The organism is Hyphomicrobiales bacterium (assembly GCA_039973685.1).
In the GTDB taxonomy this organism is placed as follows: Bacteria; Pseudomonadota; Alphaproteobacteria; order Rhizobiales; family JACESI01; genus JACESI01.
This window is the reverse complement of the sequence record JBDWKL010000012.1, coordinates 56977-147179: the sequence shown is the minus strand read 5'-3', so window position 1 is coordinate 147179 and position 90203 is coordinate 56977. Positions and strand designations below refer to the sequence as shown.

Annotated in this window: 85 protein-coding genes, 2 tRNA genes and 1 pseudogene (1 of these 88 running past the window's edge); 42 read left to right on the top strand and 46 right to left on the bottom strand. The window is 48.5% G+C overall.

The annotated features are described in order from the left end of the window. From ABJO30_03225 to ABJO30_03165, 13 genes are all read right to left on the bottom strand, one after another. Positions 1-874, bottom strand: an 874-nt coding sequence (locus ABJO30_03225; GenBank protein MEP3231823.1) for a CBS domain-containing protein, incomplete at its 3' end; no start/stop codon positions are given. A gap of 6 nt (positions 875-880) precedes the next feature. Then, positions 881-1408 (bottom strand): rRNA maturation RNase YbeY, encoded by a 528-nt coding sequence (gene ybeY, locus ABJO30_03220; protein ID MEP3231822.1) that lies wholly within the window; start codon positions 1406-1408, stop codon positions 881-883. Beyond that, positions 1398-2354 (bottom strand): PhoH family protein, encoded by a 957-nt coding sequence (locus ABJO30_03215; GenBank protein MEP3231821.1) that lies wholly within the window; start codon positions 2352-2354, stop codon positions 1398-1400. Before ABJO30_03215 ends, ybeY begins: the two co-directional genes overlap by 11 nt. Before the next feature lie 56 nt (positions 2355-2410). Then, entirely contained in the window at positions 2411-3808 is a 1398-nt protein-coding gene (miaB, locus tag ABJO30_03210; protein ID MEP3231820.1) for a tRNA (N6-isopentenyl adenosine(37)-C2)-methylthiotransferase MiaB, read from the bottom strand. Between the two features lie 165 nt (positions 3809-3973). Continuing rightward, entirely contained in the window at positions 3974-4762 is a 789-nt protein-coding gene (locus ABJO30_03205) for a 1-acyl-sn-glycerol-3-phosphate acyltransferase (GenBank protein MEP3231819.1), read from the bottom strand. A gap of 30 nt (positions 4763-4792) precedes the next feature. After that, the gene (locus tag ABJO30_03200; protein MEP3231818.1) at positions 4793-5230 is read right to left on the bottom strand and encodes a Fur family transcriptional regulator; all 438 of its coding nucleotides are present in this window, start codon (positions 5228-5230) and stop codon (positions 4793-4795) included. Between the two features lie 60 nt (positions 5231-5290). Continuing rightward, on the bottom strand, positions 5291-5815 hold the full coding sequence (locus tag ABJO30_03195; protein ID MEP3231817.1) for a GNAT family N-acetyltransferase: 525 nt from the start codon (positions 5813-5815) through the stop codon (positions 5291-5293). After that, the gene (gene tsaB / locus ABJO30_03190) at positions 5812-6483 is read right to left on the bottom strand and encodes a tRNA (adenosine(37)-N6)-threonylcarbamoyltransferase complex dimerization subunit type 1 TsaB (protein ID MEP3231816.1); all 672 of its coding nucleotides are present in this window, start codon (positions 6481-6483) and stop codon (positions 5812-5814) included. Before tsaB ends, ABJO30_03195 begins: the two co-directional genes overlap by 4 nt. A gap of 80 nt (positions 6484-6563) precedes the next feature. Further along, a complete protein-coding gene (locus ABJO30_03185) occupies positions 6564-7145 on the bottom strand; it encodes a NifU family protein (GenBank protein MEP3231815.1) in 582 nt (193 codons plus the stop codon). A 151-nt stretch (positions 7146-7296) separates the two neighbouring features. Continuing rightward, entirely contained in the window at positions 7297-7728 is a 432-nt protein-coding gene (locus tag ABJO30_03180) for a DUF3995 domain-containing protein (GenBank protein MEP3231814.1), read from the bottom strand. 58 nt (positions 7729-7786) lie between these two features. Continuing rightward, a complete protein-coding gene (locus tag ABJO30_03175; protein ID MEP3231813.1) occupies positions 7787-8203 on the bottom strand; it encodes a hypothetical protein in 417 nt (138 codons plus the stop codon). 54 nt (positions 8204-8257) lie between these two features. Next, positions 8258-8680, bottom strand: coding sequence for a lysozyme inhibitor LprI family protein (locus tag ABJO30_03170; GenBank protein ID MEP3231812.1), 423 nt, complete (start codon positions 8678-8680; stop codon positions 8258-8260). Between the two features lie 72 nt (positions 8681-8752). Then, the gene (locus ABJO30_03165) at positions 8753-10219 is read right to left on the bottom strand and encodes a protein adenylyltransferase SelO (protein MEP3231811.1); all 1467 of its coding nucleotides are present in this window, start codon (positions 10217-10219) and stop codon (positions 8753-8755) included. A gap of 164 nt (positions 10220-10383) precedes the next feature. Between ABJO30_03165 and ABJO30_03160 the strand changes: the two genes are divergently transcribed. From ABJO30_03160 to ABJO30_03145, 4 genes are read left to right on the top strand one after another with little or no spacing between them, the layout of a single operon-like run. Next, positions 10384-13200 carry a [protein-PII] uridylyltransferase gene (locus tag ABJO30_03160; GenBank protein MEP3231810.1) on the top strand — a complete coding sequence of 939 codons (2817 nt, stop codon included), beginning with the start codon at positions 10384-10386 and terminating at the stop codon, positions 13198-13200. A gap of 2 nt (positions 13201-13202) precedes the next feature. Beyond that, positions 13203-14774 (top strand): murein biosynthesis integral membrane protein MurJ, encoded by a 1572-nt coding sequence (gene murJ, locus ABJO30_03155; GenBank protein MEP3231809.1) that lies wholly within the window; start codon positions 13203-13205, stop codon positions 14772-14774. 15 nt (positions 14775-14789) lie between these two features. Continuing rightward, the gene (trpS, locus tag ABJO30_03150) at positions 14790-15833 is read left to right on the top strand and encodes a tryptophan--tRNA ligase (GenBank protein MEP3231808.1); all 1044 of its coding nucleotides are present in this window, start codon (positions 14790-14792) and stop codon (positions 15831-15833) included. A 40-nt stretch (positions 15834-15873) separates the two neighbouring features. Continuing rightward, complete coding sequence (locus ABJO30_03145) at positions 15874-16368, top strand: universal stress protein (GenBank protein MEP3231807.1); 495 nt, start codon at positions 15874-15876, stop codon at positions 16366-16368. A gap of 46 nt (positions 16369-16414) precedes the next feature. Here ABJO30_03145 and ABJO30_03140 read toward each other — a convergent pair whose 3' ends face one another. Then, positions 16415-17242, bottom strand: a complete 828-nt coding sequence (locus tag ABJO30_03140) for an ion transporter (protein MEP3231806.1) — start codon at positions 17240-17242, stop codon at positions 16415-16417. A gap of 50 nt (positions 17243-17292) precedes the next feature. On the opposite strand from ABJO30_03140, the gene ABJO30_03135 reads away from it, so the two are divergent. Next, a complete protein-coding gene (locus tag ABJO30_03135) occupies positions 17293-17811 on the top strand; it encodes a hypothetical protein (GenBank protein ID MEP3231805.1) in 519 nt (172 codons plus the stop codon). Between the two features lie 25 nt (positions 17812-17836). Here ABJO30_03135 and ABJO30_03130 read toward each other — a convergent pair whose 3' ends face one another. After that, positions 17837-18232, bottom strand: a complete 396-nt coding sequence (locus ABJO30_03130) for a nuclear transport factor 2 family protein (GenBank protein MEP3231804.1) — start codon at positions 18230-18232, stop codon at positions 17837-17839. A 247-nt stretch (positions 18233-18479) separates the two neighbouring features. Here ABJO30_03130 and ABJO30_03125 point away from each other — a divergent pair, with 247 nt between their 5' ends. Both ABJO30_03125 and ABJO30_03120 read left to right on the top strand, forming a co-directional pair. After that, complete coding sequence (locus ABJO30_03125) at positions 18480-18965, top strand: twin-arginine translocation pathway signal (protein MEP3231803.1); 486 nt, start codon at positions 18480-18482, stop codon at positions 18963-18965. A gap of 28 nt (positions 18966-18993) precedes the next feature. Beyond that, entirely contained in the window at positions 18994-19593 is a 600-nt protein-coding gene (locus tag ABJO30_03120; protein MEP3231802.1) for a ferric reductase-like transmembrane domain-containing protein, read from the top strand. Positions 19594-19598: 5 nt separating this feature from the next. Here ABJO30_03120 and ABJO30_03115 read toward each other — a convergent pair whose 3' ends face one another. Next, entirely contained in the window at positions 19599-20363 is a 765-nt protein-coding gene (locus ABJO30_03115) for a ribonuclease T2 (protein MEP3231801.1), read from the bottom strand. A 130-nt stretch (positions 20364-20493) separates the two neighbouring features. Here ABJO30_03115 and ABJO30_03110 point away from each other — a divergent pair, with 130 nt between their 5' ends. Together ABJO30_03110 and pdeM are read left to right on the top strand one after the other, a co-directional pair. Next, positions 20494-23064 carry a ligase-associated DNA damage response DEXH box helicase gene (locus ABJO30_03110; protein ID MEP3231800.1) on the top strand — a complete coding sequence of 857 codons (2571 nt, stop codon included), beginning with the start codon at positions 20494-20496 and terminating at the stop codon, positions 23062-23064. Next, positions 23042-23782, top strand: coding sequence for a ligase-associated DNA damage response endonuclease PdeM (gene pdeM, locus ABJO30_03105; protein MEP3231799.1), 741 nt, complete (start codon positions 23042-23044; stop codon positions 23780-23782). The genes ABJO30_03110 and pdeM overlap by 23 nt, the downstream gene beginning before the upstream one ends. A gap of 16 nt (positions 23783-23798) precedes the next feature. On the opposite strand, the gene ABJO30_03100 is transcribed toward pdeM, so the two are convergent. Further along, a complete protein-coding gene (locus ABJO30_03100) occupies positions 23799-24287 on the bottom strand; it encodes a DUF3429 domain-containing protein (protein ID MEP3231798.1) in 489 nt (162 codons plus the stop codon). 64 nt (positions 24288-24351) lie between these two features. Beyond that, positions 24352-27300, bottom strand: coding sequence for a DNA polymerase I (gene polA / locus ABJO30_03095; protein ID MEP3231797.1), 2949 nt, complete (start codon positions 27298-27300; stop codon positions 24352-24354). Between the two features lie 353 nt (positions 27301-27653). Between polA and ABJO30_03090 the strand changes: the two genes are divergently transcribed. Then, positions 27654-28163, top strand: a complete 510-nt coding sequence (locus tag ABJO30_03090; GenBank protein MEP3231796.1) for an invasion associated locus B family protein — start codon at positions 27654-27656, stop codon at positions 28161-28163. A gap of 155 nt (positions 28164-28318) precedes the next feature. Beyond that, positions 28319-29512: a 23S rRNA (adenine(2503)-C(2))-methyltransferase RlmN gene (gene rlmN / locus ABJO30_03085; protein ID MEP3231795.1), complete on the top strand. Its 1194-nt coding sequence runs from the start codon at positions 28319-28321 to the stop codon at positions 29510-29512. Positions 29513-29537: 25 nt separating this feature from the next. Here rlmN and ABJO30_03080 read toward each other — a convergent pair whose 3' ends face one another. Next, positions 29538-30491, bottom strand: coding sequence for an acetyl-CoA carboxylase carboxyltransferase subunit alpha (locus tag ABJO30_03080; GenBank protein MEP3231794.1), 954 nt, complete (start codon positions 30489-30491; stop codon positions 29538-29540). Positions 30492-30754: 263 nt separating this feature from the next. Between ABJO30_03080 and ABJO30_03075 the strand changes: the two genes are divergently transcribed. After that, entirely contained in the window at positions 30755-31606 is an 852-nt protein-coding gene (locus ABJO30_03075; GenBank protein ID MEP3231793.1) for an endonuclease/exonuclease/phosphatase family protein, read from the top strand. Positions 31607-31610: 4 nt separating this feature from the next. On the opposite strand, the gene ABJO30_03070 is transcribed toward ABJO30_03075, so the two are convergent. After that, positions 31611-32534, bottom strand: coding sequence for a site-specific tyrosine recombinase XerD (locus ABJO30_03070; GenBank protein MEP3231792.1), 924 nt, complete (start codon positions 32532-32534; stop codon positions 31611-31613). Positions 32535-32942: 408 nt separating this feature from the next. On the opposite strand from ABJO30_03070, the gene ABJO30_03065 reads away from it, so the two are divergent. The 3 genes from ABJO30_03065 to ABJO30_03055 all read left to right on the top strand — a co-directional run bounded on the left by ABJO30_03065 (position 32943) and on the right by ABJO30_03055 (position 36110). After that, positions 32943-33512: a shikimate kinase gene (locus ABJO30_03065; GenBank protein ID MEP3231791.1), complete on the top strand. Its 570-nt coding sequence runs from the start codon at positions 32943-32945 to the stop codon at positions 33510-33512. 172 nt (positions 33513-33684) lie between these two features. Further along, the gene (gene aroB / locus ABJO30_03060) at positions 33685-34818 is read left to right on the top strand and encodes a 3-dehydroquinate synthase (GenBank protein MEP3231790.1); all 1134 of its coding nucleotides are present in this window, start codon (positions 33685-33687) and stop codon (positions 34816-34818) included. Beyond that, positions 34818-36110 carry an HlyC/CorC family transporter gene (locus tag ABJO30_03055; protein ID MEP3231789.1) on the top strand — a complete coding sequence of 431 codons (1293 nt, stop codon included), beginning with the start codon at positions 34818-34820 and terminating at the stop codon, positions 36108-36110. The genes aroB and ABJO30_03055 overlap by 1 nt, the downstream gene beginning before the upstream one ends. A gap of 7 nt (positions 36111-36117) precedes the next feature. On the opposite strand, the gene ABJO30_03050 is transcribed toward ABJO30_03055, so the two are convergent. Both ABJO30_03050 and ABJO30_03045 read right to left on the bottom strand, forming a co-directional pair. Further along, the gene (locus tag ABJO30_03050; GenBank protein MEP3231788.1) at positions 36118-36606 is read right to left on the bottom strand and encodes a disulfide bond formation protein B; all 489 of its coding nucleotides are present in this window, start codon (positions 36604-36606) and stop codon (positions 36118-36120) included. Positions 36607-36616: 10 nt separating this feature from the next. Further along, a complete protein-coding gene (locus ABJO30_03045) occupies positions 36617-37183 on the bottom strand; it encodes a YqaA family protein (protein MEP3231787.1) in 567 nt (188 codons plus the stop codon). 272 nt (positions 37184-37455) lie between these two features. On the opposite strand from ABJO30_03045, the gene ABJO30_03040 reads away from it, so the two are divergent. The 8 genes from ABJO30_03040 (at position 37456) to ABJO30_03005 (ending at position 47160) form a co-directional block, all read left to right on the top strand. Beyond that, a tRNA-Leu gene (locus ABJO30_03040) sits at positions 37456-37540 on the top strand. Positions 37541-37681: 141 nt separating this feature from the next. Then, positions 37682-38944, top strand: a complete 1263-nt coding sequence (locus ABJO30_03035; GenBank protein ID MEP3231786.1) for a hypothetical protein — start codon at positions 37682-37684, stop codon at positions 38942-38944. A 783-nt stretch (positions 38945-39727) separates the two neighbouring features. Next, on the top strand, positions 39728-39871 hold the full coding sequence (locus tag ABJO30_03030) for an AlpA family phage regulatory protein (GenBank protein MEP3231785.1): 144 nt from the start codon (positions 39728-39730) through the stop codon (positions 39869-39871). 3 nt (positions 39872-39874) lie between these two features. Beyond that, positions 39875-40399, top strand: coding sequence for a hypothetical protein (locus tag ABJO30_03025; protein ID MEP3231784.1), 525 nt, complete (start codon positions 39875-39877; stop codon positions 40397-40399). Then, on the top strand, positions 40389-41405 hold the full coding sequence (locus ABJO30_03020) for a site-specific integrase (protein ID MEP3231783.1): 1017 nt from the start codon (positions 40389-40391) through the stop codon (positions 41403-41405). Before ABJO30_03025 ends, ABJO30_03020 begins: the two co-directional genes overlap by 11 nt. 70 nt (positions 41406-41475) lie before the next feature. Beyond that, positions 41476-43347 carry a DNA methyltransferase gene (locus ABJO30_03015; GenBank protein ID MEP3231782.1) on the top strand — a complete coding sequence of 624 codons (1872 nt, stop codon included), beginning with the start codon at positions 41476-41478 and terminating at the stop codon, positions 43345-43347. A gap of 3 nt (positions 43348-43350) precedes the next feature. After that, positions 43351-46239, top strand: a complete 2889-nt coding sequence (locus tag ABJO30_03010; protein ID MEP3231781.1) for a type III restriction-modification system endonuclease — start codon at positions 43351-43353, stop codon at positions 46237-46239. A gap of 3 nt (positions 46240-46242) precedes the next feature. Then, positions 46243-47160, top strand: a complete 918-nt coding sequence (locus ABJO30_03005; GenBank protein ID MEP3231780.1) for a restriction endonuclease — start codon at positions 46243-46245, stop codon at positions 47158-47160. A gap of 480 nt (positions 47161-47640) precedes the next feature. Here the strand turns inward: ABJO30_03005 and ABJO30_03000 are convergent, their stop codons facing one another. Together ABJO30_03000 and ABJO30_02995 are read right to left on the bottom strand one after the other, a co-directional pair. Beyond that, positions 47641-48159 carry a redoxin domain-containing protein gene (locus ABJO30_03000; protein ID MEP3231779.1) on the bottom strand — a complete coding sequence of 173 codons (519 nt, stop codon included), beginning with the start codon at positions 48157-48159 and terminating at the stop codon, positions 47641-47643. Further along, complete coding sequence (locus ABJO30_02995) at positions 48156-48836, bottom strand: GntR family transcriptional regulator (protein MEP3231778.1); 681 nt, start codon at positions 48834-48836, stop codon at positions 48156-48158. Before ABJO30_02995 ends, ABJO30_03000 begins: the two co-directional genes overlap by 4 nt. Positions 48837-49054: 218 nt before the next feature. Here ABJO30_02995 and ABJO30_02990 point away from each other — a divergent pair, with 218 nt between their 5' ends. The 4 genes from ABJO30_02990 to ABJO30_02975 all read left to right on the top strand — a co-directional run bounded on the left by ABJO30_02990 (position 49055) and on the right by ABJO30_02975 (position 52770). Then, complete coding sequence (locus tag ABJO30_02990) at positions 49055-49831, top strand: glucose 1-dehydrogenase (GenBank protein MEP3231777.1); 777 nt, start codon at positions 49055-49057, stop codon at positions 49829-49831. Between the two features lie 54 nt (positions 49832-49885). After that, complete coding sequence (locus ABJO30_02985) at positions 49886-50866, top strand: TRAP transporter substrate-binding protein (GenBank protein ID MEP3231776.1); 981 nt, start codon at positions 49886-49888, stop codon at positions 50864-50866. 72 nt (positions 50867-50938) lie between these two features. Then, a complete protein-coding gene (locus tag ABJO30_02980) occupies positions 50939-51466 on the top strand; it encodes a TRAP transporter small permease (protein ID MEP3231775.1) in 528 nt (175 codons plus the stop codon). A gap of 8 nt (positions 51467-51474) precedes the next feature. Then, complete coding sequence (locus ABJO30_02975; GenBank protein MEP3231774.1) at positions 51475-52770, top strand: TRAP transporter large permease; 1296 nt, start codon at positions 51475-51477, stop codon at positions 52768-52770. 249 nt (positions 52771-53019) lie between these two features. Here the strand turns inward: ABJO30_02975 and ABJO30_02970 are convergent. Beyond that, positions 53020-53109: transfer RNA gene (locus ABJO30_02970), tRNA-Ser, on the bottom strand. A 258-nt stretch (positions 53110-53367) separates the two neighbouring features. On the opposite strand from ABJO30_02970, the gene ABJO30_02965 reads away from it, so the two are divergent. Then, positions 53368-53688, top strand: coding sequence for a hypothetical protein (locus tag ABJO30_02965; protein ID MEP3231773.1), 321 nt, complete (start codon positions 53368-53370; stop codon positions 53686-53688). Between the two features lie 5 nt (positions 53689-53693). Here the strand turns inward: ABJO30_02965 and ABJO30_02960 are convergent, their stop codons facing one another. The 3 genes from ABJO30_02960 to fumC form a co-directional block, all read right to left on the bottom strand. Continuing rightward, positions 53694-54383 carry a fumarylacetoacetate hydrolase family protein gene (locus tag ABJO30_02960; GenBank protein MEP3231772.1) on the bottom strand — a complete coding sequence of 230 codons (690 nt, stop codon included), beginning with the start codon at positions 54381-54383 and terminating at the stop codon, positions 53694-53696. A 65-nt stretch (positions 54384-54448) separates the two neighbouring features. Then, positions 54449-55492, bottom strand: coding sequence for a gentisate 1,2-dioxygenase (gtdA, locus tag ABJO30_02955; GenBank protein MEP3231771.1), 1044 nt, complete (start codon positions 55490-55492; stop codon positions 54449-54451). 83 nt (positions 55493-55575) lie between these two features. Continuing rightward, the gene (gene fumC, locus ABJO30_02950) at positions 55576-56976 is read right to left on the bottom strand and encodes a class II fumarate hydratase (GenBank protein MEP3231770.1); all 1401 of its coding nucleotides are present in this window, start codon (positions 56974-56976) and stop codon (positions 55576-55578) included. 182 nt (positions 56977-57158) lie between these two features. Here fumC and ABJO30_02945 point away from each other — a divergent pair, with 182 nt between their 5' ends. The 5 genes from ABJO30_02945 (at position 57159) to ABJO30_02925 (ending at position 63506) form a co-directional block, all read left to right on the top strand. After that, on the top strand, positions 57159-58079 hold the full coding sequence (locus tag ABJO30_02945) for a hypothetical protein (protein ID MEP3231769.1): 921 nt from the start codon (positions 57159-57161) through the stop codon (positions 58077-58079). Positions 58080-58145: 66 nt separating this feature from the next. After that, positions 58146-58838 (top strand): alpha/beta hydrolase, encoded by a 693-nt coding sequence (locus tag ABJO30_02940; protein ID MEP3231768.1) that lies wholly within the window; start codon positions 58146-58148, stop codon positions 58836-58838. Between the two features lie 176 nt (positions 58839-59014). Continuing rightward, the gene (locus ABJO30_02935; protein MEP3231767.1) at positions 59015-61864 is read left to right on the top strand and encodes a molybdopterin oxidoreductase family protein; all 2850 of its coding nucleotides are present in this window, start codon (positions 59015-59017) and stop codon (positions 61862-61864) included. Next, positions 61861-62598 (top strand): 4Fe-4S dicluster domain-containing protein, encoded by a 738-nt coding sequence (locus tag ABJO30_02930; GenBank protein ID MEP3231766.1) that lies wholly within the window; start codon positions 61861-61863, stop codon positions 62596-62598. Before ABJO30_02935 ends, ABJO30_02930 begins: the two co-directional genes overlap by 4 nt. Beyond that, positions 62598-63506, top strand: coding sequence for a DmsC/YnfH family molybdoenzyme membrane anchor subunit (locus tag ABJO30_02925; protein MEP3231765.1), 909 nt, complete (start codon positions 62598-62600; stop codon positions 63504-63506). Before ABJO30_02930 ends, ABJO30_02925 begins: the two co-directional genes overlap by 1 nt. Here the strand turns inward: ABJO30_02925 and ABJO30_02920 are convergent. The 10 genes and pseudogenes from ABJO30_02920 to putA all read right to left on the bottom strand — a co-directional run bounded on the left by ABJO30_02920 (position 63503) and on the right by putA (position 73978). Continuing rightward, positions 63503-64567, bottom strand: coding sequence for a 3-carboxy-cis,cis-muconate cycloisomerase (locus tag ABJO30_02920; protein ID MEP3231764.1), 1065 nt, complete (start codon positions 64565-64567; stop codon positions 63503-63505). The genes ABJO30_02925 and ABJO30_02920 overlap by 4 nt on opposite strands. Positions 64568-64576: 9 nt before the next feature. Further along, the gene (locus ABJO30_02915) at positions 64577-65419 is read right to left on the bottom strand and encodes a 3-keto-5-aminohexanoate cleavage protein (GenBank protein MEP3231763.1); all 843 of its coding nucleotides are present in this window, start codon (positions 65417-65419) and stop codon (positions 64577-64579) included. Further along, a complete protein-coding gene (pcaG, locus tag ABJO30_02910) occupies positions 65412-65981 on the bottom strand; it encodes a protocatechuate 3,4-dioxygenase subunit alpha (protein ID MEP3231762.1) in 570 nt (189 codons plus the stop codon). Before pcaG ends, ABJO30_02915 begins: the two co-directional genes overlap by 8 nt. A 1-nt stretch (position 65982) precedes the next feature. Next, complete coding sequence (pcaH, locus tag ABJO30_02905) at positions 65983-66705, bottom strand: protocatechuate 3,4-dioxygenase subunit beta (protein MEP3231761.1); 723 nt, start codon at positions 66703-66705, stop codon at positions 65983-65985. After that, positions 66702-67088 (bottom strand): 4-carboxymuconolactone decarboxylase, encoded by a 387-nt coding sequence (gene pcaC, locus ABJO30_02900; GenBank protein MEP3231760.1) that lies wholly within the window; start codon positions 67086-67088, stop codon positions 66702-66704. Before pcaC ends, pcaH begins: the two co-directional genes overlap by 4 nt. Then, on the bottom strand, positions 67085-67882 hold the full coding sequence (gene pcaD / locus ABJO30_02895; GenBank protein MEP3231759.1) for a 3-oxoadipate enol-lactonase: 798 nt from the start codon (positions 67880-67882) through the stop codon (positions 67085-67087). The genes pcaC and pcaD overlap by 4 nt, the downstream gene beginning before the upstream one ends. Positions 67883-67888: 6 nt before the next feature. Further along, positions 67889-69076, bottom strand: a complete 1188-nt coding sequence (gene pobA, locus ABJO30_02890; protein MEP3231758.1) for a 4-hydroxybenzoate 3-monooxygenase — start codon at positions 69074-69076, stop codon at positions 67889-67891. 94 nt (positions 69077-69170) lie between these two features. Next, positions 69171-70403 carry an FAD-dependent oxidoreductase gene (locus ABJO30_02885; GenBank protein ID MEP3231757.1) on the bottom strand — a complete coding sequence of 411 codons (1233 nt, stop codon included), beginning with the start codon at positions 70401-70403 and terminating at the stop codon, positions 69171-69173. Positions 70404-70428: 25 nt separating this feature from the next. Next, a pseudogene (locus ABJO30_02880) lies at positions 70429-70536 on the bottom strand (4-carboxymuconolactone decarboxylase). 100 nt (positions 70537-70636) lie between these two features. Further along, entirely contained in the window at positions 70637-73978 is a 3342-nt protein-coding gene (gene putA, locus ABJO30_02875) for a bifunctional proline dehydrogenase/L-glutamate gamma-semialdehyde dehydrogenase PutA (protein MEP3231756.1), read from the bottom strand. A 107-nt stretch (positions 73979-74085) separates the two neighbouring features. Here putA and ABJO30_02870 point away from each other — a divergent pair, with 107 nt between their 5' ends. Continuing rightward, the gene (locus ABJO30_02870; protein MEP3231755.1) at positions 74086-74568 is read left to right on the top strand and encodes an Lrp/AsnC ligand binding domain-containing protein; all 483 of its coding nucleotides are present in this window, start codon (positions 74086-74088) and stop codon (positions 74566-74568) included. On the opposite strand, the gene glnT is transcribed toward ABJO30_02870, so the two are convergent. The 5 genes from glnT to ABJO30_02845 all read right to left on the bottom strand — a co-directional run bounded on the left by glnT (position 74565) and on the right by ABJO30_02845 (position 79591). Then, on the bottom strand, positions 74565-75872 hold the full coding sequence (glnT, locus tag ABJO30_02865; GenBank protein ID MEP3231754.1) for a type III glutamate--ammonia ligase: 1308 nt from the start codon (positions 75870-75872) through the stop codon (positions 74565-74567). The two genes, ABJO30_02870 and glnT, sit on opposite strands and share 4 nt — an antisense overlap. 41 nt (positions 75873-75913) lie before the next feature. Then, the gene (locus ABJO30_02860) at positions 75914-77233 is read right to left on the bottom strand and encodes an FMN-binding glutamate synthase family protein (GenBank protein ID MEP3231753.1); all 1320 of its coding nucleotides are present in this window, start codon (positions 77231-77233) and stop codon (positions 75914-75916) included. 30 nt (positions 77234-77263) lie between these two features. Further along, complete coding sequence (locus ABJO30_02855) at positions 77264-77950, bottom strand: GXGXG domain-containing protein (protein MEP3231752.1); 687 nt, start codon at positions 77948-77950, stop codon at positions 77264-77266. A gap of 3 nt (positions 77951-77953) precedes the next feature. Next, entirely contained in the window at positions 77954-78844 is an 891-nt protein-coding gene (locus tag ABJO30_02850; protein MEP3231751.1) for a glutamine amidotransferase family protein, read from the bottom strand. An 87-nt stretch (positions 78845-78931) separates the two neighbouring features. Further along, on the bottom strand, positions 78932-79591 hold the full coding sequence (locus ABJO30_02845; protein MEP3231750.1) for an XRE family transcriptional regulator: 660 nt from the start codon (positions 79589-79591) through the stop codon (positions 78932-78934). A 282-nt stretch (positions 79592-79873) separates the two neighbouring features. Between ABJO30_02845 and ABJO30_02840 the strand changes: the two genes are divergently transcribed. The 3 genes from ABJO30_02840 (at position 79874) to ABJO30_02830 (ending at position 83131) form a co-directional block, all read left to right on the top strand. Further along, a complete protein-coding gene (locus ABJO30_02840) occupies positions 79874-80419 on the top strand; it encodes a TIGR02281 family clan AA aspartic protease (GenBank protein ID MEP3231749.1) in 546 nt (181 codons plus the stop codon). A 94-nt stretch (positions 80420-80513) separates the two neighbouring features. After that, on the top strand, positions 80514-82013 hold the full coding sequence (locus tag ABJO30_02835) for a phosphomannomutase/phosphoglucomutase (protein MEP3231748.1): 1500 nt from the start codon (positions 80514-80516) through the stop codon (positions 82011-82013). A gap of 50 nt (positions 82014-82063) precedes the next feature. Next, the gene (locus ABJO30_02830) at positions 82064-83131 is read left to right on the top strand and encodes a PhnD/SsuA/transferrin family substrate-binding protein (GenBank protein MEP3231747.1); all 1068 of its coding nucleotides are present in this window, start codon (positions 82064-82066) and stop codon (positions 83129-83131) included. Here the strand turns inward: ABJO30_02830 and ABJO30_02825 are convergent. The 3 genes from ABJO30_02825 to ABJO30_02815 form a co-directional block, all read right to left on the bottom strand. Then, positions 83112-83753: a TadE/TadG family type IV pilus assembly protein gene (locus ABJO30_02825; protein ID MEP3231746.1), complete on the bottom strand. Its 642-nt coding sequence runs from the start codon at positions 83751-83753 to the stop codon at positions 83112-83114. The two genes, ABJO30_02830 and ABJO30_02825, sit on opposite strands and share 20 nt — an antisense overlap. 2 nt (positions 83754-83755) lie before the next feature. Beyond that, the gene (locus ABJO30_02820) at positions 83756-84295 is read right to left on the bottom strand and encodes a TadE/TadG family type IV pilus assembly protein (GenBank protein MEP3231745.1); all 540 of its coding nucleotides are present in this window, start codon (positions 84293-84295) and stop codon (positions 83756-83758) included. A 150-nt stretch (positions 84296-84445) separates the two neighbouring features. Beyond that, positions 84446-85510, bottom strand: a complete 1065-nt coding sequence (locus tag ABJO30_02815; GenBank protein ID MEP3231744.1) for a patatin-like phospholipase family protein — start codon at positions 85508-85510, stop codon at positions 84446-84448. 221 nt (positions 85511-85731) lie between these two features. Here ABJO30_02815 and ABJO30_02810 point away from each other — a divergent pair, with 221 nt between their 5' ends. From ABJO30_02810 to ABJO30_02790, 5 genes are all read left to right on the top strand, one after another. Next, positions 85732-87030, top strand: a complete 1299-nt coding sequence (locus tag ABJO30_02810) for a hypothetical protein (GenBank protein ID MEP3231743.1) — start codon at positions 85732-85734, stop codon at positions 87028-87030. 2 nt (positions 87031-87032) lie between these two features. Beyond that, complete coding sequence (locus ABJO30_02805; protein MEP3231742.1) at positions 87033-87857, top strand: hypothetical protein; 825 nt, start codon at positions 87033-87035, stop codon at positions 87855-87857. 52 nt (positions 87858-87909) lie between these two features. Further along, positions 87910-89031 (top strand): isocitrate/isopropylmalate family dehydrogenase, encoded by a 1122-nt coding sequence (locus tag ABJO30_02800; protein MEP3231741.1) that lies wholly within the window; start codon positions 87910-87912, stop codon positions 89029-89031. A gap of 98 nt (positions 89032-89129) precedes the next feature. Beyond that, entirely contained in the window at positions 89130-89873 is a 744-nt protein-coding gene (phnF, locus tag ABJO30_02795; GenBank protein ID MEP3231740.1) for a phosphonate metabolism transcriptional regulator PhnF, read from the top strand. A 78-nt stretch (positions 89874-89951) separates the two neighbouring features. Continuing rightward, on the top strand, positions 89952-90203 hold the 5' portion of the coding sequence (locus ABJO30_02790) for a DUF6460 domain-containing protein (protein MEP3231739.1). 24 nt of this gene lie beyond the right edge of the window; the window shows 252 of its 276 coding nt (coding positions 1-252); its start codon is at positions 89952-89954; its stop codon lies off the right edge, out of view.

Genomic DNA, 90203 nt, shown 5'->3' with positions numbered 1-90203 from the left:
GCGTGTCGACCCCATCATCTTCTGCTTTTACGTCCACAGAGATACCCAAAGCCTCACTCACATCTTCCAGCGGCGCGCGGGCATCAGCGGACCAAGTGGTTTCATTTTCTTGAGTGATTTGAGCCTCTTCCTCGTCGTCATGCTCATCTTCGATATCACCGACAATTGCCTCAACCACATCTTCCATTGAGACAAGGCCGTCTGTGCCGCCATATTCATCAATCACAAGTGCCATTTGCGTGCGGGTTGTTCGCATTTTCGCAAAAATATCTGAAGCTGGCATAGAAGGCGGGACGAAGAGAATGGGCCGTAATATTTCAACTTCATTGAGAGGTTGGGTTAAATCCACATTGCTCAAATCATAATCGACCACGTCATTGCGTAGCGGCTTACCATCATCTTGTGGGTTTTGCTCAGCCTGCGCCATGATGAAGGCCATCACGTCTTTCACGTGCACCATCCCAATTGGATCATCGAGCGTCTCGCGATAAACTGGCATACGGGAATGACGACCGTCTTCAAACAAGAAGATCATTTGGCCCAGCGTAATGCTAAAATCCACCGCATCAATATCGGCTCTGGGCACCATAATGTCATCGGCGCGCACTTCACGAAGGGCCAGAATATTAGAGAGCATCGCGCGTTCTTCAGGCGAGAACGTCAAATCAGCATCGCCTTGCCCCAACACCACTTCAAGGTCTTGGCGCAAGCTCACATTTTTTCTGAATGGCAGCATGTTTTTAAGCCGCTGCAACACGGATGTCTTGGGTGGCGCATCTGGTTCAGATGCGTTGACCGACTCAGGTTCGTCGTCAAGAACGGGGTCTTGTTTGTTCATTGGGGATGTCTTCTTTGAAGACGCTTCGTCGGTCATTTTTTATTATTGCCCATCATCCGGCAGATCATAAGGGTTTGGTATTTGAAGTTGCTCCAAGATTTTTACTTCGAGTGCTTCCATTTCTTCTGCTTCTATATCAGATTCATGGTCATAGCCAACCAAATGCAGAAAACCATGAACCATTAAGTGTTGTAGATGGTGTACTAAAGGCTTTTTCTCAAGGGCAGCTTCGCGAATAATTGTTTCAGATGCAAATACCAAATCCCCAAGATATGGCCCAAACCTGCCTGCATCAGGTTGGTGCTGAGGGAAAGAGAGCACATTGGTCGGCTTATTTTGGTCGCGGTGGTCGTTATTAATGGCCTTGATGTTGGTGTCATCAGTAAAAAGCAGACTGATTTCTGAGCCATTCAATACAGTTTTTGCCATGAAGAATTGCTTCTCAGTCAGAACGGCTTGAAAAACCTCTAACGCCATGGCTTCAAGTTCAGAGAGTTTAGCCCACTCTCCCGCATCAATACGAGCGTCCAGCTCTACGCTTATTTTGTGCATGGGAGCCTCAGTCGTCATCCCGTTTTTCCATGCGCGCTTTGTGTTTGGCGTCGTCGTCATAAGCGTGGACGATGCGGCCAACCAACTCGTGGCGGACAACATCTTCAGCACCAAAGTGGATCTGCTTGATGCCTTTAACGCCTTTTAGAACGCGCAGAGATTCAACAAGGCCAGATGACACACCGCGCGGTAGGTCAATTTGGCTTGGATCACCTGTGATGAACATTTTTGAGCCTTCACCGAGGCGGGTCAAAAACATTTTCATCTGCATGGAGGTCGTATTTTGCGCTTCATCCAAAATAACCGCCGCATTGGTGAGTGTGCGGCCACGCATAAAGGCGAGCGGGGCGATTTCAATCATGCCTGTCGCAAGGGCACGTTCCACCCGTTCTGGCGGCATCATGTCGTGTAACGCGTCATAAAGTGGACGAAGGTAAGGATCGACCTTTTCTTTCATGTCGCCGGGCAAAAAGCCAAGACGTTCGCCTGCTTCAACAGCGGGGCGGGTCAAAATAATGCGGTCAACTTCGCCACGTTCCAGCAGACTGGCTGAATAGGCACAAGCAAGATAGGTTTTACCCGTACCTGCAGGGCCAGCACCGAAAACAAGTTCTTTCTTGTTCATGGCGCGAATATATTCATCCTGCGTTTTGGTGCGGGCAATAATGGTTTTCTTGCGCGTTGAGATTTGCGCGAACTTGATTTTCGACTTTTTTTCTAATGTCGGCAGGGTGAGCTGACTTTTTTCCGCATCGATCATGCGCAAGGTGCCTTCAATCTCACCTGGATCAATCGTGCGGCCATCTACGAGCTGTTCGTAGAGCACTTCAAGCGTGCGATGGGCGTGATCGCAGGCGTCTTCTGTTCCACGCAATACTACTTGGTTGCCGCGCGTAATCGCTTCCACGCCGATGCGTTGTTCTATAATGGCAAGGTTCTGGTCATATTGGCCAAATAGGTCCATTGCGAGACGGTTGTCGTCAAATGCAATGATCCGTTCTGTCTCTTCAAGCTCGGTTGTCAAACAGCCTCCAACGCTTTGTGCTCATCAAGTAGGGTCGCAAACAATGAGTTTGTACCAATCTTGGAAATATGAACAGTCGCAATTTGCCCGATCATGCTTTCAGGCGCTTCAACTTGAACAGCTTGCAGCCAAGGGGAGCGGCCAACCAATTGGCCATCAAACCGACCTTTGCGCTCTAGGAGTAGAGACATGGTGCGGCCTTCGCATGAGCGATTAAAGGCTCGCTGTTGCTCAGTTAGAAGTGTTTGCAGCGCTTGAAGGCGCTCGCTTTTCACTGCTTCATCAACTTGAGTTTCAATGTCGGATGCAGGTGTGCCGGGGCGGGGTGAATATTTGAATGAATAAGCGGACGTATAGGTGACGCGCCGAACCAAATCCATCGTGTCTTCAAAGTCTTGGTCTGTTTCCCCGGGGAAGCCAACAATAAAGTCACCTGATAAGGCAATATCGCTGCGGGCGTCACGAATACGGTCAATCACGCGGAAATAATCATCACGCGTGTGGCGGCGGTTCATGGCTTTCAAAATATTGTCCGACCCACTTTGGACCGGCAAATGCAGATAAGGCATCAAGCTCTCAAGATCGCGGTGCGCTGCAATCAGCGTGTCATCCATATCGTTTGGATGGCTTGTGGTGTAGCGAAGGCGGTCGAGGCCATCGATCTTTGCAAGATCAAACAGCAGTTCGCCAAGGCCAATGCTCTTGCCGCTTGCATCTTCGCCATGCCATGCATTGACGTTTTGACCGAGGAGCGTGATTTCACGAACGCCGTTTTCAGCCAAGGTGCGTGCTTCTTCAACAATTTGAATGAGCGATCGAGAGACTTCAGCACCGCGTGTGTAAGGCACCACGCAAAACGCGCAAAACTTATCACAGCCCTCTTGCACAGTGAGAAACGCAGCGGCACCCCGCGAGGTGATTTGGCGGCGTGTAGGCGCAGGTAGGTGGTCAAATTTATCTTCGCTTGGAAACTCAGTTTCGACCAAGTTTTCTGCTTCAAGCGGATTGGCAGCCTTTGAAACAAGGCCCGGTAATTTATGATAGCTCTGCGGACCAACGACCAAATCAACGATAGGTGCACGGCGTTGAATTTCAGCGCCTTCTGCCTGCGCCACACAACCAGCAACACCGACCATTGTGTCTTTGCCCAGTTTTGCGCGACGTGCTTTCGTCTGGCGGATGCGGCCAAGGTCTGAATACACTTTTTCAGCCGCTTTTTCGCGAATATGACACGTGTTTAGGAGCACAAGATCAGCGTCTTCAATCTGATCTGTCTGAGAATACCCTTCGCCGCCAAGGCTATCTGCCATGCGCGTGGTGTCATAGACATTCATTTGACAGCCATAGGTCTTGATGAAGACCTTTTTGGTTTCTTGTTTTTCGCTATCGCTCAATTGCTTCTCGTGCTTTTTGCTTTGTGTCTGCGAATGATCGCTTTTATGTCGGTTGCTGGCTCATTTAAGCTCAAAAACCCGCATTAGTCATCAGCCGACACTGATTCACTTTTTTCGCTCAATAGGCAAGAAACTTGGCACATTTTCTTTGATCAATTTCATGTATCAGCGCGAATCAGCAGCAAAAGCGGCTGATTTTAATGTTCTCACACGTTCTTCAAGGGCAAAGGACAGTCGTTTTCGGTCGATTGTTCCGTCCGCGATAATTGGTTCACCGTAATAAACGGTCACATCAATTGCCCCTTCTTTCAAGATTGGCCAAAGGCTGGAAACAAGGTCCATATCACCATAAAACCCAGTGAAATCGCGCTCATCGGTAAGGGCTGGCATGCCGCTTATATGTGTGTAGGCAATCGCCACGGGCTGCACATTTATTGTCTCCCCATCCCCTGCCGCTTTTTGAACAGCACCCAAAAGGGCAGAGCGGAACGGTTTCACATGGACGCCGGAGGTTGATGTTCCTTCAGGAAAAAGCACCATCGCGTCGCCTTCATGCAGTCGGCTTGCGATCTCGCTGGTTTTTTCACCGGTTGCACTGCGCTTTTCACGGTTGACGAAGACGGTGCGTTGAAGTTTTGCAAGCATCCCGAAAGCGGGCCATTTTGAAACTTCTTGCTTTGCAATGAAAGAGACGGGGCCTGCAACGCTGAGAGCGACAATATCAAGCCATGATACGTGGTTTGCGGTGAGCAAAAGCGGGCGTTCAACGCTCATTTCACCTCTTACATGTACCTTTAAACCCACAAGAAAAGCGGCCATATGGTGCCATAATAGGGGAAGCTTACGACGCAGAGGGTTGTTGGTTTTATTGAAGATCCATTGAAGCGGGATCAGCGGCAAAGTCATGATAATGAGACAGAATACGGTGAACCATGCGCGACACGAGGCAATCATTGTTTAGCTCCTCGAAAACGCTTGGCCCGCTTACTCTTCAGTGTCCGACTTATCAAGCGGAACACCGTAAAGCTCCAGTCGGTGGTCGACCAGTTTAAAGCCCAATTCCCGCGCAATGACTTCTTGCAGCTTTTCTATCTCTTCATTGTTGAACTCGATCACTTTGCCGGATCGAAGGTCAATCAAATGGTCATGGTGTTCTTCTGGCACGGTTTCATAGCGCGAGCGTCCATCACGAAAATCATGGCGTTCAATAATGCCCGCATCTTCGAATAACTTGACCGTGCGATATACGGTAGAAATTGAGATATTATCATCAACCTTCACAGAACGGCGGTAAAGCTCTTCTACGTCAGGGTGGTCATGAGCGCTTTCCAGCACACGCGCAATAATACGGCGTTGCTCGGTCATGCGCATGCCTTTAGCAACGCATTGATCTTCCAGTGATAAGTTTTTATCCGCTGTCATGTCACATTTGACCGTAATTGAAACGATGAACTAAGTACTTAAATCTTCTTGGGCTACGGATTAGCTAAGATCGCACCGCATGACAAGCGCTCGTGTTCGGGACCCTTGGTCATTTCCCCCGTTTTGTCCCTCATCTTGGGCTGAATAATAAGCTTTTCGTTCGCCAACTTGGTTAAACCCAAGCCCTTTATAAAGATGGATTGCGGCTGTATTCGTCTCATCAACTTCCAAAAATAGGGTTGGAATGCGGTCTGCATAAAGATCACTCATCACAGCCCGCATAAGAGCTTTACCCAAACCATAACGGCGCGCACTTTTGGCAACGCCAATCGTCAGTATCTCAGCTTCATCCCCCGCAATTCTGGTGAGAACGAAGCCACGCGGGTCTTGGCTGGGTGGTAAGAACATGGTGGCTGGTTTGCGGGCCTGTAGGCCACGCACAGTATCACTTTCAAGCAGATGAATAAATTCAGAGGCCGTCCACCCACGCGGAAAACAATCTTTGTGAATATTGGCTAATTCAGATGCGTGGCTCGTGCGCGACCCTTCCACAACAATATCACCTGTGCCAAACGACCAAATCATGAGGACACCCGCGCGATAATCTTGTCTGGGTTTTGCGGTTTGGCATCTGCCGCCCGCAAATAAAGCGGTTTTGGCGGGGTAGCATCTGGCTCCAATGATTGACCTAATTGGGCAACATCGGCGATAGCAGGTGCGGCATCAGTGCTGATAATAGATGCATTGGGCAAGTGAGGCGCTATGGCTTCTGCGCCCGTGCCGACGAGTGCCAAGCTTGCTTGGTGACGCCATGCTTCAGGCAATTCATCACCCTTGGTATAGAGCGCTGGCCCTTCAATGGATGTGCCGTGATCGTCAAACAATTCAGTATAATACTGGTCGCGCTTTGCATCGAGTATCACGAGGGTGGAGCCACCAAGGTTATTCTTTTTTGAAAGCGTCTTTAGCGATGAGATACCGACCACTGGGATATTAAGGGCCGCCGCATATCCACGGGCTGCCGCCAGCCCCACTCGAACGCCAGTAAAGGAGCCAGGCCCAATTGTAACGGCGATTTTTGTGATGTCATTTGGAGAAAGGTCACGTTCATTCAAGACGTGGTCAATCATGCCAATCAACCGTTCGGCGTGGCCGCGTCCTATCTCATCGCAAATTTCACAAGATAGTCCATCGTGCTCCATGAGGTGCACGGCACAATTAACGTTGGATGTGTCTATTGAAAGCTGAACCATGGTTATTTCTTAGCGCGTTTTTCAGCGCATGGAAGCCCTTAAGGTCTAACTGTTTGTTACAAACGTCGCTAAATTAGGCTCTAATAAGTAGGTTGTTGCCCGTATGGCTCTACTGATTGCACTTGCGGAATGAAGTGTTTTAGCAAGTTCTGGATGCCGTGTTTGAGGGTCGCCGAAGAGGATGGACACCCTGCACAAGCGCCGCGCATGTTCAAGTAAACGGTGCCATCTTTGTAGCCATGAAACGTGATATCGCCGCCATCTTGAGCAACAGCAGGGCGCACACGTGTTTCGAGAAGTTCTTTGATCGTGTTGACGATTTCAGTATCAGCTTCTTCAAAAAACTCTTCTTCATCATCGCCGCCTATCTGAGCATTTTCAAGCACAACAGGCTGACCCGCCATGAAATGTTCCATGATCGCACCAAGAACCGCAGGTTTTAGGTGTGGCCACGGCATACTCGGGTTTTTTGTGATGGTGATGAAATCATAACCAAAAAAGACAGCTTCAACGCCATCAACTTCAAACAAATGCATCGCAAGCGGCGCTTTTGACAGGTCATCCCCTTTGCGCAAATCTACCGTTCCTGAAGGCAAAACAACAATGCCTGGCAAGAATTTTAAGGTCGCTGGATTTGGTGTTTCTTCTGTTTGAATGAACATATTTCAGTTCCTTTTCAGTGTGCGGATCACAGTGATGCGTTGGCTTCTTTGAATATATAAGCATTAGCATGTGCGCTTCAATTAATTTCAGTTTAGAACTTTTCTAATCTGAGGTAAAGCATCAATTGATAATATATTCTTTCGCGGTTTTTTAGAGGAAGAAAATAGCTGCAGAAAACATGCCGACCATGAAGCAAAGCGGTGAATAATATTGTCGGTCGTAATTGGCAAAAGGCAGTTCGCTGTATTTGCGTCTGAAATTTGGCATGTAGCCCGCAATTCCGCGCGCAACGAACACGACAATCAAGCCTATCATTCCAATTTCTCGAATGGCGTAAGGCAGCGGCGTTTCAATGAGGCCAATCCAAATAAGCGGCCAGATGGATGCAAGAAACAAACAAGCAGAAATAAACAATGTCAGCGCTTTTGACGGCATCTCAGTAATGCCATTGCGACCAACCACGGCTTTCGCAAGACTTGGCTCATCTCGCCCAGGCCACATGCCGCCAAAGCCCCAATAAAGGTAGAAGAAACCAACAATTGAGAGAATGAAGAAGTTGACGGCGATGAAGACGAGGATCATGGAGCGCTTTTGCCTTTAAGTTCCGAGCCTTTACTTAACACCATAAACGCTAATTCTTTCAAGGCTTTTTGCTAAGTTGTCCGTCAACCGTCCAAAGATCATGGCGACGCAGTAAGAACAGCGCGATGAGAGCGCCAAGGGTTGGCACCGCTGTTAAAAGCAAGTTGTTTGGGTAGCGAGTGTAATTCAAAATACCTCCAGCAGCCCCATAAACCCCCACGGCATGCATCGCCATCATAAGCCCGTAAAATACGGTGCGCTTGTAGCCAATGGCAAACATCAACACGATCGCTAATTGCGCAATGCCAACATAGATGCCGAAGTCTGGTGTGATGAAATCAAGGCCATATCGACCCTTAAACACATTCACCATCCATTCAGGGCGGTGAAATTTCAAACTGGCCCACATAGCGAGGAAGAAGGCGATGGATACGCGCATAATTAACAGCGCTATGGGTAGGGTTTTGTCTTGCATAAGTATTCCTGTTTGGCTCGTTTAAAGCCGATCATTTTCGCCGTTAATCTAGCTCTATCGTGCGTTATCGACAAGTTCTCGTAGCTGCTCAGTTCGTTGTCTTGTGACACCTGCACGGCAGCTATTGTAAATCAGTGGATAGATGGTTCCACCTGCATTTGGCAATGCAACGGAAGCGCAATGTGCATCGCGAAAGGTGATCCATGCCCGTTGTGCTTCAAGCAATGCCTGTGCGTCTGCTTTGAGATTATCTGGAAGATATTCGGCAAATGTAGCATTGGCTTTGCGTGCGGCGGGCCAAATGGCGTTAAGCTCAACATCGGCAGCTTCAAAATCCAAAAAAGCGCACCGGTTCATAACGCTTTGATTTTGTGGGTTTGAACAATCAAGATCATCACTTTGCGCCATTGCGGTATGGGGGGATGTGATGGCGAAAAGGGCGAATGCGAGAGCAAGCGTTTGGCTAAAAAATGTCATAATAAAAACCTGATTTAAAAATTGCTGTGGTCATCCGATCTAATTTTCATGATGTCATCAAGTCAAAACTGTCTAAGTACCGCAAAAAGTCTGCTGGACGACTTGTTGTGGTTGAGGGGGCTGTGTGAATTTTGACCCCTCAGCTTGATCATCAAATGGTGTTTCAAGGGCTTCAACAAGGGCATGAAACACGGAGAAATCATTATTATCTTCTGCTGCGCGAATGGCTTCTTCGACGAGGTGATTGCGTGGGATGATGGCTGGGTTTGCAGCCAAAATACGTTTTGCAATGACATCATCTGGCTCGTTCATGGTCGCAAGGCGCTCACGCCAAACGGTTTCCCATTCTTCAAACGCTGTTGGATTTGCAAACAGATGAGCTGGCCCATTACCACCGTTTAAAAGCTCACCCAGCCCTCTAAACATCAAGGTGAAATCCACCTGATTTTCAGCCATGCGCTTCAGCAAGTCTTTGACTAATTCTTTGTCGTCATCCTGCAGCTCATCAAGACCGATTTTTGCGGTGAATTCTGCCATAAAGGCCGCGTCGAATTTCTCGCCGTAGGCATCAATAGACGCTTGGGCTAATTCCAATGCGGTATCCTCATCCTTGTCGAGCATGCCAAGCAAACATTGCGCGAGGCGAACAAGGTTCCATTGGCCGATCGCTGGTTGGTTCTGGTAGGCGTAGCGACCATTTTGATCAACCGCGCTAAAGTGTTTTGATGGCTCGTACGTATCGAGAAAAGCGCACGGGCCGTAATCAATGGTTTCGCCTGCAATCGACATATTGTCGGTGTTCATAACGCCGTGGATGAAACCAAGTGACACCCATTTGGCAATCAGTTTGGCTTGTTTTTCCACCACATGGTCAAGCAAAGCGAGTGCTGGGCGTTCTGCGAAGGCTGCCTCTGGGTAGTGACGATTGATCACATGGGTGAGCAAGGTTTCAAGACCCGTAATATCTTCGCGCGCAAAGAAATATTGAAACGTACCAACGCGAATATGGCTGCTTGCAACCCTTGTTAAAATCGCGCCGGGCTGAAAATTTTCACGCACCACGGGTTCACCTGTTGTAACAGCCGCTAAAGCGCGGGTGGTGGGCACACCAAGTGCCGCCATTGCTTCGCTGACAATATATTCGCGCAAAACCGGCCCAAGGGCTGCCCGTCCATCGCCCATTCTAGAAAACGGCGTCGGACCAGCCCCTTTGAGCTGGAGGTCGCGGCGGTTTCCTTCATTGTCCAAAACCTCGCCCAAAAGATTGGCGCGGCCATCTCCGAGCTGTGGGACAAAATTGCCAAATTGATGACCCGCATAAGCCATCGCCAAGGGTTCAGCCCCTTCTGGCACACGGTTGCCCGCCAATATAGCAACGCCTTCAGCGCTTTCTAAGAATGCAGCATCCACACCCAGAGAGTTCGCCAGCTTATGATTGACTTTAATAAGCGATGGTGAGGCCACAGGTTTTGGTTGCAGTTTTGCATAAAAACTGGATGGCAACTTGGCGTAAGAATTGTCAAATGAGATTGAAGACATAAGGACGTTTTCGCTTGCTGATCACGAGGGCTGTATGATCTTTATATAGGCAAGATGAGCTGGCGAGCTATGATAATTTTATCTAACTCCTGTTTCAAATCTTTGCCAGCGCGGATCAAGCCGCTATAAGCGAAACATCGCAGCATTAATAAGGGCCGTTATCTGTGGCAAAATCTCAAGCCAAACCCCAATCTAAGCCGAGCCAAAATTTCGCTGAAATAGACAGTCTGATTGACTTTGCAGTCGTGCGCGAGAACGTGACGGCGCTGGTTGATGAGCATGGTGATCCAAATTCATCCAAATGCCGATTGGCGCTTTTGAGCCTACTAAAAGAAGTCGTGGCTGAAGGTCATGCTATTGCCGAACAAAAACTCTTGGAAGATGGCTCTGGCATCAAATGTGCGACCCGCCTCAGCAATTTGCAGGATGAATTGATCGGCGTTATTCACGAGTTTGCCCTTACTTATATTTACCGTGTGGACAATCCATCCTCCGGCGAGCGCATGGCTGTGATCGCAGTTGGCGGCTATGGCAGAGGCACCCTTGCGCCTGGTTCAGACATCGATCTTCTGTTTCTGCTTCCCTATAAGCAAACCCCGTGGGGTGAGAGTGTCGTCGAATATATCCTCTACATGCTTTGGGATATGAATTTTAAAGTGGGCCACGCAACCCGTGACGTTGATGAATGTGTGCGGCTTTCGAAACAAGATTTCACCATTCGAACCGCCATTTTGGAAGCCCGCTTTTTGTGGGGTGACAGCGAACTGTTTGATGATTTGGAAACTCGCTTTGATAAAGAGGTGATCCAAGGATCGGGCGCGCAATTCATCGAAGCGAAAATGGAAGAACGCGATGAGCGTCACCGCAAAGCGGGCAACACGCGTTATCTGGTCGAGCCAAACGTCAAAGAGGGTAAAGGCGGATTACGCGATCTGCATACGCTGTTTTGGATTTCAAAATATTTCTATCGCCTAAAGACTGCTCGTGAACTTTTGAAAGCTGGCATCTTCACACGAACTGAATACAAAACATTCCAAAGGTCGGGTGATTTCTTGTGGGCTGTACGATGCCATATGCATTATCTGACAGGCAGAGCTGAAGAGCGTTTAAGTTTTGACCTTCAGCGCGAAATGGCGCAACGCCTAAACTATCAAACCAAAGCCGGTATGCTCGACGTTGAGCGCTTCATGAAGCACTATTTTCTGGTTGCAAAAGACGTTGGCAATTTGACCAATATCCTCTCAACCAAATTGGAGCAGGAACAGGTGAAATCCACGCCAGGGATTAGCCGCCTTGTTGCAGCAGTGCGCGGGCGTCGTCCAAGTGCGATTAAGGGTAACAAAGAATTTCTGCTTGAGAATAAGCGGATTATACACGCGAATTCTGATATCTTTAAAGAAGACCCGATCAATCTTTTACGGGTGTTCCAGATTGCTGATAAAACTGGACATTCACTGCATCCAAACCTGCTGCATTTAATGTCGAAATCACTGAAGTTGATTGATAAAAATGTTCGCAACAGCAAAGAAGCAAACAAACTGTTTTTGACGATTGTTGCGTCCAAACGCGATCCAGAAACAATTTTGCGTAAAATGAATGAATCAGGCGTTTTGGGTCGGTTCATTCCAGATTTTGGCAAGATCATCGCGATGATGCAGTTCAATATGTATCATCACTACACTGTGGACGAGCACACCATTCGTGCCGTTGGCATGCTTGCTTTGATTGAACGGGGCGAGTTGGCCGAGGAGCATCCGCTTGCGAACGACGTTATTGATACGATTGATGATCGCCTGATCTTATATGTCACGCTCTTCTTGCACGACATAGCTAAAGGGCGGCCTGAAGATCATTCTATTGCGGGTGCAAAAGTTGCCAAAAAGCTTGGTAAGCGATTGGGTCTTACATCATCGCAAATTGATACGGTCTCTTGGCTGGTGCTTGAGCATTTGACCATGAGTGTGATCGCGCAATCTCGAGATTTGAGCGATCCGAAAACCATTCGTGATTTTGCCAATATTGTGCAAACGCCGGAACGCTTGAAACTCCTGCTTATCCTTACAGTCTGCGATATTCGTGCTGTCGGTCCGGGGGTTTGGAATGGTTGGAAAGGGCAGCTTCTCAGAACGCTCTATTATGAAACGCAGCCCCTGTTAACGGGCGGCTTTAATGTTATGGCACTGGAAGATAGGGCCAATATTGCGCGCGAAGAACTGTCGACTGCCTTGGTTGATTGGAGCCAAAAAGATCGCGATGGCTACGTCGAAAGACACTATCCACCCTATCTTTTGCGCACAGATGTCGAGACGCAAGTTAGGCATGCAAATTTTATCCTGAAATCCCATAAAGGTGACGTGCCGCTATCAACGGATGTAACAACATCAGCTTTTGAGGGGATTACTGAGATTACGATTTACGCGCCTGATCAACCTAATATTTTGTCGATCCTCGCGGGTGCTTGTTCAAGAGCAGGGGCGAGCATTGTCGGCGCGCAAATCTTTACCACACGCGATGGGTTTGCGCTTGATATGATCAATATCCGGCGTGAGTTTGAAACTGAAGAAGATGAGTTTCGCCGTGCTAAACGTATTGGTGAAGAGATTGAACTGGCGGTTTCGGGTCAAATCCCACAGCAAAGTGGCGGCAAATCGCTTCGCTCGATTAAGAAGTCGACAAAGGCCTTTACGGTGGAGACAAACATCGTTCTTGATAATACCCTGTCCAACAATTTCACGGTAATTGAAGCGTCGGGCAAAGATAGAACGGGTCTTTTGCGCGATCTTGCGAATAGTTTGTTTGAATTGAATTTGAATACATCGACAGCGCATATTTCAACATTTGGCGAACGGGCTGTGGACGTATTTTATGTGACGGATCTTATGGGGCAGAAAATTGTCGATAAGCCACGTCAAAACCGCATTAAAAAGGCTTTGGAAAAAGTGTTCACACCGCCTAAAAAACCAACCAAGAAGGCAGCTTAACCATGCGGTTATTTAAGAGCTTTGCAACTGTGGGCGGGGCGACCATTGCAAGCCGTATCTTGGGCTTTGTGCGTGAGATATTGATTGCAAGCTTAATTGGCGCTGGTCCGGTTGCGGATGCTTTTTATGCAGCCTTCCGCTTTCCAAATCTGTTTCGCAGGCTTTTTGCTGAAGGGGCTTTTAACACCGCTTTTATTCCGTTGTTTGCGAAAGAACTTGAAGGTGGAGGCCGCGACACAGCACAAGAGTTTGCGCGTCAGGTTTTCTCAGTCCTTTTTGTGGTGCTGTTGATTCTAACGGCTCTTGCTGAAATTTCCATGCCGTGGCTGGTGGAAACAATTATCGCGCCGCGCTTTGGCCAAGGCACGGAAAAGACGCTGCTCACAATCGATCTTGCACGTATCATGTTCCCCTACCTGTTTTGCATGTCGCTGGTTGCGATGTTGTCGGGCGTGTTGAATTCTTTCCGACACTATTTCGCCGCAGCTTTCGTGCCTGTGCTTTTGAACGTGATCATGATTGCTGTGTTGTTGCTGTGTACGGTGTTGGAAACGGGTAATAACCCAATCACAGGTCGCTTCATGGCATGGGGGGTCTTTGCCTCAGGCTTTGCACAATTAGCGCTGGTTTGGGTGGCTGTGCGCAAGACAGGGTTTCGCTTAAACCTTACAGCTCCCAAGTTCACGCCTGCTGTAAAGCGTCTCTTGATACTTGCCGTACCCACCGCAATTGCAGGCGGAATAACGCAGATCAATCTGCTCGTTGGACAAATCATCGCATCAGCCCAAGATGGCGCAATCTCATTGCTGCAATATGCTGACCGTATTTATCAGCTACCCCTTGGTGTGATTGGCATTGCGATTGGTGTGGTTCTTCTTCCAGAATTGTCTCGTGCATTGAAGGGTGGTGTTCCAGAAGAAGCTGTAAGGACGCAAAACCACTCACTCGAATTCGCGATGTTTTTAACTCTGCCATCTGCAGCCGCCTTAGTGGTAATGCCGCATCTGATCACGTCGGTGCTTTATGAACGCGGCGCGTTTGATGCGTTAGCAACCAGTGGCACAGCAGCAGCCCTTTCCGCTTTTGCCTTTGGTCTGCCAGCTTTCGTCTTGATCAAAGTCTTCTCACCAGCCTTTTTCGCCAGAGAAGACACGCGCACACCAATGTATTATGCAGGTATCAACGCGGTCATGAATGTCGTCTTATCAATTGCTCTCTTCCCGTCCTTGGCTCATGTCGGCATTGCCATTGCGACCAGTATTTCAGCGTGGGTGAATGTGGTTTTGCTGTTTGCTCATTTGCAAATGAAGGGCCATTGGCCGCTGGATGGTGCAACCATGAGAAGATTGCTCATGATGCTCGCTGCAAGCATTGGCATGGGCGCTGGCTTGTTCTGGCTTCAAGACATTCTCAAAAAAGCTGGGTTTCTTGACGCTGCATTTTCGCAGGCTTTAGCGATGGTAGGCGTCGTTCTTGTTGGCATGATTATATATTTTGTTCTCTGTAGGTTGACGGGTGCTGTAAATTTCAGGCAAATCCTCGCAAACTTTCGGCGAACACCGAAAAAGAACTAACGGATCGGGAACGATATGAGTGAAGCAACTTTTCAGCCACGGGTATTTTCTGGCGTGCAGCCAACAGGTAATTTGCACCTTGGGAATTATCTTGGTGCCATCGTCAAATTCGTCGCCCTGCAAGAAAGCCACGAATGCCTCTATTGCGTTGTCGACCAACACGCGATCACGGCAGAAATTCAGCCGCCTGAAGTGCTTCGCAATAGCATTCGCGAAGTAAGTGCTGCCTTTATCGCCGCTGGTATTGATCCGATGAAGCACATTGTTTTCAACCAAAGCCAAGTCACAGCCCACGTAGAACTTGCTTGGGTATTCAATTGTATCGCCCGCATGGGTTGGTTGAACCGTATGACGCAGTTCAAAGACAAGGCTGGTAAAAACAAAGAAAATGCCTCTGTTGGCCTGTTTTCTTATCCCAATCTTATGGCGGCTGACATTCTGGCTTATAAGGCAACTCATGTGCCTGTTGGTGATGACCAAAAGCAACACCTTGAGCTTTCCCGCGACATTGCCTCTAAGTTCAACATTGATTTGGCTGATGCGATTGCTGAACAAGGCCATGAAGGCGCGTTTTTCCCGCTGCCTGAGCCGTTGATCCAAGGCCCTGCCACCCGTGTGATGTCTTTGCGCGACGGGTCTAAGAAAATGTCGAAATCGGACCCGTCTGATTTATCACGCATCAACCTGACAGATGACGCTGATACGATTATGAAGAAACTCCGCAAAGCAAAGACTGATCCTGACGGTCTGCCGAGTGAGGAAGAGGGCCTTAAAGGTCGTGCGGAAGCGGAAAATCTTGTCGGCATATTTGCTGCCCTTTCCGGGGTAAGCAAGCAGGCGGTATTGGATGATTTTGGCGGCAAGCAATTTTCAGAATTTAAGCCAGCTCTTGCAGAACTCGCACTAACCCAGTTAAGTCCCGTTGCAAATGAAATGCGGCGTTTGATGGAACAACCTGATTATATTGACAAAATCCTCCGTGATGGCGGTCAACGTGCCAGCGCAATTGCACGTCCGATCATGGATGATGTAAAAGATATTTTAGGCTTCCTTCGATAAGACGCTTGTCGATTTCGGTAACTAATGGCAGGGTTATTTCATGGGATTTAAGAGAAAGAGTTCTGAAGAAGGTCACAAGCGGAAGTTTCTGGTGGTTATCGATGATACCCCAGAGTGCAGTCGTGCGATCGCTTATGCTTCAAAGAGGGCGGAGAAGACCGGTGGTCAGCTCCTTATGCTCTATGTGATCAAACCGTCTGAATTCCAACATTGGCTTGGTGTTGAAAACATCATGCGTGCTGAAGCCCATGAGGCTGCTGAAGGCGTGTTGGTGAAATATACAGACCTTGTGAGAGACAGTGCGAACATAGAACCAGAGCAATTGATCTTGGAAGGCGCGCCCCATGAGGTTATTGTTGAATTGGTTGAAAATGACGAGGATATCGTCATTTTGATCCTTGCAGCCAGTGTCGGTGGCGAAGGGCCGGGCCCGCTTGTTTCTAGCTTCACCAGAACGATGACCACCCATTTCCCAATCCCGATGACCATTGTGCCTGGTGATTTGGAAGATGAAGAAATCGAAGCCCTTTGCTAATAGGCTCTTGAAAAGTAGCCGCTAAATTTATGGCAGGTTATTCGGCTTAGCTTTTACCGATTTGGTTCTTAAGCTCACCAATTTCCGCACGAAGTGCTTTTACCTCATTTAATACTTCCGCCGTCTCATCATGAATTGCCTGACGGTCTGCGTCAGCATCACTTTCATGCTCGTCCTGCATGGCTGATACGATAACACCGATAAACAAGTTCAGTACCGTGAAGGTCGTGCACAGAATGAAGGGCACGAAGAAAGCCCAAGCATAGGGGTGTACTTCCATGACAGGGCGTACAATGCCCATGGACCAGCTTTCAAGCGTCATAATTTGGAAAAGCGAATAGGCCGATTCACCCAAGGTGCCGAACCACTGCGGGAACGTGTCGGAAAACAGTTTGGTCGCCATCACAGAGAAGACGTAAAACACAAGGCCCATCAGCAAGAAGATAGACCCCATGCCAGGCAGCGCTTCAATGAAGGCTCCAACCACACGGCGGAGCGCTGGCACAATTGAGACAAGCCGCAACACCCGCAAAATGCGCAGCGCCCGAAGCACAGAGAACGCACCGCTTGATGGCACTAAGGCAATGCCGATAATGATAAAATCAAAGATGTTCCATGGGTCGGTGAAAAAGCGTTGGCGGAACACGAAGAGCTTCGCGACCAATTCGGCAACGAAAATATAAAGCACCAACCGGTCAATGAAATGCAGCAACCCGCCATGTGTGGCCATGAGGCTTTCGCTGGTTTCAAGACCAAGAGTGATGGCGTTGAAGATAATCAAGGCTGTGATGAAGAATTCGAACTTCTTGGAATTAAGCAATGCGTTGACCATGTCAGCTATCGGACCTCTATAAGGTTTGGCGGTTGTTGGCATTCTATTTCCTTCAGTTGGCAATCCGCGTCAAGTTCCTTAAATAAGCAAGCATGATGTTTGTAAAAGCCCTTCTTTTGTCGATTTTGATCGCATCCACAGCTAACGCCTCGGAATTTCAAGATTTTAATCGTTCGCAGCCAAATTGTGAGACGTTCACAGTGGGTGCCACAGGTCATAGTGATTATTGCAAAGGCCCAAACGGGTACGGGCTTGTTTTGCATTATCGTCGGGCGCGTATTGATTTAGAGATTACCAGACCTGACGAGAAGCGCGGGGTCAAAGTGCATCGGCTGGTGGACTATTTGGGTGATGGCCAGCGGATTTTTTCAGATGACATTATTCGTTGGCATGTTGTTGATGGTCGAGCCGTTGCGTTTTCAATGAAATTTGATGTTGAGCCACAGGCTTATGAAAAATTCATTCCATTGAGTTTGATTTTTAGGGTCGCGGATGGCGATGGAGAAGGGGATTGCCCAATTGCAACAATTGGGCAGGGAAGCAAGCTCCAAACAGATGAAATTATGGCTGCTTATACTGATCGACCTTGCCGACCAGCATTCCCTAGATAAAAGCGCGCTTTCACATGACAGGCTTTTAGATATCTTCCACAGCCTGCTCATTGACGATATTGGTGATGAGCCAATCGCTGTGTTGCTTCACCAAGGTATAATCACAATGAAATGCGTGGATCACATCGCCCATCTCATCCTGCTGTCGCCAAGAGATGGTGGCGAAAGCCGCGGCTTTAGTAACATGGGTTGGGCCAATTTCTGGTTCAGAATAGGTGACACCCGCTTTGTCATAGGCATCTAGCAGTGTTTCGATATTCTCAATCAAATCGTCTGCGTCATCAAACACGTAGCCTTTGCCAAGCTGCCAAATGGTGACGGGGTACGCAAAAAGTTCCGCGATCGCCTCTGCATCCATGTCATTCATGCCGTCGGCGTAGTCTTGAAACAGGGTTGCAATATCGTTTGAATCATCGGCCATTTTGGACCCCTTATTCTTATCTTTTTAAAAGACTACTCTGGCTCATCTTCATAGCCAACCATATAGAGTGATATTGCCCTGATATTTTGAGCTTCATATCTAGATGCATTAGATGTCACAGGCTTTCGAAATAACATTTAGCCCACCGCACAGAAATATTTTTCGGCATTGCTATATTCTGCCGTATATCGTGCTTAAATTGATTGTAAGAACCAAACGATAGACCCCACATAGTGGAGAAGCTCACATGTCTGAATTTTCAATCAACCGCCGCACGCTTCTTGCAGCAAGTGCTGCCAGTGCCGTCAGCGCAACTGGCCTGATTGTTCCTGCCCAAGCCGCAGGCCTTGCGCCCACGCCGACCATGCGTGGTGGCTCGAATAATTATCGACCCGGTGCCGCTATTGTTAAGCGTATTGGTGGCGGTGGTTTTTTGATGACGGGCACCGTAAGGCGGGCAGGTGATGGTGCGCCGCTTGAAGGTCAACGCATTCAAATGTGGGCGCATACCACAGAAGGCCACGAGCGCGAACCAGAAAGCCATGGTGCGACGCTGACGGATAAAGACGGCAATTTCCAAATGGACATGCCGCAAATCGTACCTGCTTTTGGACAGGCTCATGGGCATTTGGCGTATGATAGTGGCGACTTTAAAACCGTGTTTTTACGGCCCTTGATGAAGAGTTCGACAGATAAAACGCTGCATGTTGATTTCGTGCTTGTGCCAGCGTGATTGATACGCCAACGCGATTGAGGTCAAGGTGACGAAACAACGATCTGTTTTATTCTGGGTAGGTCTTGCCATTGTGCTCGGCATCCCAATTTTAGCAGCGATCACCAGTCCGTTGCTGCAATGGCGACAGCCGATCTATATTGTCGCAGGTCTTGCTGGCGTTTTGGCGCTTTGCCTTTTACTCATTCAACCGCTTGCCATTGGCCGCTATCTTCCAAATGTAGATCTGCTGCGTAGTCGGACGATCCATCGGTTGATCGGGATGCTTTTATTGGTGTTGGTTGTCATCCATGTAGGCGGCCTTTGGATCACCAGCCCGCCAGATGTCATTGACGCGCTTTTGTTTCGCTCCCCAACACCATTTTCTGTCTGGGGCGTAATTGCCATGTGGTGTGTTTTTGCGACAGCACTCCTTGCCCTATTGCGCAGGCGTTTGCGCGTTAAACATCGTATATGGCAGCGCCTTCATACGGGCTTGGCTTTGGTCATCATCGCCGGAACGGTTACCCATGCTTTGTTGATTGAAGGCACGATGGAAACATGGTCGAAGGCAGCACTTGCCGTTCTCGCCATCATCGCAACGTTAAAAGTGATCATAGACTTGCGCGTTTGGTCGTCACGCAAATAGCAATTCTATTGCAGGCCAACCGCATCAACGATGCCACCCTTGCAGCCCTGCTTTTGAGCGCGGGCTTGTTTCAGCAGCACAGGGAAATTCGTCGTGCGTAGATCACCTCGCATGGCAATACGCAATTCTTGAATAAGTTGCCGCCCGCCATCACGAACACAATGAACCAACACACGATCTCCTGCCCCACGCCCGAAGGCTTTATCAAAGGCTGCGCGTATATCTCGAGCAGAGAGATGTTTGCCGATATTGTCTGCGAATAAATCCTGCAATGGGGTTTTATTGAAAGCGAGCGTTAAGCGAATTGCATCGGCGTAATACCGCGTCGGCCCATCAGAATAACAAGTGCCGTGCTTTTCCCATTCGTGCTTGTGCAATCCAGACTGAGTGCCGGGCATTGCCACCCGCATCGCTTTCCAAAGTTTATCCGGTACATTTTCATATCGCACACGGCTACAAAATTGGGGTTCTGGCCAAAGCCCGTGGAGCGCAAAATTGTTGGCATCATAACGTTTCTTGGTCTGGCTCTTACATTCGCGCTTATTTGGCTTCGTCTCACAAAAGGCGGCAGTCCATGACAGGGCGAGCACAACGGGTTTATTGATTGCGCCTTTTGCAGGCTTCGTGGTTTGGGCAACAGCTTCCCCGCTTTGCGTGGCGACGGACCCATCCAACGGATCAAAATCAGGTGCAAACTGTTTGACCCCTGCATAGCCAAGACCAACAACAAGAAGAGCAATCGTGCTTAGGGACATGCCGCGTTTTTTCATCAAAGGTCTCTTCGGTTATTTTCTCTCTTCAGCGAGTGATCATGAAGCCATGTTCAAGGTCAAGAGTGGAATGCTCAAATTAAAGGGAAAAGAAAATGACAGGGCGGTCAATCCGCCTTAAATTCCTACTGTGACCCAATCGTTCGATCATAGCTCTCAAGACATTGCGACCTTGCCGCCAACCTTCCTTGCGTGGTTTGCAGCAAAAGGCTGGTCGCCGCGTGCGCACCAGTTAGCACTGCTTGAAAAGGCGGCGGCACAAAAATCTTGTTTGCTCATTGCGCCAACGGGCGCGGGTAAGACATTGGCGGGGTTTTTGCCAAGTTTGGTTGATCTAAAAGATCGACCAAAACGCAAACCGGGGGGTGCTAAACAAGGCGTGCACACGCTTTATATTTCGCCGCTCAAATCACTCGCTGTCGATATTGCGCGAAACCTTGAAGCACCGATTGCGGAAATGGACTTACCCATCACGGTTGAAACCCGCACGGGTGACACGCCATCTTCCAAGCGCCAAAGGCAAAAATTAAACCCGCCAGACATTATGCTGACCACGCCAGAGCAGGTGGCGCTGTTGTTGGCGTCTAAAGATGCGGAACGGTTTTTTGATAATCTCACAACCGTTATCGTCGATGAAATCCACACAATGGTGACATCAAAGCGCGGTGACTTGTTGGCTCTTGGTCTCGCACGGCTTCGCACCTTCAGGCCCAATGTGCGTATGGTGGGACTATCAGCAACAGTCTCAAACCCCAGTGAACTTTGCCAGTGGCTGGTGACACAAGACGACCCTGAAGAAGCGCGCGAAGCTGATTTGATTGTTGCGGATGGTGGTGCACAGCCGGATATTTCAATTTTAACATCTGAAGAACGCCTGCCGTGGTCTGGCCATTCTGCTCGTCATGCCATGGGCGATATTTATGACCAAATCAAAGACCACAACACAACGCTGGTTTTCGTCAACACACGCTCGCAGGCGGAAATGGTGTTTCAGCAACTTTGGCATATCAACGACGATAATCTCGCCATTGCCTTACATCATGGGTCCCTCGATGTAAGCCAACGCCGCCGTGTTGAAAGCGCAATGGTGGACGGCACATTGCGGGCTGTTGTTTGTACTGCGACCCTTGATATGGGTATTGATTGGGGTGACGTTGATCTCGTTATCACCGTTGGTGCGCCTAAGGGGGCAAGCCGATTGGCGCAGCGTATTGGCCGCGCGAACCACCGGATGGATGAACCATCAAAAGCCCTGCTTGTGCCCGCCAATCGGTTTGAGGTGATGGAATGCCGCGCCGCCCTTGATGCCAATTACATCGGCGATCAAGACACGCCACCGATCGTGGATGGCGCGCTTGATGTTTTGGCTCAACACATTCTGGGCGTTGCTTGTTTTGGTCCGTTTAGGGCGGACGAACTTTATCTCGAAATTCGCCAATGCTTCCCCTATCGAAACCTCACCCGTGCGACCTTTGATAAGGCCGTCGATTTTGTCGCGACAGGTGGTTACGCTCTCAAAGCTTACGAGCGTTACGCGAAGATCAAACTCACCGCAGATGGCACATGGCGATTGTCGCACCCGAAGATTGGGCAACAATACCGAATGAACATCGGCACCATCGTTGAAATGCCCCTGCTTAATGTGCGCCTCACCTCTGCCAAGCGCGGCACGAACACACGCGGCGGGCGGGTGCTTGGGCAGGTGGAAGAATATTTCGTTGATACACTTGCGCCCGGCGACACATTTCTTTTTGCAGGGCAGATACTAAAGCTGGAAGGCGTGCGCGAAGCAGATGCCTTTGTCTCTAAAACCAGCGCGAAAGAACCGAAGGTTCCCGCTTATGCAGGGGGTAAATTCCCGCTCTCAACTTATCTGGCTGATCGGGTGCGCTCCATGTTGGCGGATCCTGAAACTTGGAAGATATTACCAGATCAGGTGCAAGAATGGCTCACCATGCAGCAGGCTGTTTCTATTCTCCCAAAGCGAGATCAGCTGCTCATTGAAACCTTCCCGCGTAATGATCGTTTCTATCTGATGGCCTATCCGTTTGAGGGGCGGCTAGCACACCAAACGCTCGGCATGTTGCTCACTCGCCGTTTGGAACGGTTACGCATGCGCCCGCTCGGTTTTGTCGCAACCGATTATGCAATTGGCGTTTGGGGCCTCAAGGACATGAAGGGCATGGATATGGATGCTCTGTTTCATGAAGATATGCTGGGTGATGATTTAGAGGATTGGTTGGCGGATTCAGTGCTCCTGAAAAGAACCTTCCGATACTGCGCCCTCATTTCTGGCCTGATTGAAAAGAATTATTTGGGCAAGGAAAAGACGGGGCGGCAAGTTACTATGTCGACTGATTTGATCTACGACGTACTGCGTGACCATGAACCGGACCACTTGCTCATGCAGGCAACATGGGCAGATGCCGCGCGTGGATTGCTCGATGTTCGGCGGTTGTCAGATATGTTATCGCGCATTTCAGGGAGAATCATGCATAATTCCCTTGAGAGAATTTCCCCGCTTGCAGTTCCCATTATGCTGGAGATCGGCAAGGAACCCATCATCGGGGAAGCCAACGACACGATTTTGGCTGAAGCATCAGACGCAATAATAGCGGAAGCCATGGGTGATTTTGAAACGGCAAAGGCTGTGCGTAATCGCCAAGAGGAGAAGAAACGTGAACGCAAGCCTCGTGGCTAAAATGGATGCGAAAGACGGCGAGCCAATTGACGCCTCAGCGGGCCTTCCTCTTCAGTTGGGTGATCAAACCTTGTTCGCCCATGCCGCAGGTGTGCTTTATTGGCAGGATCAGGAAACCTTGATTGTTTCAGACCTACATCTTGAAAAAGGTTCGTCGTTCGCCGCCAAGCAAGTTTTCTTACCTCCCTATGACACCGCCGCGACGCTCGATCAATTAAGCCGTCTCATCAAAGCGTTTGAACCTCAGCGTGTCATTGCTTTGGGGGATAGCTTTCATGATGGCGCGGCACCCGACAGGCTTTCCACAAAAGACCAACTTATTTTAACAACACTCGTTACGGGTGCGGAATGGATTTGGATTTCGGGTAATCACGACCCAGATTTGCCTGATCATCTTGGTGGCAGCGTTATGGATGAGATTAAGATAAGCGGCATCACGTTTCGCCATGAACCTACTAAAAACCCGACGAGCTCTGAGGTTGCAGGTCACCTTCACCCATGCGCTCGTATTCGCGGGCGAGGGCGCACGATTAGAAGTCGGTGTTTTGTTGCGAGTAGTTCACGCCTAATTATGCCAGCCTTTGGCGCATTTACAGGCGGGTTGAATGTGCGTGATGGAGCATTCGATGGCTTGTTCCCCGGTGGGCAATATCATGCTTATGTGCTGGGCAGTAAGAAGCTTTTTCCAATTGCCAATTCGTCTTGCCTACCTGGCTAATTAGTCGAGTTGGAGCTTAGCCATTAAGAAGCATAAAGTAGCGCACTAACCCCACGACAACCAAAATACCAACGACAATGATGGCTAATATCATGCGCAGTTTGCCGTACCATATTGGCCCGCGCCCGTTGTACATGCCTCGAATATCCCAAACGGCAAGGGCAGCATGGGTAAAGGCAAGCAGCGGCAGGCCATAAGCAAAGGGCATGAAGCAAGCAGCCCAAGCAATTATTGATGGTACAGTGGATACTGTTAATTGAAGCGCTTGATCATTTTCATTGGGCACGGTAAGCGCCAGTCCCCACCGAACACCCGCGGTAAACGACAAAATAACCGCGCCATAACCGATCAACAGTGTGTCTGCGAGCTTTGGCGTCACAATTTCGCCGCCAAGGGTTATCGCGAGCAAGCCGAAAACGACAAACGGCAGCACACCCGCAAGCCCAAGTATAAGGGCTGCTTTGGGAATGTTATTGTCGCTTGAAATTGGGTTGTCAGAAATCATAACCATAATGCTGAATAATATCAGGCTGGTATATTATTTAGTCAACCGTGCGGACGGGATTATTCTAGTGCGCCTCATCCCAATTATCCGCCGCTCTCGCATCTACCTGCAACGGAACGGAGAGTGACATGGCGGGCATGGTTGCGTTTTCCATGACGGATTGAACAAGCTTGGTGGTGGCGTCCACTTCTTCGTCTGGCAACTCAAAGATTAATTCATCATGCACTTGTAGCAACATTTGTGCGCTCAACTTCGCCTCATCCAACGCGTCTTCCATGCGGATCATCGCGCGGCGGATAATGTCGGCGGCGGAACCTTGGATTGGCGCGTTGATGGCGGCGCGTTCATAGAAGTTGCGCATGTTCGGGTTTTTCGTGTTGATGTCTGGGTAATGTACCCGACGCCCGAAAATGGTTTCCACATAGCCATTGGCATGGACGAACTTTTTCGTCTCTTCCATGTAGTCTTGAATGCCTGGGAAGCGCTCGAAATATTTGTCGATATAATCCTTCGCCTCACCGCGACCAATGCTCAATTGATTGGCAAGGCCAAAGGCTGAAATGCCGTAGATAATGCCGAAGTTGATCGCTTTCGCACGACGGCGCACCATCGGGTCCATGCCTTCGATCGGTTCGCCAAACATTTCACTTGCAGTCATGGCGTGAATATCAAGACCGTCTTCAAACGCCTGCTTGAGCTGCGGGATGTCAGCCATATGTGCGAGTACACGCAATTCGATCTGGCTGTAATCGGCAGATAAGAGCTTGCGACCGCTAGCGGCCACAAAAGCTTGTCTTATCTTGCGACCCGATTCCGTGCGAATTGGAATATTCTGCAAGTTTGGTTCTGACGATGACAGGCGACCCGTTGAGGTGCTCGCCAGTGAATAGGATGTATGAACGCGGCTTGTTTCGCGGTTGATGTAATTCGGGATTGCGTCTGTATAGGTGGATTTCAGTTTTGAAAGCTGACGCCAGTCCACGATTTTTGAAGGCAGTTCATGGCCTTCTGCAGCGAGGTCATCCAGCACTTGCGCGCCTGTTTGCCATGCGCCTGTTTTGGTCTTCTTACCGCCGGGCAAATTCATCTTGTCGAATAAAATTTCGCCCAATTGTTTGGGGGAGCCGACATTGAAGTTTTCACCAGCCAGCTCAAAAATCTCAGCCTCAATGCCCGCTGCTTTTTGCGCGAACTCGCCAGAAAGCCGTGAGAGCATTTGACGATCAACGCTGATACCGCGCTTTTCCATGCGGGCAAGCGTCGGCACCATTTGGCGTTCTAAGCGTTCATAGACGACCGTCATATTCTCAGCTGCCAAACGCGGTTTTAACAGCATCCATAGGCGCAGCGTCACGTCGGCATCTTCAGCAGCGTAAGCAAGCGCTTTATCAAGGGGCACTTTGTCAAAGGTGATTTGAGATTTGCCAGACCCACATACTTCTTTGAACGGGATTGGAGAATGATCGAGCCAACGTTCGGAGAGGGCATCCATACCGTGACCGCCAGAAACGCCCGCATCAAGTGCATATGAGAGCAACATCGTGTCATCAAAGGGGGCGACCTCAATGTTGTAGCGTGACAGAACGAGCCAATCATATTTTAGGTTTTGCGCGATTTTCAAAACCGATGGGTCTTCAAACAAGGCTTTGAGGCGTGGGATTACATCACTCATGGCGAGTTGCTTGATGGGTTTCCCGTCGGGGCCTTTTAGTTCTGCACTTGTGCTGCCAACAGGATCACCGAACAGATCACCGCTCACTTCTTCAGGGTCTTTGTGCGCGAGTGGAATGTAACAGGCTTTGCCCGGTGCGAAGGCGAGCGATACGCCAACGAGGTCTGCGACCATTGCATCAAGTGATGTGGTTTCTGTGTCCACCGCGATATAACCACGATCACGAGCGGTGGCACACCACTGATCTAGGTCATCAAGTTCGGTGATCAGCTGATAGTCGCCATGATCGACAGCAAGGCCGTTTAACTGGCTTGCGCGATTTGATGCATGGGATTGTGGGGTCCAATCGCCAGATGGTGCGCCGCCTTCTTCGCCACTTGCATCCAGGTCTGGACCGCGTTGGGCTTCATAGCCATCCACCTGAATGTCATCGGCATCAATTGCACTAATATCAGCCTCAAAAATATCGGCCACCCGCTTGGTAAGGCTAGTGAACTGCATGCCTTTTAAGAACGAAAGCAGCTTGCCGCCTTCCACTTCAATGAGGCTTAAATCATCGAGCGGCACATTAAGGTCCATATTCACATCGAGCTTCACGAGTTCACGGGAAATGCGGGCTTGGTCTGCAAATTCGATCAGGTTTTCGCGGCGCTTGTTCTGTTTAATTTCACCCGCACGCTCAAGCAACGTATCAAGGTCGCCATATTCAAGCAGCAATTGTGCGGCAGTTTTTGCACCAATGCCTGGCACACCCGGCACATTGTCTGTGCTGTCGCCAGCCAGCGCTTGCAGATCAATCATTTTCTCAGGACCGACGCCGAATTTTTCGTGCACCTCAAGGATCGAGATGTGCTTGTCCTTCATCTGATCGTACATGCTGACATTATCTGTCACTAACTGCATCAAGTCTTTATCAGAAGAAACAATCGTTACCTTATCACCGCGCTCATTGGCGATGCGGGCGTAGGTGGCGATGAGATCATCCGCCTCAAATCCTTCTTGCTCAACGCATGGCATGTTGAAAGCTTGGGTGGCTTTGCGGATTAAACCGAATTGTGGGCGTAGATCTTCCGGCGGTGCATCGCGGTTAGCTTTATACTCAGGATAAATTTCATTGCGGAATGTTTTCGATGAATAATCGAAGATCACACCAAAATGGGTGGCCGGTGGTCCAAGCTCACCATCTTTGGCTTGATTGAACAACTTCCACATCATGTTGCAAAAACCCGATACGGCGCCAACAGGCAAACCGTCTGATTTGCGAGTTAAAGGCGGGAGCGCATGGTAAGCTCTGAAGATATAGGCGGACCCATCGATGAGAAAGATATGATTGTCTGACATTCGGCACTCCTGTTAGGCGGCAATCTAAGGCGCGCAGGCAGACATGTCATTAACAGATAGGGGTTGTTCACAAGGCCAAGTAAGCCTTTTTGTCGGTCTGGATAATTTGAACAGTCCACATCTGATCACTTTTTGTGAATATGATCAAAATATCGCCTTTTTTCGCAGTCAACAAATCGTTAACCATATCCGTATTTCAGGTCTCTTTGAAAGCGGATACAATGGGGTGATTCATATTTTAGTAATCCAGTTTAGCTAGGGTTAACATTAACTGTTTATGAGCGGTTCATGGAGTGAGATGGCGTTAACAACTATCAACTCAATGGATGCATCGGGTAAGGAAAGATGAGAACATGCGTTTTTTAGCTACATCGGCATTGGCCTTAGGGCTTGCACTGGCAACTTCGAGCGCGGCAGTCGCTCAAACACCAGCTCTTATAGAAGCTTTCAAAGATTGGGCGGCTTACTCTGTGAGCGGCGCAAATGGTAAAGTTTGCTATGTGGCATCACAGCCAAAAGATCAGCAGCCAGCAGGGGCGAATCGTGATCCAGTTTTCTTCATGATTTCTCATTGGCAAGGCCGCGGCGTTCGCAATGAAGCCAGCGTGATCATTGGGTATCCGTTTGCTGAGAATTCTAAAGTCTCAACAGAGATTGATGGTGCAAGCTTTACAATGTTCACCAAAGGTGACGGTGCTTGGATGGAAAACGTTGCTGAAGAAAACCGTTTGGTTGCAGCAATGAAAGCCGGAAGCAAGATGACGATCAAAGGTCGTTCGCGCCGTGGCACTAACACAGTTGATACTTATTCATTGAGCGGTATCACAGCAGCGCTGAATAAAATTGCTGCTGCTTGCGGCTAAGGCTGACTTATAGATTTTGATTAAAGCCGCGTTCTTCATATGAAGGGCGCGGCTTTTTCTTTGCGTCAAACGCCCTTGGCTGGTATAGCCCGTCACCTAAAGCCCCTAATAGAAACGTGAATGTACCAATGACAGCAACGCTGAACCTTGTGGATATGGACCCTGCTGAGCGCCCAAAGGCGGTGGGCACGGACAATCGTATTCCAATCGTGGGGCTAACACGTGAGGCACTCATCGACGCGTTGGCCGAAATTGGCGTGCCGCAAAAGCAGTGCAAAATGCGCGCGAACCAACTTTGGTATTGGCTTTATGTGCGCGGAGCGACTGGCTTTGAAGAGATGACCAACATCTCCAAAGACCTGCGCGCTAAAATGAGCGAGCATTTCACCACAGATCGTCCAGAATTGATTTCCGAACAGGTCTCAAGCGATGGCACACGCAAATGGCTGTTTCGTTTTCCATCCCGTGGTGCGGGTAAGCCTGTTGATATTGAAACGGTCTATATCCCTGAAGAAGGGCGCGGCACACTTTGTGTATCAAGCCAAGTTGGGTGCACGCTCACATGTACATTCTGTCACACGGGTACGCAGAAAATGGTCAGGAATCTGACCGCAGGTGAAATTGTTAGTCAGGTACTGATTGCCCGCGAACGTTTGGGTGATATTCCAGATATGGCGATCACCAAGGGGGCGATTGTTCCTAAAGAAGGCCGCGCGGTATCCAACGTGGTCATGATGGGCATGGGCGAACCGCTTTATAATTATGATAATGTGCGCGATGCCATGTTGATTATGGCCGACGGCGAAGGCATCAGCCTATCAAAGCGCCGTATCACGCTTTCCACATCAGGCGTTGTGCCGCAAATTGCACAAATTGGCGAGGAGACTGGCGTGTCTCTGGCGATTTCACTGCACGCGGTCAATGATGAATTGCGTGATGTGTTGGTGCCAATCAACAAGAAATACCCAATTAAAGAATTGCTGGATGCGTGCCGCAATTATCCAGGTGTTTCCAATGCGCGACGCATTACCTTTGAATATGTGATGCTTAAGGGTGTGAATGACAGCCTTGATGACGCGAAAGCGCTTGTCAAAATGCTGAAAGGCATTCCGGCAAAGATCAATCTCATCCCGTTTAATCCGTGGCCAGATACGCAGTATGAATGCTCAGATTGGGAACAGATTGAAACATTTGCTGATGTGGTCAATCACGGCGGTTATGCCTCACCGATTAGAACCCCACGTGGCAGCGATATTTTAGCAGCTTGCGGTCAATTGAAATCTGAGAGCGAACGTTTAGCCGTGCGCGAGCGATCTGCTCTAGAAGCGGCAGCCAGTTCAACCGACTAGTCTTTATAGATTAAGTGGTGGCTTCTTAGAGGTTTTTACCAATATCAAGGAAGCGATCGCGGCGGTTTTGTTTCACTTCTTCCGTTGATAGGCCTGTCAGCTCTTTCAATGAGGCTTCAATCGCATTGCCCACTTGGTGAATGGTCTGAACTGGCTCACGGTGCGCGCCACCGATAGGTTCTGAGATGATTTCATCAATGACGCCAAGGTTTAGCAAATCCTGCGCTGTGATTTTCATGGTGCTTGCTGCGTCTTTTGCTCGAGCTGAATCGCGCCACAAGATGGAAGCCGCCCCTTCAGGTGAAATCACGCTGTAGATTGCATTTTCTAGCATCATCACACGGTTACAAGTTGCAAGTGCAATTGCGCCACCAGAACCGCCTTCACCTACAATCACAGCCACATTGGGCGTGCTGAGTGAAAGACAAGCATCTGTTGAACGAGCAATCGCTTCTGCTTGGCCGCGTTCTTCTGCGCCAACACCTGGGTAAGCGCCTGCTGTATCAACCAGCGAAATCACCGGCAGTGAAAAGCGATCGGCCATTTCCATAATACGAACCGCTTTACGGTAGCCTTCTGGGCGGGCAGAACCGAAATTATGGCGAATGCGGGATTCTGTGTCGTGTCCGCGCTCATGGCCCATGACAGCAACAGGTTGTCCACGGAAGCGGCCAAAGCCTGCAATAATGGCTTCGTCTTCTGAGAATTTGCGATCACCTGCAAGTGGCACAAAGTCATCAATCATGTGTTCAACATAATGGGTGAAGTGTGGTCTGTCTGGATGGCGAGCGACTTGCGTTCTTTCCCATGGATTGAGTTTTGCATAAACATCCGCCAGCGCTTGGTCGGCTTTTGTTTCAAGCTTTGCAATTTCATCATTGATGCCGACGGCAGAACCATCATCACCCAGCGCTCGCAATTCCTGAATTTTGCCAGCAAGGTCAGCAACAGGTTTTTCAAACTCTAGGTATTTCATCATGATCAACTCTCACAGGGTTTCAACGCTCTCACGTCAAGAAAGGTCGCGCGTTTATTCTCAGGGCAGGCCAAGCATGTCAAGAAATTGTGGCAAGAAACATTGTGAAACGGCGATATAGTTAAAAACACAGGGAAAATGAGGGGGGAAATGAGGCTTTATTTCTTATGTTGATGCGGGCTTGGGGGTGTTGCTTGCCAAAACGAGGGTGGTCGTGCAAATGCCTAGGGAGTCTTTGAGATAAATGTGTTGGGTGGTTAGTATTCATGAAATGGTTTTTTCTCCTTATTGCCTTTTTCTCGGCCTTTCTCATCGGCGGCAGTTTTGCAGGAAATATCCACCGCAGTTTTGATGCATTGGCGATGGTTAGGCCCGCGCTTTGTATCGGCTGTTTGTTGGGTGTTTTTGTGGCCAGAAAACCGCTATCGCGTTTTGTCTTCTTCTCGATTTCAATTGCAGCGTTCGCCTCGGTCATCGTGTTTTTCATCCCACAAAAACCAGGTGGTGATATTCGCGTTTATTCAAAGAACCTTTGGTTTGCTAACGACCAGTTGTCTGAATTGGTGGCTGATATAAAACACGCGAATGTGGATGCAGTCATGCTGCAAGAAGTGTCCGACCAGAACCGCCATGTACTTGATCTTCTTCGTGAAGAGTTCCCACATCAGCATTTGTGCCGATTTTCAAATTGGAGCGGTATTGTGGTCGCAAGCAAAAAGCCACCAGTTGCAGAGCCTAGATGCTCAACGTCGCGCGCTCTTGCCGCTGTCCAAATTAATGTGAGCGGCGAAGGGCTTTGGCTCGTTTCTGCTCATATTCCGTGGCCTTGGCCATGGGACAGTAGCAAGAATGAAGCCGCGGCTGAAAGCTTGCTTCAAAGCCTAACAGGTAAGATTGTCATGGCGGGTGATTTTAATATTTTCCCTTGGACCAGCCGTATCAAGAGAATGACCGCGATCTCCAAAACGCAAGCAGCAGGCCCGTCGCGTTTTACGCTTGTTTATCGCCATGTTCCGCTGCCGATAGACTTAGCATTTTCGCCTAATGGTGGCAGCACGCAAAAGCGCCCACTGCTTGGTTCAGACCATTCAGGGTTAGTTGCAGATTTAGGGCTTTAACCCCTCAATCATTGAGCGGATGATGCCCTTCGACCAGCGCTCGCAATCTTTCATCCAGCACATGAGTGTAAATCTGTGTCGTTGAAATATCCGCATGCCCAAGCAATTGTTGCACAGCCCGCAAGTCAGCGCCGTGGTGCAGTAGATGGCTGGCAAAGGCGTGGCGCATGACGTGTGGAGAAACTTTCGCAGGGTCGATGCCTGCTTGCACGGCGAGGTCTTTTAAATCGCGACCAAAAGCTTGGCGGGTGAAGTGGCCTTCTTTGCCTGAAGAGGGAAACAGCCAGCGTGATGCTTTGCCGTAATAACCTTCAGCAAGGGATAGATAATGCGCCATGGCGTCGCGAGCGGCATCGCTTAAAGGCACCATGCGCTCTTTTGAGCCTTTGCCGATAACAGACAAAAACCGATGTTCTTGACCAACGGAGCGGGCGGGCAAGCTTACAAGTTCGGTCACACGCAGGCCCGTCGCGTAAATCAGTTCAATCATTGTATAAAGCCGAGCATTGCGAAGTTTTTCGGCTTTCGTTCCGATGGATCGGCTAGCAAGCGACTGGGCGGCCTCAATAAGTGTTGTCACCTCTTCTTCGCTTAAAACTTTTGGCAAAGCGCGCTTTTGTTTCGGCGCTTCAATCGGCCCGCTCGGATCATCTGTGCGCAAACCTTCAGCAAATAAAAACTTATGAAGCTGGCGAACAGCAGACAGGCGTCTTGCTAAAGATGACGCGGCTAGGCCGTCTTTTGAGGAAGAAGCAAGAAAATCACGAATATCATCAGTTGTCGCTTTGTCGATCGTCGAGCGTCGCGCTTTTAAGTGCGCGCTATAAAAGCTGAGATCACGGGCATAACTATCAAGAGTGTTTAATGCAGCGCCTCGTTCTGCGCTCAACATTTCCAAAAAATATTCGATGCGCCCACTATCGCTCACGGCGCCGCTCTTAATTGTTTAGTTTTTTGGATGGAACAGAAATTGTCATCTTGCGCTCATTGGGTTCTACTAAAAAGGCAAGCGCAATCATGCTGCCGTAGCCAATGGCACCAAGGATCAAAATAATAAATATGAATTTAAATAAGCTTGGCATGTGAGTGTTTAATGTAGCTTTGAAAAACGTTTTTTTGTTGATTCACATGGGTTTTCGCATGATGTGGACGTCAATACAATTGCTTAAGATGGCTTTTTGTGAAATAGCGAGCTAACAACAAATGAAAAAACGCAGTGTTTTTGATGTGGTTAGGGGTATTGCAACGGGTTTATTCCGCAAATACTTACCGTAAAGCTTGCATCGAGCACCGTGCCTACCATCTCTAATTTCAATAAATCAGTTCGCAATTCTCCATGAAAAAATGCATTTCACCCAATGACGCCTACCAAATTCGCACGAATCTCAAAGGACGCAATATCGTCTTTGTCGGTATGATGGGGTCCGGAAAATCTGCAATTGGTAAGCGACTTGCTGCCAACTTAGATTTGCCTTTCATGGATGCTGATAATGAAATTGAAGCGGCGGCTGGTATGTCTATCCCAGATATTTTTGATTGCTTTGGTGAAGATCACTTCAGACAGGGCGAACGAAAAGTGATTGCTCGGCTGATGGCAGAAGGCCCGATGATCTTATCGACAGGCGGCGGTGCGTTTATGAATGATGAAACCCGCGAGCTCATTACATCTAACGCCATTTCAATTTGGCTCAAAGCTGATTTGGAAACGCTTGTGCAGCGGGTAAAGCGCAAAGATAACCGACCGCTCCTTAAATCAGGCGACCCAGAGGAAATAATGGGTAATCTGCTCAAAGAACGCGAACCGTTTTATAGCTTGGCCAACGTCGTCGTCGAATCGCGCAATGAATCCCACGAAAGTGTTGTTGAAGCTGTGGCCGAAAGCTTGCTTGCTGAAATGCAAAATTAGAACGAACAATTAGCCAGTAAAGCTTAAAGGCCTAGTGCTTCACAGCCCCACCGGCAGATACATTTCGTCTTTAAACGTCATTTCGAAAACGGTAATTCGCACATTAAAGCTGGTAACCGTCCTTGGTTTTGAATAAATACCAAGGGGTAACCGTTATATAAATGAGGCCTGTGTGTCTGAAGTGCTCGACCCATCTCCTATCGAAACCGTCAACGTTGCCCTTGGCGATCGCTCTTATGATATTTTGATCGGCGACAATCTTATTCAATCAGCCGGTGAAGAAATCTTGGCGCGATTTGGTCAAGTTAATGTTGCTGTGGTGAGTGATGATAATGTGGCAAGCCATCACATGGCCCCGCTTATCCAAGCACTTGAAGAGGCTGGGCTTAAAGCAACTAAAATCGTTGTTGCACCCGGTGAAGCTTCCAAAAATTGGCAGGTGCTTGAAACGGTTGTTCACGGTATTTTATCCGCCAAACTTGAGCGCGGTGATCTTGTTCTCGCGCTTGGTGGTGGTGTGATCGGTGATCTTGCAGGTTTTGCAGCCAGCATCGTGCGTCGCGGTATGGCGTTTGTGCAAATTCCGACAAGTCTTTTGGCACAGGTCGATTCCTCCGTTGGCGGTAAAACCGGCGTAAATGCCCCCCACGGTAAAAACCTAATCGGTGCTTTCCATCAACCAGGTCTCGTGCTTGCTGATACCAGCGCTTTGGACACTTTGAGTGACCGTCACATGCGGGCTGGATATGCAGAAGTCGCTAAATATGGCCTCATCAATGATGACGCCTTTTTCTCTTGGCTAGAAGAAAACTGGAGTGATGTGCTGAAAGGCGGCGATGCCCGTCGCCATGCTGTTGCTACATCGTGCCGCGCGAAAGCCGCCGTTGTCGCCGCTGACGAAAAAGAAGCCGGCGAACGCGCTCTTCTTAATCTCGGTCATACGTTCGGCCATGCGTTTGAACGCGCCACAGGTTATTCAGACCGATTGGTGCACGGTGAAGCCATTTCCATCGGCATGGTGCTTGCCCATCGCTTTTCGTGCCGTATGAACTTAGCCTCAATGGATGACGTTAATCGCGTGAAAGCCCATTTTAATTCTGTTGGATTACCGACAGAGCTTTCCCATATACCAGGTGACCCTTTCTCTGAAGACGAACTGATGGACCATATTGCACAAGACAAAAAAGTAAGCCGTGGCGCACTAACCTTCATTTTAACCAATGGCATTGGTAAAGCATTCATCGCCAATGATGTGCCGCCTAGCGAAGTGAAGAGCTTTCTCGCTGAGAGCAAGGAGCTTGCCTAATGTTTGGTCTAACACCTGATCAATGGTTGCTTATTTTTGCGATTGCTGTGCTGATTATTATATCCGGTTTCTTTTCCGGTTCTGAAACAGCACTTACGGCTACATCGCGAGCACGTATCAACCAGTTGGAAAAATCCAAAGATAAAGTTGCAAGCCGCGCAGGTATCGTCGGCATTTTGATCCGCTCGAAAGAACGATTGATCGGCGCGCTTTTGCTTGGCAATAACCTCGTCAATATTCTCGCGTCAGCGCTGGCAACCAGCCTGTTCTTAAGTCTCTTTGGAGAAGCGGGCGTAGCCATTGCAACGATTGTTATGACATTGATCGTGGTGATTTTTGCTGAAGTTCTTCCCAAAACATGGGCAATATCAAACCCAGAACGTTTCGCACTCGCAATCGCACCTGTCGTTCGCGTAATCGTCGGCATATTCGCGCCGATCACCAGCATAATATCCGCCTTTGTTCGGTGGCTATTGGCGCGTTTCGGCATCAATGTTTTGGAAGACCAAAGTGTTTTATCAGGTGCTGACGAGCTACGCGGCACGCTCGATTTGATGCACGAAGAAGGTGCCGTTATCAAATCAGACCGCGACCGTGTGGGTGGCGTGCTCGATTTGCATGATCTTGAAGTTGAAGATGTGATGGTTCACCGCACCGAAATGGAAAGCGTGGACATTAATCTCGACAATGAAGAGCTGATTTCACGCATCCTGCAAAGCGCCTATACCCGCATTCCGCTTTATGATGGTGAGCAGGAAAACATTGTCGGCATCATCCATGCCAAATCGCTCTTTCGTGCCTTATCAGAAGTTGGCAACGATGCGTCCAAAGTGGACTTGATGGAGATTGCTCAAAAACCATGGTTCGTGCCGGTTACAACCTCATTACAGGTGCAGCTGAACCAATTCCTGCGCCGCCAATCGCATCTGGCCATCGTGCTTGATGAATATGGCGAAGTGGAAGGTTTGGTCACCCTTGAAGATATTATCGAAGAGATTGTTGGCGACATTTCAGACGAGCACGATATTGACCTTAAAGGTGTTGAGCCGCAGCCAGATGGCTCATTGATTGTCGATGGTGGTGTGTCGGTCCGTGATATTAATCGGGCGATGGACTGGTCTTTGCCAGATGATGAGGCGACCACGATTGCCGGATTGGTGATCCATGAAGCCCGCACGATACCTGAGCAAAATCAGCAGTTCACTTTTCATGGGCTTCGCTTCTTAGTTCTTAAGAAAGAGCGCAACCGCTTAACATCGTTGAAGCTGGTGCCAACACAGCCAGCAAAATAAAGTGGCTTTAAGCTCTTTGAAGCGCGCCCTTTATCGCGGTGACAAGCAAGGCGAGGGATGCAACCGCATTCCAGCCTGCAAAAGACAGCCCTAGCACCCGAAGAGCTGCTTCATCGCAAAAGACGGGTATCTGGTCTGGGTCAGCCTCAACGCTACCAAGTGGCGCAATGGTCGATGTTAAGTCGCCCGCACCGCAGCCTGCCGGACCCAGCCACCATTTCCATTCCACGCCTGCATGGCGAACCGCGAAGAATAAGCTGACCGCAAAAATGAGCGCGAGCGCAACAAACAATAGGCGCTGTACCTTTGGGGATAAGAAGCCACCCGTGCCAAGCACCAACAAAAGTGCGACCGGAATACCGAGATAATAAGGAAGGCGTTGCTGCAAACAAAGCGCACAAGGTTGATAGCCGCCAATCAGTTGAAACGCCCATGCGCCTGCCAGAACCAAACTTGCAAATACAAGAATAAACAGGGCGTTTAATCGACTGCTCATCAATGTCTCCTTAGATTAGTTTTATCAAGGCAAAACCGCCAATAAGAAGCACCATACCAACCGTGAGCGCAAGACCAAGACGTTTTTCGATAAAGGCTTGGATAGGCGGCCCAAAAGCCCGCACAAGACCAGCCACCAAGAAAAACCGCAACCCGCGACCAATAACACTGACCACCGCAAAGGTAAGCAGATCAAGCCCTGTTGCGCCTGAGAAGATCGTCAACACCTTATAAGGAAACGGCGTGACGGCCGCAAAGAACACGCCCCAGCCACCATATTCGTTGTACCACTCGGCCACTTGATCAAATTTTTCCGCCTTACCGTAAAAGCTCAAGATCGGCTCTGCCACCGCCTCATATAAAAACGCGCCAATCGCATAACCCAAAAACGCCCCAAGCACGGAAGCGACCGTGCAGATAAAAGCAAAGAACACCCAGCGATGTTTTTTCGCCAGCACCATCGGGATGAGAAGCACATCGGGCGGAATGGGAAAGAATGAGCTTTCGATGAAGGAAACACTTGCGAGGGCGGGCGTTGCCTTCTTCGTGCCTGCAAGCGCCAACAACCAATCATACATGCGCCGCAACCAGGTAACCTTCTCACCAGAGGGGGTGTTAGGGCTTTGAGGCTCAGTTTGTTGAGTGTCTGTCATCACAATATGCCTTGCAGAAATTGTTGGTTCTTATGAGGCGATATCAGAATCGCGGCCTTGAGATAAGAGGTGCTTTTTGAATTTTTATGACTAATTTGCAAATAGCAGCATTTGCCACCTTGACGTGAGCAAAAACAACCATATGATCGCGCAAATTCCAGACCTTCGGTGGCGGCAAGTTTCCCCCACCCAAGAACGCCCCCCTGGCGGAACTGGTAGACGCGCGGGATTCAAAATCCCGTTCCGCAAGGAGTGCCGGTTCGATTCCGGCGGGGGGCACCATTTTTTCGGTGAAAGAGCTGAAATATTGATCCCGTGAATCAATTTTAGAAAATCATGCCAAGCAGCAAAGCTGCGCGGCAGTGTAGTAAATGTGATTATCTGATACTCTTTGTTTGTTCTACTCTACCGAGTGATGACATATTGGCGCAAAGAAGAAAAATTACTCAGGAATTTTTAGCAACCATAACTATACCTAGTGTTGGTGAAGTCTGGATTGCTGACACAGAAATTCGTGGGTTTGGCCTTCGAATTCAATCTACTGGCCATGTTTCATTTTGCATTAGAACGAAAGATTATGCAGGTAGTGCTAAACGCCTTACATACAGAACGCACGAAAATTTGGATAAATTCTTTTCTTGGAGTTGGGATGACGGAAGGCAATTCTCAGATGAATTCTTTCGCCTAGCTGGACATCTTCAACATGCTCGCAATTGGGCTGAAAAAGAAATTGCGATTCTTAAACGCCATATCACGCGAGAACTGGCAGATGAAAACGAAACTCTCATAGAAGCTGAATATCAACAAATGAAACAGCGACACGGGGCAGCTCTTGGAAATATGGTTTTTGGTCGTCTCGTTGAAATTGTTTGCAATTATTATGACCCTTTAAAGTTTGAAATTGGTCGAGATCACAAATATGCAGATAGGCTTCGAAACGCGTTTGATCGTTTTGATCCCGCAGGAGAAAAGCGGCTGGTAAGAGTTCGTGATTTAGAACGTGAGACTATATGGCGTTGGATAAAGGAAGCGCAGTTATCTCGCGGAACACTTAAAGACCTGCGCACTCTTTTGAATATTACGTTCACTAATGTTGAGGAACTGGGTGGACCACGCAAAATCATAACATTCCCTAGACGTCCTCATTGGTTGGAGACGCATGAGCTTTCCAAGCTCGATGATAAATTTTATGCCAAGTTATCTGGCGCTGACAAAGAACGATTTTTGGCTTGTGTAACTAGTATTACTAAATGGAGGACCAAATTCTTTATTTTGATATGCTTAGAAATAGATACGCCAGTTAATCGTATTTTGAAGGGGCGGTGGTCAGAAATTGTCGCAGACCGTTGGGTGCCTTACGCGCCCGAAGACAATGGAAAATGGCAACGGAAATTTGAGTACATTGGGCCTCAATTACTCAGCTATTTAAAAGAGACGGCAAAAGCTGCAAGTGATGAAGGCATTGTTTCTGATTTTTGGTTTCCTAGTGCCCATAGGCCTGACTATGCAATTCAGAACATCACGCGCCATTGGAAATCGATTCTAATGGAGCTTAATTGGCCGCCTATATCCTTTGCAAAATTCACCAAACTATATCGCAGTCAAAAACCATTCCACCGATGGAGGAACATAGGAACAAACGAAGAGGCGGCATCGGTATTGCCAGCGCCATTTGGTAGGAATTAGATATTAGCCGAGCACTCGATAGATGAATGAACCAATTCATTCAGTTTGAAGTGTAGCATCAAAAATGGCATTTATGTCCTTTGAGTGTCCCACGGCTATATTAAAATCAATTAATTCTAATGAGGTTCGATTCCCGTCCACTAATTAAACCGCTTGAGAGAGTTCTGACTAACGGTTAGCTGAGAGTTGATTGTTGTCAAATACGTTATTCAAATATGGCAAAACTGTCCTGGTTGACACGAAACATTGCCTTATGAATTTTAAACCGCTGAAATATCGCAATGTTTTGCTTAGAACAGCGGTCTTCTGCGATTGTTATCGCTTGCAGCGGGATGTTTTAGACATATGTTCAAACGTGTGATGGCCATCACGAGTTGACCGACGAATTAAGGCATAAATGTCCGTTTGTGGGGGAGTATGAGAGGATGCAAAAATTATTCTCTTAGCCTTCAAGTGCTTGCGGGAATGTATACGCCCTTATCTGTGAATTTCTCTACTTGAGGCACAAATAGGAACAGTGCAGAGGTTGAAAACCGGTCGGTCTTTTATGAAAATCTTAGTGAAAGGATTAATTTTGAAACACTTGTCAAAAGCAGAAATTGCCATCATCAAAGCCCGGATTTTGCGTGGTGACGTATATCACGAAATTGCCTCTGATTTTCGTTTCAATCAAGGGCGCTGTTCTGATTTGAAATACGGCAGAATCTACGCCGAAATCGCACCAGCAAAACTAATTTAACTTATTTGAACGCTGCGACTTTCGTAGCGTTCAAATTTTCACCAATGGTCATCTTTCCTGTATCCAAGTCAACTTGGTGGGCGGGCGTGAAAGAAGGGCATTACCCGCAGCCTTTAAAACTTGGCCCCAAAATGACGGCGTGGCGTGTTGAAGATATTCGCACCCTCATCGCATCAACGCAGGGTTAAGTCATGTCTAGGCGCTTGTACCCTCATAATCGGGTGCGATATTGGTATACTTATGATCTTGACGAAATTTGCGCTCTGTTCGCTGATTTAGGCTTGCACCCGCAAACCATTCGTAAGTGGATTAAGAACGGCCTTAGTACAATTGATGCAGGCAAGCCTGCTTTGATCTACGGTCAAAACTTCATCGCCTTCCTGAAGAAGAACAACCAGACCAACAAATGCAAAACAGCATTTGATGAGTTTTTTTGTATGCGTTGCCAGGATGCAAGGCCCGTTTATAGAAGCGAGGTTTCCGCAACCCAGAAAGCCCAATTCGTGAAGGTTCAAGGAATATGCCGAGTGTGCAAGACGAGCATGTTCAAGAACTATAAAATGGCTGATTTGGCAGACCTCAAAAATATATTCAAGCTGGTTGATGTTTCGCAATTATATGATGACGCAAAACCCACCAGTAAGACTCACATAGCTGCACAGGACAAACAAGGCACAAGTGAGTCATTGCAAGGGGACTTGTTCTATGAAAGTTGATAGGAAGCCAGAGCGTTTTTGTGCCGCGAACGAGCGTATCAAATGTAAATACCGTCAGCACTTGCGATGCATTGGACAGAAGGATGAAAAGACTGTCCTTGCCAATCTGAAGCACATTCGTGATTTTGAGCTCTTTGTTAAATTCAAAGGCTTTGAATGCTTCAATGCGGATGTGGCGGATAAATATATTCAAGGCATGTTCAATGCTGAATTGTCCCTATCCTACATCACAGACAATATTCGCGCTCTCAAAGACTTTCTGAATTGGCTGGAACGCCAGCGGGGTTACCGTAGTAAGATCGATTACAATCACATCGATTATCTAAATATTTCTAGAAACCAACGCCGAGAGGCGAAGTCAGGTCTTTATCAAAAATCGTATAGCTATGAGCAAATCATAGCGGCCATTCGCAACATGCCCTCTGATACGGATAGAGGGATGAGGGAAAAAGCGATGGTGTCGCTCCAAGCTCTATGTGCATTGCGAATTTCAGAACTCAGGACCGTTAAGCTTCAAAACTTGATTGAAGAAGACGGAGCTTACTTTATTCACGTTTCACCCAAAAACATGCATGTGAAGTTTGCAAAGACCCGACAAGTTGTATTTGTTCCCTTGCCTAAGGATATTATCGGCAATGTCATTGGATGGCGGGATAGGTTGATAGAGATTGGCTTTAAACCAAATGATCCGCTGTTCCCGGCCACCACTCGTAACTTTAACGAACGAAACTTGTTCGAAGACAAATTGAAATCAGATGGCATAAAGTCTGACACTACAATTCGGAACATTTTCAAAGCATGTTTTGTCAAAGCAGGTTTCGAATATCTCAATCCGCATTCATTCCGCAAAACCATCGCTCGTTATGCACAAACCCAAAGTCCGCAGTTCTTGAATGCTGTGAGGCAAAATCTGGGACATAGTTCGATAGACACAACGTTAAGTAGTTATGGGCAATTGTCGGAATTAGATCAGAGGCGCACCATAACTGAAATTGCTTTTAACTGATGACTTAGCAATTGATCGAAAGGTTATTTTCTTTAATAGTATTGCGAAAATAAAAGATTGATACGCAAGCATGAAAAAAGAAATATCAGAGAACGCCAACATTACGGCTAACAGCAAACAAATTGACGTGCTGAAAGAGCATTTTCCAAATTGCTTTGATAAGGATGGCGCTTTTCAACCTCATAAGTTGGAAGAACTGGTAAAGGCATCGGGCTCTGATATTACCCGTGAAGGCTATACGCTCAATTGGCTTGGCAAGTCTTATGCACGGCTTTTGGCCAACGAAAATGTCAGAACGCTACTCGCGGCCAATGAAGAGCACAATTCAAAACCGGAAAATGCAAATTCAGAAAACTTGCTCATTCAAGGTGATAATCTTGAAGTCCTGAAACACCTCAAAAACGCCTATCGTGAAAAGGTCAAGATGATCTATATCGACCCGCCTTATAACACGGGTTCGGATGGCTTTGTTTACGCAGATGATCGCAAATTCACGGTTGAGCAATTGTCACAACTGGCAGGCATTGAAGACGATGAAGCCAAACGCATATTGGAGTTCACCCAAAGCAAATCTAATAGCCATAGCGCATGGCTAACTTTCATGTTTCCAAGGCTCTATATTGCTCGCGAACTCTTGCGTGAAGATGGTGTGATTTTCATTTCAATTGATGACAATGAACAGGCACAACTCAAACTACTTTGCGATGAAGTTTTTGGGGAAGAAAATTTTGTCGGACATCTTATGTGGAAGCGTAGGGTGAGTAGTGCACTTGATGAAAGCAATTTATCAACTGACCATGAAGGAGTGATCTGTTACAAGAAATCTGAATTTGAAGGATTTCGGGGAATTGCAAAAAATTTTAAAAATTACAAAAATCCCGATAATGACCCACGTGGTGACTGGATATCGGATAATTTAACTGTAGGCATGTCAGCCGCAATGAGGCCAAATCAAGCTTATGATTTGCTCGACCCAGAAACAGGCATATCCTACCCTCATAATCCAAATAGGGTTTGGGCCTTTATACCAGAAACAATGGATCGGATGATCTTGGAAGGGCGAATACTTTTCCCCTCAGATAATTCAAAACGACCGATGCAAAAACGTTTCAAAGGGGAATTAAAAACACAATTTAACCCGTACTCCACTCTTATGATGAACCATGTTGGGCTCAATAGTGAAGCTACAAAAGCGATGCAAAGTTTGTTAACCGGTAATATTTTTGAATATTCGAAACCATTGAGCTTGCTGCATACACTAACACTTCAAGTCACAGAGACTAGTGATTTAACTCTAGATTTCTTTTCAGGCTCTGGCACCACCGCACATGCAGTGATGGCACTTAATTCAGAAGATGGGGGCAATCGCAAATGCATATCAGTACAGCTGGATGAGCCAACCGATCCAAAATCAGAAGCTTATAAGGTGGGCTATAACACCATCTTTGAAATTACCCGTGAACGCATCAAACGGGCAGCAACGAAAATAAAAGAAGAAAATCCAGAAGCTAAATGTGATTTTGGCTTCAAGGAATTCAAAACTATTTCCCCTTTTGATGGCTATCTTGATGAGGCGGAAACACTAGAACAATATGAAGCATTTGAGGCTGAAAAACTGAGTGAAGAAGAGCGTAGACAACTCATGCTCACATGGCAGGTTTATGATGGGTTGCCTTTGCATTTGGAGCTAACCTCTATTCAGCTGGCAGGCTACGTGGCGCATCAGGGCAATGAACTGCTTTACTTCATGGATCAGGGGCTTGAGCTAAAGCACATTGTTGAACTCTTGGAGCGTATTGATCACGACAAGGATTTTGCACCGCGCAAGCTGATTATATTAGGTCAATTGCTCACCAGCAAAGCACAACGCGAAATCAGTGAGGCCATTCATTCCTATAACAATCGTAAGGGCATTGAACTCACCCTTGATATCAGGTTTTAGGTTATGTCCGGTTTTGTCTTTGAACGGAATTTGCCCCATCAACTAGCAGCCGTAAACGGTGTTATGGACGCGTTGGAAGGCATATCCGTTTTCCGTGATACATTCAGCACTCAAAACCCATTGTTGCAGTTTTTAGACGAACAAAAAAACTTGCGTCGAAGCATCGTTGATTTACAAAAATACGGTGGTTGGGAATCGCTCATAAAGACCGATGACATCAGTGAACTAATATTTGATATTTCCATGGAAACTGGCACGGGCAAAACATACGCCTATACCAAGACCATGTTTGAGCTTCACAAACAAACTGGCTTGCATAAGTTCATCATAGCAGTACCCCGTGTAGCAATTAAGGCTGGCACAGTAAGCTTTCTAAAATCCGATGCAGCAAGAGACCATTTCAGGCATGACTATGGTTCTGAAATTAAGGTGCATGAGGTGCAAAGTCAGCAAAAATCAAAATCCAAAAAAGAACGCCTTCCACAAGCCATCGCCGATTTTTGTCGTGCAGATAGCAACCTCAATAAAAACGCCATACATGTGCTGGTCATCAATGCAGGTATGATCAACTCGAAGACAATGGAGAAGTCTTTTGACGTGGCCTTATTTGATGAATTTGGCATACCTCATGAAGCGATTGCTAATACCAAACCTGGTTTGATCATTGATGAACCTCATATGTTTAAACGTGGTAATTCCACTTATAAAAACCTGATGCGTTTCAAGCCACAATTCACCCTGAGATATGGCGCTACCTTCGATGATGATTTGGTCAATCTTGTATATCAACTGAATGCCATAGAAGCCTTCAATCAGGACTTGGTTAAAGGTGTAACAGCGCATGTTGAAGAATTTCCGGAGGCACAAAATACTGTTTTGAGGTTGATTGAACTAGACGGGAAAGAAGCCAGCTTTGAGCTCATTGATGCAGGAAATAAAAGCCGACACCGTCTTACCAGCAAAGCAAGCTTTGAAAGCGTTCACCCTGAAATGCAGGGACTTCATATTGAGGCAATGAATAAATCAAAAACCGTTCTTTCCAACGGTATGGAATTGAAAAAAGGCGATAGACTGAACCCGTATTCCTATGCCGAAACCTTGCAGGAAAAAATGATCCAAAATGCAATCAGCCAGCATTTTGAAAATGAACGGGAATTGTTCTTGCAAAGCCCACGAATTAAACCCCTGACACTTTTCTTCATAGATAATATAAAAAGCTATCGTGAAAAAAATGGTGCGTTACGTATGCAATTTGAAGCGATGGTAAAGGCCCATGTTGCGCATCTTATCAACAAGGAAGTAAATGCTGATTACAAGGCCCATTTGCAATCAGCCTTGAAAGACCTTTCAGCCCTTCACGGCGGGTATTTTTCAGCAGATAACTCCGGTAAAGATGAGAAAATTGAAAAGGAAACCCTTGAGATACTTCATGACAAGGAAACCCTTTTGGATTTCAATAATCCACGACGTTTCATCTTTTCTAAATGGACATTACGTGAAGGCTGGGACAATCCAAATGTCTTCACAATCTGCAAATTAAGATCATCAGGCAGCGAAACATCAAAGCTGCAGGAAGTAGGTCGTGGCCTACGCTTGCCCGTCACAGAGTACATGACACGTGATAAATCCAAAAGCCACTCACTACACTATTTTGTAGACTTCACGGAGACAGATTTTGTTGCAAAACTGGTCAATGAAATCAATGAACAGGGAAGCGCTACGCTTAACCAAGACAAACTTATAGATGAACTAATTACCTCTATTTTGCAGCACTACAATGAGTACGCAGATGATGAAGCCTTGTTGGAATTTTTGGATGATAAGGGGATAATAAATAGAAAGAACGAATATAAAGCAGGCGGCTTTGACCAATTGCGCGAATTGTTTCCAGCAGCTTTTGATACAGGTTTGAAAAAAGGAAAAATTAAAAAATCGGGAAGCGATAAACCTAAAGCAACTATCCGCAAGGGTAAATATGAAGAGCTAAAACAGCTTTGGGAGCAAATCAACCAGAAGGTTGTGCTTGAATATCAAGTTAAGGATGAAAGCGGCTTCAAAGCACTTTTCCAAGACTATATTTCCAATGCGCTTGATGATTTTGAAGCAACTGGTTCAAAGACGGTCACTACTAAAATTACGGTTGAAAGCAATCGCGTAGGCCAATCAAAAGGTATTTCCGAAAGCAAAGTTCTACCCTTCAAACTCATGACTTACAAAGAGTTTTTGCAAGGCCTTGCAATTGCACTTTCACTAAACATTCATTCGCTTCATGAAGTCTTTTTATTGCTTAAGCAGAATAAGAAATTAGAAATAGACCATTACTTAAGCCAGTCAACCATTCGAAAGCTGAAGTCCGGCTTCAATGATTATCTGATGCAAAATGCCTATGGCAAATTTCAAATCAGTTACCAAAAAACCAGCAATAAAATTCATCCAACAAAGTTCACAACCAAAGATGGAACCCCGCATGAAAATATTGCCAGCAATGACGTTGGCACCATGTTTGAAGATGGACTTGCACCAAAAGATTACCTGTTTGATGAAATTTTTTATGATGGCGAATTGGAGCTACAAAACATCAAGGAAGAAATTGACGAAATAATCGTTTATTCCAAGATACCTAAAAATTCTATCAGGATACCGCTAGTAGGTGGTGGTACATATTCACCTGATTTTGCCTATGTAATTAAAGGACGTGATGGCAAATCTGATATCAACTTGGTCGTGGAAACCAAAGGTAAGAATGAACTCGATTTATCGGAGTTGGAAAAGAAAAAAATAGAACATGCCAATTCGTTTTTTGCTGATCTCAAACATGGAACAAAAGTGCATTTCCATCGCCAACTTAGTAGCGATAAGATGCTTTCTATTATCAAGGAAGTTAGAGGGTAAATTTTGATCCCAGATTATCAAAGCTTAATGCGACCAGTTCTTGAATGTGCTGAGCCTAATGAAGTAAGTGTTGCTGACGTAGTAACTAAGCTAGCAGACAAATTAAACTTAAGTGAAGTTGAACGGAACCAGCTTTTACCAAGTGGCAAGCAAACCACATTTAGTAATAGAGTCCAATGGGCTCGAAGCTATCTTAAAATGGCTGGTTTAGTGAAAAATCCTAGGCGTGGATTTTTTGAAATAACAGACCGTGGAAAAGAAGCATTAGCTCAGTCGGATCTTGAAATAAACAACGCATTTCTTAGCCAGTTTGAGGAATTTCAAGCTTTTCAAAAACGAGGGAAAGGACCAGGAGGAAATAATGACCAGTTGCCATCGGATACAACTATAAAAGAAGTTACACCCGATGAAATACTGCGAAATGCCCACGCTGAAATAAACCGCGCACTTGCAAACGAGTTGCTAACAAAAATAAGAGAAGCTAATCCTGCATTTTTCGAGCAATTAATAATCGACCTATTGATTTCGATGGGATACGGCGGAACATCATACAATGCTGGTCAGGCACTTGGAAAATCTGGTGATGATGGGATAGATGGAGTAATCGATCAAGACCCACTGGGTGTTGACCAAATCTATTTGCAAGCCAAAAGATATGCGCATGGGAATAATGTTGGTTCTGGTGCCATGCGTGATTTTTTTGGTGCATTAAGCCTAAAGAAGGCGACAAAGGGTATTTTTGTCACAACTTCCAAATTCAGCACTTCAGCAATCCAAACGGCAAATGATCTTGGTACTCGCATTGTATTGATTGATGGTGAGCAACTAAGCAAGTTAATGATCCGCTATAGTATAGGGTGTCAAAGTGAAGAGGTTCTTCATTTGAAGAAATTAGATGATGGCTATTTCGAAGCTGAATAAGAGCAAGAATCACATTTTGGGGTATAATTGGGGGTATATTGTAAATCGAATTATATTTTATAATTTAATAACAATTAGATAGATAGTTAATCACAGTGTGGCGGGGACTATTTTTGTCCAATGCAATCCAACTTGGTTTGGAAACACCTGATATAAAAAGGGCTGAGGATGGGGGTGCTGCCCCTAATTTTAATGCTCACACCCTGAAATTAGGCTGCTTGAACGGTGAGCTATTCGAGATAATGCGCACACACAAATTGCGAATGGCATGGCCTCCAATGGAAAGGCGAAAGGAAGGAAGCTCTTTAATCGACTCCAATTTTTTGGGACAAATTCCGTTCAAAAATGGAGGAGCTTGCGCGGCTCAATTCACCTTTATCATCCGTAATGAGCTCGCTTGCCGCTACACGGTCAAAGAGTGGTTTTTTAGTAGAACCGCGCGGGGGAGCGCGGTTCTAGAAACTTGTTATGCATATTTTATTATGCGGTGCCGCGAACTGGGCGGTTGTTTTCGATGTTGAATTTCATGCCATCCAGCAGCTCTTCTAAATCAGGGCGTGATGCAGGGCCGTTTGAGATATCAACAAGCATGAGCGATCCATCTGGACGAATTGCAAATGTACCTGGTTCAGCAAATAGGCTGTCGGTTTCTGCGTCCGACAAAGGCTCAGAAACATAAACACCCAAAGAACGCATTTGAGCTTCTGTCATGCCGTAGCAAAGATCAAAATTCCAACCGAATTCTGCTTGGTCTGCGAGCGCTTTTTCTTTGGTATCAGCAGACACTACCACAATATCCATAACCTCGGTCCATGAGGTCAAAGCGGCATTGAGCTTGTTCAAGTAACGTTTGCAACGCGGACAATGTTTGCCGCGATAGACAACCAGCATTGTCCAACGGTCTTTAGGTTCACCAATTGCAATGTTGTCCCCGCCTGCCACTGATGGGAAGCTAGTGGGTGCGATTTGGGCACCAACATTTGGCTTTGCAGTTGTCATTCAAAATACTCCGAGTGTTTGTTGTGTACGTCTGTTATTACGCTATCTAAGCGGGCGAAATGCTGTCGAGCAACGGTTGTTGCCTCTTTGACCGAGCCATCCTTGAGTGCTTTGGCCAGCTTTTGATGGTCGTCAAAAAGGGTTGCAGACTCGTCTTTTCTATCCAAACTGAGAAGGCATAAGCGGTCCATCTTGTTCTTACATTCTTCAATCGTATCAAATGCCGTCGCGCAATCACCAAGGTCGCATATCAGTTTGTGAAAGTAGTAGTCGAGTAGGTGAAACTGGTCCGCCTGCGCGTTTGATAGGGCTTGTTGTTGTTGTTGTAAATTTTCATCTAGAGCTTGAGCACGTTCCGCGTCCCAGATGGCGCAGGCTCGCTGAACGACCTCAAGCTCCACCGCAAGGCGAACAAACCGTGCGTGGGCAATTCTCTGCATGGAAAATCCACGCACTTCCGTGGCCCGCTGAGGGCGGATAAGGAGTAGATCGAGGTGTTCCAAACGGTTAAATGCATCGCGGACAGGCTGGCGCGAAACGCCAAAGCGTTGCGCAATATCAGCTTCAGACAATTTTGATCCGGGTAGGATGGCTAGTGATGAGATTTCTTCATGCAATTTTTCAAACACAACATCGGTTGTTGTGCGTCTCGGCGATTTTTCAGTCCATTTCCTCATCAGTCTTCTTTCATTTAGACCGTGATCAAGCGATCAACTCTATATTCTCTAGAAACACAAACAATCTCAATCTGCTAGCATAATTGCTGACGTCTCAAGCGTGCTTGTAACGATAGTTTTGTACAACCTAGCTGAAAAAATAGCTATTGACAATACTAGTATACTAGTCTTCACTTGCATTCAACAGCATAAAGTTTTTGAGCAATAAGGTTGAGTGTATGTCGTCTAATTCTGAATCAGCGTCTAATAATCTCGTTGGAAAAATTGCCATCGTTACAGGCGGAGGCAGAGATATTGGCCGCGCATGTGCAATGAAATTGGCAGCCAACGGCGCTGCAGTCGCAATCAATTATCATAGTTCATCAGACGGCGCAGACAGTGCTGTCAGCGAAATTACAGCAGCAGGTGGCAAAGCATTCGCGATGCAGGGCGACATGACATCCCAAGCTGATGTTGATGCACTGATTGCAAAAACGGCTGAAACATTCGGCGATCAAATTGATATGCTGGTGCATGTTACTGGCGGGCTGGTTGCTCGCAAAACATTAGCAGAGATGGATGTTGATCACTGGGACTATGTGATGGCTCTTAATGCGACATCATTTATGCGTACTGCCAAAGCGGTCGTACCTCATATGAAAAACGGTGGCTCTATCGTTGGTTTTGCAAGTCAAGCTGGGCGTGATGGTGGCGGACCTGGTGCGAGTGCATATGCAGCATCTAAGGGTGCTGTGATGACCTTTACGCGTGGGCTAGCCAAGGAGCTTGGCCCCAATATTCGAGTTAATTCTATATGCCCTGGCATGATTGATACAGATTTTCATAACACTTTCACGAAGCCCGAAGTGCGTTCGCATGTTGCCAATGTCACTCCGCTAAAACGTGAGGGTACGCCAGAAGACGTCGCAAATTTGACGGTTTATCTAGCATCGGACGAAGCATCTTTCATTACAGGCGCCAACATTGACATCAATGGGGGCATGCTGTTTTCCTGATCAGCTATAGCTGTTCTACTAAGTCCAACGACATCATCCATGGGAGGAATTAAGATGTACAAGAAACTTTCAGCCAAATTATTAGGCGCAGCGACGGCCTTGTCATTGCTGACAGGCATGGCCACTGCTGCTGACTGGCGTGCATGGAATATCCACAACGACGGTCACCCAAACACAGCAGCGATGGATCGGTTTGCAGAGCTCGTCAATGCCGGCACTAAAGGCGAAGTTAGCCTTCAAATATTCCATGGCGGCGTTCTCGGCAATCAGCCTGACGCTTTGGAGCAGGTTCGCATTGGTGCAATCGAAGCTGGTAACTTTAACCTTGGCCCAATCGGCCCGATCGTTAAAGAAGCAAACCTTGTGTCACTGCCTTTCATCTTCAAAAGCGTCCCACACATGTTCCGCGTCCTTGACGGTGAAGCTGGTGAAATCGTAGCAAAAGGCATGGCTGACGCTGGTCTTCTACCCCTTGCCTGGTTTGATGCTGGTGCGCGTTCATTCTACGCGCAAAAAGCAATTGAAACGCCTGCAGATGTCCAAGGTCTGAAAATCAGAGTGATGAACAATAACCTGTATACAGCGATGATCTCAGCAATGGGTGGTAATCCATCACCAATGGCTTTTTCTGAAGTTCAACAAGCGCTTAAAACCGGTGTTGTTGATGGTGCGGAAAACAACTTCCCATCCTTCAAAAACGTTGGTCACTTCGAAGTCACTAAAAACTACTCACTGAGTGAGCACCTTATCATTCCTGAGTGTATTTGCGTAAACACTGCAAAATACAATGCATTGTCAGCGGACCTTCAAGCGGCTGTAAAAGAGGCAGCTCAAAAAGCCGCCCTTTACCAGCGTGAGTTGTGGTCAGTTCAGTCTAAGCAAGCTCGTCAAGACGTTGAAGCTGCAGGCATCAAAGTGAACGAAATTGCTGACAAGGCTCCATTCCAAAATGCAATGGATTCAGTTTATGCAGAATATTTAAAAGCGAACCCAGATATGCAGAAACTTGTCGATCTCGCAAAGGCGACAAAATAACCTGTAGTCTAGGCTAGATTAAAAGTGCCCGGCGTCATCCAAGATGCCGGGCTTTTTTGACGGAGAAAACAAATGCACAAATCAGAAGAACCACCGGTTTTTTTGCAAAAAATGAATGCGGTATATGATGTCATTTCTCGTGTCTGTGTTTTTTTAGCAGGCACTGCAATCGTCGTGATGACTGTGATTTTTGCATGGTTGGTATTTGGCCGTTACGTATTGAATGATACGCCAACTTGGGTAGAGCAGGTTTCCCTTCTCCTCATCATGGTCATCGCATTTTTAGGCGCAGCAGCAGGCGTCAATAATAATACGCACTTGTCCGTCAACATTTTCCGCAGCATCGTACCCGCTTGGTTGCGCACCATATTTGTCATCGCAACCGATACAGCCATGATGGTCTTTGGTGGCATGATGTTTTGGTACGGTATTCAACTTACCCAATTTAAATGGGGCACACTTATCCCGTTGATCAATCTCCCAGAAGGACTGCGATCACTACCACTGACACTTTGTGGGTTGTTTGTTTTCTTATTTTCCGCTGGCCACCTGATCCGCTTGTTTCTTGGGCATGATCAGCGTGAAGACACTATTGAGTAGAGACGAATATGGGGATTTTGCTTCTTTTAACCGTTTTCATTACCTGCGTTGTCATTGGCACGCCTGTTGCCTTCGCTTTGGGTATTGCTGCTCTTTCAGCGTTTTGGTTTGAAGGGCTACCTCTGTTTATCGCTTTTCAACGCGTTGTTGCTGGTATTAATGTTTATGCTTTCATGGCGATCCCGTTCTTCATTTTCGCGGGCGAGCTTATGTTCCATGGCGGTATCGCAATTCGGTTAGTGCGATTTGCTGAAGCAGCCGTTGGCGCTGTACGCGGCGGACTTGGCATTGTGAATGTTCTTTCCTCAATGTTGTTTGGCGGCATTTCTGGATCAGCTGTTGCTGACATTTCAGCGCTTGGCTCCATTCTTGTTCCTGTGATGAAAGATAAGGGTTACGACGCGGACTACGCAGTGAACGTCACCGTGACATCTTCCATTGCCGGCATCATCATCCCGCCTAGTCACAACATGATCATTTATGCTCTTGCAGCAGGTGCAGGTGTGGCGGGCTCCGTATCAATTTCCCAGCTGTTTCTTGCTGGTGTTGTGCCGGGTGTGTTGATGTGCCTCTGTCTTGCAGTGGCTGCTTACGTCGTTGCGGTGAAACGGGGCTACAGGGCTGAAAAGTTTCCAGGCTGGTCTGCACTCGTGATGTCATTCCTGCTTGCTACACCAGGCCTTTTGACCGCGGTCATCATTGTAGGTGGGGTTCTTTCAGGTATTTTCACCGTTACTGAATCTGGTGCATTTGGTGCGATGTACGCTTTGGTGGTTACGGTCTTTGCCTATCGCAGCCTCAGTTGGCAGGGTTTTAAAACGGCTGTTGTATCCTCCGTACGCACGACATCCATGGTGATGATCCTCATCGCCTGTGCTGGTGCTTTTGCCTATATGCTGACCTTCTACCGTGTTCCTGACAAAACTGTGGAATTGGTAACTGGCATTACTGAAAACCCAATTATGATCTTGCTGATGATCAATGTTGTGCTGCTTATTCTTGGCATGATTATGGATATGGCAGCCCTGATCCTAATTTGCACGCCGATCTTCCTGCCTGTGGCCCACAGTCTCGGTATGGACCCGTTGCAGTTCGGTATCATGATGTTGGTCAACCTCGGCTTAGGTCTTTGCACTCCGCCAGTGGGTACGTGCCTATTTGTCGGCTGTGCAGTTGGGAAGTTACCGATTGAAAAAGCGGTGAAAACGATCTGGCCGTTTTACATCGCGATTTTCGCCGCCCTCATGCTGATCACCTTCATTCCGGCAATTTCACTAACTTTGCCAAACTTACTCGAAAACTAGCTACGTGCGTAAATCATCCACTCCATTGCGCAGGTGAGCTTGTCACCGCAGGTGCTTTCTTAAGCGCCTGCGGTTTTTGCATATTTAGGTAGTCTTATTGCGTGATGACACAGGCTGAAATCTTCACGATATGAGACATTGCCAACGACGAACAATACTTGCCGATAGAAGCTTAGGCGTATCACTCTCCCAGCGAAGCCCCACATCGCCTGTCTGCAGTGCATGGGGAGAATGTAGAAAAGCTTGAAATGGCGGACAGACAGGGATTCGAACCCTGGAGACGGTCACCCGCCTACACACTTTCCAGGCGTGCGCCTTCGACCACTCGGCCACCTGTCCTGCTATACGCACGGGTTGGAAATCCCGTGGGGTCTAAGATAAGCGCACGCCTATCTTAAATGGACTGCTTTGAGAAACAAAGCATGGGCGCCTTCGACCACTCGGCCACCTGTCCAATAACCACCAAGGCGAAAAAGTCCTTGGTAGCAGAGGCGGAATATACTGAACAATAACGTGAGCGCAAGTGGGCATTTGCATTTAGCCGAGAATAGCTTATCTAACCCTCATAAACCCTTTTCACTTCTGGATAATATACCCATGATCCGTGCTTTTTTTCGCTATATCGGATATTTGCTTTTGGCAGTCGCATTCATTGCGTTGATTTTGGATGGGGTGGCGTTTCTTGCAACGGGTGAATTCAAGCCTGTTATTGCTGGTAAAACGTGGACAGACCTTGCTCCTGCATCGCTCAACCAGTTTCAATTCGCGCTGCAAGAGCACCTTGGCTTGATTTGGTTTTGGGACAATGTCGTTCAAAACTTATTGCTTCAGCCAACAGCCGCCGTATTGGCAGGCTTTGGATTGTTTTTCTGTTTGATCGGTCGCAAGAAGAAAAAGAAAGAGGGCTTCACTACCTAGCCCTTCTATCCGATCGTTATGCTGATCGGCTCAAACCCATCGACACCGCCTTCAAGTTGATCGCCCGCTACAACAGCGCCGACACCAGCTGGTGTGCCTGTCATGATAAGATCACCTGGGGCGAGCGCGACTGACCTTGATAAAATCGAGACATGCTCTTTTACGTCCCAAATCATATCGGCCACATCCGCGTCCTGCTTCATTTCACCGTTGACTGAAAACCAGATGCGGCCTTGCTCTAGGGTTGAGAAATCTGAGAGCTTTGTGAGCGCTGCCATGGGTGCTGATTGATCGAAGCCTTTACCTAAATCCCACGGGCGACCCATTTCTTTGGCAACGCCTTGAAGGTCGCGACGGGTAAGATCAATACCAACACCAGCCCCCCAAATATGATCATAGACGTCGTCTTGCGCGATGTTTGCGCCTGCTTTGCCGATTGCGACGACCAGCTCGATCTCATAGTGCAGGTTCGAGGTTTCAGGCGGGTAGGGCACGGTTGAGCCGCTATCCACCACGGCATCAGCTGGTTTGGTGAAAAAGAACGGTGGCTCGCGGTCTGGGTCTTTTCCCATTTCGCGGGCGTGAGCTGCGTAGTTGCGGCCAACGCAGAAGATGCGGCGCACAGGAAAGCGGTCTTGGCTATTCGCGACAGCAACAGAGGCTTGTTCTGGCGGGGTGATTACATAGTTTGTCATTTAACATTACTTTCATTGCTACGGCGCTCACGTCGCTCTTTAATTACCGCGCTTTTCGCGGCTCTTTAATTACCGCGCTTTTCGCGCCAGAGGCCGCATTTTTCTTGTACGGGCCGATCAGAATAAGAAAACAGCACCGCGTCTTCGTTTGTTTCATGCGTAACGTCATACCAGCTCGGCACGACGAACACATCGCGCGGTCCCCAGCTAAAGGTTTCGCCATTGATGGTGGATAAGCCAGAGCCTTCTACGCCCACAAACACCGTCGCGTCCGTTGAGCGGTATGGCAGGGTTTTGAAGCCTTTGGGTAGAAGCTGCAAGCAGGTGCCAATGGTCGGCATCGCCCAGCCGCCATCGACTGGATTAACGTAACGCATTTTAAGACCGTGATAAGGGTCCCACTCATTGGAGCGCTTCATCATTTCTAACGCTGCGCGGGAACGCTCATAGGGGTAATTGAAAATCGGCGATGTAGCCGCCACTTTCTCATAGCCAAGCGGCAACATATTCGCACCGAAGCGGGCGAGGGAATCGTCATCTGGCTTGGTGATTGGCTGACTGTCTTCGCCCAAGCCTTCTGCGAAAGAGGCGTCTAAGAATTGCACCAACGGAATGTCGAGGCCATCAAGCCAGAACACAGGATCTTGGCTATCGTTGCCGTGGTCGTGCCATTCCCAGTTGGGCGTGATGACGAAGTCGCCGAAATGCAGCTCAGTCTTTTCGCCACCCACAGCGGTGAACCCGCCGGATGCTTCAAGCACGAACCGAAGCGCTGATTGCGTGTGACGGTGAGCGGGGGCGACTTCATCGGGCATCACGCATTGCACACCGCAATAAAGCGAGGTGGTGACTTTCGATGTCCCTTTAAGGCCCGGATTTTCTAAAATGAGAACGCGGCGTTCTGCTTCTTTGGCGGAGATGAGGCTGGAGGCTTCAATCAATCGTTCGCGCACTTGGGTGTAACGCCACAGATACGGCACGCAATTGCTTTTAGGCTCTGGCGTGATGATGCCCGCCATCACGGACCAAAGGGCGCGCATGCTTTCTGGTTCTATGGCGTCATAGAAAGCTTGTCGCTCTGTGTTGTTTTCAGGGGTGGTGCCTGCCATGAATTCCTCCCGCGCATTTCCATCAAACGGTAGCGCGGGAAGTTGATTTCAGCAATGGGGGTCTCCCCCCAAAATAATCGAGCTTACTTATTCGGCCCAATCATCAATTCAGGGCGTACATATTTGTCGAACTCTTCTTCGCTCAACAGACCAAGCGCCAAGGTTTCTTCCTTAAGCGTTGTGCCGTTTTTATGGGCCGCTTTGGCGATCTTCGTCGCATTGTCATAGCCGATATATGGGTTCAGCGCTGTCACGAGCATGAGCGAACGTTCCATCAAGGCTTTGATGTTGTCCTCATTGGCTGTGATGCCTGAGACGCAACGGTCAGTGAAGGATACGGCCGCATCGCCCAGAAGCTTGATCGACTGCAACATGGCGTAGCTCATCACTGGGTTATAAACGTTCAGCTCAAAATGGCCTTGGCTACCTGAAAACGCAATTGTTGTTTGGTTGCCCATCACCTGCGCACAAACCATGGTCATGGCTTCACACTGTGTCGGGTTCACTTTGCCCGGCATGATGGAAGAACCTGGCTCATTTTCTGGCAATGACAATTCACCAAGACCAGAACGCGGGCCAGAACCCAGAAGACGAATATCGTTTGCAATCTTAAACAGCGATGCTGCCACTGTGTTCAAGGCACCGTGGGCATAAACATAGGCGTCATGACCTGCGAGTGCTTCGAATTTGTTGGGTGCTGTGCGGAACGGAAGGCCTGTAATGTCTGAAACTGCGCCTGCAAAATCGCTATCAAAACCAACTTTAGAATTCAAACCCGTACCAACAGCCGTGCCGCCTTGCGCCAATTCATAAAGACCGTCCAGCACTTCTTCCACGCGCTTAATGCCCATGGCAACTTGGTGGGTGTAGCCTGAAAACTCTTGGCCCAATGTGAGCGGCGTCGCGTCTTGTGTGTGCGTGCGGCCAATTTTGATGATGTCTTTAAATTCGTTCTGCTTGGCTTCAAGCGCTTTATGCAAATGCTTCAAACCCGGCAAAAGCACATCGTTGATTTCACGCGCTGCGGCAATGTGCATCGCTGTTGGGAAGGTGTCATTTGATGACTGACCCATGTTGCAATGATCGTTCGGGTGAACTGGTTCTTTAGAACCGATAACACCACCCATAATTTCAATCGCGCGGTTGGCGATCACTTCATTGGTGTTCATGTTCGATTGAGTGCCTGAACCCGTCTGCCAAACCACGAGGGGGAAATGGCCATCCAACGCGCCGGAGGCAACTTCGGAAGATGCCTGTTCCATCGCCTTCGCGCGGTCATCATCAAGCTTGCCCATCTTGTTGTTTACGCGGGCAGCGGCCTGTTTGACGATGCCAAGCGCATGGATCAAAGGCGTCGGCTGCGTCTCGCCACCGATCGGGAAATTCATAATAGAACGCGCCGTCTGCGCCCCATAATACATGCCTTCAGGAATATCGAGGGAACCGAAACTATCGCTCTCTTGGCGTGCAGGTATTTTAGACATGGAAACTCTCCGCAAAATGGACTGGATTTGCAGCGCACAATAGCGGGATTTTTGGGCGAGGCAAGGGTGGGGGGAGTTTGACTTTCAAAAGGAGATCGACGTTATCTAAGAGTTGCATAAAAAAAATTGAGCATTACTCTCAATTGCTAACGCTACAATACTTCACAACTGAGGTTTACTAGATGTCTGCCGACGGCCCCGATGATGGATGGACAAATGAAGTCATCGCGTTTCTCTCTAGCAACATTCGAAGGCTTGACGACAATAGTGGTTGGGATCACGTTTTTATTTCTGCCTATCAAATGGGGTGTATGGCGCTAATTGAGCTGGGACAAGCATATGAAGAAGACGCTAGAGTTTATCGAATAGAGAGCCCTAAAGTACCAACAATTCTTCCTCGTTGGGATGACGTGTGCTTCGCAGTATTAGTTGTTGCTCGACAAAACGGCTTGATCAATTATCGCTATAAAGATGGTTCGATGGCGCCTGACCGATTGGCTGTGAAGGGCTTTCGTGTCCAATCGGAACATAAAAGACCAGAACCCATTCCCAACATCCAGCCAAAAAACAGATTAGGCTATGCCCATGCTAAAGATGAGCTTCTTTCGTTATTATTAGCACTAGGCCTTACTGATAATGGCTTATGGACTGCTCGCGCTGAAACTGTGCTTTGGCGCGAACAACCAAAAGAATGGCAATTGGATGTTAGGGCAGACCCACGATTTGAAAATGCCGCCAATTATGCTGTCGAAAAGATGCCTGACCACATAAGGGCAGAAATCAAAGCAACAGTGACGATTACGAACGAAGATGTGGATGCAGCCATTGTCACAATGAAAAAGGAAATAAAAGAACTACGTGAGAAATATGGCCCAAAAGCACGCATTGGCGGTTCAACCGATGCCAAAAGCATCCGCAAAAGTCTCGAGTTTCAAAGATCTAATAGTTTAGATTGGATTTTCTATCGCAATTGGCGGTTAGATACTGGGTGGTTATCTGAAGCGGAAGCGGCAAGAGCATTGGATATTTTCCACGACCCACTTGCCCAAGCAATGAAGCATGAGGTGATCGCGCGGCTTTATCCCGATTTCTCTTCACGTTAAGCATTGGAACTACACTCCACACCCCCAACCTTGAATCCCTTTCACCCCATCCCCACATAACCCCTTATGAAACGCTTGCTTCTCACAGCTCTTCTCACTCTCGCCCCAACAGTCGCGATGGCTGATTGTGTGGTCTTCCTCCATGGCTATGCCCGTTCTCCAGCTTCGTTTTCGGTGATGGAGAAGGTGTTTCAGCATAAGGGTTTTGACACCACCAAGGTTGGCTATCCGTCCAAAGAGCTGGAAATTTCAGAACTTGCCGACATCGCCGTTCCGGAAGCGGTTGAGCGTTGTGAGGGGAAGGCTGGCAATATTCATTTTGTTACCCATTCGCTCGGCGGGATTTTGGTGCGGGATTATTTTGCGCGTCAGTCAATCGACCGCCTAGGCCGCATCGTCATGCTTGCGCCGCCCAATGATGGCTCCGCGATTGTCGATAAGCTCGGCAAGACGAAGCTTTTCAAGAAACTCTCTGGCCCCGCTCTTCTTGCCCTCACAACGGGTGAGCAAGGCAAGCCGGGTAAGCTTCCTGCCGTAAAATTCGAACTCGGCGTGATCGCGGGTAAGCGCTCGGTTAATCCGGTCGGTTCATATCTTTTAGAGGGTCCAGATGATGGGGCGGTGACGATTGAAAGCACCAAGGTTGACGGCATGAAAGACCATATCGTCTTGTCTGCCACCCATACCTTCATGATGAACAATCCGAAGGTAATCAGCCAAGCAGCCCATTTCATTCAACAAGGGCAGTTTAAGCGCTAAGTAGGGGCGCCCTATTTCTGTCAATAAGCGCAGAACCCCTTCTGACCCTTAACACTCTCGCCATCTGGCTCATCACCTTTCTTCATCTGGTCTGTAGATAAAGCTCCTCTTTTTTTGCGAAAAGTCATAAAGTGCTATTTCTGTGCTAGATTCTTCAAAAATGAAGGAAAGTTTTGGTGGTCAACGACCCAATTTTAGAAAAATCACCTCATGTGTCAGATGAAGTGCGTAAGACCACTTGTTATATGTGTGCGTGTCGTTGCGGCATCAATGTTCACCTGCGTAATGGTGCGGATGGTAAGCCGAAAATTCGCTACATTGAAGGAAATCGCGATCACCCGATCAACAAAGGTGTTTTATGCGCCAAGGGTTCTGCGGGCATCATGCAGCATTATGCGCCCTCACGGTTGAAGAAGCCGTTGAAGCGGGTTGGTGAGCGCGGTGAAGGCAAGTTTGAAGAGATCGAATGGGACGAAGCGCTTGGCATGGCGCAAGATTGGCTTGCTGCCATTCGCAAAGATGACCCTAAGCGTCTTGCATTCTTCACAGGCCGTGACCAATCGCAATCTTTCACGGGCTGGTGGGCGCAGCAATATGGCACGCCAAATTTTGCAGCCCATGGTGGGTTTTGTTCCGTCAATATGGCGGCGGGTGGCATTTACACTTTTGGCGGTGCCTTCTGGGAATTTGGTGCACCGGATTGGGAGAAGTCTGAATTCTTCATGATCTTTGGCGTGGCGGAAGATCACGATTCCAACCCGATTAAAATCGGCCTTTCAAAACTAAAAGAACGCGGCAAGAAAATTGTCGGCGTGAACCCCGTGCGCACGGGCTATAACGCCATTGCAGACGAATGGGTTTCCATCACACCTGGCACAGACGGCTTGTTCGTTTTATCGCTGGTGCATGAACTTTTAAAAGCTGGTTACGTGGATGTGGATTACCTCATTCGCTACACCAACGCGCCGTGGCTTGTGATCAATAATCCTGATGGGGATGACCATGGCCTGATTGCCCGCGACGAAGACGGCAACGCGCTTGTGCTTGACCGCGATAGTGGTGAGGTGGTTGCCTATAACAAAAAGGACGTGAAGCCACATTTGAAGGGTGAGGTAAAACTTGCCAAAGGCAAAACCGCACGCCCTTCATTTGAACTGTTGGCTGAGAAATACTTGGCTGATGAATATGCGCCAGAAAACGTCTCTGAGCGCACGGGTGTTTCTGCCAATCAGATAAAGCGCTTGGCACAAGAAATTGCCGATGCGGCCTTTAAGAGCGAAGTGGTTGTTGATCAGCCATGGACTGACATGAAAGGCGAGAAGCACGACAAGATGGTTGGTCGCCCCGTGGCTTTTCATGCCATGCGCGGGATTTCTGCCCATTCCAACGGTTTCCAAACCTGCCGCTCTATTCACATGCTGCAAATTCTGCTTGGCTCCATTGATGCACCGGGCGGGTTCCGCTTTAAGCCGCCTTATCCACGGCCAATTGCGGCTCAGCCAAAACCCCATGGTGGGTGCAGACCAGATGCACCGCTTGCAGGCCCTCATCTTGGTTTCTTGCGTGGCCCAGAAGATTTATTGCTTGAAGAGGATGGCGTAACACCACAACGCATTGACCGCGCTTTTTCGTGGGACGCGCCCATGTCATCCCATGGCCTCATGCATATGGTGATTTCAAACGCTCATGCGCGCGAGCCATACGGCATTGATGTGCTGTTCATGTATATGGCGAATATGTCGTGGAACTCGTCGATGAATTCGGCGGGCGTCATGAAGATGCTAACCGATAAAGATGAGAACGGCGATTATGTGATCCCGAAGATCATTTATTCCGATGCTTATTCATCTGAGATGGTGGCTTATGCCGATTTGATTTTGCCTGACACCACCTATCTAGAACGTCACGATGCGATTTCACTGCTTGATCGCCCGATCTCAGAACCAGAGGCCATGTGTGATGCAATTCGCTGGCCAGTGCTTCCGCCAGATCGTGATGTGCGTGGTTTCCAATCCGTACTGCTTGATCTGGGTGCGCGCCTTGGCCTGCCCGGTATGGTCAATGATGATGGTAGCGCTCGTTATCAAGATTATGCCGACTACATCACCAACCACCAACGCAAACCGGGCATCGGCCCACTTTCTGGATGGCGCGGCAATGGTGATCAAACAGGACGCGGTGAACCGAACGCCGATCAAATTAATCGCTACATAGAAAATGGCGGCTTCTCTGAAACCCATGTGCCGAAAGAAGCGCTTTATTACAAGCACGCCAATGTCGCTTGGCAGGATTTTGCGGTCGAGATGGGCCTGCAAGATGGTCCCGTGGAAAATGTGTTCCAGCTTTATCTAGAGCCACTGCGCAAGTTTCAACTCTGCGCGGAAGGCAAGATGGAACCGCAACCACCTGAGAGCCATCGCGAGCGAGTGCAAACCTGTTTTGATCCCTTGCCAATTTGGTATCCGCCGTTTGAAGGCACTGGCATCAGTGAAGAAGAATACCCCTATCACGCACTCACCCAGCGCCCTGCTGCCATGTATCATTCATGGGGATCACAAAATGCGTGGCTTCGTCAAATCCATGGCCATAACCCGATGTATGTTCCGGGCGAAATTTGTGACCAAGAAGGTCTTGAAGATGGTGATTGGGCTTGGGTCACCTCTTATCATGGCAAGATCAAAGTGCCGGTTAAACGCATGAATGCCGTCAACGGCAAAACCATGTGGACGTGGAACGCGATTGGCAAACGCAAGGGTGCTTGGAGCCTTGATAAAGATGCGCCTGAGGCAACCAAGGGCTTCCTCTTAAACCACCTTATCAACGAGCTATTGCCACCAAAAGGCGACGGGCTTCGCTGGTCGAACTCTGACCCGATCACCGGACAAGCTGCATGGTTTGACTTGCGCGTAAAGATCGAAAAAGCGGAAGCAGGAGCCGAAGTGTCCGAACCGCAATTTGATGCACAGGGCAATGCTGGATACAGCGGCGATGATACCGTGTCTTATGGCAAGGAGTGGACGAAATGACCACGCTCCCTGCCTCAACAAATAAGAAACTTGGTCTTGTTATCGATCTTGATGTTTGCGTTGGTTGTCATGCCTGCGTGGTCAATTGCAAAGAGTGGAACACAGGCGGCTATGGCGCGCCTTTGTCGGATGAAGATCCCTATGGCGGCAACCCGACAGGGGCATGGCTTAACCGCATTCATACGTTTGAAGTAACACTAGAAGACGCACCCGCATCTATCGTTCATTTCCCAAAATCATGCCTCCACTGCGATGATGCACCGTGCGTGACAGTTTGCCCAACGGGTGCAAGTTATAAGCGCTCGGAAGATGGCATTGTGCTGGTTGAAGAAGACAAATGCATCGGCTGCGGCCTTTGCGCGTGGTCATGCCCTTATGGCGCCCGCGAGATGGACCCTGTTGAGCAGGTGATGAAGAAGTGCACCCTTTGCGTCGATCGCATTTACAATGAAAACCTCGAAGAAGTAGACCGCACTCCGGCCTGTGTTCGTACCTGCCCTGCCAATGCCCGTCACTTCGGTGATTTTTCTGACCCGAATTCAGATGTCTCCATCATGACACGAGAACGCAGCGGCTTTGATTTGATGCCTGAAATGGGGACGAACCCCGTCAACAAATACCTGCCACCACGGCCAAAAGTGCGACCAGATCAAGCACCCGTTTTAGCTGCCCCTGTTGTTAAAGCAGAAGGCGGCCTTCTTGGCTGGGTCGATAAAATGTTGGAGGCGCTCTAATGCATCCCGCCGTATCCGTTATTTTCTTCACGGTCATGTCTGGTGCTGGCTTTGGGCTGATGGCGATGCTTGGGCTTGGCGTGCCTTTGCCTGACGAACCTGTTTTCGCCTTCATGATTTGCGTGATGGCAGCAAGCCTTGCCGTTGCGGGCCTTATCTCCTCGACGTTTCACCTAGGCCACCCAGAGCGGGCGTGGCGTGCGTTTTCGCAATGGCGCTCTTCATGGCTTTCGCGTGAAGGTGTTTTGTCTGTTGTGACCCTTCTGGTCTTCGCCCTTTATGGTGCAAATTGGGTGTTCAATGGCGAGCGTCATCTTGTGTTGGGTCTTGTGTTGGCAGCCCTCGCACTCCTCACAATTTTTGCAACGGCCATGATTTACGCGCAGCTTAAAACAGTACCGAGCTGGAACACGTGGCTAACGCCTCTTTGCTATGTCGCCTTTGGTCTTGCCTCTGGCTTACTGCTTGCAACAGCCTTTACCACTGGCAACAAAGAAGCTTTGGGCATGATTACTGCTGGCCTTGTTATTCTTGCGTGGTGCGCAAAGTATATGTGGTGGAAACGGGCTGACACTATCGGGTTTTCTGATACCAACTCAGACACTGGCACAGCCACAGGGCTTGGGGAGCTCGGCTCAGTCAAATTGCTGGAGCGTCCCCACACGGGCGAGAACTATTTGACTAAAGAAATGGTCCACCAAATTGGCCGCAAACATGCTCAAAAGCTTCGGATGATCGCCAAGGTTCTAGGCTGTCTGGTTCCTGCAATTATCGCGGCCTTAGTCTGGATTATCGGCGCGCCGACTATCCTCTTGGTTCTGGCGTTCCTGTCTATGATCGCTGGTCTGTTTGCAGAACGTTGGCTGTTTTTCGCCGAAGCAAAACACGCCGTATCGCTTTATTATTAAGGTGCCGTGCCTATAGCGGTGGCGCTTTCAAGCAGCGCACTTGCATTGCGCAGGCTTGCGCCTGTTGCCACGCATAACTGCGGGATCATCATCCATTCAAATGTCCACGCGGCACCTGAGCGTTCTTGTTCGTGGATCATCGCGTGTTGCATGCCACCTGCAAGTGTGGCGTTAAAGCGGGCGAGTGTTACCAGCGCTTCGGCTTTAACAGGGTTTTGCTTGTGCGCCATCGCGGATGATCCGCCCGCGCCTTCAAATTGGAATTCACCCAATTCGTTTTGAGCCATCAGCACAATGTCTTGACCCATCTTGCCAAGTGATCCGGTTACAAAAGCCAACCACTGCGCATAATCAACAATGCCCATGCGCTCCGTGTGCCAGCAATAACCGGGGTCACGCAGTCCGAGTTTTTCAGCGAGAGCTGCACGGGTCGCATCGGCCTTGTCACTTAGTTTATCAAGCGTTCCAATGGGCCCACCAAACTGCACGCATAGGGCTTGATAATTGATCTCGGGCAACAACATTAAATGCCGTTCAAGCGGGCGCTTCCAGTGTTCCAACCGATCAGCGACCGTCATGGGAAGGGCTGCTTGCATTCGCGTGCGGCCCATCAACGCGTTCTCGCCGAACTGATTGGCCAATCGCTCTAAATGAGAAATCACCTCTTTAAGCCGCGCAGCCAAAACATTGCTCACATCGGCTAGGCGCAGGGCAAGGCTTGTATCAATCACATCTTGGCTGGTGGAGCCAAAATGCAGATGTGGGCGATGGGCTTCATCAACACTGGCACGAAGCTGGCTGATGAGTTCTGGCACGACCATTCCATCGCGCGCACTGCCTTCAGCAAGCGCTGGCATATTGGGTTCAAAACTATCAATCGCTTGTTTAATAGCAGCAACGGCATCCGCTGGAATAACGCCCGTTTCTGCTTCCGCTTCTGCCAAGGCCAATTCAAAACGCAACATGGCTGCAAGGTCTGCTTTAATAGAAAAGCTTCCAGCAATTTCCATGTCGCCCAAAAGGCCAGACAAGAACGGAGCATTAAACGGCGTATAAGACATGGTTTCCCTTTAAGCGGCGCGCAGCCCTAAAATTTCACGGGCTTCAGTGGTGGAGGCGATAGGGCGCTCGTATTTCTCGCATAGGTCAGCGGCTCGTTTAATGAGTGCTGCATTTGATGGCGCGAGCGTTTCGCGGTCAAGGCGAACGTTGTCTTCAAGTCCTGCACGGGTATGGCCGCCATTTGCAATTGCCCATTCATTGACGACGACTTGTCCCGCGCCAATACCCGCAGCACACCAAGGTGCATCAGGCGCAAGGCGGTTCATGGTCTCAACGTAAAAATCAAACACATGCTTATCAACAGGCATGGCGTTCTTCACACCCATGACGAACTGAACATAGAGCTTCCGTGGAAACTTGCCCGCTTCATACATGCGCACGGCTTGAATGATGTGGGAAAGATCGAAGGCTTCAATCTCTGGCATCACATCATAAGTCCGCATTTCGCTTGAAAGCCATTCAACGAGATCTGGCGAGTTTTCATAAACGCGGGCAGGGAAATTGTTTGAACCCACAGTGAGTGACGCCATATCAGGGCGCAAAGGCAACATACCGCCTCGCTCTCGGCCTGAGCCAGAACGACCGCCGGTTGAAAACTGAATGATCGCGCCTTTGCAATGTTTCTCTAAGCCCTCTTTGAGTGCCGCGAAACGGTCTGGATCAGAGGTCGGCGTTTCATCATCGTTGCGCACATGACAATGCAAAATTGAAGCGCCTGCTTCAACGGCTTCTTGAGAACTTTCCACCTGCTCATTGACAGTGGTTGGAACGGCAGGGTTATCCGCCTTGCGCGGAACAGAGCCTGTGATGGCGCAGCATAAAATGCAGGGTTTACCCTTATGATCAGATATCGAAGAAGACAGTTTCGTTCTCCCCTTGAACCACAATATTGAAATGATAGGTGCTGCCGTCTTTTCTGGCAATCAGCGTGTTAAGTCGCGCCGGATCATCCATCAACAAAGCGAGCACAGGATCATCTGCATTGGCTTGTTCTTCAGGAAAATACATCCGTGTTGAAACGCCCATACCCATGCCGCGCGCAACCAACCAAAAGGCGATGTGCGGCGCTTGGTCTTCGACAGAACCGGGTTTGATGGTTTCAAACTCAAAAACGCCTGTTTCAAGATTGCAGGGATGACGCCCCCAGCCTTTAAAATCATCGCCATCATAAACGCCATCTGCATTGGCCTGCCAAACCTCAATCAAAGCATCCGGCATGATAGCGCCATCGCCAGAAAACACTTGGCCCTTAACTGTGATGCGCTCACCCTTGGTGGTGTCGGTTATCATGGACGTTCCAAGGTCGTGGTCAATGACGCCATTGATATCAACTAAGTTTGGCGTCAACCCAATGTGCACATAGGGGCCGCAGGTTTGTGATGGGCTTTCTTTGTGGGGAAGGTTCTTGAGCATATCAATTACCCTCCGGCTTGTTTTCAAACATCGTTGAGTTGCGACCACGCAGGATAATATCAAAACGATAGGCTAATCGATCCATCGTGTGGGCAGCATCCATATCGAGCTTAGCAACCAGTTGATCAACGGCTTTTGGATCGCTCAAAGATTGCACAATGGGACAAAGGGCAATCAGGGGATCGCCTTCAAAATACATTTGCGTAATCAGGCGTTGAGCAAAGCCAGAGCCAAAAAGTGAGAAGTGAATATGCTCTGGCCGCCACGCGTTTTCACTGTTTGGCCAAGGGTAGGCGGCAGGCTGCACGGTAAAGAACGAATACCGCCCTTCGGCGTCGCTCATGGTGCGACCGCATCCTGCAAAATTTGGATCGAGGGCTGCTAGATAGCTATCATTTTTATGACGATAACGACCACCTGCATTGGCCTGCCAAACCTCAATCAATGCATTGGGAACGGGCTTTGCGTTTTCATCCAAAATTTGCCCATGCACCATGATGCGAGGGCCGATAGCGCTCTCGCCAGCCTTGGCATAATTATGGACAAGATCATTGTCACCCTCACCAATCAAATCATGGCCGAACACAGGCCCGCTCTTTTCAGTCAGCGTGTTTGGGAATGCCAGCAAAGGTTTGCGCGGTGAACGAAGGGCGGTTGATTTATATTTCGGTGAATAGGGAGCTGGATGCCAATTCAAATCTCTTGGGTAAAATGCATCACTCATGAGGATGTCTCTTGATCCATTTCAGCATAAGTTTGCTTGGCAATTTTGATTGCATGATTAGCTGCTGGTACACCTGCGTAGATGGCCACATGCATCAGTGCTTCGCGGATATCCTCCATGCTTGCGCCCGTGTTGCGAGTCGCACGGACATGCATGGCAACTTCTTCGTCATGGCCAAGGGCTGCGAGCAGGGCGATGGTGACGATTGAGCGTTCACGGTTGGTCAGTTGATCACCAGACCAAACATGACCCCAAGCGCCTTCCGTGATCATCTCTTGAAACGGTTGGTCAAACGGCGTCTTGTTTGCCTCAGCACGATCCACATGTTCGTCGCCCAAAACAGAGCGACGGGCCTTCATGCCTTGATCAAAACGTTCACTCATTCAGAGGCTACTTTCTTTAAAAATGGCTGCACCAGATTTGAGAATTCTTCTGGCTTCTCAATGCAAGGAAGATGCCCCGCGCCGTCGATCATTTCAAACAAGGCGCCCGGGATAAGGCTTGATAGTTCGCTCACCAGCTCTGGTGGTGTCGAGCCATCTTCGCTGCCGACAATACACAATGTTGGAACATCTATAGTGGGCACTTGCTGGGTATAATCTGCATCGCGGATGGCGCATGAGGTGCCGATATAGCCTTGCAAAGGCGTGCGGGTCAGCATGTTGCGGTAGCCCATGAATTCTGGATTGTCCGGCGTACGATATTCTTGCGAGAACCAGCGGGTCATGATGTTTTCAGCGATTGATTCAATGCCGTTCTTTTCAACGATACCGATCCGTTCATTCCAAAGGGCTTCTGTACCGATTTTATGACCCGTATCACAAAGAACCAATGCCTTCACAAGATCAGGCCGTCCTAATGCTAAACCTTGTGCAATCATGCCACCAACAGACAAGCCGCAGACAAGCGCGTCTTTTACCTCAAGATGATCGAGCAGGCCCGCAAGATCAGCAATGTGATCAGCCATGCGGTAAGGGGCCGCCGGTGCATCGCTGAGGCCGTGACCGCGTTTGTCATAGACGACAATGGCAAAATCACCGACCATGCGCACAATCACATCGCGCCAAATTCGAAAATCCGTTCCAAGCGAATTGGAAAACACCAAAACCGGCTTACCCTCAGGCGCACCGATGACTTGGTAGTGCAGATTAACATTGTTGATTTTGGCAAATTGCATGGTCTTCTAAAACTCCAAAGGTAGTCCAACATAATTTTCCGCAATAGTACGTGAAGCGGCTTCAGATTGGACGATATAATCAAATTCAGCACGTTGCATCCTTTTTTCAAAAGGACTGTGTTCTGGGAACTGGTGCAGCATGGTGGACATATACCACGAAAAGCGCTCCACTTTCCAAACACGGCTTAAACAACGCTGGGAATAACTGTCGATATAAGCTGTATTATTCTTGTTAAATTTCTCGTCCAAGGCGTGAGAGAGCAAGCGCACATCAGCGATGGCTAGGTTCAAACCCTTTGCCCCTGTTGGTGGCACAATGTGGGCGGCGTCTCCTGCTAAAAATAAATTACCGTACCGCATAGGTTCCGCCACAAAGGAGCGAAGCGGCGCAATGCTCTTTTCAATCGAAGGACCACGTTTAATAAGGCCACCCAACTCCGCACCAAGCCTTTTTTCTAACTCATCAAAGAAGCGTTCGTCTGACCAGTCTTCAGCCTTCTCAGACATGTCGCACTGAATGTAATAGCGGCTGCGGCTTGCTGATCGCATAGAGCAAAGAGCAAACCCGCGCGCGTGGTTTGAATAGATCAATTCATCTGAAACGGGCGGTTGATCAACCAAAATGCCGAGCCAACCAAACGGATAAATCCGCTCAAAAGTTTTCAGGACATCGGCAGGGATCGTCTTTCGTGAGGCCCCATGGAAACCATCGCAGCCCGCCACATAATCGCATTCGATTTCATGCAGCTCGCCATCTTTTTTGAAACGAATGATAGGATGGTCGCTCTTTGCATCCACGATCTCAGTTTCTTCCGCAGAAAAAACCAATTCTGTTCCATGTTTGGCATGGGCTTCAAATAAGTCTTTGGTGATTTCAGTCTGGCCATAGACCATGACTTTTTGATCGGTCAAACCCTTTAAGTCGATACGGTGAAGCTCGCCATCAAAGCACATATCAAAACCATCATGGGGCAGACCCTCGCGATCCATGCGCTCGCCAATGCCAGCTTCGCGAATGGCTTCAACGCTTCCCCATTCCAAGACGCCAGCGCGAATGCGGCCTTCGATGTAAGCACGGTCTTGGCGGTCGACAATAATGCTTTCAATGCCAGCATTTGCCAATAATTTAGAGAGCAACAAACCTGCGGGGCCAGCGCCCACAATACCAACTTTGGTTTTGTGTCTCTTGGTCATTCATTGCCCCAACATATTTGCACACCAACAAACTCGATTTTGCCATTTTATGCAAGGCTGGTAGGCATAAGTTGCGTGACTAAATCGTGGTGGATTATTTCAACAAGGCCTTCAAATCAGTATTGGGATCAGAGACTTCTGCTTTGCTTGGCGATTTCCCTGCCTCAATCATACGTTTAGACACCAGATAGTCACGCGGCGCATTCATTGCATCGACGGCCAACAACGTATCGCCGCTAAAATACCAAATAGATTGCGAGCCCTCACCAAGTTCTCGGATCACCACATCATCATAGCCAAGATTGAGGCCTGCAATTTGTAGCTTGGTCGCATATTGATCTGACCAAAACCACGGTTTTGCCAAATAAGTTTCTGATTGGCCGCAGATGTTTTTAGCAACAAGAATGGCATGATCAATCGCATGGCCAACACTCTCAAGACGAATTCTCGTATCTTTGTGCAGGATAGAAGCACAGTCACCAATGGCGTAAATATTCGCGTTATTCGTCTCGCCATGTTCGTTGACAACAATACCATTATCAACGGTGATACCTGCCGCTTCGGCAATTTCTTGATTGGGCAATACACCAATCCCGACAATTGCAATATCAGCGGCAATCTCATCACCGTTTTGAAGTTTTGCACCTGCCACATGGCCGTCTTTTTCAAGCAGGCATTCAAGCGCTGTATCTTCCAAGATGGTCACGCCATTTTTGACATGGAGATCGCGGAAATAGTTTGATGTTTCTGGAGAGGCGACCCGTTTCAAAATCCGGTCAGCTGCTTCAACTACGGTGACATCGAGTCCCAACTTGCGCGCAACCGCTGCGGCTTCAAGCCCGATATATCCACCACCGATCACCAGCAGGCGGCGGCCTTCTTTAAGTTCAGGCGCCATGCGGTCAGCATCATTTAAGGTACGCATGGTCAACACGCCGTTGAGCTCCCCACCAATCGCCTCGGGCAAGGTGCGCGGGCGGGCGCCGGTTGCTAGAACCAATTTATCATAGGAGAGCACATCGCCATTGCTCAGCGTTGCGGTTTGCTGGTCAGTGTCGATGCTATCAATCAGCGTATCGTTTAACAGCTCAATCGATTTTTCTTCATAAAATGAATTCGGGCGCAACAAAATCCGCTCCAAAGTCATCTCGCCTGTCATGTAGGTTTTTGACAATGGCGGGCGTTGATAAGGCGCTTGGCTCTCTTCTGCCACCATAACAATGCGGCCTTCAAAGCCAAATTCGCGCAGTTTGGAAGCACAAGAAAAGCCAGCTTGCCCGCCTCCCGCAATGATGACAGTTTTAGAAGTTGTTGACGCATCGCTCATGAAAATATCTCACTTAGCAGTTGGCTTAAAGTTCACCTGCTTCTTCTAGCACTTTTCTCGCGACACGAAAGCACTCTAAACTCTGCGGCACGCCACAATAAATCCCAATCACGTGAATGATGGCTCGAATTTTACAATGTTGGACAGCAAAAAGACGACGTTTGAAACGCCGCCTTTGAAGATTTGGTTTGTGCTTGGCTCTTAGTACTGAACCGCTGGCCGAAATTTAAACCCTAAGCAGCCTCACCGCCGAGCAATGCTGCATTACCACCAGCCGCTGTTGTATCAATACAAACGTGGCGCTCGACGAATAACCATTCTTCAAAATCTACATTCGTCAAAAGCCAGACAATCTTGCCATCACGCGCTGCAAGCGCTTGGCGGATGGCAGTTAGTTCATCAACCTTGCTGCTCCAGCTTATCACGGCATCCACATTATTATCCTGAGAGAGCGCATCCACATTGATCACGACAGCCTCACAGCCGATTGCTTCAGCCTTGCGTTTTTGCTCTTGAGCCATTTCTGGGGTTGGGCCAAGGCAGGCAACACGACCACGCGGTTTGAGACTGTATTGGTTGGATTCACCTGTTGGTCCGGGTAATTCCTGTCTTGTTGCCTCTAAAGTGCGGGCAGAGCTTTGCTCTAAGAACCGATTTAAATAACGCGGACCGCCCGCTTTCGGGCCTGTGCCGCTCAAGCCTTCGCCACCAAAGGGCTGAGACCCGACGACTGCGCCGATTTGGTTTCTGTTGATATAAAGATTACCCGCTTCCACGCGGTCAATAATGTGCTGCACGCGATCGTCAATCCGGCTGTGCAGCCCGAAGGTAAGGCCGAAGCCTGTCGCGTTGATGGCATCAATCACGGCGTCCAACTCACTCGCCTTGTAAGTTGCGATGTGAAGCACAGGGCCGAAAATTTCTTCTGCTAAGTCGCTAATGCTTCCAACCTGCAAAACAGTTGGTGGAATGAACTGGGATTGTTCGGGCGCAGAAACTTCCTTCAAGATGCGCCCTTGATTGCGGGCAGTCTCAATGTGATTTCTAATTTTGCTCGCCGCTTTCTCATCAATGACGGGACCAATGTCTGTTTCAAATGCGGTTGGATCACCGAGTTTTAGCTCGTCCATTGCACCAAACAGCATGGTGAGGAAACCGTCCGCAATATCCTCTTGCAGATAAAGAACGCGAAGCGCGCTACAGCGTTGCCCCGCTGATTGGAAAGCGGAGGCGACCACGTCTTTTACGGCTTGTTCTGGCAAGGCGGTGCTATCGACGATCATGGCATTAAGCCCGCCCGTTTCCGCAATCAGGGGTGCTGCGGGGCTTAAGTTTGCCGCCATCGTTTGATCAATGCGCTTGGCTGTTGCCGTTGACCCTGTAAAGCACACACCATCCACTTTTGAATTGGCAACGAGAGCGGACCCAACATCATGGCCATGACCTACAATGAGTTTCAAAACATCGCGCGGCACACCTGCTTGCCACATGAGTTCGGTGGCGAAACTTGCAATCAGCGGCGTTGCTTCTGCGGGCTTACTCAAAACCCCATTGCCTGCTGCAAGGGCCGCTGCAATTTGTCCGGTATAAATAGCGAGCGGAAAGTTCCACGGCGCAATACAGGTGAACACGCCGACGGCTTGCTCATCTTTCTTTTCGCCTTCTGCTGCATAAAAGCGAAGGAAGTCTACGGCCTCACGCAGCTCACCAACACAATCAAGCAAGGTCTTACCTGCTTCACGCATAAGGAGTGCAAATATTTCATGGGCATTGGCTTCATAAAGGTCAGCAATCTTGCGTAAAATATCTGCTCGGACCTTTGGCGAGCTTGTCTGCCATGGTGCAATATCTTGGCAGGATTGTTGAACATCCTGCATAGAAGCAAACCGCACTTGGCCCGTTTCTGTTCCAGTGGCGGGATTGCTAATTGTTATCCATTCACCAGACCCATTCTCAAAGCTCCAAGTTTTCTTGTGAAATTTCGAAATTGCTTTGTCTAATGTAGCGAGCGTCTCTGGATCTTCGAGATCGAAGCCCATCGAATTTTCTCGAGACGGTTGGAATAGGTCAGCTGGCTTTTTGATGATTGGATTGTGTGGGTCGCTAAGAATAGGCAAGACATGTGCAAACGGGTCAGCGGCTACGTCACTTGCTGGCACATTCTCATCAACAATCTGATTGACGAAGGATGAGTTTGCACCATTTTCCAAAAGTCGGCGCACGAGGTAGGCCAGCAAATCACGGTGAGCACCAACGGGCGCGTAAATCCGGCAACGGGTTTTTTGGCGACGAAGCACAGTGTCGTGCAAGGCTTCGCCCATGCCGTGAAGGCGCTGAAATTCAAAGGCTGTTTTATCGTCGGCCATTTCCAAAATCGCTGCGACTGTATGCGCGTTATGTGTTGCAAATTGTGGGTAGATACGGTCGGTCATGCCAAGCAATTTTTGGGCGCAACAAATATAGCTCACATCGGTTGCCGACTTGCGGGTGTAAACAGGAAAATCTGAATGCCCTTCCACTTGCGCGTGCTTGATTTCCGTATCCCAATAAGCACCCTTCACCAAACGCACCATGATGCGGCGATCATATTTTTCAGCCATTTTGTAGAGCCTGTCGAGCACATGAGGGGCGGCTTTGCTATAGGCTTGCACCACCACGCCGAAACCATCCCAGCCGTTGAACACGGGATCCGCGAAAATCGCCTCGATCACATCAATCGAGATTTCCAAACGGCCTGCTTCTTCCGCATCTATGTTGAGGCCGATGCCCGCCGATTTAGCGAGCACAGCAAGGGAGCGGGCACGAGGGGCCAGTTCTTCCATCACTCGCTTATGGTTCATGGTTTCATAGCGCGGATGAAGGGCGGATAGTTTAATCGAGATGCCAGGGTTTTCGCGAATGTCATCTGATTTTGCAGACTTCGCAATTTCACCAATCGCATCAGAATACGCAAGGTGAAAACGACGGGCATCACGGTCGGTGCAAGCTGCTTCGCCGAGCATATCGTAGGAATAAGTAAAGCCTTCTTGCTCTTTTTCCTCTGCCCGCTTAATGGCCTTTTCGATTGTTTCGCCCAACACAAACTGGCGACCCATTTCTTTCATCACACGGGTGACGGCCTGACGGATGACGGGTTCACCCAATCGCTTTACGGCACCGTGTAGAGTTTTCGCGATAGAGCTTTCTTCTTTGTCGTTGAGCACTTTGCCCGTGACATAAAGCGCCCATGTGGAAGCATTGACCAGCGAAGAATGGGATTGACCGAGGTGATGACCCCACGCACTCGGCGCGATTTTATCTTCAATGAGGGCGTCCATCGTTGCGCCATCTGGCACACGCAAAAGCGCTTCCGCCAAACACATAAGCGCAATGCCTTCATCACTGGATAGGCCATACTCACCCAGAAACAGCTCCATGATACCGGGACGGCTATCTTCGCGAATGCGCTCCACCAGCTCAATCGCTCTGGTGGTAATGCGATCTCGAAGATCATCACTAATGGTGCTTTTCTTTAAAAGGTACTTTAGCGCGGATTTTTCGTCACGTTTTGGAAAGGGCTTAGATACGTTTGGCATGATGATGGTCTCCTATGCCCAAAGTATCAAATAAAATACGTGATTATTTCCGTAATTTTGATATTGTGAAGTGAAAATCACTTTTTTTAGAATGTATATTGGACATTATGGCTAAAACACAATCTTCGCTCAGCCCGCTCGACGATTACGATCAGAAAATCCTCGACGCTGTGAGCATCGACGGTCGCCTCTCTGTTACAGACCTTTCAAAACAGGTTGGTCTTTCTAAAACCCCCTGCCATATGCGGCTTAAGAGGTTGGAGGAAGAGGGGTATATCCTAGGCTATCGCGCAATCGTCGACCCTGTAAAGCTTGGTCTTGATCACATTGCTTTTGTGGAGGTGAAGCTGGCAGACACCAGCGCCAGCGCCTTAGAACGCTTTAATGAGGCGGCGCGTAAATTACCCGCGATTGAGCAATGCCACATGATCGCTGGTGGGTTTGATTATTTGATGAAAGTTAGAACGCGCAACATTACCGAGTATCGCAAACTATTGGGGGAGGCCATTTCCAGACTTCCCCATATCGCGCAAACGTCGAGCTATATTTCGATGGAGGCGGTCAAAGAGACCGCCATATTGGAAACCTAAATATCGAGCGTGTTGTCACGTTCCCATTTTGAGAAGTGTGCGGTGTAGCGATGCCATTCGCTTTCCTTCAACTTTAAGAAGGCTGCGGAGAATTCTTCACCCATCGCCTCTTTCAGTTCTTTGTTTTTGTCAAAGGTGCGAAGTGCATCAAGAAGGTTCAACGGCAGTTTCTGCGCGCCTTTTACCTTATGACCTTCTGTATACATGTTGATCTCTAAGCGTTTGCCCGGATCAGCTTTTGCCCGCACACCAGAAAGACCAGCTGCTACAATGACTGCCTGCAAGAGATATGGGTTCACCGCGCCATCTGGCAAACGAAGTTCAAACCGACCAGGCCCTGGAACACGCACCATGTGTGTGCGGTTATTTGATGTCCATGTCACGGTGTTCGGCGCCCATGTTGCACCGGAATGCGTAACGGGTGCATTGATGCGCTTATAGGAGTTTACGGTTGGGTTGGTAATCGCGCACATGCCTGTTGCATGTTTCATGATGCCGCCTAAGAAGGTGTACCCCTTCTCAGACAAGCCAAGGTCGTCTTTGTCATCAGAGAAAACGTTCTTCTTGCCCGCTTCATCCCATACGGAAATATGAGCGTGGCAGCCGTTACCTGTTAGACCTTCAAATGGCTTCGGCATGAAGGTGGCGCGAAGACCGTGTTTTTCTGCGACCGATTTCACCATGAACTTGAAGAATGAATGCTTGTCTGCTGTTGCCAGCACATCGTCAAACTCGAAGTTCATTTCAAATTGACCGTTGGCATCTTCGTGGTCGTTTTGATAAGGACCCCAGCCAAGATCGAGCATGTAATCACAAATCTCAGAGATCACATCATAACGACGCATAACGGCTTGCTGGTCGTAGCAAGGTTTTTCTGCGGTGTCGTATTCATCAGAAATTTCTGTCCCGTCCATATTGGTGAGAAAGAACTCAGCTTCAATTCCTGTTTTAACCCGCATGCCTTCTGCAGATGCTTCTTTGATAAGACGTTTTAGTGTGTTGCGTGGCGCTTGGGCGACAGGTTCGCCTTCCATCACGCAGTCACCAGCAACCCAAGCAACATCAGGACGCCAAGGCAATTGGATTACGCTATCAGCATCAGGCACGGCCAACATATCAGGATGGGCGGGCGTCATGTCGAGCCATGTGGCAAAGCCCGCAAAGCCAGCGCCTTCTTCTTGCATGTCAGCAATTGCCGCTGCTGGAACAAGTTTCGCTCGCTGCCCGCCGAACAAATCGGTGAAAGACACCATGAAATATTTGACGCCGTTTTCTTTCGCAAATTTTGCTAAATCTTTTGCCATCCCAATTGCTCTCCTAGATTTCTTATTATAAATCGTGCGGCCTAGTATCCTTGGCCCGGTATCCAATTTGTGCCTGAAAGAGGCACCTGCGCCATGGCGGCGGCTTCCACAGTTAGCGCCACCAAATCCTCAGGCTCGAGATTGCGAATATCATTCTTGCCGCAAGCCCGTGCGATTGTTTGTGCTTCCAGTGTCATCACTTTCAAATAATTGGCAAGTCGTTTTCCTGCCGCCACCGGATCAAGTCGCTTCATGAGGTCCGCGTCTTGTGTGGTAATGCCAGCGGGGTCTTGGCCTTCATGCCAGTCATCATAAGCGCCAGCTTTTGACCCAAGTGCCTCATATTCTGCGGCCCATTTTGGATCGTTGTCGCCAATTGCAATAAGGGCAGCAGCACCAATCGCAACAGCATCCGCACCAAGCGCTATGGCTTTCGCCACATCTGCACCATTACGAATACCGCCTGAAAGCACCAATTGCACTTCACGGTGAACACCAAGGTCTTGCAGCGCTTGAACCGCAGGACGGATACAAGCAAGGGTCGGCTGACCCACATGTTCAATGAAGACTTCTTGTGTGGCCGCTGTGCCGCCTTGCATCCCATCAAGGACCACCACGTCTGCACCTGCTTTCACGGCGAGGGCAACATCATAGTAAGGGCGCGAACCTGCAACCTTGATATAGATTGGCACTTTCCAACCCGTGATTTCACGCAGTTCAAGGATTTTGATTTCTAAATCATCCGGCCCCGTCCAGTCAGGGTGGCGACAGGCAGAACGTTGGTCGATACCCGCTGGCAAATTACGCATGCCAGCAACACGGTCAGAAATTTTCTGACCAAGCAGCATGCCGCCACCGCCCGGTTTTGCGCCTTGCCCAATCACCACTTCTACGGCGTCGGCTTTGCGTAGATCATCAGGGTTCATGCCATAACGAGACGGCAAAAGTTGATAGACGAGTTTTGACGATTGCCCACGCTCTTCCGGCGTCATGCCGCCGTCACCTGTGGTGGTTGATGTGCCAGAGGCGGAAGCCCCACGGCCCAGAGCTTCTTTTGCTGGACCAGACAATGCGCCAAAACTCATGCCCGCAATGGTGATAGGGATATCAAGCTCGATTGGGTTTTTCGCATAGCGCGTGCCAAGCGACACTTTGGTGTTGCAGGCTTCACGGTAGCCTTCCAGTGGGTAGCGCGACATGGAGGCGCCCAAGAAAAGCAGATCATCAAAATTAGGCACATGGCGTTTTGCGCCGCCACCGCGAATATCATAAATGCCAGTTGCGGCGGCTCTTCGAATTTCTGAATTGGTGTATTCGTCAAAAGCCCACGGTTGACGCGGATGGGTTGGGGGATTTGTCATACTCTCGTTCCTTCCAGCCTAGGGTGGACCCTAGTAAGCGCCTACGTTGTCGATATTGAAGTGATAGAGTTCTCGCGCTGAACCATAGCGGCGGAAATCTTCGGGCTTTGCATCGGATACTTCGCCGCGCTCTAATAGGTCGGCTAAGATCTCTAGGTGTTCAGTACGCATTTCTTTTTCAACGCAATCGGCACCCAAGGACTTCACGGAACCACGCACAAAAAGCTGTGCTTCATAAAGACTATCGCCCAGCGCATCACCAGCATCACCGCACACAACAAGATTGCCAGATTGCGCCATGAAGGCAGACATATGTCCGACATTGCCGTGGACAACAATATCAATGCCCTTCATGGAAATACCGCACCGTGAAGAGGCGTTACCCTTCACAACCAACGTGCCGCCGTGGCCTGTAGCACCTGCATATTGGCTGGCGTCACCCTCGATCACCACAGTGCCAGACATCATGTTTTCTGCAACACCAGGACCAGCAGAACCGAGCACATGAATGTCGGCTTCTTTGTTCATGCCACCACAATAATATCCGGTTGACCCTTTGATTGAGACTTTCATTGGACCATCAAGACCCACCGCGATCGCATGCGCACCCCGTGGGTTAAGCACTTCCCATACGGTCTCGTTTGATCCTTGTTTTTGATCTTGAAGCGTGGCGTTTAATTCACGTAACTCAATAGTGGACAAATCAATCGTATTCATGACTTAGCGCTCCCAGAAATAGACGGTTGCAGGCTCTGGTTCCCAGACTTTGGCATCTTCAATGCCTGGCAGGTTCACCAGTGCTCGATATTCAGAACCGAAGGCGACATATTGATCGGTTTCAGCCAGAACCGCAGGCTTGCACGCGATTGGGTCACGCAACACACCGAACCCGTCACGTGTGCCGATGACGAATGTGTAGAAGCCGTCCAGATCGTTCAGGCTTTCTTCCAAGGCATCGCCAAGGTTTGCGCCGTTTTGCATTTTGTTGGCGATATAAGCAGCACCCACTTCGGTATCGTTTTCAGTCTCAAAGGTCATGCCTTCACGCACCAATTTACGGCGTAGTGAATTGTGATTGGAGAGTGACCCGTTATGTACGAGGCACTGGTCTTCATCGGTCGAAAACGGGTGCGCGCCAAGTGTGGTTACAGCAGACTCTGTTGCCATGCGGGTATGACCGACACCGTGGGTTCCCTGCATGTCGCGAATATCAAAGCGGTCGACCACATCTGCTGGAAGACCTACTTCTTTATAAATTTCCACCATCTCGCCGCTGCTCATCACGCGAATGTCTGGATGCTGTTCGCTGATACGACCGCGTACCTCTTGCACTTTATCAGCCGCCACATTGAACACGGCATGAGTATCGCGAATTGTGAGCGCAGGCTTTGCACCTAGAACATTTGCTAAATCATCCGCGAGGGCAGGGAAGGCCGTGTCCGCATGATCGGATTGCACGGTGAGCTTAGATTGATCAGAGGGAGAATAAATCGCAATCCCAGCACTATCTGGTCCACGGTCTGACATTGTAATCAGCATATCAGACAATAAATCACCGAGCTTTGGCTCCAGCGCTTTGTCTTTTAAAAACAGGCCAACAATTCCACACATAGCATTCTCCCGTATTGAGCAGGGGACGCTAGCACAGAAGTTCAATCTCTATCAATAGAGAAGAAACTAATATTCCTGAGAAGAAAATTAACTTTGCTGCGGGTAGGAAATGATGGAGAGATATCGGGCAGGCAATTGAACATGCGCTTTTGGCCCATGTGGTGCATCAGCATCAAAGAAAAGACTATCGCCCGCCTCCAGCATAAAAGTCTCGTCGCCGTGGCGATATTCCACCACACCATCGAGCATATAAATCAGCTCAATACCCTCATGTTGAAAATCGGGGAAGGTGTCAGATTCTTCCGTTAGCGTAATGAGATAAGGCTCCACCACTACGCCTGATTGGTTGGCGCCTAAATGTCCAAGCAGGTTGTATTGATGACCCGCTCTTGTGCCACGCCGCTCAGCTTCCGCCCCTTGGCCTGCCTTCACATGCACGACCTGTTTGGTTTCTTCAAAACCACGAAAGAAGGACGTGATTGGCATACTAAGCGCGTTGGCCAATGTTTGCAGTGTTGTGAGGGAGGGCGAAATTTGGCCGTTCTCGATCTTCGACAACATACCGTTTGAAAGGCCGGTCATTGCGGCCAATTCAGCAACGGTGATGTCATGCTGCTTGCGCGCTAATCGAACCTCGCGCCCAATTGCGATCTCAAGCACCTTTTCCCGTTCATCATCAACCTTGTGTGGGTCTTGATTGAGTGCTGGTTTTAGCGGTTTTGACGATATTTTTTCAGACGAAGACATAAGATGGTTCTATCATTTGGACAAAGCACACCATAACGCTGTTTTTTCCGGTTCACAAACAGGTCTTCGCGTTTTTGATTTTACGAAACAATCAAAATATTCCTGAACTAAATAAAACAATGGCACGGATTTAAGGGGCTAAGATATGGCCTAACACTTCGAACACTCTGGGCTATCCACTTTAAGTTTGGCTTAAGTATAGATTTAATTTGGAAGCGGCTCCTAAGACTCTTTAGATGTTTTTCCTACACAATCCCGCGAAATAATTTTTAGGTGGGATTGATGGAACAGATTGTCAGATGGACATTTATGTTGGCGGCGTTTGCAATCGTCGCTCAGTTGGGTTTGGATTATTTTGTAGAGCAAAAAACTGCTCACAAATTGGCTGTGACTGAAGAAGGCGAATCATCCGAATTTGTCGCAAAGTATGAAGATATTGAAGACCCTCTGCCAGAGCGGGCTGTAGAAGTTGATGCTGGCCGCAATGGCCATTTCTTTATCGATGCAAAAGTAAACGGCTCCACTATTCCGTTTTTAATTGATACGGGCGCATCAGCCGTTGCCCTAAGCCATGAAGCAGGTCGGGATGCTGGTTTGGATCTATCGCAAGAAGATTACACGGTTCGAGTGAACACGGCGAACGGTGTTATTGCGGCAGCTCCAGTTACGCTAGATACCATTCGTTATGAAACCATTCGGCTTCACAATATTAGAGCATTTGTCATGCCCAAAGGCGCCCTTTCTGGCCACAGCCTGCTTGGTAATTCGTTTTTGAGCAAGTTGCGTGAGTTTCGTATCGAGCGCGGTAAACTTATTATGCTGCCATAGTCAATTTCATGTAATAGATGCGTTTGTTAGGGGTTTTGTCATTTTCGCACTGTAGAAGTGTTCGAAATTGATTCTGATTGCAAAGGCAAACCTAATGTTTCCAAACCCTGTCCCTCAGCTTCGTTCTAATACTTTTGAATATGAAACAACCCCATTAGTGAAACCGACTGGTTTCCGCGAATATGACGCGCGTTGGTTGTTTGGCGATGAAATCAACATTATGGGTATTCAAGCGCTTGGCGCTGGTATCGGGACTGTTATGCACGAAATGGGCGTGAAACCGGAAATCGTTACAGGTCATGATTTTCGCGGGTATTCAGCCTCCATCAAAATTGCACTAACCAGCGGCCTTATGGCAGCAGGCATCAAAGTCTATGACATCGGTCTTGCCCTCTCACCGATGGCTTACTTCGCACAGTTTGAACTTGATGTGGCAGCTGTCGCCATGGTCACTGCCTCACACAATGAAAATGGCTGGACAGGTGTGAAAATGGGCGTTAATCGTCCGCTTACATTTGGGCCAGACGAAATGAGCCGTTTGCGTGATGTTGTGTTGCAAAACAAATTGAACCTCAAGGGCGGCGGTTCACTTGAGATCGTTCAAAATTTCCAAGAACGCTATGCTAAAGACCTCACTAGCCGTGCTAAATTATCCCGTCCAATTAAGATCGTTGCGGCCTGCGGTAATGGTACGGCAGGCGCTTTCGCTCCACAAATCTTGGCAGATTTGGGCGCGGAAGTAATCCCGCTTGATGCCGAGCTCGACCACACCTTCCCTCGCTACAACCCGAACCCTGAAGACTTGCAAATGCTTCATGCAATCCGCGATGCGGTGCTTGAAAACGACGCAGAAGTTGGTCTCGGTTTTGATGGCGATGGCGACCGCTGCGGCGTGGTTGATAATGAGGGTGAAGAAATTTTTGCTGATAAGGTTGGTGTTATGCTGGCCCGCGATCTTTCTGCAATCCATGAGGATGCCACCTTTGTGGTTGATGTTAAATCAACGGGTTTGTTCAAAACCGATCCTGTATTGATTGAAAACAACGTAACAGCTGATTACTGGAAAACTGGCCACTCTTACATTAAACGCCGCGTGAATGAACTGCAGGCTTTGGCAGGTTTTGAAAAATCGGGCCACTATTTCTTCAATGCACCGATTGGTCGCGGCTATGACGATGGTCTGGTTTCTGCCATTGCAATCTTGGATATGCTTGATCGTAACCCAGATAAATCCATGGCTGACATGCGCCGCGCTTTGCCAAAGACATGGGGCTCACCAACAATGTCGCCTAAGTGCGCTGATGAGACGAAATATGGTGTGGTCGATAAGGTGGTTGCTCGCTTTGAAGCGATGAAGGCCAATGGAGACAAGATCAACGGACAAAACATTGTCGATTTGATCACGGTCAATGGTGTTCGCGTTGTGGCAGAAGACGGTACTTGGGGCCTTTTGCGAGCTTCTTCAAACAAGCCAGAATTGGTTGTTGTTGTCGAAAGCCCGGTATCAGAGGCTCGCATGCGCGAAATGTTCCATGTGGTTGATGATGTTTTGCGAGAAAATGATGGCGTTGGCGACTACAATCAGACAATCTAGTCAAACTCTCTTTGTTTTGACTGCTTGATCTGAAAAGGCTTTTTGCTCACATGATACCTAGTCGCCTTCTTTCTCTCCTTGTTGCATCATGCTTGGTGACAAGCGGATCAAGCTTGGCGCAAACTCTCAATGAGCCTCAAAGCAAGGCGCTAACAGACACGATCGAAGTGATCACCAGCGATGGTGTGGATGATCAGACAATTATTGATAGTGAAACCACCTCAAGCATTGAGGTTATCAGCAATTGGCGTGATTCATTCGGGGTTTTGACTGTCGGCTATCTCATTCAAGGAGATCAGCAACGTCAACGCCGTAAAATGGAAGCATTCAGGCGCGCCCTTGAGCGTGCAACGGGACTGCGTGTCCTCTTTCGTCCGGCCAAAACGCTGGAACAGCTTATAACCATGCAGATTAGTCGCCGCATTCAATATGCGATGCATTCCGCATCTTCTTATGTGTCCACACAAGTGCGCTGCAAATGCTTAGAGCCAATTGCGGCACCAACCGACTGGCAAGGTGCGCGCGGTGTTTATGCCGTTATTCTTGCTCCTTATGATGGTGACGTGCGTGGATTGAATGATTTAAAAGGGCGCCGCCTTGCCGTGCCCAAAGCACCTGCAACCATTACGCGGATGTTGCCATTTAAAAAGCTAAAGGAGTCGGGTTTCGATAAAGAAGGTGACCTTGGCACTGTAATCGACGTTGATCACCCTATTGCTGGGTGGCAAAAGATACAGGCGCAAGAAGCTGATGCGGTTATTGGTTGGTCGACGCTTCAAGGTGATTTTCAGGTTGGTTATTCAGGCGGCACACTGGACCATTTATTCAATCAGACGGGGCTTGCTAAAAGCACGGACGTGCGCGTGATATGGCAATCTGATTTGGTGCCACATGGCCCGCATACCATTCGAAGTGATGCACCAACAGAATTGAAAAAATTACTCAATGACTTTCTCTTGTCCGTACACGAGAAAAACACGTACGCCTATGATGCCGTGTCCCCGCGTTTATCCGGTGGCTTCGCCGCAATTTCAGACAAAGATTATTATGCTTTGACGCGATTGGCTCTGCCTGAAATCGACAAAGATGATAGTCCGCTTAAAGGTCCAGATTGGTAATTTCTGTTCCTGATCTCGATTGTGAATAGGCTCGATCGCTTAAAGTAAAGAGCATTCCATCGTTAAACTGACGCTCCAAAAACTGGAAGAACGTGCTGTAAGGCAATTCAATCGCTGTTTGGACCAAAAACGTTCCCGGGCTAAGGTTTGCATCCAGATTGATGATCTCATCATCATTTAATGCGCTCAAGGAGTTGCTTGCCCCAGTCGGAACAATGGTTCCCCCAATACTCTGTGAGCTGTTAGTAGCATTTGGGTCTATAGAGAGACGACTCCAGCGCACGATAGCTTGATTACCAGTAGGTAACACTTCAGCACCGGTAATTAAAATGCGAGCTTGCGACGCGTCGAATGGCGTTAGAATCAGGCGACCCAAATCTGCGATGGCAGAAATCTGATCATCAGCGAGGTTTTGTGCGCGGGCTGATAGGTCTGCAATAGAATGGGTCGCAACAGCCACTTTGCGTTTCGCTGTTAGTGCGAATACGGCATCGACACTTGCCAAAAATAGAACGATGATAAACGGAATGACCAGTGCAAATTCCACTGCAGCCACGCCCGTTCGTGATTGACCAATAGCACTCAGTTTATTCAAAGGTTTAAAAACGCCTGTCTTTTCCATTTTTACCCGCCATTTGCTGATGCAAGGTCAGCAAAGTTTTCATTTGTGAATACAAGACTTGCTGTCAATCGTGATCGCCCGCTGCCGTCGCCAGCGCCGAACAAACTGCCCGCTATGATCGGAATAGATACGGCAGCACTGATCACAACCACGTCACCACCGTTACCGGTTTCATAGTCACCCGTAATGATAGGTGAATTGTCGACGAACAATGTTGTTGTTGTCGTGTCTTCAATCGATGGGAAAGATTGAACCGAAATTTCGAGAACACCTTCGCAGCCGATTATGATTGGAGCATTATCGCATATTGAAGCTCGGAATGTGTCTATCCCAATAGCGTTAGAACGGATCTGCCCCGTTCTAATTTCACGCGCTACCGTATCGACTGCTGAATCTAAGGATTGGTTAGCTAGGAAAACAAGACCAAGCTGAATTATACCCAAAATCAAACCAAAAAATGGCAAAGCTAATAGAGCGAACTCTACTGCATTTGATCCCCGTTCATTCCGCAGAAACTTCCTGAAACTGTTTGAAGTAAACATTTTACACCCATACTCATTCGATGGGTACTATAACGTATCTTTATAAAAATTAGGTTGATAAATGGCACGAAAAGCTCACCTTCTTGGTAATTCTTCGTTCATCATTAATATTCATAAATAAGATTAGAGGTTTATTTCACCTCAGTTTTCTTATGTTTTTCTGCTGGGCAAAGTGCCAACAGTTTCGAACATTTTACAGACGTCAACTGTTGAGTTTTCGCCAATTTGGTCGAAATTTTCCACCAACCAAGCTTCCGCAACTGTTCTGCCTTTTTCGAACAAAAACTGCAGGAAATTCCAGTCAGTGTTTAGTTTTGAAGATGCATCGAGCGCTTCCATGTTCTCTCCACCACCCATAATGTGAATATTCATTTTGCGATGTTCTTTTGGAGAAATTTGCCCGTTTTCCAGCAATTGATTGATGTAATCAATACCGCGAAGCTCATGAATGAGGGAAGAATTGAAGGTGATTTCATTGACGCGATTTAGAATTTCGCGTGCTGATTTTGGAATGCCCTGCCGTTTCATCGGATTGATTTGAACCACGAGAATGTCGTCGCATTCTTTGTTGTGAAAGAACGGCACAAGGGGAGGGTTGCCCATATATCCGCCGTCCCAGTAATGTTCGCCGTCTATTTCAACAGCTTGATAGATGAACGGGAGGCAGGCGGAGGCAAGGATCACATCGATTGTGATCTCACTGCGGTCAAACACTCGTCCAAGCCCTGTCTCTACATTGGTTGCTGACACGAAAATATCCAAATCAGCGCACCCGCGCACCTTCTCAAAATCAATATGCTCTTCGAGTAGCGTCTTGAACGGATTGATGTTCAACGGGTTTAGGTCATAGGGAGAAGCAACCCGTTGTAGCATGTCGAAAAACAAGAAAAATGGTGATCTATCAAGGCCCCACTTGCCCTGCGCCGCATCATAAGGGCTTGTTTGCAAGGGGCTTGTTTTGCCCGCATCGCTTACAGCTTTCCAAAAAGCCGCTAATGCCTCGCGTGCCGCTGGTGCTTGGCCTTCATACATGCCTTGCGCTGCGACAACGGCATTTACCGCGCCAGCACTTGTTCCGCTGATCCCGGTGATCCAAAGCCGATCATCCTCAAACATGCGGTCTAAAATACCCCAAGTGAAAGCACCATGAGCGCCGCCGCCTTGTAGTGCAAGATTGATCGTTTTTGTGTGGCGTTGCTGACGTTTTGAGGGCATAGGCCTACCTTGGGGGGAATGATTTTGAATTCTCGCCATTTTACACATACTTACCGCGTTGCACAATGCGGATAGAGACGCGATTGAACACAGCTTAGTGAAGGTGCTTTTTCAGCAAGCCATTATCCTTAACCAAGAGTTAAGATATTAACCCGCTCGCCCATCATTTCGCCTAAGTTAGACGCAACGGTCTAATAAGGTTGTGTTTAGGATAAAACTCTATGTCTCAAGTGTTACGTCGCGGCGTTATTCGTCTCGAGCTTACAACAAAAATCACACTCGGTATTTTGGCGCTCGCCAGTGGTGTTTACACCTATCTTGGTGTTCGTGGTCTTTTGCAAGGATCTGGCGCTTCTGTGTTTTTTGGCGCGGTGGTTTATTCAACGGCTGTATCTGTCGGCATCTACGCTTTTTGGACCTACCTCATTCAGTTCGCCCCACATGTTCGTGATGGCGGCACCAGACGGCTTTTAATGTTTGGGATGCTGGTTGGTAGCGGGATGATCATTGCCATGTCTTCATGGTTGAATGCTGCAGCGCTTGCTGGTGGTGCAGCCCTAGAACAGCATTTGGCAAACACCACAGAAGATTACCAAGCACGCCTCAATAAAGCCCATAACAACGCGCTCGCCGCACAAGGCCTATTGCCAGATATTGAGCTTGCCTCTGATCGCTTCAAAAGGCTGGCCAGCCAAGAACAAGCAGATGGTTCGCTAACAGGTACCGCTGGCAGCGGCACTGTTGTCCAGTTATTGCAACAAATGTCATCACAACTGAAAGGCCTAGGCGAAGAAGTTCGCACCGCCCGCACAGCCACTGATGCGCTTTATGAACAGGGTGGACGACGCTTAGGCCAGATGCGAAAAATTGTCTCCAGTTTTGGACCGATTGAAGATCGTAGCATAGCGTTTTCAGAAGAAGCCGTGGCCCTTGCTGGTGTCATCACAGCGCTTCAACAAACCTCCATTGCCCCTTCCGTAAAGCGTGCGGCAGAAGACTTAAGCAGCTCCTTTGTTGCGCCCGTTGCAGACGGCGACAATGAAGACCTAGCCAGCCGCCAAGATGCCGTGGTTGGCCGTGTTGAAAAAGCAATCAAAGCGCAGTCTTTAGCTCTTTCAAAAGCAGCTGATGAAATTTTAAACCGAGGCACTGTGGAGCCTTTGCGCTTCAAACCGCTATCAACAGCTGAAGCGGTGCTTCGTTATGCTGAAGACTTTTTGCCAAGTTGGGCAGGCGCCATTTCAATTGATCTCCTACCCGGCGTCTTGATCTTAATCTTGAGCGCAGTGCAAGCGTCAATTAGGCGGGAAGAAGGGCATGATCTAGACGAAAACCACGTCACCATCGCCGAACTAAGCCGCGCATTAAAACTCTATGAGACTTTGCCACCTGCCGTTTCAGCAAAAATTGCTGAAGTTGCCGCACACACACAAAAAACTGAGCCAGTCCCCACAAAACCTGTGGCCCCAATGAAACCACGTGTGGTTGAAACAAATACGCGCGATGGTGCAGACAACTAGACATGGCAAACGACACAGAACAATATGAAGAAATAAAAGCAGGCAATGCCGGCGAAGAGATGGTTTTGCTCTTTTTGTTTGGGGTTTTACTTGCTGGTGTTTTAGCCGTTTTATATTTTGATTTTAGAACGCTCAACGGCAATAGTGTTCCCTTCAACCTGCCGTTCTTGAAGACCGCGCCCACAACATCGCCGATTACGCCCGCGAAAGATCAAGATCAAATTCGGCGCTATTCACCGCAGACAAAGGTTGATTTTGGCCCCGGTGGAAAAGCTAAATTACCCGGTGTTGCGGGCAATGCGGATACGCTGTTAAGCGGCAGCATGACCTTTCACAATGCGGGTAATGGCGTGATCAGCGCGATCGGCCTTATCGATCCTGGGACGACGTTTCGTTTTGAAGACTTCATAAAAAGCCTTGATGATGTGGATCCCGTGACGGAGATCTATCTGCATTCGCCGGGTGGTTCCGTTCGTGATGCCATTGATATGTCGCGCTTTATTCGCGACCGCGAAATTACCACGCATATAACCAAGCACGGCTATTGCGCTTCTTCCTGCCCATTGGTGTTTTCAGGAGGCGTGAAACGCAATATTGGCAAGCCCGCTGTGCTGGGTGTGCACCAAGTTTTCACCAGCGACACGGCAACGGGCACGCTGCAACAAGGCATCGCCAATGCACAAGCGATCAGCGCCGATGCGCAAGAGCTTCTTGTTGATATGGGCGTAAACCCTCGTGCTTGGATCAAAGCGATGGCGACATCCAAAGACCAGCTTTATCTCTTTACTGAAAAAGAGATCGAAGAATTGAACTGGACATTGGAATAATCAGCCTTCACCCTGCGCTTGATGATTTGAGTAGGCGGGTAGGCAATTTTAAATGTCAGTAAAAGAACATTATGACATCGCGGTTTTTGATGGTGATGGCATTGGGCCAGAAATAACACGGCCAACGCTTGAGCTGATTGATCTGGTTTTAGGAAAACTGAACGGTCCAAAGTTCACCTATCAATTTTTGCCCGCTGGTGCGCAGAACTATGCAGATACTGGCGAAGCGCTGCCTCAATCTTCCGTTGATGCGGCAAAATCTGCAGACGCTATTTTATTGTCTGCAATGGGCCTGCCTCATATTAGAAAAGACGATGGCACCGAGATTACCCCGCAAATCGAACTTCGCTTTTTGCTTGATCTTTATGCAGGTGTTCGCCCCGTTAAAGTGCTTGCAGGCGATTTATCACCGCTAGGCGATGCCCGTGCTGAAGACATAGATTTCGTGCTTATTCGCGAATCCACCGAAGGGCTGTTTGCCTATATGAATGACGGTGAGATTGTGGGCGACGAATATGCGACTGAGAAGCTCAAAATCACGCGTAAGGTTAGCGAAAAGCTGTTTGATTTTTCGTTTAAACTTGCCGAGCAACGCGCCAAAGCCCGCAAATTACGTGGCATCGAACGTCCGGCTCGGGTGACTTGCGTGGACAAGGCCAATGTATTCCGGTCGTTCTGGTTCTTCCGCCAAATTTTCGAAGAGCGGGCTAAAGATTTCCCAGATGTCAAAATAGACAGCGCTTATGTCGATGCCTTCGCCATGTGGATGGTGCAGCGCCCATGGGAGTTTGATGTGGCTGTGACAGAAAATATGTTTGGCGATATTCTATCTGATCTTGGGGCAGGCATCATGGGCACGCTTGGCCTTGCCCCTTCAGCTGACATTGGTGACAACCATGCTGTGTTCCAGCCCTGTCATGGCACAGCACCTGACATCATGGGTAAAGGGATTGCAAATCCAGCAGCCATGTTTTTATCAGCGGCCATGATGTTAGAATGGCTCGGGGCAAAGTTTGACGATGATCGGCTCATCAAAGGCAGCATTATAATTGAAAATGCGGTCGCTAATATTCTGCGCCAAGGTGGAGATGGATTAACCGGCGACTTGGGTGGCAAAGCGTCAACGAGAGAATTTACCGCTCTTGTTGTCAATCAAATTGGCATTAATGATTAATCAAACATAGAGCGACTATTTGGGCAGAATTATTGTTTAAAAGCGGAGTATAGCCTAACGTTGGTTTCTGAGACTACGGTAATATTGAGTATTTCACTATGTTTGAGACCCATTCCATAGATATGGACCGTCGCACCGGCGTGGCTCTATGGAGGCAAATTGCAGATCGTCTTCGTGCAAGCCTCAGCAGTGATATCGTTGGAGACAACGGCAAGTTGCCTTCTGAAAAAGACTTGGCCCATCATTTCGGCGTTAACAGACACACGGTCCGCGCAGCTATCGCCGCCCTTTCCCAAGAAGGTCTTTTGCGTTCACGACAAGGGCAAGGCACCTTTGTTATTAATGAGTTCAATCAAACGCAAAACCAAAACGCAAAATCGATGCTCATGGGCAACCCGCTTGATCTTGTAAAGGGAAGCACCATTGAATTAGTCGCCACAGCACGTGAAGCAGCCTCTGCAGAGATTGCAGAAAAGCTTTTTGTTGCAGAAGGTGGCCGTGTGGTTCGCCTTGATACAGTAAGCTATCAAGATAAGAGATTATTATCGCGCTCAACCTGCTGGTTTGATGCTCTCCGCTTTGCGGATTTGGGAAAATTGATCCGTAAACATAAATGCCGCATTGAGGCGCTGAAAGACTGCGGCGTAAAAGCCTTCCAGCGTGGCGAAACATCGGTTCATGCACGTCTTGCAAACAATGATGACATGAGTGAGCTTGATCTTGGCCCCGGTACAATCGTGCTTGTCACTAAGGTACAAAATCTTGAGCAAGGCGGCAGCCCTTTCCATTATTCTGTCAGCAGAATTGCAATGGATCGATCCGAAGTGCGCCTGGACGGCTAACAGAATTCAACTTTCTGCTGTAAATTTGGATGTGAAACCCTTATCTAGAGGCTAGATACGGTTTAGGGAGCCTGAAACATGCCGACAATTACACGTCTCATTGGTGGATCGCCGCTTGAGGTCATTATTAAGCTGGTGATTTTGTCGTTTGTCGTCGGCATCATTTTGAGCGCTCTCAATATTGACCCCTTGGATATTGTATCCGGCATTCGAAACCTTTTCGTTCGTATTTATGAGCTTGGCTTTGAGAGCATCGAATGGGCAATCCGCTATTTGCTGCTGGGTGCAGCGGTAGTCGTGCCGATCTGGCTGGTTCTGCGCGTGCTTAAA

Bases quoted from the DNA above. Each gene is read 5' to 3' on its own strand.
- ybeY (MEP3231822.1), bottom strand. From the start codon at position 1,408: ATGACGACTGAGGCTCCCATGCACAAAATAAGCGTAGAGCTGGACGCT.
- ABJO30_03215 (MEP3231821.1), bottom strand. From the start codon at position 2,354: ATGGACCTATTTGGCCAATATGACCAGAACCTTGCCATTATAGAACAA.
- ABJO30_03205 (MEP3231819.1), bottom strand. From the start codon at position 4,762: ATGATTGCCTCGTGTCGCGCATGGTTCACCGTATTCTGTCTCATTATC.
- ABJO30_03200 (MEP3231818.1), bottom strand. From the start codon at position 5,230: ATGACAGCGGATAAAAACTTATCACTGGAAGATCAATGCGTTGCTAAA.
- ABJO30_03195 (MEP3231817.1), bottom strand. From the start codon at position 5,815: ATGATTTGGTCGTTTGGCACAGGTGATATTGTTGTGGAAGGGTCGCGC.
- tsaB (MEP3231816.1), bottom strand. From the start codon at position 6,483: ATGGTTCAGCTTTCAATAGACACATCCAACGTTAATTGTGCCGTGCAC.
- ABJO30_03185 (MEP3231815.1), bottom strand. From the start codon at position 7,145: ATGTTCATTCAAACAGAAGAAACACCAAATCCAGCGACCTTAAAATTC.
- ABJO30_03180 (MEP3231814.1), bottom strand. From the start codon at position 7,728: ATGATCCTCGTCTTCATCGCCGTCAACTTCTTCATTCTCTCAATTGTT.
- ABJO30_03175 (MEP3231813.1), bottom strand. From the start codon at position 8,203: ATGCAAGACAAAACCCTACCCATAGCGCTGTTAATTATGCGCGTATCC.
- ABJO30_03170 (MEP3231812.1), bottom strand. From the start codon at position 8,680: ATGACATTTTTTAGCCAAACGCTTGCTCTCGCATTCGCCCTTTTCGCC.
- ABJO30_03165 (MEP3231811.1), bottom strand. From the start codon at position 10,219: ATGTCTTCAATCTCATTTGACAATTCTTACGCCAAGTTGCCATCCAGT.
- murJ (MEP3231809.1), top strand. From the start codon at position 13,203: ATGCGGTTATTTAAGAGCTTTGCAACTGTGGGCGGGGCGACCATTGCA.
- trpS (MEP3231808.1), top strand. From the start codon at position 14,790: ATGAGTGAAGCAACTTTTCAGCCACGGGTATTTTCTGGCGTGCAGCCA.
- ABJO30_03145 (MEP3231807.1), top strand. From the start codon at position 15,874: ATGGGATTTAAGAGAAAGAGTTCTGAAGAAGGTCACAAGCGGAAGTTT.
- ABJO30_03140 (MEP3231806.1), bottom strand. From the start codon at position 17,242: ATGCCAACAACCGCCAAACCTTATAGAGGTCCGATAGCTGACATGGTC.
- ABJO30_03135 (MEP3231805.1), top strand. From the start codon at position 17,293: ATGATGTTTGTAAAAGCCCTTCTTTTGTCGATTTTGATCGCATCCACA.
- ABJO30_03130 (MEP3231804.1), bottom strand. From the start codon at position 18,232: ATGGCCGATGATTCAAACGATATTGCAACCCTGTTTCAAGACTACGCC.
- ABJO30_03125 (MEP3231803.1), top strand. From the start codon at position 18,480: ATGTCTGAATTTTCAATCAACCGCCGCACGCTTCTTGCAGCAAGTGCT.
- ABJO30_03115 (MEP3231801.1), bottom strand. From the start codon at position 20,363: ATGAAAAAACGCGGCATGTCCCTAAGCACGATTGCTCTTCTTGTTGTT.
- ABJO30_03100 (MEP3231798.1), bottom strand. From the start codon at position 24,287: ATGATTTCTGACAACCCAATTTCAAGCGACAATAACATTCCCAAAGCA.
- polA (MEP3231797.1), bottom strand. From the start codon at position 27,300: ATGTCAGACAATCATATCTTTCTCATCGATGGGTCCGCCTATATCTTC.
- ABJO30_03090 (MEP3231796.1), top strand. From the start codon at position 27,654: ATGCGTTTTTTAGCTACATCGGCATTGGCCTTAGGGCTTGCACTGGCA.
- rlmN (MEP3231795.1), top strand. From the start codon at position 28,319: ATGGACCCTGCTGAGCGCCCAAAGGCGGTGGGCACGGACAATCGTATT.
- ABJO30_03080 (MEP3231794.1), bottom strand. From the start codon at position 30,491: ATGATGAAATACCTAGAGTTTGAAAAACCTGTTGCTGACCTTGCTGGC.
- ABJO30_03075 (MEP3231793.1), top strand. From the start codon at position 30,755: ATGAAATGGTTTTTTCTCCTTATTGCCTTTTTCTCGGCCTTTCTCATC.
- ABJO30_03065 (MEP3231791.1), top strand. From the start codon at position 32,943: ATGAAAAAATGCATTTCACCCAATGACGCCTACCAAATTCGCACGAAT.
- ABJO30_03055 (MEP3231789.1), top strand. From the start codon at position 34,818: ATGTTTGGTCTAACACCTGATCAATGGTTGCTTATTTTTGCGATTGCT.
- ABJO30_03050 (MEP3231788.1), bottom strand. From the start codon at position 36,606: ATGAGCAGTCGATTAAACGCCCTGTTTATTCTTGTATTTGCAAGTTTG.
- ABJO30_03045 (MEP3231787.1), bottom strand. From the start codon at position 37,183: ATGTATGATTGGTTGTTGGCGCTTGCAGGCACGAAGAAGGCAACGCCC.
- ABJO30_03030 (MEP3231785.1), top strand. From the start codon at position 39,728: ATGGTCATCTTTCCTGTATCCAAGTCAACTTGGTGGGCGGGCGTGAAA.
- ABJO30_03025 (MEP3231784.1), top strand. From the start codon at position 39,875: ATGTCTAGGCGCTTGTACCCTCATAATCGGGTGCGATATTGGTATACT.
- ABJO30_03020 (MEP3231783.1), top strand. From the start codon at position 40,389: ATGAAAGTTGATAGGAAGCCAGAGCGTTTTTGTGCCGCGAACGAGCGT.
- ABJO30_03015 (MEP3231782.1), top strand. From the start codon at position 41,476: ATGAAAAAAGAAATATCAGAGAACGCCAACATTACGGCTAACAGCAAA.
- ABJO30_03010 (MEP3231781.1), top strand. From the start codon at position 43,351: ATGTCCGGTTTTGTCTTTGAACGGAATTTGCCCCATCAACTAGCAGCC.
- ABJO30_03000 (MEP3231779.1), bottom strand. From the start codon at position 48,159: ATGACAACTGCAAAGCCAAATGTTGGTGCCCAAATCGCACCCACTAGC.
- ABJO30_02995 (MEP3231778.1), bottom strand. From the start codon at position 48,836: ATGAGGAAATGGACTGAAAAATCGCCGAGACGCACAACAACCGATGTT.
- ABJO30_02990 (MEP3231777.1), top strand. From the start codon at position 49,055: ATGTCGTCTAATTCTGAATCAGCGTCTAATAATCTCGTTGGAAAAATT.
- ABJO30_02985 (MEP3231776.1), top strand. From the start codon at position 49,886: ATGTACAAGAAACTTTCAGCCAAATTATTAGGCGCAGCGACGGCCTTG.
- ABJO30_02980 (MEP3231775.1), top strand. From the start codon at position 50,939: ATGCACAAATCAGAAGAACCACCGGTTTTTTTGCAAAAAATGAATGCG.
- ABJO30_02975 (MEP3231774.1), top strand. From the start codon at position 51,475: ATGGGGATTTTGCTTCTTTTAACCGTTTTCATTACCTGCGTTGTCATT.
- ABJO30_02965 (MEP3231773.1), top strand. From the start codon at position 53,368: ATGATCCGTGCTTTTTTTCGCTATATCGGATATTTGCTTTTGGCAGTC.
- ABJO30_02960 (MEP3231772.1), bottom strand. From the start codon at position 54,383: ATGACAAACTATGTAATCACCCCGCCAGAACAAGCCTCTGTTGCTGTC.
- gtdA (MEP3231771.1), bottom strand. From the start codon at position 55,492: ATGGCAGGCACCACCCCTGAAAACAACACAGAGCGACAAGCTTTCTAT.
- fumC (MEP3231770.1), bottom strand. From the start codon at position 56,976: ATGTCTAAAATACCTGCACGCCAAGAGAGCGATAGTTTCGGTTCCCTC.
- ABJO30_02945 (MEP3231769.1), top strand. From the start codon at position 57,159: ATGTCTGCCGACGGCCCCGATGATGGATGGACAAATGAAGTCATCGCG.
- ABJO30_02940 (MEP3231768.1), top strand. From the start codon at position 58,146: ATGAAACGCTTGCTTCTCACAGCTCTTCTCACTCTCGCCCCAACAGTC.
- ABJO30_02930 (MEP3231766.1), top strand. From the start codon at position 61,861: ATGACCACGCTCCCTGCCTCAACAAATAAGAAACTTGGTCTTGTTATC.
- ABJO30_02925 (MEP3231765.1), top strand. From the start codon at position 62,598: ATGCATCCCGCCGTATCCGTTATTTTCTTCACGGTCATGTCTGGTGCT.
- ABJO30_02920 (MEP3231764.1), bottom strand. From the start codon at position 64,567: ATGTCTTATACGCCGTTTAATGCTCCGTTCTTGTCTGGCCTTTTGGGC.
- pcaG (MEP3231762.1), bottom strand. From the start codon at position 65,981: ATGCTCAAGAACCTTCCCCACAAAGAAAGCCCATCACAAACCTGCGGC.
- pcaH (MEP3231761.1), bottom strand. From the start codon at position 66,705: ATGAGTGATGCATTTTACCCAAGAGATTTGAATTGGCATCCAGCTCCC.
- pcaC (MEP3231760.1), bottom strand. From the start codon at position 67,088: ATGAGTGAACGTTTTGATCAAGGCATGAAGGCCCGTCGCTCTGTTTTG.
- pcaD (MEP3231759.1), bottom strand. From the start codon at position 67,882: ATGCAATTTGCCAAAATCAACAATGTTAATCTGCACTACCAAGTCATC.
- pobA (MEP3231758.1), bottom strand. From the start codon at position 69,076: ATGACCAAGAGACACAAAACCAAAGTTGGTATTGTGGGCGCTGGCCCC.
- ABJO30_02885 (MEP3231757.1), bottom strand. From the start codon at position 70,403: ATGAGCGATGCGTCAACAACTTCTAAAACTGTCATCATTGCGGGAGGC.
- putA (MEP3231756.1), bottom strand. From the start codon at position 73,978: ATGCCAAACGTATCTAAGCCCTTTCCAAAACGTGACGAAAAATCCGCG.
- ABJO30_02870 (MEP3231755.1), top strand. From the start codon at position 74,086: ATGGCTAAAACACAATCTTCGCTCAGCCCGCTCGACGATTACGATCAG.
- glnT (MEP3231754.1), bottom strand. From the start codon at position 75,872: ATGGCAAAAGATTTAGCAAAATTTGCGAAAGAAAACGGCGTCAAATAT.
- ABJO30_02860 (MEP3231753.1), bottom strand. From the start codon at position 77,233: ATGACAAATCCCCCAACCCATCCGCGTCAACCGTGGGCTTTTGACGAA.
- ABJO30_02855 (MEP3231752.1), bottom strand. From the start codon at position 77,950: ATGAATACGATTGATTTGTCCACTATTGAGTTACGTGAATTAAACGCC.
- ABJO30_02850 (MEP3231751.1), bottom strand. From the start codon at position 78,844: ATGTGTGGAATTGTTGGCCTGTTTTTAAAAGACAAAGCGCTGGAGCCA.
- ABJO30_02845 (MEP3231750.1), bottom strand. From the start codon at position 79,591: ATGTCTTCGTCTGAAAAAATATCGTCAAAACCGCTAAAACCAGCACTC.
- ABJO30_02840 (MEP3231749.1), top strand. From the start codon at position 79,874: ATGGAACAGATTGTCAGATGGACATTTATGTTGGCGGCGTTTGCAATC.
- ABJO30_02835 (MEP3231748.1), top strand. From the start codon at position 80,514: ATGTTTCCAAACCCTGTCCCTCAGCTTCGTTCTAATACTTTTGAATAT.
- ABJO30_02830 (MEP3231747.1), top strand. From the start codon at position 82,064: ATGATACCTAGTCGCCTTCTTTCTCTCCTTGTTGCATCATGCTTGGTG.
- ABJO30_02825 (MEP3231746.1), bottom strand. From the start codon at position 83,753: ATGGAAAAGACAGGCGTTTTTAAACCTTTGAATAAACTGAGTGCTATT.
- ABJO30_02820 (MEP3231745.1), bottom strand. From the start codon at position 84,295: ATGTTTACTTCAAACAGTTTCAGGAAGTTTCTGCGGAATGAACGGGGA.
- ABJO30_02815 (MEP3231744.1), bottom strand. From the start codon at position 85,510: ATGCCCTCAAAACGTCAGCAACGCCACACAAAAACGATCAATCTTGCA.
- ABJO30_02810 (MEP3231743.1), top strand. From the start codon at position 85,732: ATGTCTCAAGTGTTACGTCGCGGCGTTATTCGTCTCGAGCTTACAACA.
- ABJO30_02805 (MEP3231742.1), top strand. From the start codon at position 87,033: ATGGCAAACGACACAGAACAATATGAAGAAATAAAAGCAGGCAATGCC.
- ABJO30_02800 (MEP3231741.1), top strand. From the start codon at position 87,910: ATGTCAGTAAAAGAACATTATGACATCGCGGTTTTTGATGGTGATGGC.
- phnF (MEP3231740.1), top strand. From the start codon at position 89,130: ATGTTTGAGACCCATTCCATAGATATGGACCGTCGCACCGGCGTGGCT.